Here is a 113997-nt window from a genome sequence, read left to right on the forward strand (position 1 = left end):
CAGATAGATAAATAAATAAAAAGTAATATCCAAAAAAAACTTTCTGGCAAGAAATTTATATCTGGTTCAGGAACAAAGCTATTTCTATCAGGACTTTTCATTCCAAATTCAGTAATTTTTACAAAACCATATTGTGCCATTATTAAAATTATTGATATAGACATTAATAAAAAGCGCTTCTTCCCATTATATAATCCTCTTTTTTCAGTATCTTTTATCATATAATCGACTAATGGATCATCTAATAACTTTAAACTTTGTTCAAATGTCGCATTGAATAATTTTTTCATATGCTTCTCCATTTAGAGTTAATCTCATCCTGACGTCTACTCATTATGTTTTTATTTTTTCTTCTTTATCAGTTCCTTTGATATGCTTGTTGAAATATTTCTCTCCGTACCATTCTAATTGTGTTTTCCCTTCCAGATTACGGTATTCTTCTGAATATTTATGTTTATAATAACCATGCAATAGATACGGAAGGAACAGGTAGGCTTGTGCGATAATAAATCCTATATCAAACACAAACCACATAGCTAAAAATCCTATAAAACCCGTTACATCTGTGCGTGGTGTATCTCCACTAGGAAAAATAAAATTCCAAATAACCCCGACAATAACGACTATTGAGCTATACTTCACCACTAAATTTATTGCTTTTTCTATCCATTCATCCACCTTTTCTTTTTTATTTATATCATAAAGTAAATTTTCCAAGGACGCTTTCTTACTTCTAACTACTATATATCCTACTAATAAAATTATTGAGAAAAATATTCCCATTCCTATAGCTGTTAGAGGCTTTAGAAACGCTGTGATGAAAAGAAGGTTAGTTTCAATTACTAGCCAAACAAAAATGTTTACTGTATTGATGTAGCCCCAGAAAAATTTAGTAGCTCGATAACGTTTAATCAATGTATAGACCCATATAACTAAATACATTACCAAAAGTATCCAAAACAAAGATAAAGGTAAAAAGTTTATATCGGCTTGTGGAACTAAACTATTCTTATCGTGATTCGTAATAATGCTATTTGTAAATAAAACTATGCCATATAGCATGCCTATCAAAGCTAGCGCTAATATTTTCAATAAAACAGGTCTTTCTTTTAAATCCCACCTTTCAACATCATTTTTCATATAATTGATTAGCTTATCATTTTTCAAATTTAAACTTTCTTCAAAAGATGCTTTGAATAAATTTTTCATATTAATCTCCAATTAAAATTTATTTCTGGTAATTTTATCGAAGATAGTGCATTCCCAATTGATTTTCCCACTTGCTGAATCTCCTTATTCATATATTTCACTGTATTAGTACTTTGCTCAATCGCTTTGCCTATTTTTTCCGTACTCCTATCATATACTTCATATGCCCAAGTTTTACCACGATCATACACATTTGGTGCTAGTAGTTGTATCCCCTTATTTACTAAGCCTGCAGTAAGACCTATAGCAGCACCAACACCATTCCCAATAAATGGTACAAATGTGCCTAACTTTGCACCTAATGTCATTCCCTCTAACGGACCAATACTCTTCACCACCTCTATTCCGCCGCCTATTATTCCTTTACCAATACTTCCTGTTTTTCCATATTCATTCACAGCATTTGCTGCGAAAGTGACTCCTAATTGCGCGTAAGTAGCTACTTGGCCTGCCGTTCCTAATCCTTTGGCGACACCCCATTTTTTAGCTCCTTGTATCAAATGGGAGTTCTTCAAGCCTTCACTGACGTAGGTTTTTACGGGAGAGGTAAATTTAGTGAAATTTTGATAGGCTTTGCCTATCGTGTCGATTTTAGGAATCCATTTTCCTTGAGCAACAGTTTTACCGAACATTTCGTATTTTGTCAGACAGTTAAACAATTTAGTTTTCATCCCTGAAGGTAGATAACTGGTAAGCATCCAAAATTCATCGTTGGATGCCAGCTTGTTTACCAACGCATCAGGATAATTGCTGATCAACATTTCAAGTCGTTTGATTGCATCGGTTTTCCCTTCTTTTAGAGGTTGAACTAATTTTTCAATCTCCCCATACAGTTCTAAGAAGGCATTGGTTGAAGATTCTTCCAGCAATGTCTGTCCGTTTGGTTTGTACTTCTCAAACCAACTTCCATCCACCCCTTTCGGCAATGTATAACTTCCATCTGCCTTTACGGTAGTTTGATTCAGGACTAAGACACTTTGCATGGCGAGTTTTAATTCCAGTAGACTGTTGTTGAACAGTCCACTGGTTTGAGAGTTAAAGGCATTGAGTTTTTGCTGTTTGCGTTGCAACTTGTAGATGTCTTCTTGTAGGCTGTCTGACATTCTCATCAGGTTGCGATGGAAGTCGGTCAGCATTTCTGTGATACCTGGTAAGATGCTTATATTAGCGATGTGTCTGATCGTCTGCGCATGGTTTTCAATCGATTGTTTAGCAAATGATTTAGCCCGAATCTGTCCGCTTAAATTCTCTTCGTCCAAGTATCCTTCACTAGCAACGATTTGATGCGCGGCGGAGTAAAGATTCAGATCTGACTGAATTTCTTGTACCGCATTGTTTACCCGATTAACTGTAGGAATGATTAATTCAGAAAACAGTCCTTTACCGGCTTGATAAGCTGCTCCGGAGAGTGTTTTTCCGTCAACTGCTTGAACAATTTGTTGGCTACCTGTTCGTAGTTGGTCGATCGTTGTACGAGCAAGTGATAAATTAGTGGTCATATTACTTATTAAGTTCGAAGATTCACTGGCTGAATAGATTAATCCCATCGTTTATTCCTTTCTTTCTGAAGGGCTGTACGTTCTTCTTCAAGCTTGAGCACACCGTTTAAGTATTCTTGGTCCAGTTGGTGCTGTTGTTCTTCTACTAGCCGCGTGAAGTAAGCTGATTTCCCTTCGTTCTCATTTTTCTCCCAGCGAGCTGCTTGACTTCCTTGGGAGATTGATTCTTCTGTGAATCGTTGGATTTCTCGAAAGCTTTTTCGCATATCCATCTCTAAATGATGGATACATTGTTTTAACTGTTGTTTTTCTTTGCTTAGACGCTCCGATCGTTGCTCATTATTGCTGATTTTACGATCATATTCAGCTATCAATTGTTCATTTTCCATACTGACTCCTTACTTGAACCTTGATTGACTATCTCTGACCGCAATTGCTTGACCGAGTTGGGGGAATTTGTTTGCTTGTTCATTGACACAGGTGACTAGATTTGAAATATCATTTAGTAGCTTGTTACTGACCTCTACACCTGTTTTCATGCTGCTGATCGTACTCTTGTTTAAAGAACTTGTTTTGCTACTACTGACAGAAACATTTTTTATTCCTGATACGGCTGCTGTTGCAGTGGATTCCTGAGAAGCGATTTTCGGCATCTGTTTTCTCCTTATCTAAATTGATAAAATGGATCTTCTTTTAATCTCTCTTCTTCATTTATTTCAACGGTTTCTGCAATCGGTGCAGATGGTTCTTCTTGTACAGGCAATGGATGCTTTTGCGCATCTTTAAGTTGCCTTAACAAGTCATCTAAAAATTCTTCATCGGCTTGATTTTGAAATCCTTCGAATAACACCTCTGTAATTTGGTCAGCTTGGATAGAAAAGACTTCTTGGCTTGGCACATCACCAAACGGATGAGGTGCTACACGATATCTCGAGATGACTTTTTCTTCTTCATTTTTGGCAATGGCACGAGCGACGATGAAATACAGCAGTTGATCATCTTCTGTTCCTACTAGTCTGACAATACTGCCTAGTGGCAAAAACGTTGTGATCATTTCTTCTCTCATACTTCTTCCTCCGTAGGAAACACAATGGCTTCCAATTGATCATCTTTCAAACTGTGTAGAACATTTTTAGCAACTATTGCGTTTTTTTCTTGGTAAGAAAGATTTTCAATGAATAATTGGTTTTGTAAACTACCACCAAATAAAATCTGGTCGATATTTTCTTTTACGAACGTAGTGATTCCGCCAAATGTATTGCCGACTTTCGCTATGTTATCGATAAAGAAAAATTGTAAATGATCACTTCCTCCACTTAATAGAGCAGTTACTTCTTCAGGGTCCAATGTTAGTTTCCCTACTAGGTCCGCGATACCATTGATAATAACGAGCCTCTTGCAAGTTTCATTTGTTAAGAGCGCTTCTAGTGCCGTTTTTAGGACTGTTGGTTCTTTCGTAAGGCATGAACGGTCCAAATAGAGTGAAACACCCGCCTTCGCTGATTCGAGTGTGCCATTGGCATCAATCAATACCACTTCTCCTTGACGTTCTTGACAGATTTGTTGAAGCAACCAAGGCATCATTGCACGGAATTGCTTGTTGCTGCTGAAAAAGATCCCTAATCGCAGACTCTGGAATAAGGCGAAAGATTCTACTAATGAGGTGGCTTTATTCAATCCCAAATACAGTTTGTTTTCATCGGCTTGCACAAGATAAGAAGTGAAACTTTTCCGAGTTAGATTTTCTGGTGCCATTGGAATTTTGTCAGGGCGTTCTCCTGTCCATGCTCGATTGATCTCTATGATTTCTTCTCCCAAATGTTGGAGTAGTTCGGCATCATTTTTTCCATTACTTGGGAGATAAAACTGAATAGTGGTTGGCGTAGACAGTAAGACTTGCCCACGACCATTGATTGCTTCGGAGGTTAAAGCATTTCTGCCCATGACCATGTTTATCTCATTTTCATCGTTTAAATACATCGCGATCTTCGTTGCAATATTGCTCATCATATTGGTTCGGATGCTACCCGCTCGATTTGCAGTCATCACAAGAAAGACACCTAAACTTGCGCCATCTCGTAGTAATTGAAGCAACACTTCGTCAATTCTATCTTTACGCTTATCTTCTAAACTCAATCCATCATAACTGTCGAGAATGACTCCTAAGATCGGTAATTTTTCTGTTGTCCTTGTCTCGTATTGTGTGAGATTAGCGACTCCAGCTTGCTTGAATAAACTTTTGCGCTCAGCCAGTATTTTTTCGATTCGCCCGAGCATTTTTTGCAATTTTTCATCTTCTTCCAAGGTTGCAATATCTGCGACATGCGGCAATTCTTTGAGTGGCAATAAGCCGTTATTCCCAAAATCGATTAAATGAAAGTGAATCATTTCAGGGGTGTTTTGACGAGCAAGGTTCATCACAAGGGTTTGCAACAGTGTCGATTTCCCATACCCTGGACTGGCAACGATCAATGTATGACTGGCTTCTTCAAGATTGAAAGTATGATTCAATTGTTTTTGTTCCGAAGGGATATCTAAGCACCCAAATGGGATTGCTAGATTGCGGTCTTCCGCCTGTGTCACTTTTGGGGTAACGAGTTGCTTCTCCAAATTCGGTAGCCATGGTTTATCTGGTAACTTGTAGGCAGAAGCAGCAAAAGTTGTCTTGATTCGATCAATGACTGCTTCTAATTGTGTCGGCAGATCTCGAGTATCTTTTCCTTGGACAACTTCGACATCTGGATCATAGAGCAATTCCAGCTGTCCCAATTCATTGATTTTAAATACCCGTTCATCGATCACTTCTTCGATTAATTGTTCGGGGTCATAAGGCACTCCGGCATATCCGCTTTGAAACAATTCATACACTTCATTTTCGCCAACTTTCAAATACCCTCTTCCCGGGTTTACGATTTGTGCCGCATCCGGTGTTTTGAGTAGTTCATTTGAATCTTGGATACTCGCCATTTTCAAAGCGATTTTACTCGTACTATTGGCTTCGATCTGATCGTTGACTACGCCAGAAGGTTTTTGAGTGGCTAAAATCAGATGAACACCTAATGAACGTCCGATCCGGGCAACCGAGGTGAGTTCGTCTAAGAATTCTGGCACGTTGGCTTTAAGCTCTGCAAATTCATCGGAAACTAGGATCAAATGAGGCAATGGTTTTTGCGGATAAACAACGTCTGGCTTAGGCGTTTTTCTTTGTTTATACAAAGACATATAGCCGTTGATATTATTTACGCCATATTTGGCAAACTCTCTTTGTCGTTTTGCCAGCTCTGCTTTGATACTTGCCAAGGCTCGCGCAGTTCCAGCGCCGTCCAAATTGGTGATTGCTCCCATAAAGTGCGGTAAATGGTCTAAGGTATTGGCAATGCCGCCACCTTTCCAGTCAATAATCAACATGCCGATATCTTCTGGCGAAAAATTGATCGCTAAACCGATCAAATAAGTCGTTAAAAATTCGGATTTCCCTGAACCAGTCGTACCTCCAACTAAAGCGTGCGGGCCATGGACTCGTTCATGCAGATCCCAATAAACGAAATCTTTTTTCCCGCGCCAGCCAATCAATGAGCGAATGGATTTATTCGGTTCAGCCGAAGCCCAACGATTTGAAATCATGAGTTCTTCAACTGTCTTGACCTCATACTGATCCAGTAGACTTAAACTGTCAGGTACGGCATTTTTCTCTACTTCCACATGATGGAGATTAGCCAAACGCCGAATCGCTTTTTCGATTGGATAAGTTGTCGGCAAATGATTCGGAATAAATCGCTGATTCACATATTCATTGTTTTGATTGATCAACGTTGCCGCTTCATTGCTTTGGTATTCGATTAACGTCGTTGTTGTTTCTGGCAACATATTCAATGTTTCTTTTCCCCAGATGACCGTAATTCCATACTCTCCTAGATTTTCAGCCAAAAATTCGTTTAATCCATGACCTGCTAACCAACTTTCATCCAGGATCGAAAACACATAATGCGGTTGGAAGTGGACTTTCTCATTTCCAGCCTCACGAACTTGTTGTTTTCTTTTTGCTATTATTTGATAAAAGGAATTCAAAACCATATCTCGACTTTGAGGCGTATGGACAATGCCTCTCAGATTTAACGAACGAATTTTATCATGGGGCAACCACCGCCATTCTCGCCAATGTTGTTCGTATTCTTCTGATGGGATCAGTGTAATGAACTCAACATCTCGATAGGAGTGCAATACGCATAACTGGAAGAGAAGGAGTTGTAATGCTGTTCGCAAAATATTAGGCGTTCCTGCTAAACCAACTGTTTGTTCCAAAAGTGATACAATGATCGGTGCATCTTCCAGTTGTTTATACGGGCTATTGAGATGCTCAAATGCTTCATTGCTTAATTCATCCTCTTCTGTCGGTTGGTAGCTCGTTTGAAAGCTGGCGTTGATCTCGCCGATCCCTAAACGGACAGATAAAAAATCCTCATTTACTGTCATCCGTTCATAGATTCGTGAATGGTAATCTTTTGCCATCAATGCTAGTTCATCCAGTGAAGGATTCATATATTCCAAAGCTGTTTTTTGTGTTTGCTGTAAGACGTTAAGCTCCGATTTTTTTTTGATCATATACTGACGATAATGCGCTTCCCTCGCATGATTTTTTCTGTTGGTTTCTTTTTTATTCGTAAAATAACTCGAAACAGAAAAGCCTGTTGTCAGTAAACTAGCCCCACCCATACTGATGAGCATGACTGGATTACCTCCGCTCAAGAAACTTGTCGCACCGCTTAGAACAACCATACCTAAAGGTGGCACGATCGTTTTCAACCATTCGTTCTTTCCTTCAGCAGATTTCTGCTTAGGGGGTTGAATCGCTACTTTCTCTTTTGGCTCCTTCAAGTGGATTCTTGGGCTACGTCTGAATGCGGGGAAGTTTGCTGGATACTCGGAAAGATAGGGTTCTTCCAGCAACTGCCAAGGGTCTAACCGTAGCTGATTTTTCAGATCGGTGATTTTCAATTGTTTCTCACGCATCTCAATGATCAGATAGTCAATGATCAATTGATCGCCTACAGAAAATGGAAAGACACCTTTTTTTACACGTTGGTGATTGTAATAGATCTTTGCTTCACTAGGATAGATTTTCACTTGATAGTCCTCGAAACTACTATCGTAATCAAGAAAAACCAACGCATCAGAATCGATCCAGATTGCCGAGTCTTTTGCCCTTGATAGATAGATACTTCCCCTCGGTTTATTGACGACAACCGTTTTCAATTGCTCATGCTGAACTAGGAGAAACTTCTCATCTCTGACTAATTCTCCTTCACAAAAAAGCTGTCCATCTTCACAGGAAATCGTGCGGTTTTCAATCATTACTTGATTCATTTTTTCTGTCATTTGTTTATGACTAAACGTCGAACCAAAGTAAAATAGATCATAAAGAACCGAAACGGAATGTTGGATTTGATCAGTCATTGAAATTGGCTTAGTTTGCTTCATTGCTATCCGTCCCGCCTTCTAAGATTTCTAAGTACTTATTGATTTCTTCCTCATAACTGGTTAGTAATTCTTGCTTCTTCTGGCCACTCATTTTATTGTTTGCTCTTGTGGCGTCATATAATTTGGTGTAGGCATGCAAAATATATTGATTATCACCGAGATTTTGTGCGATATCTAAGGATCGATCAAAATCTCCCCGCCCGATGTAGATCCAGTAGAGCAAGGTATTTTCATTTGATTTTTGGGAAATGTTGTTCAATATCGCTGTTTTTTGTTCATTGGACAAATTATCCAGTTGTATTGCGCTGACTGCAGCGACGTATTGGGCACCATTAGGTAGATCTTCAGGTTTATCATCCTTTAATGTTGTTAAGACCCCTGCATAATTATTGGCAATGTACTGCGTTTCAGCCGAGCTGATCCGTTCTTGTGCGGGAAGTCGATCAAACGCATAGATACCTGTCGTAATCGCTAAACCGATTGTTAAAATTCCTAATATCAGTGTTCCCCATTTAAAAACAAGGTAGCTTTTTTTGTTCACCATTTGGATTTCAGTCGCACGCTTTGCTTTTTGTTGCACGACCTGTTCGCCGATCATGCGATCAATTTCTGCGACACTATTTGCTCCTTGGATTCGCTTCGAAAGCTCATCCTTCAAGGTGCCATTTCCTTCAATCAGTTGCTCATAATCGTACTTGGGATGTAAAATCGTTAGGATCAACGCGCGATATTGCTTCAAAAATTCTTCTTCGGTTGCTTCATAAGGAATGATTGAATGCGCAAACCCCCGATGCCCTACGATGATTTCTTCTCCGAATAAAAATAGATTTGCCGGATGGATGAAAGGTTGGATGGGGCTGGTTAAAAACTCGGATAAGAAACTGATTTTTTGTGCAAGCAATAATCGTTGAAAAAGTTCTGTTCGTTTCAGACATTCTTGCAAAGAATAGATTTGTTTACTTTTTTGGTACTGAATGACTAGTTTTTCTTCTGAAGACTCTACGATCCGTCCAGAAAGTAAATGTTTTTTTTGTGCTAAGAATAGTTGATACTGTTCTAAGCGATCCAACTGGTACTGTTTCGCATTCAGTGTTACTTCTACCATATCAGCCGTTATCTCAATGATGATCGTCTCAGAAATATCTTTTATGTGGCTCACGTTCGTTCCTCCGCTTTTTGTTGAGATTCTTGAATCAGCAAATGATCGCCTTCACTTAATGGGTAATCCGCTACATAGGCCTCTTCTTTTAAGCGGATTGGTTTATTCAATACGACTAAATCGAACGTATCAGGCAGTGACGAACCATTTTGCGTTAAAGCTTCTTTTAATAATTCTTTCAATCGTGTAATCGTTACTTGGATCGGAATTTGCAAATCAATGATTTCTTCTTTGACTTGTAAACTGATACCGATTGCTTGATTTTTTTCCAACTACAACAGTCCTTTAATTATTTTTGTATTTCTGTTGTGAAAACTTTTTCCCTAAGTAACCGCCCCCACTAACCAGTAAAATACTCCCCAATAGAAGTAACAGCCAAGAAACAATTGTCCCGTGGGCAGTTGTGGGATTGGGGTTCGCTGACAATTGATGCCCTACAGACATTTGCTCTTCTTTAAACAATTTGGGTGTAATCGTATCTTCAAAAACTTGTGGCTGAGTGGTTTCTTCTGCCACAAAGACTAGGGTTTGAGCAGTAGAGATTTGTTGCTTTTCTTGCTCAATTCGCTCTTGGTCTAATTTTGTTTTATCTGCTAAAAATAAATCGTGCAGTATAAAGGTTGTTTCATTGTCTTCAACGCCTTCACTCTCTCGGTAGATCACCTGATTATTGATCGTGAGCGTACCTGAAAAAACTGTAGGATTGGTTGGACTAAAAACCTGTAATAGTCCTAATAAAAAGAGCAGTCGTCCTATTTTTTTCTGAGCCATCTGATCCCTCCGTCTATTCACTTGTTTGCTCTTTCTTTTCTTCCGGCCGGACAATAAAGTTCAGTACGATTCCAAACAAAAGGAAGAGAATCAGGAGTAGGTAACTTCCCCAACCGATGACCCCTTCATTCATCAGTACGGTAAACCCATTTTGAACATTCTGTAGAGGTGACAGACGGTAGAGTACTTCCGTTAACGAACCGTTTTTGATCGCTACGCCCAACAAAGGGGTCAACATGAAGAACAAGCCAAAAATCCCACCACATAGATACAACGTGATCTTTTTGAATTGACGCATGAACCCTAAAAGAACCAATTGTCCACTGGCAAAGACTAAAAACGCATAAATGAACCAAATGAAAGAATGCGCAGCACCTGATACTGTGGTCGTTAAAATACTGTAAATAAGCGATAGCACAAACGTCACGCTTAGTATAGCCACCATATTGGGTATGTTTTTCCATAGACGGTTTGGCGTAACCAATAAATCGGCAGAAGACACGACTCGTTTTTTCATCACGCTAGATAATTGGAAGGATACTAACAGGATCGTAAACCCACCGATCAGCGTCACATAGTATGGAGTCAATGAACTTTGTCTTGTTTGACCAAAACTTCCTTGCCCTAAAATTGGACTGGCAAGAAAATTAAAGACATGTGGATTGTCTGCTCCACCATTCCTTGTATTTGAAAGGACGCCACTAAATGCTTCAGCATATAGTTGATTTTCTGAAATCGTCTGTGCCGATTCATCGAGAGACGAACTTAGATTGCTTAAAATAGTGTTTGCATTGTCCTGTACTTCGACCGTCGACTCTTTAAGTTGTTCGATCGTCGGAGCAATATCAGCTACTTCCGCCGCAGATTGTCCGGTAACTTCAGCTGCTGACTTTGAACTTGCCATCAATCCTTGCATCGTTTCGATTAGATTGGTTGTACGAGCTTCAATCATCGCGTATTCATTTTCTTTAGGATGTGGATTTCCTTCTGTGATGACAGATTCCGCTTCTATTTGTGCCGTTTGTTGCCAACCGGTGTAAACTGTATGGATATGTTGATTCGCAGAAGCAAACCACTGATTTAATTTGTCTGCTTCTTCCACAAACGTTTGTGGTAACGTCATAAGGTGCAACGTACCGTACAAAGTTGGTTTTTGTTCTTCGGACTCTCTCGTCCCTGGGGAACCAATGACCGCTTGTAAAGCAATGAGTTGATTCTCTGTGTCGCCATACAATTGATCTCCTGTTTTTTTATATTCCTGGTACAGCTGTTCACTGATCATCAAAGGCTTATCACTTTCCTGAAGATTGTTGTAAAGCCAGTAGATCGACCGAGAATCAGCTAATTCAATGAGGGATTTCCCTATATTTTCTGGTTGATCGATCATCAGTCGGTATGCGGGTGTCGTTATAGAGTGGTGGGGTGCACCAAATAGCGTGACAATTTGTTGTGCAGTGGTACTCAGCAGTTGAAACAACTCCAATAGTTGTGGCACATCATCGATCAAAGGCTGATCCATCGGAAGATAAACCGAGTATTCATTCGTCTGTTGTACACGTTCATTGATCATCCATGTGTAAAACACCTGATTGTATGAAGTCGTCTGCTGTTCTGGAGTCAATTGCCAGCTCAAAGGAATCTTTATTTCAAAAGCCAATGTCTCTGGCAATGAAGGATTTTCTAAACGATGATCTCCCTCTTCCGTTTCCTCCTCCGGCTCAATCACCCAAGGCTTTAGGATCGTCAAAGAATGGTCTGTATCTATTCGAATCGCTGTTTCATAATTGTAGGGTGCCAACAACTGATTCAAGTCATTTTCCATTTCTGTAAAATCATGTGTTGGATCAAAAGTGACCGCCCCATATTGCTCTTCTGTTTGTATAGAGAGAACCGTTTCTTGATTTAAATCAATTGAAATCTGTTGATAGGCTGTAGGTAAAGAAATGTTTGCTTCATGTTGTGCCCTTGGTTCAAGATAAGCAAAAGAAGCTTCACTCCCGATTGGTTGATCAAAATCATTGGCATAACGTGACACGATCGTTAACTCATCATTAAAAATCGCCGCCTGATCCTGACTGATCACTGCTTGGTTTTGTAATTCAGCTAATAATTGAGCCAAACTATCTGTTGGTATTTGCGGCAAGGCTTGTTCAATCACTGATTGATACGCGCCATCTAGTTTCGGTTCATTCCTTTGATTCGTCATCAACTTGATGATTGCATGTTTGACTTGATCTTCTGTGGCAGTTTCAGGTGTACTTGTCGGATCGTTATAATAGGCATTGGCAATTTGTCCTTTTAATCGTTCTAACTGCTCGACCTGACTTTCCAACTCGGTAATTTGTTGTTGGATCTCTTCAATGCGTGCCTGTTGATTCGTTTGAAAAGCCGTTGCCTGAGTCAAAAAATCCCAATACACGCCCATACTGTTTTGCTCATTTGATGTATAAAAATTGCTAAACTGAGTTAAAATCGCATCATTGAACAAATCATGTTGGTTGGTATAATCAATCGTTGCATTTTCCCATTGAGCGGCTAATTGATTTTTTTGTACATCGACTTGTTGATTGAATTGCTCGATTGCTTCGTTGATTTTTTCATTTGCTTCTTTTGTATAGTCGACAATCGTCTCCTGGACACTTTCTGTCTCTTGATGTGTTTCTTCCAAACTTGTATTAGTGCGATCTAAAAGAGTTTGCACTGAATCTACAAAGGCTTGTTGTTGGGCGTTGAATGTACTATTAGTTTTCTCCAAGATACTCGTTGTATCCAGCACACTAGCATAATTGTCTGGAATATTTTTGAATGGTTGGTAAATCGTATTTTCCAGATTTTGTTGATAGCTGCTGTGCGTGTTGGTCATTTTGTTCACATTTTGTTGTGCCTCAGATAGATTCCCTACAATACTCGAGAAATACATCTGTACGACACGTTGATTGAAGTTTGTTAAAATCTGATTGACCTGTTCTTCGATCATTTGGTTCGTGATTTCATTTTGTCCATCCCGCACTTGATATTCGATGATCGCTTTTTCTGGATTGATGCTTTGTAAAGATAATAGTCTTTCCGAAAAATCTTGGGGAATAATGATTTTTGCATCGAATTGGCCATTCTCTAGTCCTGCTGTTGCAATATTTCGCGTCGTGGTTTCCCAACGATTTGTAGTATCTTTATTGATCAATGTCACAAAATCTGTTCCTAATAAGTACTGCTGGCCTTCAAAATCTGCGCCTCGATCTTCGTTCACTAAGACATATTGCATTTTTGATGTCGGACTAGCATTACTCGTGATGATACTCTTTTCTTCAAATCCAATATAAGCAAAGAAAAGAAGCAAAGATAAACTTGCAAAGATTGCAAGAATAAAAGGTTGCTTTTGCTTCAATCGATTTTTCAAATGGTTATCCTCCTCTGAAAAAGGATTTTTTCAAGAAGTCACTTGTACCTGTATGTACACCGTAAGTCATTCTTTTAAAATAAGCGTCAAAATCCAAAAAGAGCTAGCTGATTTCGGATTTTGACGCTTATTTCTTGAAATTGTGCACTTCTGTCATATCCTTTTTTAGGCTATAGCTGAGATGCTGTTATTGATTGTATTTTATTTCACATAAAATCGGTTGAATAAGAAATCTTAGGTAACTAGTTACAGTTTCCTTCGATTTGTTGCTCAAGTTAAAAGCCAAATGAACCGGCATCTTGACGATCGCGTTCTGCGACAGTGTCAGCATATTTGTTCAACTGTTGGTTGATACTTTCAAGAAGTTCTTCCATTTGTCGCACGTTGCCTTCTAACTGATTGTATTGTTCCAAATAGGCTTGAAACGCTTGCCCTTTCCACTGTTGACTGATTTGTTGGTTCATTGAATTGACTTTGCGGATTGCTTCTTGGATCTGAGATGCTGCCTGTGAATAAACCTGTGCTTGTGACTTCAGTTGTTCGGGTGTGACTGCAATTACTCCTGCCATTGTGTAACCTCCTAAAAAATTTTTTTGACTAGTTTATCATACTTGATTTTTAACTGGTCAAAATATAATACGCCGAATAAGGTTAATCTTCGTCGTATACGCACAATTATTTCCGTATAGGATTAGTTATTTTATAATGACATTTGATGATCTGGCGCTGGCAACTCACTCTTTAGTCCAAAGTCAACGCGATAAATTTGCTCCACAAAGCGTAACAGTTCGTATTTTTTCTGATATTGTTGCTTTGAATCCAAGTAGCAACTGTCCGCTAATGCCTTTTTCACGTGATACTTTCCTTTTTCATTTCCCTTGATGATGTACCAGACGCCTTGCAAAAACAGTTGCAAGTTTCGCTCATAATATAGTTCTTCTTCAAGGAAATATTCTTCCAGTTTTGCCCCATATTTCCAAATCAGACGGCGATCTTGATTTTTAATAAATAGAATGAGGCCATTTGCCAACATACGAAACGTCTCACTTTGTCCACTGCGATTTTCTTCGTAGACCGCCAAACTCAGAAACGATTTTTCTAAGATCAAATCAATAAATTTAGAATGAAACGCATACATACAATTGGTAAATAAAAAAATCTCATAACGTGTCCATGTCTGCGCCTTCATTAAATATTGATAAACTTCTGAAGACAATACGTCGATTTTTTCTTCTTTTAATTGTGCGATCATCAAGCGACAAAGGCTGACCAGATGACGTTCTCTTTGTGTACTAGGTTCTTCTGTTTCATACAACATGATAATACTATGTAATTCCAAACTATCTTTTTTCTCAAAAGCCACTACCGCTTCTTGCATCAATCGATTAACCTCGGATAAATCATTTGGAAAATTAAATAACTGTAGTTCATCGTAGTCTAAATTGAGTTTTTTCAAAAAGTAAGTCAACTTACTGACTGTCGTATCTGCTTTGTTTTGAATAAAGCGTTTATAAACAGAACGACTAGCTTCCTCCCCGCAAAGTTCTGCGATCGTTATTCCTTTTTGCTTTCTAACAAATTCAACGATTTCCCATACTTCCATTTTTTCACTCCTGACCCCTTTCACTGAAACTTGAACTCAAGGATTTTATAGAAAGAGCTTCTATGATCGAAATGTGATAAAGCTAAAAAATAGCTATTTATTTTAATCTTACCATCATTTTCGCACGAATATCACATTTATTTATAATAACTAACGTTTTATCAAGGTAAACATTTCAATACCAACCCTAAATAAATTAGATAACTAAATCTAAATGTTATTTATGCTAGTGATGAAAATGAAATAAACAGTGTATTCGCCGTTTAAAATGTAATGTTACCCGCAAAAAAAAGAATGAGCGCTCGCAACAACAATTTCTGCGATTTCTCATTCTTTTTTTGATTCATCAGATTACTAAGATTAGCATGGCCAATTATAAAGTTGATTGATGTGAATCATCTTTTCGTTTTTCGACATCTTTTTTTGCTTTTCTTAGTAGTTGGACTTTTCTTAACTGACTGACATAGTTCTTACGATCTAACATCAGATAATGATTTTCTCTGATCACTGTTAATTGCTCTTTATAGATCATCGCAGCAGCAGTTAGTGCCAAGCGGCAATTTGGATCGATCAAAGGAAGCATCGCAAAAGAAGCTTCGTATTTTTGTTCTGCTTCACTGGCTACTGCTTCCCACAGATCAATCAGTGATTTAGTAGGTTTACTTGCATGCAACATCGCTTCCGTCACACCATAATCACGCATCATTTCCTTTGGCAAATAAATCCGTCCCATTTGGTTATCTTCACCGATATCCCGTAAAATATTCGTCAACTGCATCGCTTCACCCAGTAGTTTTGCTGGCGATTGGATCTCTTCTGCTTGATCAGATAGTAAAGGTAATAGCATCAAGCCGACACTACCTGCGACATAGTAACAATAGTCTTCTAAGTCGGCAAACGTTTCTGGCTGGGTAAAGACTAGATCTTGCTTTTGACCTTCGATCATGTCATAAAAGGGCGCCAAAGTCATCGGGTACACGGAAAAGACAACTGACAAGGCACGCCAAATGGGTTCGTCAGGAATTTCCCCCAATGCAAAGGCATCTAATTGCTGTTTTAATGCCAACAACTTTTCTTCGCTATGTGCTAAGTCAACGGTATCATCTGCCAAGCGACAGAAGGCATAAATGGCATAGACACTTTTTGCTTTTTTTTCAGGAAGTTGAGAAAACGCTGCATAAAAAGATTTTGAATATTTTTTTATCACTGTTTCACAATATGCAAAATCTTCCGCGTGTTTTTCAAACAATTCCTGATTAGTTTTTGTCATCTTTAACCAACTCCTCTACCGCAAGCTTGGCACTTTGCATAACGATTGGTACACCAGCTCCGGGATGTGTACTGCTGCCGCAAAAATATAGATTTTCAGCAGAAGCAAATTTATTATGAGGGCGATAGTAATTACTTTGTTTTAAAGTTGGCTTCAAGCCAAACGTTGCCCCATTGTACGCATTGAAATGTTGTTCAAAATCTTTTGGTGTGTAATAACTTTCTGACACGATATGCTCTTCAATATCCGTAAAGTCCGTTTTTTCTTTTAACAACGTCAATACTTTATGACGGTATTCTTGGACTTTTGCTTCTGACCAATCTTCATATTTTGAAAGTTCCGGAACTGGAACTAGCACATATAACCCTTCATGGTTTTCTGGTGCCAGTGACTCATCCATGATCGTCGGGCGGTATAAATAAAAGGATGGATCTTCAGGCAACCGACCGTCTTCAAACAAATCATCAATATTTCGTTTGAAGTCATCAGCGAAGTAAATGCTGTGGAGATAATTCCCTGGATATTTTTTATCTAATCCCAAATAAAGTAAGAAACACGAACAAGAGTATTCCATCTTATCGATTTTCTTATCTGTATATTTCCCACGATTCTTTTCATCAGGGATCAACTCTTTCATCGCATAAGGGAAATCTGCGCCACAAACGACCGCATCTGCTTCCACTCGTTCCTGGCCGATTCGAACACCTTTTGCCACTTTATTTTCAATGATCAATTCATCAACGGGTGTATTATAATGGATCGTTCCACCTAATTCTTCTAGTAATTTGGCTAGTGAGGTCGCTAAAGTATACATACCTCCCTTGATAAAATGAACCCCATAGAGGAGTTCGATCATGGGGATGATCGTGTATAACGACGGGCCTTGGTATGGGGAAACACCGATGTATAGGGTTTGGAACGCCAATGATTTTCGCAATCGTTCATCTTTGACAAATTTAGCGATCGATGAATATGCGTCACTAAATGTTCTGAGACGAATCCCTGCCCAAAGTGATTTAGGATTATAAAAATCCCAAAAACCACGAAAGGATTTAGTAATAAATGCCTCTTTGGCTATGTTATAACGCTTGTAGATATCCGCTAGAAACGCATAATAGCCTTGCGCATCTTCTTGCGAAATCGCTTCGAGTGTCTTAGTCAATTCAATGAGATCATTTGAAAACTCGAGTGGTTCTTCTTTATTGAAGTAAAGCTTCAACATCGGATCAACTTTTTCCATCGGAATGTAGTCATCCGGGTTCTTTCCACAAAATTCAAACACTTCGCGATAGATTTCAGGCATCATCACGATCGTCGGGCCGACATCAAACGTGAACCCATCTTTTTTGATTTGGTTCATTTTGCCGCCAGGACCACTTTCTTTTTCGTACAGTGTTACTTCATAGCCTAATTTTTGCAAACGTACAGCTGCACTTAATCCTGCCACTCCTGCACCTGTTACAATGACTTTTTTCATGACATCCACCTACTCAATTCTTGTTCTATAAATTTTTATCATCTGATAAATTTTAGGATATCATTAAATTTGTTATGTCATAAAATAAAACGCTCAAATAACATTAGTTACATTAAATTTTCTTCATTTTTCATCCCTTTCCATTCATTTTTTATCATTTTTCACTCACTATCAGTTTGTCGTGAAATATATAATCTAAACATCGGCTATCTCCTACAAGAGAATAAAGCTTGCTATAAAGCGAATCTTCCACAAAAAAAGCCGTAACATCTAAAAATATCGAAATATTTTCGGATGTTACGGTCTTTTTTGATGTTCATTTTTATCACGACTCAACTGTTTATTCAGTTTTATGTTGAAATTCATCTAATCGTGCCCGAACTTCATCGGTAGATTTCGTGTTCATCAATTGTACACGTAAATCATTTGCCCCTGGAAACCCTTTGACATAGATTTTAAAGAAGCGATGTAATCCAGTGATCGAACGAGGGATTTCTTTTGCATAATGATCTTGCAGATCTAGTTGTAAACGTAATAGATCAATCAGTTCTTCTGCTGAATGTTCTCTTGGCTCTTTTTCAAAGGCAAATGGGTTTTTAAAGATCCCACGACCAATCATGATTCCGTCTACACCATATTTTTCAGCTAATTCGAGCCCAGTTTGGCGGTCAGGAATGTCGCCATTGATCGTCAATTTCGTTTGCGGTGCGATTTTGTCACGCAAGGCTACGACTTCAGGAATCAATTTCCAATGCGCCTCTACTTTACTCATTTCTTTACGTGTTCGCAAATGAACAGAAAGATTCGCAATGTCTTGCTTTAACAAATGGCTGAGCCAATCAATCATCTCTGCTTGCTCCGTATAACCAATACGCGTTTTCACACTTACCGGCAACCCTCCAGCTTTGGCAGCTTCGATCAATTCAGCAGCAACTTCAGGTCTTAAAATCAACCCACTGCCTTTTCCTCGTTCTGCCACATTAGGCACCGGACAGCCCATATTGATGTCGATTCCTTTAAAGCCCATTTCGGCTAGTTGGATACTCATCTCTCTGAAAAATTCCGGTTTATCTCCCCAAATATGTGCTACCATTGGCTGTTCGTCTTCAGTAAACGTCAAACGTCCTTTGACACTTTCTTTGCCATCTGGATGACAAAAGCTATCTGAGTTGGTAAATTCGGTGAAATACACATCCGGCGCGCCGGCTTTTTGGACGACATGCCGAAAAACCACATCTGTCACATCTTCCATTGGTGCTAATACAAAAAAGGGCGTAGGTAATTCAGCCCAAAAATTATCTTTCATTAAGTACACTCCATTTCGCTATATGCAAAGTTCCATCAAAAACATTGTTGCCATTATACTAGGAAAAAGAAAAAGAAGCAAAGAGGTTGTGAAAGGAGCGGTCAGCACTAAGGCATAAGACAGGGAAATTGAAAATGGCTCTTTCATTTTTGATTTTTCTGGCTTATGACCGAAGTGTTGCTCCTTGAACACCGTTTATCCAGGTTGTGAGAGGAGCGGTCAGCTTATTAACTTCTCAACCCTCTACCTTTGTTGATCAAGTACCAACACGTTGAATAAAGCACAACGATGAACAGCACAAGGATTGCAATTGAAACAAAGATCGGTACATCTGTCGTGCCTAAGAAACCATATCGGAAACTTGAGATCATATAAACAATTGGATTCACTTTTGAGATGGCTTGCCAAATCGGTGGCAACATTGAAATCGAATAGAAGACTCCACCAAGGTAAGTCAACGGCTGTAACACAAACGTTGGTACGATGGATACGTCATCATAAGATTGCGCGAAAATCCCATTGATCAAGCCAGCAAGAGAGAATAAGATGGCGGTCATCAATAGCGTCAATACAACGATCGTCCATGAATAGACATGTAATGGAACAAAAAACAGAGAAATCATTGTGACTAAAGCACCGACCAAGACACTTCGGCCTAATCCACCGATCACAAATCCCCAGATGATGACGTGTGTTGGTACGGGCGCAACTAAAATCTCTTCGATGTTCTTTTGGAATTTTTGTGAAAAGAACGAGGAAGAAACATTTGAATAAGAGCTTGTGATGGCTGACATCATGATCAATCCTGGAACGATAAATTCCATGTAAGAAAAGCCACCCATATCCCCGATCCGTCCACCGATCATTTTTCCGAAGATGATAAAATACAAGGACGTAGTGATCACTGGTGGTACTAAGGTTTGTACCCAGATACGCATATAGCGATTGGTTTCTTTGATTGCTAAACTTTTTAATGCAGTAAAATAAAGATTAAACATTTTCTTTCGTTGCCTCCACATGATAGGTTTCTTCCGTAATTTTCAAGAATAGTTCTTCTAAACGATTGGACTTATTACGCATGGATAATACTTTGATTCCTTGCGCACTTAACTGTTCAAAGATCCCATTCACGCCTTGATTACGCTCTACTTCGACCGCAAGCGTGCGTTCATCTTCTAAAACACTCGTATAGCCAACGATCTCTGGCTTTTTGTCATAAGGTGCTAAGTCAAAGATAAACGTTTCGAATTGCAATTTGGACAGCAATGCTTTCATAGAAGTATTCTCAATCAACTCACCCGATTGGATGATCCCGATATTACGGCAAAGCATTTCTGCTTCTTCCAAATAATGGGTCGTCAAAATGATTGTTGTGCCTGCATTGTTCAACTCACGTAGAAATTCCCACATTTCTCTTCTTAATTCAATATCGACACCTGCTGTCGGTTCATCAAGAATCAATAATTTAGGTTCATGCATCAATGCTCGGGCGATCATCAAACGACGTTTCATCCCACCTGAAAGCATCCGCGCACGAACATTTCGTTTCTCCCATAAATTAGACTGTTTGAGGTATTTCTCACTACGTTTCAATGCTTCGTTACGAGAAACACCATAATAACCCGCTTGATTGACAACGATTTGTTGTACTGTTTCAAACGGATTGAAGTTGAACTCTTGGGGAACTAAACCGATTTGTTGTTTCGCTCGTACTAAATCTGTATCCAGATCATAGCCAAATACTTTCACTTTTCCTGAAGTCTTATTCACCAATGAAGTGATGATACCGATCGTTGTCGATTTCCCTGCGCCATTTGGTCCTAGCAGTGCATAAAAGTCACCTTCTTCAACCGTTAGATTGATGCCTCGCAGTGCTTCAACACCTGTCGCATAGATTTTTCTCAAGTCATTTATCTCAAGAGCATTTGTCATTTTTTTTATAACTCTCCTTATTTTGTCTGATTTACTATTTTAGCATGTATTGAGGTTGTGAGAAAGTCGTTCAGCTCCGAGTATCACAGTAAAAAATGAAAAAACCACAAGACATTCCAGAAAAATATATCTGGCATGCTAGTGGTTTTTTCCCTATCAATGATGTCGTTTAGCTGTTTCCTCTTTGTTTCATATTAGTTCTTATTCAACTACCCGCCATTGGCGATGTTGATCAAAAAAGGCGGCTTCTGCTTGTGCCTCGTCAACGATGGCTTTAGGGTATTTCAGCACATCTAATAAAGCAATGGCATTTCTTGTTTTAGCAGGTCCTTGTTTTAATTTAAAGTCAAAGCTGATCCCTTTTTCAGGCGTTACTTGCTCTTCGAAATGGACATTGGCACAATCTTTCTTCAAGATCTCTGTCAATTCGATATCGTGTGTTGCAACAAATGCTAACGATGGGTAATCGCTCAGCCAGTTCACGATTGCTGCCGAAGAAGCAATCCGTTCAATCGTATTTGTGCCTTTCAAAATCTCATCGACAAAGCAATAGCAGCGTTCATTTGTTTCCACTTGTTGCAATAAACGCTTGATCGATTTGATTTCTGAAACAAAGTAACTATCGCCTTCAAATAAGTTATCTTCGATCGCCATTGAGGTCAAGACATGACCGGGTTGGAGCGTGAAAGATTCGGCTAAAGCGGTTTGGATCGTTTGCGCTAAAATGCAGTTGATCGCAATACTTTTAACATACGTCGATTTTCCTGAAGCATTCGAGCCTGTGACCAATGTGTTTTGTTGCCAAGCGATTGGATTGACGACTGCCTCTGAAATCAAAGGATGGTACGTATCCTCTGCGATGACCCCTCCTTCTGAAACCACTGGTTGACAGGAATAAGGCATGTAGGTGCGATAGTTCAACACCGCCGCTGCCACTTCTAACTCGCCTAATAACTGCCATAGATCGATTGCTTCTTTCGTTTTTTTCTCCAATCGACTAATAACAAAATGATACGAAATAAAAGGTAACATGAACATCATGTTCAAGTAGTCAAAAAACAACTCTGCTTCCGAGCCATTTTTTACGCGAAACGAAAAGCCGAACTTAGGGATATCTCTCAAAGGCTGAACATTTTTTTGCAGTTCCGCTTGCAATGGTGTGGCAAACGTAGCGATTTTTTTCGCCGCAGAAATCGTGGAAACAAGATAGCCCATACTGTTAAGTTCTGTTTCGAGCGTTTGTTTTTTTATCAAATAATAGATCGTATTGAACAATACGCTAACGATTGCGACAAAGATCCCGACCATTTGCCCGAGTAAAAATAGCCCTAAACCAATAAGCGGTAATATACCTAAGAAAGCAAACAAACCGATATGACCAATTTTCTTGCTCTTACCATCTGCTAAATATTGTTTGGCAAAATTTCGATCTTTTTTCCCTAGTCGTGCAAATTGATACTGGATCTCTTCTCTCAATTTAGGATTTTCTTGGTAGAAAGTGATTAATTGTTCTAACCGTTGATCGTGTCCAAAATCAAAGTTACGTAGACGTTGGTACAACGCTTCTGAACCTACACTCGAATACGTATGATTGACTGTTTCGAATACTTCAAACATATCCAGATCATACCAAGTCAAATCATCGACTTCGCTATCCCACGTTCGAAACTTTTTTTCTGTCTGCCAAGCTTCTTTTAAGCTTTCCTCCTTATCGAATCGTACTTGATATGGAAGTTTGCCCCACTTGTAACGGACATCGGCTCTTAGTTTTCTTCGTGAATTGATTTCTAACGCAACTAAGACTCCGATAAGTCCGACGATAAGAAGGATGATAAATTCTGTTTGACTCATAACTTCTCTCCAATCTATTGAATACTTCAAGTATAGCATTGATTGGAAACATAAATAGAGTTATAAAAAAACTATCCATCTTTTTCATCACAATCACATTAGCTTTAGACACCAATCGATCCCTTCTAAAAGTAGCTTTTCAGTTGCTTCATGTTGTAACCCTTCTGAAAAATGTGCAGGCGTGATGCAAAAGACGCTACCTTTGCCATATTGATGGCGCCAAGCAGCAATCGATTCGCCGGATTGAGAATAGCTGTGCAGGCGAACTTCTGTCTTCGCTTGATCTACCTCCGTGAAGTAGTGTTCGTCCCAAATCTTGTAAGATAGACCCTTTTGATCCCGATAGACGACTTCTGTTGGTTTAGGATGGTGAATGAATCGCCCACCTAGCATGTCATGAAAAGTGGAATGGATCGGATAGTTAGATAGTCCTGAATGATGTGCGATCAGGCTTCCGCCATTTACCACATACTCGGTGATCAGCTGATCGTATGTTTCATCTAACCAAACCGCCTGATCTGTTTCTGGCGCTAACCGATTTTCCTTTGAAAGAAGGAATATATCTGGTTGCTCTTGTAAGATTTTCCTCAGTTGATCAATTGTCAGATCAGTCATCTCTAGTTCTTGTGGAAACTTCTTAACTATTCCCTGAAAATAATCGACTAATTGATCATGTGGATGATAAAAATCGCCTAATAATGTGACTATTTTTTTCATCGAAAAAGCCCTCCTTTCACTCAATCATGCGTGTGTCACTTTTCATACATATGACAGATTTCCTTTGTACATTCGTATACTTTACGATAACGTGCATATACCTTTTGATACATTTCAACTTGTTGTGAATCGGGTTGTACTGGCGATTGGTAGGAAACAAAAACCGCTGCGCATTCGTTCAAATCGGCAAACCAGCCACAGCCGACTGCTGCTAACATGGCAGCTCCCAAGCCAGGTCCTTGTTCAGTTGTTAAAGTAACGATCGGGCGATTGAAAATATCTGCCTGCATTTGCAGCCATGCTGGATTTTTGGCGCCGCCACCTACCGAGACGATTTTTTCTATTTTTTGTTGGGTCATTTCCTCCATGATTTCTTGTGAATCCTTTAAAGAGAAGGTGATTCCTTCTAGCACGCTGCGGGTAAAGTGTTTCAGTTCGTGTTGCGTATCAATCCCGATAAAGCTTCCTCTGATTTGACTATCACTATAAGGAGTTCGTTCGCCTACGATATAAGGAGTGAACAACAACCCATTACTGCCAGCTTCAACGGTTCCTACCTCTGATAATAACTCATTGAATGATAGATTCGGAGCAAAGCGCTGCTTGAACCAGCTCAAGCTGTCGCCCGCCGCTAAGGTCACGCCCATGGAATAGGCTGCCCCTGAGGCATGTTGGAAGAGATGGAGCTTGCCTTGGTAGTCTCTATCCACATTTTTTTCGTATCGAAGAAATACTCCGCTTGTACCGATTGAACACAAGCCTAGACCTTCTTCTAAAATACCAGCGCCCACAGCACCACAAGCGTTGTCAGCACCGCCTGCGATCACTTTGATTTGTTTGGTAAATCCGTATCTTTCTTTTAGCTCTTCTTTCAATGTGCCGACTACTTCAGTAGATGCCACTAAAGGAGGTAAGATGTCTGCGTTGATTTCAAAGGTTTCGATGATTTCTTCATCCCACTGCTTAGTTTCTTGATTCAACAGTAGCGTTCCAGCCGCATCCGAATAGTCCATATGATACGAGCCGGTCAACCAGAATCGTAAATAATCTTTTGGCAATTGGATCTGTTTGACCTTTTCCAAAACTGTTGGTTCATGTTCTTGGACCCATAGGATTTTAGGGAGCGTAAAGCCTTCTAATGCTTTGTTTTTTGTTTGTTGAAGTAACTTATCTCCTATGGTTTCAGTGATTCTTTGGCATTGCGTGGTCGTTCGCACGTCATTCCATAAAATAGCTGGTCTTAGAACTTGGTCTGCTTCATCCAATAATACTAAGCTGTGCATCTGTCCAGAAAAGCTGATGCCTACTAGTTCATCTTTGAAATCAGTCACTTGTTCGACCAATTCTTTTATCACCTTATCTGTTGCTTTGAGCCAGTCCGCTGGTTGTTGCTCGCTATAACCCATTTGTGGATTACTCATAGGATAAGAAGCAACTGCTTCTCCCACTAGTTGCCCTTTTTGATCAAACACTAAGCCTTTCAATGCACTCGTTCCTAAGTCTAAACCTAATACATACATCGTTTATTTTCCTTTCTAATTTAAACAAGTGAAAGAAACAGTCTGCTCCTTGAAGTCACCGCCTGTTTCTTTCCATTGATCATATACGTATTTTATTCTGTTTCGTCCGTACTTTCTGTTTCGTCCTCTTCGACAGAGTCGGTTTTCACTTTACTTTTTTCTTTTCCATATTCTTCTAAGTCTTCGGCTAACACGTAGTTGACATCGATTGGGATGGTTGCATCAATCGTTTCTCCGTCAATGGCTTTCACTAAATTCTCAATGACTTGATAACCAATTTGGTAGGCATCTTGATCAACGATGGCTGTAATTCGTTCATCCGCCACACCTCTTAACCAAGTATCCGTATAATCAAACCCATAATGAAGAACTTGTCCTGCTTTCCCTTGCGATTCTAACGCACTCATCACCCCTACGTTCGGGCCTTCAGAACCTAAAGAAAAGACAGTGACTAAATCTCTATTCGCTGCAATATAGCCTTCTAATTGTTTTTTCGATTCTGATGGTTGGTCGTTATCTTGAATAGTGGCTAAAAAGTTAAAGTTTTCAGCATCTGGTCCATAGACCTCTGCAAAGCCTTCTTTCAATCCTTTTTCGCGATCGATCATTGTCGGTTGTGCAACGTCCACACAAACAATCGCGATCGAACCACCGGTGATCCCTTTTGCCTTCATTTCTTCTGCTGCACGTAATCCCAATTCTTTTCCAGCTGAAACGTTGTCCGTCCCAACATAAGCTGTCCGATCTTCTGGATTTTCTAAATCGGCATCAAACGTGATGACAGGGATGCCTTTATCCATTGCCTCCTTGATTGGATCGACGAATGCTTTTTTCTCAATCGGTGCAATCGCGATCCCTGCGGCGTTTTTAGCAACCGCTTCTCTGATAAAGCCGATATGCTTTTCTTTCTTACTTGGTTCAGCAGAAGGTGAAGTTTTCGTAACCAATGTATAGCCTAGTTCTGCCGCGGCATCTTCTGCTCCTTTTTTCATCGGGTTCCAATAAGCACCTGTATCTACGATCGGGATGAAGTACAACGTCTTTTCACTGTCAGCATCGGCGGAATCACTTGAACTACACCCTGTGCCAACTAATAATAACGCAACAAACATACTAATGATCCAAAATGATTTTTTAAACATGGTCTTTTCGCTCCTTTGATTGTAATTAAGACTGACGACTTGCTCGACGTTTCAAATAATCAATAATGATTGCTAAAATAATGACTAGTCCGGTGACGGTATCTTGCAAGAATGAATTTACACCCATCAAGGTCAAGCCATTTTTAAATACTTGCAAGGTTAAGATACCTGCAACTGCACCGCCGATCGTACCGATCCCACCGCTAAATGATGTACCGCCCATGATAGCTGCTGCCATCGCGAACAAGTCTAACCCATTCGCGTCTTTGGAAGCGCCACCATTTAAGTTTGAAACGATCAACAGACCAGCGATTGCCGCTAACATTCCTTCAATCATAAACATTTTGATAATATGCTTGTCAGTATCTATCCCAGATAGCCTAGCCGCCTCTTGATTTGAGCCTACAACATAGGTATACCTTCCTAAACGCGTATTTTTCATCACAAAAGCAAATACGACAATGACGATTAGAAAAATCAACGCATTACTTTTGAACATATTTGTACCGATCGGTGTTTTAGCCAATTGATTGAACCAAGCATTTTCTGAGCCGATAAATTGTTCATCTGTGAAAAATCCCAACATCCCTTTGATGACATAGCTTGTTCCTAATGTCAGAATAAATGAAGGCAAATCAAATTTTTTGATCAATAAAGCATTCATGGCTCCTAACAACGCGCCAGTCAGCAAGGCGAGAAGCACAACGAGTGGCGCAGGCATTCCTTGATTTGCCGCATATAAACCGATCATGCCTGCTGCCATCCCGACATACCCGATGGATAGATCAACATAACCGCAAATCAAGATCATCGCATAAGCAACAGTCAAAATCCCTACCGGTGGGATTTGTTGGAAGAAATTTTCAATGTTGAAGGTGCTCAAAAAATCAGCATTCGCAATTGAAAAATAGAGAATCAAGGCAATTAAGACTAAATAGACAGAGTAGTTCATAAAAAGTGACTTGATCGTTAACTTGTTTCGTTTTTCCATAGCTCTCTCCTTTGTTTACATACCATCTAACGGAAGAATCGTTCCTATTCATTAAGTGTGGCGTATGTCATGATCAATTCTTGGGCCTCATCTTTTCTATCCTGATACTCAGCGACGACGACTTCTCCTGTGATCCTACCTTCACGAAAGACTTGGATTCGGTCACATATGCCTAATAATTCAGAAATTTCCGAAGAGACGATCAAAATCGTTTTCCCTTGACGTGCCAAGTCGTTGATGATCGTATAAATTTCTGATTTTGCCCCGACATCGATTCCTTTGGTTGGCTCATCAAAAATATATACTTCATTTGTCGTGTTCAACCACTTTGCTAAAACTACTTTCTGCTGATTTCCACCCGATAGACTAGCAACTGGACGTGCAATGTCGCTGATTTTGATTTTCACGTCTTGAACAAACTGATGTGCCGTTTGACTGAGTGACCCATGTTTTAATATAAACCCACCTAGATTCGTTATCGTGATATTGTCTTGGATCGAGAGTCCTAGGAACAAGCCTTGATGTTTCCGATCTTCCGTCAATAGCCCAATGCCTTGACGAATCGCATCGACAGGTGATTTGATTACTACCGGCTGGTTCGCCAATTTGATTTCACCTGATTTTGCGCGATCTGCACCGAAAATCATCCGCATCGTTTCTGTTCTGCCACTGCCGACTAACCCCGCAAAACCTAACACTTCCCCACGTCTTGCTTGGAAGCTGACATTTTTAACCCGCCCAAAAGAATCAGAAAGGTTGGTAACTTGTAAGTAGGTTTCACCTAATTGGGTCGGTTGTTTCGGATACAGATCCTTGATTTCTCGCCCAACTAATCGCGCGATGATCTCTTCTTCAGACAAGTTTTTCACTTCATCTGTCAAAATATATTCCCCATCACGCATGATCGTGATGCGTTCACCTAATTCAAAGATCTCTTTCATGCGATGGGAGATGTAAATACTCGAAACGCCTTTTTCTTTCAATCTGCGAATAATAATAAATAAAACTTCGACATCTTTTTCAGACAAAGAAGTTGTCGGTTCATCAAAGATGATCACTTTAGCGTTCAAACTAAGCGCTCTGGCAATTTCAATCAATTGCTTATTGGCAGTAGAAAGCGAAGCAACCAATGTCGTAGGCAGAATCGTAGACCCTACTAGATTCAGCCATTGCTGCGTGTCTTCATATAATTTTTTAAAGTCAACAATTCCTAATGTCTTGTTTTTATAAGGCAAACGTCCAATAAAGATATTTTCCGCAACAGACAAATCTTCTGCTAGATTCAATTCTTGATGAACGAACGCAATCCCTAATTCTTGTGCAAGATCAGGTGTCATCTTAGAGATCTCTTTTCCTTCAAATATGATTTTCCCTTCGTCCTTATCGATCAAGCCGGCAAGAATATTCATCAACGTCGATTTACCTGCTCCGTTCTCCCCCATGAAAGCATGGATCTCACCTTTATTTATCTCAAGCTGTGCTTTTTTCAAGACATGTACAGGACCAAAACTTTTTTCAATATCAGACATTGAAAATAACCGTTCTTTTTCCATGGAACCCTCCTCTTACTCCTGAAACGACAACGCTGTTTTATTCACTTTGTTTTTCCCGATAATCAAAATAATCAAACACAGCTGGCAAATCATACCCTGAGTAATCGACATTGACCATGCCGACAAATGCGCCCGTAAAGAAACCGCCATGCGTCTGGTTAACATACTCATCGGATAATACTTTTGCATCTAACTGGATCGCTAATTCTGTCCATGCTTTTCCGTCAAATGAATAAGCATAGGTGTATGTCTCCTTTCTGACAATTGTCTTGAAATAAACCATCGTCACATCTTCTGGAACCGGAATCGCCTGTTCTTGTAAATAACTTTTGAATACACCTTGATTATTCTCAGTGATTTCAATGACCCGACCTTTTTCTTCCTGCCAAGTCACTTGGATCATCGACCAATGCTGCGAATTATAATAATTCGTCAACCCTGCCATTTGTTGGAACGTCGTCGGTGAATAACTCAAGGCAGTTTCTGCTTCAAACTCAAAAGCTTGCCAACGCCTAGCAACAAGTGAATGCCCATGTGTATTGGCTAAACTTCCAGCACCTCGTAATGTCAACTTGCCATCTTTCAAAATTCCGATCTCCTTCGTAAAAGGAACACGTACTGTTTGGAATTGTGATGGCAGCTCACTTTGTTCGAAGTCGGTTCTTTGTACCACTTTTTCATAAGGATGAGGGGTCACTCCTTTTGGTGCGTCTACTTCTAAGCTCCCTTGCTTTCCGCCCACGATTTCTGGCCATAAGTCTTCCGACCATGTTACTTTTTGGATCGCTGTTTCTCTGCCTAACGTACACCAGCCACGAGGGTCGTGGATCGATTCATTTTTGTGATGCCAAGGTCTGCCGGTCAAATGGGCAAAATACCATTCGCCTTCTGGTGTACTGACTAACGCGCCATGACCACATTTTTGCAGTGGATTTTCTGGAGAATCATAGGCAGTTAAAAAGGTCTCTGCTTGACTCTCAAACGGTCCTTCTAACGTTTTTGCACGTGCGACCACTTCTTGGTGCGTATAGACAGTGCCACCTTCTGCACAAAACAAATAATAATAACCGAACAACTTATACAGATGCGGTCCTTCCACTAATTTGACGTCGGTTCCTTTCCAAATGATCTTGCCTGTTTCAGGAAGCAAGCGTTGTTCTTCCACTGAATATTCAGTACATTTGATCCCATTGAACGGATGATGGTATTCGCGGTGATCCCATTCCATTTGAACCAAGTATTTTCGGCCATTGTCATCATGGAAAAGTGAAGCATCGAAGCCGACACCGTTCAGTCGAATGGGTTTGCTCCATGGACCAGTGATTTCTTCTGCGGTCGTCAAATAATTTGTACAATCTTTGAACGCCCCATTGACCACTTTGACATCGGTGTAAACTAACCAAAATTTTCCATCCGCATAAGATAAATCTGGTGCCCAGATCCCTCCTGAATCTTCATTCCCTTTCATATCCAACAGCTCAACAGTCGCTAATGGGCGGGCCACTAAGCGCCAGTTCATCAAGTCTTTTGATTCATAGATCTGAACACCTGGAAACCATTCAAACGTTGAGTTAGCAATGTAATAAGTATCATCTACTCGTATGATCGATGGATCAGCATGAAAACCTGTTAATACTGGATTTTTAATTTTCATCGTGCACCTCATTTTATTTTTTTAGGAGAATCTCTCTCAACGATCGAAAAGGGGGCAATGACAGCTATCTTTAGCTAACCGAAAGAGATTCTTCATCAGATGGATTAAACCAAATAATCATTCAAACAAGATTTGACATATTCAATATGACTGGATTCCAACTCGATGTCTTTCAAGTTCAACGCATAGTCCGTCAAACTTTCCAGATCTTCTTTGTCATTGACGATGGATTCCCCAATGCCTTCTTGGAAAGTCGCATAACGTTTTTCTTTTAAGGTATCGAAGAAACGATCTTCTTTTAATTTCGCGGCTGCTTTCAACCCTCTCGCAAATGTATCCATTCCAGCAATATGTGCTAAGAACAGATCTTCCATCGCGAAACTTGAACGACGGACTTTTGAATCAAAATTGATTCCACCAGGTGCGATCCCGCCATTTTCTAAGACACCATACATAGCCAAAGTGACATCATAGACGTTCGTTGGAAACTCATCGGTATCCCAACCAAGTAACACATCCCCTTGATTCGCATCAAGTGAACCTAACGCATTGTTGATTCGTGCCACTTCGATTTCATGTTCAAACGTATGCCCAGCTAAAGTGGCATGATTGGCTTCCAAGTTAAGTTTGAATTTCTCTTGTAGACCGTATTTTTGAATGAATTGTAACGCAGTCGCTGCATCAAAATCATATTGATGTTTACTTGGTTCCATTGGTTTTGGTTCAATCAAGAACTGTGGCGTATGCCCAATTTTTTCACTGTAGGCGATCGCCATTTTGAACAAACGTGCAATATTATCTTGCTCAAACGCCATATCCGTATTCAATAACGTTTCATATCCTTCACGACCGCCCCAGAATACATAATTTTGGCCGTTGAGTTTTTTGGAGATATCTAAGCCTTTTTTGACTTGTGCTGCGGCATAAGCAAAGACATCTGCATAGTTTGTTGAAGCGGCACCGTTCACATACCGTGGATGGCTGAACATATTCGCTGTGTTCCAAAGCAGTTTGATTCCTGTACGCTCCATGTGTTCCTTGATCAAGTCTGTGATTTCATCTAAATTGGCATAGAATTCTTCTAAACTGTTTCCTTCAGGTGCGATATCGACATCATGGAAGCAAAAATAGTCAACGCCTAGTTTTTCTAAAATCTCAAAGAAGGCAGCTACTCGATTTTTGGCTGTTTCCATTTCAGTCGCGCCCATCCATGTTCTTTGATTGACTGGTGAGCCAAATGGATCACTGCCATCTTGTGTCATAGTATGCCAATAAGCGACCGCAAAGCGTAAATGCTCCTTCATCGTTTTGCCAGCAACGACTTCTTCCGGATTGAAATGACGAAAAGCAAAGGGATTGGTTGTCGTTGTTCCTTCGTACTGGATTTTTTCTACTTGTGGAAAATAGCTCATTATAAATTCCTCCTAATTTGTCTTTCTCTATTAGTTAGTTCATCGAACAAACTAACTTAACGAGTATATAGTATACGCTTTCATTTTTATAGTCAAGCTATTTTTTTATTATTATCAAAGGATTATTATTCTAATCCAGTTAATTCACTGGCTTTACAAAACGAATTAGCTGCAGATAAATAACTAGAAAAATAATGAGATTACCAGTATACTTTAGGACGTATCCTCATTACATAATGAACAGGAAGTGATTTACTTTGGAAAATCCAATTTATACCCGACGTAGCCCGAATGAATCTTTATGTTTAGAACTCATTATGAATCATCCTGCACTTTCTCGTGCTGAGCTTTCAGCCAAGACCGGGCTAACAAAAGCAACCGTCTCTGCCATTGTCAAAAAATTGATCGATGATCATCTCGTGATCGAAACCGGTATTGGCGAATCAAGCAATGTCGGCGGACGGAAACCAATCATTCTTCAATATAACGGAAAAGCGGGTCTTTCGATTGCCATCGATATCGGCTATAACTACATCAATGGTCTATTGACTTATTTAGATGGCGAGGAAGTCCAACATATCAAGAAAAAACCAATCACACTAGATGAAGAAGCCATTGATCGTTATCTTTCAGAAATCTTTACTCTATTTGAACAACAGATGCCTACGACCGAGTATGGGATTATTGGCGTGGCGATTGCCGTTCATGGCCCCGTCTATCATGGCGAACCCATTTTTGGTCCTCACTATAACTTTGATCATATACCTTTTCGCAAAATCGCAGAAAAACTTAGAAACTATCCTGTTTATTTAGAAAATGAAGCAAATCTTGCAGCTTTAGGTGAGTATACTTTTACCTCCGATTCCAAAAATCTTGTAAGCATCAATATGCACAGTGGGATTGGTGCTGGTATCGTCAAAAATGGGAATTTAGAAGTTGGTGCGCATGGCTTTGCTGGGGAAATCGGGCATCAAATCATCGTCATGGATGGGAAGGCATGTCGCTGTGGTAATCGTGGCTGTTTGGAAATGTATGCCGCAAATAAAGTTTGCTACGAGCAATTTGCTCAAAGGAAAAAACTGGATTATGTCAATGCCATCATTCTTCGAGAATATTACCAAAACCAAGATCATGATGCACGGGAAGTCGTTGAAGAAAATATCAACTACTTGACGATAGGCATCAACAATCTGATTGCCCACTATGATCCGTCGATCATCGTTTTGAATAGCTCACTCTATCGTGAAATACCTGATATGATCGAACAACTAAGAGGGAATCTACGAAATCATTTTTCAAATCAATTAGTTGTCCGCAACAGCTCATTGAATGAAAAAGCGACACTGCTTGGAGGCGTAGTCTTAAACCTTCAACATTTTTTAGGAATCAAACACTTAAAACTAAAATAACAATAAAAAATCTGCCGAACTGGAATCGAATGATTTCCGGTTCGGCAGATTTTAACTAAACAACGTACATCTCTCATCATTTACGTAGATTTTGTCTTATTAATGAACAAGAATACATCCTACAATTGGTCAAAGACTTCAACTACATGCTCTACTGTAAACTGATAGTTTTTGATGATCGTCTCGCCAGGTGCGCTCGCACCGAAGCGATCGATCGCAATGATTGCCCCTTGTGTCCCTGTATAACGTTCCCAACCAAAAGAAGCAGCCATTTCGATAGAAACACGTTTTGTCACTGCTTTTGGGAAGACACTTTCTTTGTATTCAGCTGATTGTTTTTCAAACAAATCAAAACTTGGCATTGAAACGACAGAGACGTCTTTGCCTTGTTCTGCTAATACTTTTTGTGCATCGACAGCTAAAGCTACTTCAGAGCCAGTGGCGATCAAGATCCCTTCTGGTTGGTCTCCTTTTGCTGGTGATAAGACGTAAGCGCCTTTTTTGACCATGTCATCTGCCACTTCTTTTGTTGATGGCAAAACAGGTAAGTTTTGACGACTTAGTACTAAGATCGTCGGTGTATCTGTTGACTCCATGGCTACTTTCCATGCGGCACGTGTTTCGTTGCCGTCTGCTGGACGTAGGACATGAACTCCTGGCATACTTCGAACAGAAGCCAATTGTTCTACTGGCTCATGCGTTGGCCCGTCTTCACCGACCGCTACCGAGTCATGGGTCAACACATAAATGACTGGTGTATTTTGGATCGCTGCTAAACGGACAGCTGGTCGCAAGTAATCCACAAAGACAAAGAATGTCCCCCCATAGATGCGTGTACCGCCATGTAATTGAATTCCATTCATCGCAGATGCCATTGCGAACTCACGAACACCAAACCAAATGTTGCGGCCTTCATAGTGTTCAGGTGTGAAATCTTTGTCCGCTGTCACCATCGTATTGTTTGAGCCGGATAAATCAGCTGAACCACCCCAGAAACTTGGGATCGCTTTTGATAATTCTTGGATGACTTCTTTACTAGACACACGACTTGCTTGGCTTTCGCCTTCTTCGTATGTTGGCAGTTCTGCATCCCAATTTTCAGGTAATTTTCCAGCAAATGCATCTTCAAATTGTTGTGCTAATTCTGGATAAGCTTCTTTGTACGCAGCGAACATGTCATGCCAAGCATTTTCAGCTTTTTCGCCTTCTTCGACCATTGTTTGATGGAAACGTTCCGCTACTTCTTCTGGTACGGCAAAGTCTGGATATTCCCAGCCATAGATTTCTTTGGCTTTTTGAATCCCTTCTATACCGATTGGCGCACCGTGGACCGCAGAAGTTCCTTGGTTAGGTGCGCCAAAGCCGATCACTGTTTTCACTTCGATCAATGTCGGTTTGTCTGTTTCTGCTTTCGCTTCTTCGATCGCTTTTGAGATCGCTTCTAGGTCTGTCCCATCTTTGACTAAAAGATGTTGCCAGCCATAAGCTTCATAACGTGCGCCAACATTTTCAGTGAACGCTTTTGAGGTTGGTCCGTCTAAAGAGATATCATTTGAATCGTATAACACGATCAATTTGCCAAGTTTCATATGGCCAGCCATTGAACTTGCTTCTTGAGAAACGCCTTCCATCAAGTCGCCATCGCCACATAACGCATACGTGTAATGATCCACGACATCAAAATTTTCTTTGTTGTACGTCGCTGCCAAATGTGCTTCTGCCATCGCCATACCAACTGCCATTGCGATTCCTTGACCGAGTGGGCCAGTTGTCGCTTCCACACCGTCTGTATGGTTGACTTCAGGGTGTCCTGGTGTTTTTGATTCCCATTGACGGAATTGTTTCAAGTCATCGATCGTCACTTGGTACCCTGCTAAGTGTAACAAGCTGTAGAGCATCGCTGAACCGTGTCCTGCAGACAAGACAAAGCGGTCGCGATCGACCCAATTTTTAGATGTTTTAGGATTTACTTTCAAATGTTTCGTCCACAGTGCATAAGCCATTGGCGCGGCACCCATTGGTAACCCCGGATGTCCTGAATTTGCTTTTTGTACTGCGTCGATACTCAATGTACGGATCGTATTCACGCCGAGTTGATCTACTTTATCAAACAAAATAATTCCTCCTTGTTCATTCATATAAAATAATGTTTGTTTCGCAATTTGAAAATAAGACAAGAGAATCAAAAATGAAGCGAGCATTTTCGATTTTCCTGTCTTATTACTTGGAACTGACCGCTCCTCTCACAACCTCTGATAAACGGTGTTCAAGGAGCAACCTCTTTTTACCCGATCGTTTTCCCAGTCATTTCTTCATAATCGGTTTTCATAATCTCCCATGATTTCTCGATTTTTTCGTCTAAGCCGAAGAGGCCACTGCGGCCGACGATGTAGATGTCTGGTCCTGCTGCATCAATTCGTTTGAATGATTTGCGATTGGAAGAGCCGTCCATTTCAATGACGTAGTGATAGCCTTTTTCTTCACGTAGTTCGCGTAAAGCAACGATTTTATCAAGTGTGCTTTCAATAAACCGTTGTCCAGCAAAGCCTGGATCAATCGTCATGATCGTGATTTTATCGACCAATTCGATGTATGGGAAGATGGATTCGATCGGTGTTTCTGGATTCAAAACGACGCCTGCTTTTAACCCTGCATCATGGATTTGATCGATCAAGCGAAAGGCTAGACCGTCTAATAATTCAGCGTGCATACAGATCCATTCACACTTTTGTTCGATTAATTGATTCACCCAAAAGCTTTGATCTTTGACCATTAAGTGAGCAGACATCGGCAAGTTACTGATTTTACGTACCTCGTCAATGAACCATGGAGATAACGTGATATTTGGTACGTAATGACCGTCCATGATGTCGATATGATAAGAATCGACATGCTCATTTAAAAATTCGATTTGTTCTTTGAACTTATCCAAGTCCATCGTCATCAATGAAGGTGAAAATTCAACTTTTCCCATTATTTGTTCCCTCCTTGAAAGCTTTCCCAGTCTGCCATGAATTGAGCAATCCCTTTATCTGTCAATGGATGACTCCACAATGTTTGGTACAATGATGGCGGTACAGTGGCAATGTGTGCGCCGACTAAACTCGCTTTTTCCACGTGTTCTGAATTGCGAACACTTGCTGCGATGATTTCTGTAGAAAATCCGTAAGTATCAAGTACTTCCCGAAGTTTTGCGACAAGTTCGATCCCGCTCGTGCCTGTATCATCTAAGCGACCTAAAAATGGTGAAATAAATGTTGCCCCTGCTTTTGCCGCTAGCAATCCTTGCGCCACAGAGAAAATCAATGTGACATTGGTTTTGATCCCCAATTTTGATAACTCATTCGTCGCTTTCAATCCTTCTTCTGTCATCGGGATCTTGATCACGATATTTTCCGCCCATTGTACGATCTCTTTCGCTTCAGCGACCATCCCATCTGCTTCCAAGCTAGTCACTTCTGCTGAAACAGGCCCATCAACGATCGAACAGATTTCTTTGATGACTTCTTCAAATACGCGTCCTTCTTTTGCAATGATCGTCGGATTGGTTGTCACCCCATCGACTAAGCCTAATGCATTGATTTTTTTGATTGCTGTTACATCTGCTGTATCTAGAAAAAATTTCATCGATTTTGCCCCTCTTGTTTACTCACTTATTTTAAAAAATTTGGATATCTTCTAAACTGATATCTTCTTCCTCTTTTTCAACTACTAAGTCCATCTCTTCTTCTGGCACGTTCTTTTTGATCACAGCTAAAACAACTGCTGTTACTAGCACGTTGACTAAGATCGCGATCACACCTGCCCATGGTCGAGACATCGTTGGGATCATCAAGACACCACCGAAAGGAACTGTTGCATCTGCACCTAAGATCATCGTTGTCGCTCCACCAGCAAAGCCTCCGATTGCTGTTGCTACTACGCCACGTACGATATCATTCATCACTAAAGGAATGACACCTTCAACGATATTGATGACACCCATTGGCACTGCTGATTTCAATGTTTCTACTTCCACTTTAGTATAGATATTCTTGCGGAACATTTTTGCGATAAAATAAGCTAAGCCAAAGCCGATCGGTGTTGCTGTATTGACTAATTGCAATGCGGTGATTGGACCGTTCAACCCTTCCGCTTGCATCGTCAACACAAAAGCAAATACAGTTTTGTTGATTGGTCCACCGTAGTCGATTCCACTTAACAAACCGATCACACCACCAAAGATCAATAAAGAAGAATTGCCTAATCCATCTAAGAAATTCGTTAATAATAGCGTTAATGCTGCAATTGGTGCGCCAATGATATACACCATGATCAAGCCACCAACGATTGATGCGATAAACGGAATAATCAATGTCGGCATCAATCCTTTTGCCCATTTTGGAACTTTGACATGTTTTAAAATACCTAAAACAAGATACCCGGCTAAATAACCACCTAAAATCCCACCGATAAATCCAGCGCCAATTGCATTCGCTGTTAAACCAATGATAAAACCTGGTGCGATCCCTGGTTTAGCTGCAATAGAATAAGAAATCCCCGTAGCGATCACAACTGGCAATAAGCCTAGTCCTGCGCCACCCATCGTTGCTAGTGCATCCCAAATCGAAAACTCGCCTTGTACAAGCGTTCCTTGGCTTGTTCCACCAAAGGCCATACCGATCGCAATCAAGAATCCAGCACCACATACGATTGGAATCAGATATGAAATCGCTGTCAATAAATGTCCTTTTAAATTTAACCTTTTAATTGCCTCCATTTTTTGTCTCCCCCATTCTGGTAATTATTGTTGCACGACTACTTCTTCCACTTTTTCAATCAGTTTGCTCGGTGATTTCACAGCAACTTCAGTCGGAACTTGAACGATACGTTTTCCTTCAAAACGTTCACGTCCACTGATTTTGACATCTACTGCTAAAATCACAACATCTGCTTGACTGATTTGTTCTGCCGTCAATTCATTTTCGATCCCGATCGTTCCTTGTGTTTCCACATGGATCTCATGACCTGCTTTTTTTGCGGCATTTTCCAACTTTTCTTGCGCAATGTACGTATGCGCGATTCCCACCGTACATGCTGCTACTCCAACGATTTTCATTTTTTCTTCCTCCTTACTTTTTATCCAAATGCAGCGACAACTTCATCGATTTCTTTTGCAGCAATCAATCGTTCAACGACTTCATCATTTCCCAGCTTACGTGCAAACAAGGACAACAGTTTCAAGTGTTTTTGCGCACCTTCCGTATCATCTCCGACTGCAAATAAGATAATTCCTTTAACACCTTTGCCGTCTAATGTTTCCCAAGGGATCTCGGTTTCCGTCACTCCGATCGCCACACCGACTTTTTTCACATATGCGCTTTTTCCATGAGGGATAGCGATATAATTGCCGATACCTGTTTGACCTTGTGCTTCTCGTAAGTAAATGTCTTTCACAAATGCTTCGACATCCGTAATATATTCTTGTTCATATAAGCGATTAGCTAATTCATACAAGACCGCATCTTTCGTTTTTCCATCTAAGTTCGTTTTGATAATTGTTGGATCAATGATTTCTTTGATCTCCATTTTCCTCACTCCTCGTTAGTTACTGACAACTTCCATTGCTTTTTCGATTAATTTATTTGGTGATTTGACCGCGATCTCCGTTGGGACTTGGATGATTTTCTTTCCTTCAAAACGTTCACGTCCACTGATTTTGACATCCACTGCGAGAATCACGAGATCCGCTTGGTCGATCGCTTCTTGCGACAATTCATTCTCGATTCCAATCGTTCCTTGCGTTTCTACATGGATCTCATGTCCCGCTTTTTTTGCGGCATTCTCTAATTTTTCTTGTGCAATATACGTATGCGCAATACCCACGGTACACGCTGCTACTCCAACGATTTTCATTTTTTGTTCCTCCAATTTTTAGTCGTATTTTTATCACTCTGCAAAATTCCCTGCTTTCAAATCATCTAGATAATCCGGATCAGCAAGTTTTCGCATAAAATCAGCAAGTCGTCGTTTGACTGCCAATGTTTCATTTTCTGCTAGTAAGACAACAATGATCAATTCTACTTGTGCGATTCGTTCCGACCATTCAGTAATTGGTTCTTCCGGACGAATCAGCCAAATCTGTGTTTTGGTTAACGCTGAATGTTCAAGATGAGGGAGAATCACACCTTCCTCAATTTGAATATCGCCTGCCGCTTCACGTTCAAGTAATGCTTGGTAAATCATTTGCGCCGCTTCCTTTGACGTAGGAAAAGCTTGTTCACTGATCCATTCATACGTCGCTACTTTAGAAGTAAGTGCGATCTGATCGAATATTTCCACAAAATTATCTGTCATGATAAATGTCCTCGATTTTCTTTTGGATTCTTGACTGATCGTCAGCAGTTAGCATCGCACTAACGATCAAAGATTGGACAGGAAATGCTTCTTTCAAGCCAACTGTCGTTAAAATCAATTCGATCCCTGGTGTCTTTTCTAACACCGACTGATAATTTTTCGTGCTGATCACATCGACGATCTCTAATTCAGGGAATTTTTTGGCTAATTTCACCTTCAATAATTCAGAAGTCCCAACACCGGTCGTACACATGATCAGCGTTTGAATCGGAAATTGATGCGTCTCGATCATTCGGGCAAAATACAATGTAATGAACCCGATCTCATCGGGAGTGATCGTTGGTAATTGAAAGGTTTGACTCACCTGTTCTGATACTTCTGCTACAGTATTGAAAATCGTTTCATACGTTAACTGGATTTGATCCAACAAACTATTTTTGACCCTGATTTGATGACGCAAGCGATTGATCAATGGTTTGATATGATTAGCAAGATCTGTAAAAATCAGCTCATTTGCCACGTTAAGATTTAGCTTTTCACCGACTTGATGCAAATAATAAGAAGTAATCTCAATCACTTCTTCCGTGAACGTTTGTGTTTTCGATTGGTTATTATCTGTTCTAGAAGAAAGTAGATATTGATAGAGATAATAGATCTCGCTGACTGGTAATTTAGTTTTCAAGTACACTTCTACTTGGCGGATCACTTCGATCGCAATATCACGAATCACAGATTCTTTATCTAAAAATTGCAATTGTTCCATCGTTAATTTTTCACCAGCCGCTTGGTAATTCGTCTTCCTTGCTCGACGTACAGCAATGTATAGATGGGAGAAAATATTGATATTGTATGGATAAGGAATCGTTCCATTCAATTTCTTTTCAATCAGCTTGATCTGTTCGATGACAAAATTCGCATCATAACGATTGAAGTCGAATTCATCAGATAAAGCGATTTCATCAATATCGAAAATATTCAATCGCTGAATCAATTCAGTGATTGCTCGGCGGATATTCTCTTCTTTCCCTTCGATGGCTAATGTCCGATTTTTGCGGATCAACTGTAGATCATACGTTGCGATCCGTTCGGCAATGATTTTTTCATCATTTGCAATGGCTGAGTCACCGACATAATACGTTTGATACAAATCAATGACTTTCAGTGCTTTAGGAGAGGATAATAATAATTCTTCCATTACATTATTTTGTCGTTCTGACGGTAGGACTTCCACAGAAGACACAATTGTTTGGTTCGTTTGTGCAATATATTTTTCATAATCAAGTTTGTATCCTCGACCCTTTTCTGACAAAATCAGCGGGCCATTCGGAAACTCATCATTGATTTTTTTAACTAAGCGGTAGACGGTCTTGGTAGAGGTACTCATTAACTCTGCCAACACTTCAGAAGTAACATAATCTCGTTGTTTTGATAAAAGAAGCGTTAATTTATTCCCTCGATCCATTTGACTAGTCATAGCTCTATCCCCCCTGTATCTTTATCATAAGCGATTTTTTTGATCCTGCTTCACTACACAATGTCCATTGCAGCGGACAAAATGTATTCGGTTACACAAGGTTGTGAGAAAGCCGGTCAGCTCCGAATAGTAAGGCGGAACGTGGGAAAATAGCTTCCTATATTTTTTCACGTTTCGACTTACTATTGAAGGAGCTGGCTTTCGAACACCGTTTATTAGGTTGTGAAAGAAGCGCTCAGCACTGAGTAATAAGACAGAAAAATCGAAAATGGCTTTTTCATTTTTGATTTTTTTGGCTTATTATTGAAGTGCTGCTTCTTGAACACCGTTTATCAGGTTATGAGAAAAGCGTTCATCTCCAAACACCTAAGAATCTGCCCCTCATTCCCAGCTTCTTCACAACCATATAGTTACATTATTTAAACTAAAGATAACTATATGAAAACATAACACTTTGGTCATAAATTTTAAAGCGAACATCATAAATAACCTTTTGAAATATTTTTTAATTTAAGATTTTATTCTCTCAACCAGCTTGATTGATTCGTAATGCCAACATGGATCCTTTGAACAGCCTCACAGCTTTAAAATAACTTTCGGTATTAATTGAAATAACTTTGTTTGCCCTAAAATAAGTACAGCAAGTGAACCTACAAATTACGCAATATCTCTAACATAGAATACACAGCCTATCATAGAAAGATATTTTCTGCATAAATAAGGCGACACCCACAAAAATACAAAGAATTTTCATGGATGTCGCCTTGTTTATTGAGGCTAAAAACTCACGTCCTACCTCAATTTTTCAATCTAATAAGTGTTCAAATGACTTTGCTTCCATTAGCAATATTCCTCATCAATTAGCTGGTAAATCACTTAATGACCAATTGATCGTCGCTTGGTAAGGCTTCCCTACCGCAACCTGATCGCCATCGACATTCAACTGGACATTTTTATAACTTAATTCCCAGACACCTTGACCCGTACCAGCAGTGGCATCCATGACAGAAACAGCCGCACCGTCTTCTTGTAAGGTAAAGTCAAGCGCTTGAGGTTCTTTTGCAGTATTTCCTGTCGCTGTGCTTAGATTGCCTGCATGAAAACTGATACTTGCGCCTTTTAAGAAGGTGCCAAACGGTGCTGTACCCAAATCAGCTGTTGGATCGCTCGTAAATTGTTGCGTCATTGATGCTGTCACATGCCAGCCTTTGTTTGTATAGGATTCATCGGTGACTTTTAATCCTGTTTGCGCCTCACTGTCATATGCGTGAGTACCTGATTTCAATGCCTGTGTCCCAAATTCCACGGTTGGTACTTCATCAAGTGTTGGCAAAGCGGGTGGCGCTGTGACATTCAGAGTAAAAGCCACAGTGCCTGCGTGGTAATACTTATTTGCATCAACGGCTAAAGCCTCGCTCAGACTGCCATACGTATTGCCATCAGGCGCTGTCACATCTTTGATTGTGGCACCAGCGGGAAGTTCAGGTAAATGATCACTCGGATCTTTGATGACTCCACCGGTTACACCTGTTTCAGTCGGAATCACAGGCAGATCAGGAACATTGGGTCTCGTACCCTCTACATATTTATAGGAAAAACTAGCCGAAGCTGCATCGGTCGCTAAGTAAATCGTAAAATAATTTGCCCAAGGATTGTTGGCTAAATCGTCAAATTTTGAATTGGCAGTAACCGCTGAAGCAATATCCGGATATGTTTTCCCACCTTGACCGTCAGGAGCCACAACGTGATCTAATTTATATCCTGTTGGTACGCTTAATTTAGGTACCGTTGGGAAGGTTGCCCCATATTTACCAGTAAACGACGGTGGACTAGCCAATGGTAATGCTGGCGCCGATCCTGCTGTGAACGAGAGAGTTGAGGCTGGATGACCACCCAGCAATCCTGTGATTGGATCTGTTACGACCCCAGTTCCTGGCGTATCTTTTAGGTAATATGTTCTGAAATCCACTTTCTCGTCAATAGGCGTATAATAAACATTGATCGCGTTAGGATTTGCTTTGACATATTCATCATAGTTAGCCACAGAGATTGATTCCCCACTTAAAAAAGTATAGCCGGTAAGCGCTGGTGCACGATAAGTGAAATTGTCTGAGGCATTCGCTGCACCGTCTGTTACACCGATCTTGTCACCCACATTCGCAGTGATCGTAGCTGCTTCTACTTTTTTGATGGGTTCATTCGTCGTCGCATCGATAAAGTTCACTGGGAAAGTTACCGTACCACGAGTCGCCATAAATGAAGCATTTTTAGAAGCATTCCCACTTTCGATCACGCCAGTGTTGTTCCCTGTAATTGCCAAGCTACCAAAAGAAATATTTTTTCTAATGGTGATCGTTCTTGAAATTGTTTTTGGACCGTATGCGCCATTATTGTTATAGCCAGTGTCTGGCGTAGAAGTAAGTGATAGTTTGCCAGTGTAAGTACCATTTTTATTATCTACAATATCTGACCAAGCCAATGTTTGTGTTTCAGAGCTCCAACGAGTTGTTCCAGACCCTTGAAACTGCAACGGCGCTGAAGCTTCTACCCATGGAACAGTAGCGGTACTTGATTGTTCGATAGCACCAGTTGCATCTGTCTTTCGAATTTCGATTTTATCCTGGCCTTTATTGGTGCCAGTTGGGCCATCAAATGCACTATTGTACCAAATGTCACGCCCTACAAAGAAACTGTCTTTTAAGCCAGCGATCCCTAACTTCTGTCCCGTTGCATTCGGTGCATTTTGTTTGATCGTCTCGTTATTTGCCGGACTTAAAAAGAATCCCGCAGCATCCCCCATTTTCCAAACATCTGCTTTATCATACCAATAGGGCGTTTTGATCGTTAAAGGTTTAGAAAAATCAAGTGTTGCGATAGTAGATTGATAGACCCATGAATTTTTAACTGAATTGGCTAACCAGAGATAATTGTTTCCCGAAGGATCCCATTTCCACCACTTGCTATCCCCTGTTAATATACTCCAGTTATTGGGATTTTGTTGAAAGGTGCTATCCAAAGTATGGTTGCCAGTATCTGAATTTTTCCCAGGCTCTAATGTACCAGAAATAGCCGTAGCCGCTTCAACTTGATCTCCAAAATTGGGACTCAAAAAGGGCGATAGAGCAAGGATACTGAACCCGATAGTAATTTTTGATATGATTGTTTTCTTTTTATTCATCCATTTTCTCTTCTTTCTTTTGAGATGGTTGCGCACTTATAAGACACAAAGTATGCGGTATCTTGCTGAAGACAGCACTTCTATTTTTCACGGCCTATACATAATGAGTATTATTTATCGATTAAAACAAATCATAAAAACGTATGACAGCTGTCTACATTTTTTTAATCATTTCATTTATTTAGTAGGTTTTCTCATGAGATATCTATATAATATTGAATAAGAAACGTGCCATTTTAATTTGATCCAAGCACAGTGGAGGTGAAGTCATGAGAGAATATTTTTTTAATTATAAAGAAAATGAAATTATCCAGTTCTTCCAATACTGTTATATAAATAAAAAAGATTATTATCCAAAGAAAAGTATCCAAGAAGCACTAAATATTTCAGAGTATCGTTATAAAGCAATCGGAAACAGAGTGGAAGAAATAAAAGAACAGTATCCAACTTTTGACTTCAGCTACGATAAGCATGGCTTATCTATCTGTTTTTCAAAAGAATTTTTGTTACTTAAAGTCTACATTCTCCTATTTAAAGAAACTGTTGGATTTAAATTCGTCCTTTCTATTTATAAAGAAGAATTTCAAAACTTATCCTCTTTTTCTGAGTCTGTCCATATGCACCAACAAAGTGTGTTACCTAAGCTGAAACCTGTACGAGTGCTGCTTGGGGAACACTCCCTTGAGTATTTGTTATTCAAGAAAAAAATCAGTGGTGAAGAATACCGTATCCGTCATTTTTTCTTTGAACTTTTCTGGCATTTACATGATGAGAGGGAACCGATCATCCCTGAATATCCTGAGAGTTTCCAAGCACTCGCGGCAATGATCCACGAATATTTGCCGATGCATTCTCGTGAAGATATCCGTAAGCTCTATTTATTTATGAAGATCACACAACACAGAATAAATCATGGTCATCCGATCACTAGCTTACCTGCCACGATCGCAGAAGTTAGAAATCCTTTGATCACTTATGACGTTTTCAAACAACAAATACAATCAAAAGAAATCGCTAGTCGCTTTTTCAAAAAAATATTAACTGAAACAGAAATCAATTATCTTTACTACGTGTTCACTGTCGTGCCTACTTACACTTATCATGAAAAGGAGGAATTACCACCTTGTCGTGACTTTTATACGGAGGAGTACAAACAGCTTGAACAATCGATTTTAGAACAACTATTTCAACAAACGGAGCGACGATTGACCTTGCAACAGGAACGTTTTCTCTCCCTCAACATGATCTATCGAGTAACCTATTTTCTCAGTTATGGAAGTGACAGCTACGTGCCGCCTTACTCTGATTTAGAGCATTTCTATTATGGCGATCCAACAAAGGACCATTATTTTAAAATCGTAGACAAGATTATTTCTCAAATCCCACTAAAAGAAGAAAAATGGCAACGGATCTTCAATAGTCAGTCTTTTCGTTTCTCGTTGTTCCAACTATTGTCATGGGTCCTTGAAGAACAGCTAGATTCAGTGAAAGTAGCCATACTGACTAAATATGGAAAACTCCATAAAACAGAGCTCATCCGCTACTTAGAAAAACTAAATCCTAGACCCATCGAAGTGGTGGAATATGATAAATGGCCTGAGATCATCTTTTGTGACTTTCCATTAAAAGAAGGACAGGAAATCAATCCAAAGGCAGAAATCTATTTTATCGGTGTAAAACCAACTCCGTTACAATGGCTCGAGATCGTGAATTTCATTGATACCTTCCGTACGAAAAAGCAATTTGGCCATTTAGAATGAGCGAATAAGCAGCAAAAATCCAAAAATACGAGAAGCTATTTTCGGCTTTTACTGCTCATTTACCGGAGCTGTGCGCTTCTGTCACAACCTCCTACTCTATCTAAACTCTTGGTTTTCAAGAATGACGGTCAATCAAACGTCTATCAAACGAAAGGGCAGTAACGTTGATATTTTTTGAGCGTTCCCCGTTAAGTACGCCAGACGAAAATCAAGAAGAAAATAGTAGCAATAGTAATAATCAGAAGCGGTAGGATAAACTTGAAAAGATATTGTTTATCCTTCGCTTTTTTGACGACGACTGCCTCTTGTTCAAATGTTGCGGCAGGTGTTGTTTCTCCATGCACCTTTTTCGCTTCCACGAGTATGCGGTAAGGTGTTTGCTCTTCTTGGCTACATGTAACTAGAAAAAGAATCTCTGCGCCTCTATCAGCAAATTTATCGACTTCTGTTTCTCTGATCAGCGAGGACTTTTCCACTTTGTATTGATAATAATCATTTAGATAGTGAAGATAAATCGAATCACCTTTTTTCAGTTCTTCGATTCGAGCAAAAAGCAGATCGTAAGCTCCAGCGTGATGACCGATCAACGTCATTGATCCCAACTCTGGTTCACGCTGAGGAAACAAACTAACTACTCCATCAATCAGATGTTCTGTTGTTAAACCAAGAAATATCGGTTGTGAAATCGCTACGTCAGGAATAACGATCTGACCAATCGCATCGTCACTGGTTTGGCGCGCCGCCTCAAAGACATCTTGAACATTCAATGCTTTGACAGCTTCAGATGGTGGCACATTTTCTGGCACTTCATTTCGAATCGTTGTACGCTCAAATTGCGAGTGGGTCGCTATCAGAAAATACTTCGAAAAAGGCACAGCCATTAGACTCACAGCAAGTAATACTAAGACACTGATCAATAGCTTCAATCTATTTTGACTGTTTGATCAGCCTCTCCTTTTCCTCCAGTTAGCCATCGTAGTTACCTTGATCAATCGAATCGTTGACCCATTCAAGATTTTCCTGTGTCAATTGCCTACTTTGTAACGCATCTTTTGTCAGCCAATATAAGTCTGCCATTCCTTTAACGCAACTTGTTTTAAAATAAACTTGTCTCATCAAACATCATCCCTGTTTTTATCGATTCATTCTGACTAGTAGTGTCTGTTCGCTCTTTTCTGACGTAGCTTTCCCCGTCTAACCGTCCCATACCAAAGAGCATTTTTCCAGACAATGCTGCTAGCATTACCCCTGTATCTGTTTTTCCCACTCTTGCATCTTCACCCATTCCAGCGCTCGATTTACTTCTTTTATTTAGCACCAAATGCTCCCCAGGGTGAAAGAAATCCTCTTTTTGCACCACTTTTTTCTTACTCTCATGTTTCTTTGGCGGTTCCCCTTGAGTCTGTGATGCTTGCTTTTCTGCTTTCTCTTCTTTAGAAGAAGGTGTTGTTTCTTCAGCTGGCAACGGCATGCGTTCCGGGTTTTTAGGCGCGACAGATTCTGAAGGATTTAGCGGATTGAGAATTTCTTCATCTGCAGCAGTAATCGTATGGTCTCCCTGAACAATAAGGGCAAAAAATATACTGGCATAAAGATAGCTTTTACTAAATTTAGGAAGAGATATTTTCGTGATTTTTCTCATGATTCTTCCCACATTTCTGTATTTTTACATTTACGATCAAATCGCCTAACTTTTCCCAATCGGATGCTGTTGGAGGAGATAGCCAAATCACTTGATGTTGCTTACTTTGCCACTTCAACATATCTGAAATACAAATATCCGCGGTTTCTCCTGATTCTCCTACAAAAGACTCAATATTCAACTTACCAAAAGCATCCACTTGTTCTTGAATGTAGCGGCTGTAACTTTCGCCAAAAGAAAAATCAATGGCGATCCTTACTTTTGGTGAAAGAAGCTCAATCGGTAAACTTGCCAAAAAAAGAAAAATATATTCTTTTGCCAACTCATGGTAATTTGCCCGAACTGTTTCTGTACACCATTCTAGATCCAATAATTCTTGCACGATACGATAAGCAAGTGCTTCCGCCAACTGGTAATTTTCTTTAATAAACGAAAACTGTTGGATCGTTGAATTTTCGAAATTTGTGCGTTTCTGAAACACTAATTTGTTATGGATCAGTGAAAGCTCATCGATGACCTCACGTGTTTCACCCCATGAAACTACATCGTGAAATTCTGCAACGACGCTACTGATCACTTTTTCATTGAGAGAGGTAATCACTTCTGTTTCGATCAGTCGACAATATGGCGATAAATTCTCGCTGCTGATGAAGTACAAAAGCTCGTAAATCTCTGCTTCTTGCAAATTTTGAAAGTATGGACTTAAAACCGCCATTATCTTTTGTACCAACCCTTCCTCCTGCACAGTAGATATGATTGGTTCGCCTTGATGCCCAAAGTAGTTACGGACCTTTAAAACAAATAAGCGATACAACAGCTTTACCTGTTGTGAATTTGAAAGCTCGTGTTCAAGGAAATGAGTGATTCGGCGAAGTTGATCGATGATTTCACTTAATTCTTCTTTCATACTTTCAGTAAAAGGATAGGCATTTACTCCGTACAGCGTGTAATAATACCCATACAAAAACGATTGAATATCTCTTTCTTTTCCAATGAACTGACAACCGCTAGAAATTTCGATTTCAAAAAGTTTTAACAGCTCATTTGCCTTTGACATGATTTTATAAACGGTTGCTCTTGAAGCGTATAATACATCTTCTAAATCAAAGGTATTTTCGACTTGTTCCATAAGCACAGCCTTTATCAAGGGAGTCAAAGTACTTTGACTCGCATAACAGCTGATCAAGCAAGAGATATTTGCAAATGTTTTCCGCGTATATTTCACAGTCTTCGGTTTTACCCCAGTTTCTATGACGAACTGATCCGTCAAATCAAACTCCTTCAAATCCTCTTGGACATCTTTTATACAGCTCTCGAGTTCGTATCGATTCATTTTCAGCTCCTCCATCACACTTGCTTGTAACAGAGGAACAGAAGCATTGGCATCTAAATAAAAGAGTAATTTCAGTCTGCCTATTGATTTTTTATCTAGGAATTCCAACATCATTTTGTATCACCATTTTCTAATTGACAGCATCGCTTTACGGCAATGAGATTTTATCTTCTTCGTCTTCTTCATTTTTTTTGCGTCGTTTCCACAAAATAAAGAATAAGATGAAAGCAAGCAATGCTAAAACGATAGCTTCAATCAAGAAGTAGATCCAAGTATTATTCTTTTCGATCGTTACATCTTTCGCATTTAATTCTTTTGCTTTTTCCGCAGAGATAGTGAAATCTTTTTCAAAATGCCATTTGTACACATAATGAACATCCGTATCTTTACCCTCTGAATCTTTTTCTGTTTGGATATATTCTCCCTTAGGATCTTTTTGACCATACACATCCATGGCTAAATGATACGTTCCAGCTTTCATCGGTTGGGATGGATTACCACTATCCAACATCCCTTGATTACTGATAGCGATCGGGTAATCGAAATTCGTATTTGGTGCCATCTGCATCATTTCTCTGACTGAAGTGAACGTCATACTTGGATCATCGACGTTGGTTACTGTTGCGTCCACTTTCATTTGATTCAAATAACCCATTTCTGAATTTTGCAGATTCGCATTGATGACATTACGCGCATTGACTTGAGAAGGAGCAACATCATTCAAAGTTAGTGAGGGCGCAACTTTTGTTTTTGTTTGTTGCAGCAATAGGGCTTCTACATAACTAAATTCGTTCTTTAAAGACACACCTTTCGCCTCTTTGGAAGAAGTGTCCGTTTCAGAAGATTTTTGCTTGAACGTCAATCCACCTGCAATTACACCATCAAATTTTTCAGATGGCATCGTTACCTCGATAGCTACGTCTGTTTGAGAGTTTGGTTGCAAAGCTACTTCATTCGGCATCTTCACATAATCCGCTAGATCAAACTTTAGTGTTTTATCTTGTTTGTTTTCACTTGGACTGTATTCCACCACACCATTGATATTCGTCGTTGCACTTGCTACATTTGCTTCAACTGTCACAACTTTATCGGTTGAATTATCCAGTAATACGTGGATCGTCTGTTTCTGCCCAGGTGTCATCAATAAATCAAAATAAGAGACCTCTTCTGCTTGGTTTTCCGGTAAGACTGGTGTCATTGAAAATTGAAACTCATTTGCCTGGACGACATTGCCGCCCACCACCATCGTCATGACCATTACGAACATCATTAAATAAAATTTTGCCCTTTTCACTATTGCTGCTCTCTCCTTAATTTCTATAAATAGAAAAGCTGTGTCAAAAGCTTTCCCAACTTTCGGATAGCCTTTGACACATTCTCTTCTTTTTAAAGCTGAATTTTTCCAACAATGCCTTGTTCAAAAAGTGAGCGAGGTCAACGAAAAAAGTGGGGGGATTCTCGGGTTCCTCTTTTACTTTCTGAATTCGAACATTTCTGGTTTTGATAAATGTTTTAAAAATTTCTTAGTTAGCTGGTGTATCACTTAATGACCAAGTCATTGTTGCTTTATAGTCACTTGCTAATTTTGTTGAAGCACCTGGAACTTCTAGTTTTACAGATGAATCTTTTGTTGTATCTGAACCAAAATCGACTAAACTTGTTCCAGCTCCATTGCCATCAGTTGCACCCATGACCACGTCTGATTGAACATTTGGATCTAACATTGTAATTGCTTTTACTTTATCCGCAGGTGTTTTAGATGCTGAAACAATCGTTGCATTAGTCAAATAAACTTTTGCACCATCTAAGTTTTCACCTGGTTTACCAGCATTATCAGCATCTGTTGAAGCAAAATCACTAACTTTGACTGTTAAGCCCCAACCAGCTAATGAACCACGGTTATCTGTTACTTGAACGTAGTTTGGACCAGTTTTAGCATTACCAGCTGCATCTTTGTATTTTTGTGCTGCCGCATTGTAAACTTTATCTACAGATGTGATTTCTTGTGTACCAAAATCAAAAGATGAAGCAAAGTCAATCGACAATGGACCTGGTGTTCCAGGAACAACTGGGATCGTTGGATCAGGGTTTTCCGGAACGATCGGCTGTGTTGGATTCAGTGGATCAATCGGATCAGTTACACTAGCAGATGGGATATATTTGATTGAACCATATGCCCCATATGACGCTACTTCATCTGCTGATACGGTTGTAGCTACTCCTGCTGCGATCATTGATACTAGTAAAGCTGAGGTATATAACGTTACTTTTTTCATGTGAATTTCTCCTTTACAATGACGACATTGTTATTTGTTTGTTGGCAGATCTGAAAGAATCCAGACCAAATTAGTTTGATAGCTCACTGGATCTTTAGGTGTTGATCCAGGAACAAACAATTGAATCGCAGAAGTAAAAGTTGTGTTTACTTCTTCTCCTTCAATTAGTTCCTTTTTTTCGAATAAATCTGACATATCTCCCCAGCGTGTAATCCATGTTCCAGCACCTTGGTCAACCGCCGCACTAGTGATCATGCTCTCTTGATTCGGAACCATTCCTAGTACTTCATAAGTGGTAGGTTGCGGGGAGTTGCTATTACTTACCATCTTTGGTTTCAAGAAAAACAAAGTCGCCCCTGTTAATTCTTCGTATTGAGTCGGCTCTTCAGCACGAAACTGGTGGGTTTCTTTCACCTTTAATGTCCAGCCAGCCAATGTCCCACGATTATCTGTCACTTGAACAAAGTTCGGAGTGATCAAATGAGGATCATTGAAGTATCTTTGCGCCTGTGCAGCATAATACTCATCTTTATTGGAAATCTTATTCATCCCAAAATCCAAACTACTAGCAAAATCAATCGATAACGCGCCGCCTGTACCAGGCTCAGGTCTCGAACCATCAGGATTCATCGGATCAACTGGAATCTCCGGATTGGTAGGATCTACAGGAAGTGTCGGTTCTTTTGATGATCGGAATTTTACCGCATCATACCCTCCTACATCATCATGAGGCGCTGCAAAAACCATTTGACTGGCTAGAGCACCAAGCAATGTCGAAAGCACGCTTGCTAATAAAAACTTCTTCATCTAATCCTCCTTCCTAGGAAAATATCTGAATTTATTTAGTTTGCTGGAATGTCGGATAGCGTCCAATTTAGATTGGTCGTATAAATCCCCGCTTTTTTCACCGTTGCACCCGGCACACATAATGTAATCGGTGATTTTGTCGCAACTGCATCTCCAGTTGTCGCCGTCGAATCATAATCCGTTGGTTTACCTAAACCATAGATCCACGTACCCATCCCTTGATTTTTATCCGCAGAGACAATAACTGTTGCCGCAGGAGATACCGTATACATCTCTGTTTTTACTTCTTCAGGATAAATCGATGGATCCGTTCCTTTTTCTGTATTCACATGACCACCACTAAAAGCTAATTGCGCCCCTGTTAAGTAATCACCCACTTCCGCACTACTTTCATCAGTCACTGATGGATCGACCGTGTCTAAGTGAAACTGTGAATCCGTCGCAACTGATAACGTCCAGCCCGCAAAGTTCCCACGAGTATCAGTTACCTGTACATAGTTCTCAGCAGTTTTTCCACTAGCAAATGCTTGAGGATGTGCATAATAAGTTTCTTCTTTTGACGAAATCGACTGTTTACCAAACGCCAAAGATGATGCAAAGTCAATCGATAATGGGCCACCCGTACCAGGCCCCGGAGGATTTGTCGGATCAGTTGGATCGATCGGTACTACCGGAATACTTGTATCTGGATCTTCTGGATCAACCGGCGGTGTAACGGTCGTCCCTTGTTTGAATTCAACCGAAGATTTTGAATCATACTGTCCAGCAGTAGCTGCACTGACAAACGTGGTGCCGTATGTAGAAATTATCCCAACGCCGGCAATAATTGCTAAAGAATATTTTTTTATATTTCTCATTTTTAAGACCTATGTTCCTTTCTTTTTCGCTTAAACGATTGTTTTATTTAAGCTCAGTTTCCAGTACAAAATGATGCTTGCTACTATTGTGATCAAAGATAAAAGATACAATCCCTCATTTGAAGCATCACCGGCAGCCGGTATTTTTATTTGTTCATCTGGAGAAGTGGAAAGAATATGTTTCTCATCTTCTGTTAAATCGTCCGAATCAGGAAAAGTCGTCTTTTCATATTTACCATAAAAACCCGTCTCACCATAACTTCCATAGTTTTCTGTATCTGCCTTACCAATCGTTGCGTTACTAGTCAGCAACAGCAAAATCAAAACCAAAGAAGCGATTCCTTTTCGTCTCCCTATAAACAGCTTTTCCTACCTCCCTCTTAGAACTGCGTTTATCATACCTTCCCCTATTTTTCACTTCATCTTATTTTTATTTCAGTTCCTGAAAAAAATTAAACAACAAAACGCACGCGTAAAAATCCTTGGAAAAATATACAACATTTTATCGATCCACTCTTATATAAATTTTGAAAAAAAATATAAAATAACCATTTTAGTTGTATAATCAAGTGGATAACTATAGTTTTTTTATAAATTAAATAATTTTAAACTGCTTAAAAACTAAGTTTAATTGGTATTGTCCAATTTATTATTATTAAAAACAGTCGTACGTATCGATTAGAAAAAATAATGAAAATAATGAAAAAAAGAATGGAAAAATTAATTTTCTCCAACAGTATAGATAACTATTGGTAGCAATTAATTCTTCCATTAAATGATGGGGGTGGTGGGAATTGGTGGGAGTTATTTATATTTTTATCTTTTAAAAATATCACCATAATATTGCATTGTAGATTCAAGATTATCTCTTGTTTTCAATTGATCTACATATTTTTTTAAAATTGTATCTACATATTTTTTATCAGTTTTAAAGAAGTTACTTACGCTAGTTACCCTCCCTATTTCGAACTCAGTATTATACATATCTGTTAAAAATTGCGTAAACTCTACTATCAAATTTTTGACTAATTCTGAAATGTTGTCTTTTTTATAATTAGAAATAAAATTACCAAATATAAAATCTTCACTTCCTGAAAGATCAGAAACACTGTTTATCCTAATATCAAAGTCATTATTAGAAAGCCTATATAAAAAGCCGAATAAAGCGACTAAAGTCTGTTTAGAATTTACCAATATATTCATTTCGTTAATATCTAAAGTATTATCACCAACATTCTTAAGAGACAATATTGCTTCATCTATATATTGGTTCAAATCAATTAAGTTCGTTATAAAGTCAATTTTTTCTGGCTTCTTTCTAAATTTTTGTTGAAAAATAGTTTTATAATTAGTGTTATTTGAAAAAAGTGATTTTTTATTAGACCTTGATGTTCCAGGTTTTTGGCATACAAAAGAAAAATAAATTTGGGCAAAATCTTCATTTTTTATTTTCTTGTTAGCAAACTTTCTAGGAGCTGAAACCCCTCTTTTTATCTCTAAAAAATAGCCTTTTTCTTTAAGTAAACTTTGTAAACTTATCATTTCTGGTGCATTTGATTTCAAATCACGTGGTTGAATAGGTTTTTGAGAATTAGTTGATTCAGCAATTTTATTAAAAAATTGAATATTATTACTTTCTTTAGACGTAGAAATTTTTTTTATAATTTTACACATAATATAAAAATTTTGAATTTTATCATTTATTTTTTGAGATATTAATGTCGTTGTCTGACCACCATTAACAATTGAAAAATCATATATTTTTATCTTATCACCATCTATAATAAAATCATCACATGCAACTGTAATTCCATTATTTAAAAACCAAAAATTATCAGAATCCTTAATAATTGTATTGATAATTGCATCATCTACAGCTTTCGATTTTATATATCTACGTATATTTAAATTAAATAGCCCGTCTTTTTCATACTTCTCATATGCGCTTTTTAGACTGTGCGCATCTATGTTAACAACTACCCCTTCATAGTAATCAGATTTGTATTCTAAATAATTATTAGTACGATCTAAAGAAAACTTATACTCACTTACTACTGGTAAATTATCACGTATTTCCCCAATCATTTTTTCAATTTCTTTTTCATCTAAAAAGGTAAGTTCAGAAAATCTACCCATAGAAAATAATTTAGTATTTACTTTCTCTTCATTAAATTTTGATAGAGAACTAAAAACAACTTCTATATTCCCTACATTTTCATCATTTAATCTATCTAACGCATTACGATAGAGTCTTTTTACTTCTTTATTATATAAGCTAGTATTATTTTTATCGAAATCTAAAATAGTCCTATTAATTTTTTCTATTTCTGATATAGCTCCATTTACATCCACATTTTTCGAAAATTTATTTTGCCCAATTATAACCTTCGAATTATCATCATCAAAATAAACAAAATCAAATCCACCATCGTTACTTCCATCTGTTATAGTATTGTGGATTAAATCATACCAATTCTTTTCTAGATCCAATGATTTAAAACAATATAGAGAGCAAACCAAAATATCAAAGGCTTTTTCTTCACTTATCTGATAATCAAGTTTTTTACCATGTTCAACTATTTTTTTAATTTCTATATCAATCATAATATCGCTCCAATGAAATTTAATATATTTCTATTTTATCAAAAAAATATTATTACAATATAATTTATACATTTGAATATCTTATCTTTAAAAAGGAACCAAAGCATATTCTTAGTATACAACAACATAATGATTTTTGCTCATTTTCATCTAAAGATCTATAAGTACTCAATATTATGCTAATACTATAGAAAAAAATAATTTTTAAAAAACTGATAGATAATAAATTTTATAACTCTTCTATAAGACGTTTTGCAAGCGTTAGTTCTCAATTGATTATTACCCAAAAATGTTCCGATGATTTCCCCGCAAAATGATTCCAACTAAATAGCGGACAAAAGGCGTATAGTCTTATTCATTTTCCAACCAATCGATAGAACTCGCTTGTAACGTTTCATAGTAGGTTTGTTTCGCCCCTTCAAATATCATTTCACTACTGATGTACTTGCTCACTAAATATCCTGACATGTATAGTAACAACAAAGTCAGTAAATGTGACGTTCAACCATTAGCATTACTAAATTGAAAGAAAGTCTAAAACAAAAAAGGGAATCAACAGTAACGGATCAATCTCCGCTTTCAGAATAGTTTGATTGTATTGATAGGACAACTCTTCATTTAAATATAGTGTTAAACAGAGCGAACTCGTTGATTTTTATCCAGCTCTTTTTCTGTGATAATATTACTTCTGTTTTCCTTTATAGTCGTTAATCTAGTTATCATCTTCAGCAAGTCATGACTCAAAGAAAGTATTTTAAATCATGAAAATTGATTCTTTTCGCCGCCATTTCATCTCAATTGGCGGTGAAAAACAAATGATGGCGGACTAATGAAATAAATATATCTTACTTTCTTCAAATTAACTAAATCTCTTTTGCAGTCGCTTCTTTTTCTTCGATTGATTCACTATGGAATTGCTTTAATTTGAACTCACCAACACTACTTGTCAAAGAGCCAAAATACGATATCATTACCTTTCTCATGACCAGAACAAAAAAGACACCTTCTCGCAATGAGAAAGTGTCTGAAATCATTGATATAGCAACGATTAACGTTTTGAGAACTGTGAAGCTTTACGAGCTTTCTTAAGACCTGGTTTTTTACGTTCAACCATACGTGCGTCACGTGTAAGTAACCCAGCACGTTTAAGCGCTAAACGGAAGTCAGGATCAACTTCTAGCAATGCACGAGCGATTCCGTGACGGATAGCTCCTGATTGTCCAGCGTAGCCTCCACCGTTTACGTTAACAAATACGTCATATGCGCCTTTTGTTTCAGTAACGCCGAAAGGCTGATTGATAACTTCACGCAAGTCAGCATGTGGAATATATTCTTCAACATCTTTTTTGTTGATAGTAATTTTACCAGTTCCTGGTACTAAACGTACGCGGGCAACTGCATTTTTACGACGGCCTGTGCCGATATATTGAACTTGTGCCAATGAAATTCCCTCCTATTAGATTAAGTTTGTGATGTCTAAAACTTCTGGTTGTTGTGCTGCATGTGGATGTTCTGCTCCACCGTATACATTCAATTTTGTAAATTGTTTGCGGCCTAAAGTATTTTTAGGTAGCATGCCTTTTACAGAAGTTTCGATCAAACGACGAGAATTTTTAGCACGCAATTCACCAGCTGAAATTGATTTCAATCCTCCTGGGTAGTTGCTGTGACGGTAATAAATTTTATCAGTCGCTTTTTTACCTGTTAATTTCACTTTATCTGCATTGATAACAATGACGAAATCGCCAGTATCCAAATGAGGGGTGAAAGTTGGTTTATTTTTTCCACGTAGTACAGATGCAACAACTGTTGAAAGACGTCCCAATGGAACATCAGTTGCGTCTACTACATACCATTTACGTTCTACTTCGCCTGGTTTGGCCATATATGTTGTACGCACGTTATTTTCCTCCAATTTAAGTTCTGATGTTTGACATACACTTCGAGTTTCCGGGGCTCTTTGTGGGGCAAACAATACCATTTAACATATTACCTTCAAATGCTGATAATGTCAACGTTTTTCTATGCTTCTGAAAAATTTAATTTTCCTTTCATTTTCGCTTTTTCAATGTTTTGGTTTCATTTAGAAAGAAAAGCTTAATTGTATAAAAATATGTTCAATTTCTTTATTTATGAATATTATTTTCTTTTTATTTAATTTTATGTATATTTATTTAATTTATTGATTGCTTTTTCATTTTTATGGTGTTATCATTTGAAACAACTATTTTGAAAACACTAAAAATAAAGGGGCGATTTTATGAAAGAAAAAATTATATTGGCTTACTCAGGTGGTTTAGATACCTCTGTCGCAATCAAATGGTTGGCAAAAGATTATGAGGTGATTGCTTGTTGCCTAGATATTGGTGAAGGCAAAGATACAGCTTTTATTAAAGAAAAAGCACTTCAAGTTGGCGCAATTGCGTCTTACGCTATTGATGCAAAAGAAGAATTTGCTCAAGAGTTTGCCTTGATTGCGCTACAAGGTCATACATTTTACGAGCAGTCTTATCCACTGGTTTCTGCGCTTTCTCGCCCCTTAATCGCAAAAAAATTAGTGGAATTAGCCCGAAAAACTGGCGCAACGACGATTGCTCACGGCTGTACGGGAAAAGGCAACGACCAAGTTCGTTTTGAAGTGGCCATCAATGCCTTGGCGCCTGAAATGAAAATCATTGCACCAGTACGTCAGTGGCAATGGTCCCGTGAAGAGGAAATCGCCTATGCGAAAGAAAATGATGTGCCGATTCCAGCAGATTTGGAGAATCCCTACTCCATCGACCAAAACTTGTGGGGACGTGCTTGTGAGTGTGGTGTGTTGGAAGACCCTTGGGCGACTCCGCCGGCGGGTGCTTACGACATCACGACAGCCTTAGAGTATACACCAGATCAGCCGGATATCATTGAACTCACTTTTGAACAAGGCGTGCCAGTTGCTTTGAATCAAGAAAGTTTACCTTTATCCGAATTGATTTTGTCCTTGAACCAATTAGCTGGCAAGCATGGAATCGGTCGGATCGATCATGTGGAGAATCGTCTAGTGGGAATCAAGTCTCGGGAAGTTTATGAATGTCCTGGGGCAATCACTTTGATGCAGGCACATAAAGAATTAGAAGATTTGACTTTCGTTCGTGAATTAGCACATTTCAAACCGATGATCGAGCAACAGTTGAGTCAAATGATCTATGATGGTCTCTGGTTCAATCCATTGACTGAGGCGTTGATTTCTTTCTTAAAAGCAACGCAAACGGCTGTCAATGGAACTGTCCGTGTCAAACTATTCAAAGGGAATGTCATCGTTGAAGGGCGTAAATCAGCCAATAGTCTGTATAACGAAGAATTAGCAACGTATACTTCAGCGGATACCTTCGATCAACAAGCGGCTGTCGGATTTATCAAGCTTTGGGGGCTTCCATCGAAAGTCTATGCGGAAGTTCAAACGCAACAACAAACAGCTGTAGGATCAGAGTAGTGAGCGTATCAATCAAAATAAAAGCGAGGTAAAAGCTGAGTGCGAGCTCAAACAGGAACTTTTGCCTGCTTTTCTTCATTCAAAACATAGGAGGAATCACATGGATAAACTTTGGGGTGGACGGTTTCAAGGGAAAAGTGAACAGTGGATCGATGCATTCGGTGCTTCGATCTCCTTTGATCAAAAGTTGGCTGAACAAGATATTTTAGGGAGTCTCGCGCATGTAAAAATGTTGGCATATACTGGGATTTTGTCCGAGGAAGAAGCTCAACAGATCATCACTGGTTTGGAAAAACTGCAAACACGTTTAACGAATGGCACCTTGCATTTTTCGGTAGAAAACGAAGACATCCACTTAAATATCGAAAAATGCCTACATGAAGAAATCGGACCTGTTGCTGGGAAACTACATACGGCTCGTAGTCGCAATGACCAAGTCGCAACAGACATGCACTTGTACCTGAAAGAAACGGTGCTTGAACTGATTGAAAAGCTTCATTCGTTACGTCAAACGTTCGTGGAAAAAGCAGCGGAGCATATCGCTACGATCATGCCGGGATATACCCATCTGCAACACGCCCAACCGATTTCCTTTGGCCATCATCTCTTAGCATACTATCAGATGTTTACACGTGATTATGAACGCTTCACAGAAAGCTTGAAACGAATCGATATTTCCCCTTTAGGCAGTGCTGCACTGGCAGGTACGACGTTTCCGATTGATCGTTCTTTCGCTGCAAATGAATTGGGCTTTTCTGCTGTTTATGCAAACAGTCTTGATGCTGTCAGTGACCGTGATTTTATTCTTGAATTTTTAAGTAACGCTTCTTTATTGATGATGCACTTGTCACGTTTTTGCGAAGAAATCATTTTTTGGTGTAGTTACGAATGCCAATACATTGAACTTTCGGACACTTTTTCAACAGGCAGTTCGATCATGCCCCAAAAGAAAAATCCTGACATGGCGGAATTGATTCGTGGGAAAACTGGTCGGGTATATGGTAATTTATTTGGTTTACTCACGTTGATGAAGGGTTTGCCTTTAGCTTATAACAAAGATTTCCAAGAAGATAAAGAAGGAATGTTCGACACGAGTGAAACGATTTTAGCCAGCCCCTCGATCATGGAAGGCATGGTAAAAACCATGGCAGTAAATAAAGCTCGTATGTATGCGGCCACGCAAAAAGATTTCTCCAATGCGACTGAGTTAGCCGATTACTTGGCTGCGAAGGGTTTACCTTTCCGTCAAGCACATGAGATTGTCGGCAAATTAGTCTTACAATGTACGCAACAAGGTTGTTATCTCCAAGATGTATCTTTTGCAGAATATCAACAAATCAGTCCACTGATCGAAATGGATATCTATGATGCTTTACGCCCAGAAACAGCAGTAAAACGTCGGAATTCATTAGGCGGTACCGGATTTGATCAAGTACAACAGCAGATCGATCAAGCACGCCAACAATTACAAACAGAGAAATAAAACAAGCCCCCTCACCTATCCTTATGTTTAAGTGAGGGGTCTATCAATTCAATTTATGCGTCGATTCCTGGTGCTTTGCCTAGATGTGCTTGTAGCATCCAGATGCGTTTTTCTGTTGCTGCTTTAAAATCAATAAAGATATCTTGTGTTGGATCGTCGCCTTCTTCACCAGCAGCGTCAATTCCTTTTTGGAAAAGATCTGCTAAGTAGCGGTAACCAGCTACTAATGTTTCTAGACGTTCTTCCATCGTACGATCCCAACGGCCAACTTCATCAGGGATTTTTGTGTTGTCTGCAAATTCACGTAATGTCGAATAAGGTGAACCATCTAATGTAATCAAACGTTCTGAGATCTCATCTAATTGTTCGTTCAAGTCGTCCATGAATTTGTCCATCATTGGATGCAATGTCAGAAATCCAGGACCTCTCATATACCAATGTGTTTGGTGAACGATCACCGACATTTGGCTTAAATCTGCTACTAATTGATTCAATACTTCTTTTGTTTGTTGAAATTTCATGTAATTCTGCCTCCTCGCATTTACCTATACTAAAATCATAGTAAACTTTGAAGGAAAAGTACACTAAAATCCTTTAGATGAGAACGATTTTCATCCCCAGTACGACGCTTTTTTTAAATGGCGAAAAATCCGTCAGATAAACAAAAAATATAACGAATGTCATTATTTAAAATTCGCCTTCTTCATTGCTCATCTCCATGGATAGATCCTCTCGTAGTTCGGCAAATAATTGCGAATAGCGGCTTAATTCTTGCTGTGTGGAGACAAACAAAGGATATATTTTGTTATACATACGATTGGCTTTTTTCTGAACGGCTATTTGTTGCGTTAGCTCAATATATGTGGAAGCTTCGGCTAATGAATTGATCCTACCTTGGCTCTGCCAACCTAAAATGACTGCGCCTAAAGCTGAAGCTTCTTTGACTTTTGGAAAACGGATGGGTTGTCCCAAAACGTCCGCCATGATCTGCCGAAATAAAACCGATTGAGCAAAGCCACCTGTTGCTCGTAATTCAATGACTTGCTCAGGTGGGCAAATACCTAGTAAAATTCGCTTGAGATTGAAACAACCCCCTTCAAGGACCGCACGCATCATGTCTTTTTCCGTGTGCCATCGTTGCAGACCAATAAAACTGCCAAATGCTTCTGCATCCCATAAAGGTGCTCGTTCACCAAGCAAATACGGTTGAAAAATCAAGCCATTAGCCCCAGGTGGGACAAAACTGATTTCAGAAAGAACGGCTTGATAAGGATCTTCTCCTTGTTCCTTGGCTCTTTGAACGACATCTTGCATCAATGTATGGACAGCCCAATCAAAGATTCCCGCACCATTACTCGTCGCGCCTCCAATGACCCAGTGTGTTTGATCCAAGACATAACAGAAAGTTTCCATTTGTGGATGGAGCTGCGGACGATTTGAAATAAAGCGCAATGCTCCACTTGTACCCACCGTCAGTGCCGCCGTCGTTTCACCGAATGCTCCTAAGCCTAAATTTGATAATGGACCATCCGCTCCTCCTAAAATAAATGGGATTTCTTGATCAAAATGAAACTTAGTACGAGCCTTTTCTGTTAGTTGCGTGAATTGGGCAGTCGCAGGTGCCACTCTTGGGAGCTGGGCTTCTTGTATTCCTAACTCTTCAAGAATAGGTTCTGACCATTGGAATCGATGGATATCGAAGTAACCTGTACCAGAAGCAGTGCTGTAATCACTGACTAGCTCAGCAAATAGTTCATAAAAAAGATAATCTTTGATTCCTACAAAATAAGCCGCTTGATCAAATAAATCAGGAAAGTTGTTTTTCAACCATTTGAGTTTGATCAACGGCGTCATTGGATGGATCGGTGTACCAGTCAGTTCATAGATTATCCGCCCTTTTTCAGTCACTTTTAGTTTTTCTGCTTCATTGACCGCACGGGTGTCTGCCCAAGTGAACATACGCGTCAAAGGCTTTTTGTTTTTATCTAATAAAATCAAGCTGTGCATAGCTGTTGAAAACGAGATAAATTCGATGGGCTGTGCGGGTAATTGTTGGATTACTTCATTGATGACAGCATACACTGCTTGGACGATCAATCCCTGATCTTGTTCAGCCATTCCTTGGATTTCTTGGATCAACGGATAATGAAAGTAGGCTGTAGCTACTTCTTCTGCTTGTTCATTGAATGCAACTGCTTTCGTTTGCGTAGTACCGATGTCAACACCGATTACAATCATTGTTTTTCATCCTCTCTTTTCCTTTTTGCGTATCTTAATCAAAAGGAGGTGGTCTGATGTTTCTTTATTTTATCATTGGTTGTTGTTTTGGTTCTTTTTTGTGCCTAGTCGCACAACGTGTTCCTCAAGACCTTTCTATTATTTCCCCTCGTTCTCATTGTGTCAACTGTCAGCAAACATTACGATGGTATGAGTTGATTCCCTTACTTTCGATCTTCATACAACGGTTCCGCTGTCGCTCTTGTCAGGCACGACTTTCGCCCATTTATCCATTAGCTGAGTTGACCAGCAGTGCGCTATTTATGTATGCAAGTGCTTATTCGACAGAGACAGTTCATTTGATTTGGCTATTCCTTGCTTTTTTATTTTCGCTGATGGATATTTTTCATCTTGCGATCGACACTCGCGTTTTCTACTTCTCCTGGACGTTCTTATGGGTCTACTGGTTGTTGACCGCTCAGTTTCAAGTCTGTACAAGTTTCGTATTCAGTTTGATCACTTTCGGTTTGCTGCGTTATGGTCAAGCCTATTTAGGGGCAGGCGACACATTACTCTTACTTAGTTGGAGTGGCGGACTCACCTCTTCACAACTCATTATACTTTTATTTATCGCCAGTTGCCTTGCTATCAGTTATTTTGGTCTCACTGCTTTACTTCACAAGAAAAGAAAACAGCTACCCTTCATTCCTTTTCTGAGTATTGCGTTATGGCTGATTCTTCATTTCCGATAGCACAAAAAAGAAGAAGTACACGGAAAAAATATCCGTCCTTCCTCTTTTCTTACGTCTATCATACGTGACTACTTCTGTTTAAAAGACTAATCTTTCCAGTTTTTTCTAAGGAAACCTGCCCGGCCAGAGCCTTCACGATACAACTGGTAATGGATCTTATTTTTCTTGTAGTAATCTTGGTGATACTCTTCTGCGGGATAAAAGGTCGTACGAGGTTCGATCTTCGTGACGATCGGTTTATCAAAACGGCCACTTTCTTGTAACTGTTGTTTTGATTTTTCCGCGGCTTCACGCTCTGCTTCATCACTATAGTAAATGACCGGACGATACGAGTCGCCACGATCAGCAAACTGACCTAAAGCATCTGTCGGATCGGTTTGTTGCCAATAGATTTCAACTAATTGCGCATAAGTGATGATTTCAGGATCGTATTCGATCTCTACTGCTTCCGTATGTCCTGTTGTTCCAGTCGTCACTTGTTCGTAGGTTGGATTTGGTACATGTCCACCTGTATAACCCGAAGTAACAGAAAGGATACCCGGCTGCGTTTCAAACGGTTTGACCATACACCAAAAGCAACCACCTGCAAATACAGCTTTTTTCACTGCCATCTCTTATCAGCTCCTTTGGTTTTATCATACTCGTTTTCTTTTAAATAAACATAAATATGCTCATTGTACCCCCTACCGGTATTTCAAGCCTATTGTCACTGTATTTTCTTTTTCATCGAACTCATTGTGGATAAATCTTGGTGTGAGCAGTAATTATCCACTGTGGATATTTATTGCTATTTTTATCCCCAAATCTATTTGTTTATTTGAGTCATACTTATCCACAAAAAAAGGTCAAGCTCCTAAAACAGGAACTTGACCTTCTTTATATGAAATCACAAATTATCGTGTTTGTTCATTCATTGCATCTTCTGCAGCCATTTGTGCTTCGATGTCAGAAATGCTATACACGTTTTCACTTGCAACGCCAACTTCTTTTGGTTCCATGTTACGGTAACGTGGCATACCAGTACCAGCTGGGATGATCTTACCGATGATAACATTTTCTTTCAAACCAAGAAGTGGATCTTTTTTGCCTCGGATCGCAGCATCAGTCAAGACACGAGTTGTTTCTTGGAAGGATGCAGCTGACAAGAAGCTGTTTGTTTCTAATGAGGCTTTTGTGATACCTAGCAAGACTGGACGAGATGTCGCAGGAACGCCACCAGCAACTAACGTATTGTAGTTTTGGTCTTTGAAATCTGCGATATCTAACAGCGTACCTGGTAAGATATCTGTATCGCCTGGGTCCATGACGCGAACTTTACGAAGCATTTGGCGAACCATTACTTCGATATGTTTGTCGCCGATCTCTACCCCTTGCATACGGTAAACGCGTTGTACTTCGCGTAATAGATAGTTTTCAACAGATAGAACGTCACGTACTTGCAACAATTGTTTCGGATCGATTGAACCTTCAGTCAATGGTGCACCACGATGGATCATATCGCCTTCAGCGACTTTCATACGTGCAGTGTAAGGAACTGTATACGTACGTGTATCTGTTTTCCCTTTGATCGTTACTTCTTTTGTACGTGTCGCAGGATCTTCAGAGATATCGATGACATCCCCTGTTACTTCAGTGATCACTGCTTGCCCTTTCGGATTACGTGCTTCAAAGATTTCTTGGACACGAGGAAGACCTTGAGTGATATCATCTCCGGCAACCCCACCCGTATGGAACGTACGCATTGTTAACTGAGTACCTGGTTCACCGATTGATTGAGCGGCGATCGTACCAACTGCTTCCCCAACTTCAACGTCAGAGCCAGTTGCCAAGTTACGTCCGTAACAATGTTTGCAGACACCATGTTTTGTGTTACATGTGAAGACAGAACGGATCGTTACTGTTTCAACACCTGCATCGACGATTTGTTTTGCAACATCTTCAGAAATCAATTCATTTCCGGCGATGATCATTTCGTTAGTTTCAGGATGACGAACTTCTTTACGAGTATAACGTCCAATCAAACGATCTTCAAGAGATTCGATGATTTCATTCCCTTCACGGATTGCTTGGATCTCAAGACCACGGTCAGTGCCACAATCTTCTTCACGGATGATGACGTCTTGGGCAACGTCAACTAAACGACGTGTCAAGTAACCAGAATCGGCTGTCTTCAAGGCTGTATCGGTCATTCCTTTACGAGCCCCGTGAGTTGAGATAAACATTTCCAAGACAGAAAGTCCTTCACGGAAGTTCGAAATGATCGGCAATTCCATGATACGTCCGTTCGGTGCGGCCATCAATCCACGCATACCAGCAAGCTGAGTAAAGTTGGAGATGTTACCACGGGCACCAGAATCTGACATCATGAAGATTGGGTTTTTCGCTTCCAAACCTTCCATCAGTTTTTGTTGGATGCGGTCTTTCGCAGAGTTCCAGACAGCAATTACTCGTTCATAACGCTCGTCGTCAGTGATCAAACCACGACGGAATTGTTTCGTGATCGACTCTACTTGTTTATGCGCTTCGTCAATGATCACTTGTTTTTCATTCAAGACACTGATGTCGGCGATCCCTACAGTGATACCTGCATGTGTCGAATGTTTGTAACCTAAGTCTTTCATACGGTCAAGCATCTTAGAAGTTTCAGTGACTTTGAAACGTTTGAAGACTTCGGCAATGATGTTTCCTAAGTTTTTCTTCTTGAATGGTAAAACTAACTCTTGTTCTTTGATGTGAGCAGGAATATCTGTTCCAGCTTCAACAAAGTATTTGTCTGGTGTTTGGACAGTCAAGTTGAAGTCAGTTGGTTCATTCAAGTAAGGGAATTCTGGTGGCATGATCTCATTGAAGATGATCTTACCAACAGTTGTGATCATCGTACGTTCTTTTTGCCAATCAGTAAACGGTTTGTCCCCTAATGACATTGGGTTCACACCGATACGTGAATGTAAATGAACGTAGCCATTACGCCATGCGATGACTGCTTCGTTTTGGTCTCTAAAGACCATTCCTTCGCCTTCACGACCTTCTTCTTCCATTGTTAGGTAGTAGTTTCCTAATACCATATCCTGAGAAGGTGTAACGACTGGTTTACCATCTTTTGGATTCAAGATGTTTTGAGCAGCTAGCATCAGCATACGTGCTTCTGCTTGTGCTTCTTCGTTCAACGGTACGTGAACGGCCATTTGGTCTCCATCGAAATCGGCATTGTAGGCTTCACATACCAATGGATGCAAACGGATCGCACGACCTTGGACAAGAACGGGTTCAAATGCTTGGATACCTAATCTGTGAAGCGTAGGTGCCCGGTTCAATAGAACTGGATGTTCTTTGATGACGTCTTCTAAGACATCCCAAACTTCATCTTCTTGACGTTCGATCTTGCGTTTCGCATTTTTGATGTTTGAAGCAAGTTCACGTTGAACTAATTCACGCATCACGAATGGTTTGAACAATTCGATCGCCATTTCTTTTGGTAGTCCACATTGGTACATTTTTAAGAAAGGACCTACGACGATAACTGAACGACCAGAGTAGTCGACACGTTTACCAAGTAAGTTTTGACGGAAACGACCTTGTTTCCCTTTCAACATATGAGAAAGAGATTTCAACGGGCGGTTACCTGGTCCTGTGACAGGACGGCCACGACGACCGTTATCGATCAACGCATCTACAGCTTCTTGCAACATACGTTTTTCGTTTTGAACGATGATTCCTGGTGCATTCAAGTCTAACAAACGTTTCAAACGGTTGTTACGGTTGATCACACGACGGTATAGATCATTCAAATCACTTGTTGCAAAACGTCCACCTTCTAATTGGACCATTGGGCGTAAATCTGGTGGGATGACAGGGATAACATCCATGACCATCCAGCTTGGTTCATTGCCAGAAGCACGGAATGCTTCTAAAATGTCCAAACGACGGATCGCACGTGTACGTTTTTGTCCTTGTGCAGATTTCAATTCTTCTTTCAATTCAGCCGCTTCAGCATCCAAATCAACGTTATCAAGTAGTTGTTTGATTGCTTCTGCTCCCATTGCTGCTTGGAATTCTTGGCCATATTGTTCACGTTTTTCGCGGTATTCGCGTTCAGTCAACAATTGTTTTTTCTCTAAGCTTGTGTTTCCTGGTTCAATAACAACATATGAGGCAAAGTAAATGATTTCTTCTAGTGCGCGTGGGCTCATGTCTAATACAAGACCCATACGTGAAGGAATACCTTTGAAGTACCAGATATGTGAAACAGGTGCTGCTAATTCGATATGACCCATACGTTCACGACGAACTTTTGAACGAGTCACTTCCACACCACAGCGATCACAAACGATTCCTTTGTAACGGATACGTTTGTATTTTCCGCAGGCACATTCCCAGTCTTTTGTAGGACCAAAAATCCGCTCACAGAACAACCCTTCGCGCTCAGGTTTTAAGGTACGATAGTTAATCGTCTCAGGTTTTTTTACTTCACCGTAAGACCAGCTTCTGATTTTTTCGGGAGAAGCCAAACCTATTTGCATACTTTCGAATTTATTTACATCGATCAAAAGGGGTTCCCTCCATTTCATTTAATGGCAAAACCGCAAGGCGGCTGATCATCGACCGCCTTACAGTATCTCAGACCGGATTAGTCTAAATTATCTTCTGCGGTTTCAAAGTTTTGGATGATGTCTTGTCTTTCATCTTCGACTTGTTCAGCAGCTTGTTTTTCTAGTTCTTTTGCTGTTTGTTGTTCAGCGAATTTTGTCAAAGCATCGACTGTGATCAAGTCATCGTCTTCGTCATCCATGTCGCGAAGTTCGATCTCGCTGTCTTGGATGTCTAGGACACGCATGTCTAATCCTAGTGATTGTAACTCTTTGACTAATACGCGGAAGGATTCAGGTACACCTGGTTTTGGAATTGGCTCGCCTTTGACGATCGCTTCGTATGTTTTCACACGTCCGACTACGTCATCTGATTTGTATGTCAAGATTTCTTGTAAGGTATACGCCGCACCGTATGCTTCCAGTGCCCAAACTTCCATTTCCCCAAAACGTTGTCCACCAAATTGCGCTTTACCACCTAATGGTTGTTGCGTAACTAGTGAGTAAGGTCCAATTGAACGTGCATGTAGCTTGTCATCAACCATGTGAGCAAGTTTGATCATGTACATCACTCCGACAGACACACGTCCGTCAAATGGTTCACCTGTACGTCCGTCATAAAGAACAGTTTTCGCATCGCTAGCCATGCCAGCTTCACGAACAGTTTCCCATACGTCTTCATCACTTGCACCATCAAATACTGGTGTTGCTACGTGGATGCCTAATTGACGCGCAGCCATCCCTAAGTGTAATTCCAATACTTGTCCGATGTTCATCCGTGATGGTACCCCTAATGGGTTCAACATGATGTCGATTGGTGTTCCATCAGGTAAGAATGGCATATCTTCTTCCGGCATAATACGGGAAACAACCCCTTTATTACCGTGACGTCCGGCCATTTTATCCCCTTCATGGATTTTACGTTTTTGAACGATATACACACGAACTAACATGTTGACACCTGGTGATAATTCATCGCCAGCTTCACGAGTAAAGATTTTCACATCGTGAACGATCCCGCCACCACCGTGTGGTACACGTAGAGAAGTATCACGTACTTCACGTGCTTTTTCACCGAAGATTGCATGTAATAAGCGTTCTTCTGCTGAAAGCTCAGTTACCCCTTTTGGTGTTACTTTACCGACTAATAAGTCACCGTCTTGGACTTCTGCCCCAATACGGATGATTCCCATTTCGTCTAAGTCTTTCAATGCGTCTTCACCGACGTTCGGGATTTCGCGAGTGATTTCTTCAGGTCCTAATTTTGTATCACGAGCTTCTGATTCATATTCTTCAATATGGATCGATGTATACACATCATCTTTTACTAGACGACGGCTCATGATGATCGCATCTTCATAGTTGTAACCTTCCCAAGTCATGAAACCAACTAAGACGTTTTGTCCTAGAGCCATTTCACCTTGTTCCATTGATGGTCCGTCTGCCAAGGTATCTCCTTTTTCGACTTTCTCACCTAAATGAACGATTGGGCGTTGGTTGTAACTTGTTCCAGAGTTTGAACGGCGGAATTTTGTGACTGAATATTTGTCTAATGCGCCATTGTCACGACGTACGCGAATCTCAGATGCATCTACAAATTCAACCACACCGTCATGTTTACATAGTAACGCAGCTCCTGAGTCATGAGCTGATTTGTATTCCATACCAGTACCGACCCATGGTGCTTGAGGGTTGATCAATGGCACGGCTTGACGCTGCATGTTGGCACCCATCAAGGCACGGTTGGAGTCATCGTTTTCCAAGAAAGGAATACATGCTGTCGCTACTGCAACTACTTGCTTCGGTGAAACGTCCATGTAATCGACTTTATCGATCGATACTTCTAAGTTTTCACTTTGAGCACGAGCCATAACGATGTCTTCAGCAAATGTTCCGTCATCATTCAACTTACTATTTGCTTGGGCAACGATATAATGGTCCTCGATGTCTGCGGTCAAGTAATCGATTTGTTCTGTTACACGTCCTGTTTCACGATCAACACGACGATAAGGTGTTTCGATAAAACCAAATTTATTTACTTTCGCATAACTTGACAAACTATTGATCAATCCGATGTTTGGTCCCTCAGGCGTTTCGATCGGACACATACGGCCATAGTGAGAGTAGTGAACGTCACGTACTTCATAACCGGCACGGTCACGAGTCAAACCACCAGGTCCTAAGGCTGAAAGACGACGTTTGTGTGTCAATTCGCCTAATGGATTTGTTTGGTCCATGAACTGAGACAATTGAGAAGAACCAAAGAATTCTTTGATACTTGCAACAACTGGACGGATGTTGATCAATTGTTGTGGTGTCAATGTTTCTGTATCTTGGATCGACATTCTTTCACGTACGACACGTTCCATACGTGCTAAACCAATACGGAATTGGTTTTGTAAAAGTTCTCCGACAGAACGGATACGACGATTTCCTAAGTGGTCGATATCATCCACGTTGCCGATACCTTCCATCAAGTTTAAGAAATAGCTCATTGAAGCAACGATATCCGCTGGACGAACAGTTTTCACTGTTGTGTCTGGGTAGCCGTTACCGATCACATTCACTTCACGTTCTGGATCTTTTGGTGAAAAGACTTTGATCACTTGGACAGTCATTGGGTCAGTCACTACGCCATCTTCAGTTGGGTAGTAAGTCACTGAGTTCAAGCCATTGTCGATGAACGGTGCCAATGTTTCCATCACTTGATGTGTTAAGGCTGTTCCTTTTTCAACAATGATTTCACTTGTTTCAGGATCAACCAATGTTTCTGCTAAGGTTAAGTTCAATAGACGTGTTTTCAAGTCTAATTTTTTGTTTACTTTGTAACGACCTACATTTGCCAAGTCGTAACGTTTTGGATCAAAGAAGCGGGCATTCAGCAAGTTACGTGAACTATCTGCTGTTTTTGGTTCGCCTGGGCGAAGACGCTCGTAGATATCTTTTAATCCTTCTTCTGTTCTAGAATCACTTGCATTTTTGTGTAGATCTTTTTCGATCGTGTTACGTAACGTTTCACTATCGCCAAAGATTTCAAAAATCGTGTCATCTGAACCAAAACCTAATGCACGGACTAACACAGTCAATGGAATCTTACGTGTGCGGTCGATACGTACATAAGAGATGTCTTTTGCATCAGTTTCCATTTCTAACCATGCGCCACGGTTAGGGATCACTGTTGAACCGAATCCTTCTTTACCATTTTTGTCTACTTTCCCATGGAAATAAACACCTGGTGAACGGACTAATTGGGATACGATAACACGTTCAGCACCGTTGATGATGAATGTCCCTTGCTCTGTCATCAATGGGAAATCACCAAAGAATACTTCTTGCGCTTTGATTTCACCTGTCTCACGGTTTGTTAAACGTAAAGTTACATGTAATGGTGCAGAATAGTTTGCGTCATGTGCGCGTGCTTCTGCTACTGTATACTTTGGTTCTTTCAATTCATAATCTACAAATTCCAAAGAAAGATTGCCATTGAAGTCATCGATTGGCAAAATATCTTCAAACATTTCTCTTAGTCCTTCATCCAAGAACCATTGGTACGAGTCTGTTTGAATTTCGATCAAATTTGGTAATTCCAACACTTCACTGATTCGTGCGAAACTTCTACGTTCGCGATGTTTTCCGTATTTTACTACGTGTCCAGCCAAGCTCTTCACCCCTCTAAAATGTCATTCAAAAAGACTACCCGATCAATTGTTACAATAATATTAAAAATATTATATTTAGGTAACAACAGACATTTTTTGCGGCTTTTAGGCAAAAAAAAACCAAAAATAGAACGTTCTCTTGAATACATACCTTCCTGAGCTTCTACTTTTGTTTCCTTATATTAAAGCCGAAACGGACAATATTTCGTTTCTGCCTTCACTTCATCAGATAGTTTTTGCAACTTCATATAATACACTGTTTCAACGTAAAAGTCAACACTTCCTGGCGTTTCCTGTAAATTTTCGTAATTGTTTCTTAATCTTTCTTTTTTGTTCCATTTCATTTACTCCTAACTCCCAAATCATTCTATAAAGGTACCTTTTCTCTTTCGTTTTTACGAGTCGGAAAATTTTTGGCTCTCTACCAAATAAACGCTTCTGGCATCTCCCCAAATCTGATAGTATGATACATAGAAAGGAGTTTGTTCAATGACGACAAAAGCCAAGGTGTTACACCTTTTAAAAAACAACTCGACATTTCTATCTGGTGAAAAGATTGCGCAACAGCTGAATGTTTCCCGGACAAGCATTTGGAAGGCCATCAAAGAATTAGAAAAAGAAGGCTTTCGGTTTGAGCATCAAGCAAAAGGATACCGTTATCTTCCATCCGATGTATTAGATCCTGTAGAGATTTCACATGAATTATCCCTTTTTGATACGCAAGTGACTGTTTTAGCGCAATCTGAATCAACGATGAAAGATGCGAAGTTAGCTTCTACTATGGATACGAAGAAACCTAGCTTATTTATCGCTGATACACAAGAGCAAGCGCATGGTCGTTTTGGGCGTTCATTTTTTGCACAACCCGGGCAAGGGATCTACATGAGCCTTTTGTTGCATCCACAAAAGCATTTTGAAGAGTTGCCACAATATACGTTGATCGCTGCCAGTGCTTGTGTCAAAGCAATCGAAGAAATGACAGGAAAGCACGCAATGATCAAATGGGTCAACGATATCTATCTTGACGGAAGAAAAGTTTGCGGTATTTTATCGGAAGCAGTAAGCGATATGGAAACTGGCGAAATTCGTTCAGTGATCATTGGTGTGGGATTGAACTTTTCGATTCCCCAAACCCAATTTCCTGATGACATCCAGCAAAAAGCGACTTCCTTATTTCCAGACGGCGAAGCAATGATTACTAGAAACCAATTGATTGGTTCGATTTGGAAACATTTCTTTACGTATTTAGCAGACCCCACGAAAGCCTATTTTGACCTTTACAAAGAACGATCCTTCGTCTTAGGAAAGTCTGTCAACTTTAGCCAAAAAGGGACGACCTATCACGGCATCGCTCAATCGATCGGCCCCAAAGGTGAATTGATCGTAGACACACCAGAGCAACGTTTCCAGCTCCTATCTGGCGAGGTCAGTTTAACAGAGATCGATGGCTTACCATCAGCAAAAAGAGGCTAGTTTCCTAGCCTCTTTCAGATTGTAGACAAAGTACTTATTTATAGTGCTTTGTCTTTTTTTATACGTTAAAATAAAACTATGAATTGGAGGTGTAACCCGATGCTCTCAAAACAAGATATGAGTAAGCGTGCACAGATGGGCTTTTTTGCTCTTGAGGACTTAGTTCCCCAAGACCATTTATTACGACAAATGGATCAGTTTATTGATTTTTCTTTTATTTACGATTTGGTAAAAGATAAATATGATGAAACCCAAGGACGGCCAAGCTTAGATCCCGTTCTTCTGATTAAGTTACCGATGATTCAATACTTTTTTGGTATTAAAAGCATGAGACAAACCATCAAAGAAATTGAAGTGAACAACGCGTATCGATGGTTTTTGGGGTTAGGGTTAGAAGATGCAGTTCCTCATTTTTCTACATTTGGTAAAAACTATACGAGACGGTTCAAAGGAACCACTACGTTTGAACAAATCTTTTATGAGATTTTAGCACAATGTATGACGGAAGGAATCGTTGATACCTCTGAAATTTTTATTGATGGGACACATATTAAAGCACATGCGAATCGAAACAAGAAAGAATCCGTCGAAGTGATGGATCAAGCCTTCTTTTATACGGAAAAATTGACAAAAGAAATTGAAAAAGATCGAGAAAAACGCCTAAAAAAGCCCTTAAAAGAAACAAACGCAGGAACTAAAATGGCCATGAAAAAAACAAGTACTACTGATCCCGAAAGTGGTTGGTTTCATAAAGGTGAGCATAAAGAAGTTTTTGCATATAGCGCACAAGTGGCATGTGATAAAAACGGCTGGATACTAGGTTATACGACCCACCCAGGAAACTTACATGATAGTCGTACGTTTATTTCTTTATTTAAAAAGCTCAAAGGAGCTTTTACTTTAGATAAATTGATTATGGATGCTGGGTATAAAACGCCAGCAATCGCACAATTACTTCTCGAAGAAAATCTGACCCCTGTTTTCCCTTATAAGCGACCAATGACGAAAGCGGGCTATTTCAAGAAGAACGACTATGCCTACGATGAATACTATGATTGTTATATCTGTCCTAATGATAAGATCCTCTCTTATTCGACAACCAATCGAAAAGGATATTTAGAATACAAAAGTAATCCAGAAGAATGTAAAAATTGTCCTGTTCTATCTACTTGTACAAATTCAAAAAATCATACAAAAGTCATCACCAGACATATTTGGGCGAAAGCAATCGAACGATGTGAGGAAATACGTCATCAAAGAAGTTTTAAAGACCTATATAGAAAAAGAAAAGAAACAATTGAACGAATTTTTGGTACAGCAAAGGAATTTCATGGATTACGTTATACGAATCAAATAGGAATAGAAAAAATGCACATGAAAATTGGGCTTACTTTTGCCTGTCTAAATATGAAAAAACTAATAAAAATCAAAAAAGGGCGAGCAGGAAAGGGGTGTTTTTCTTTAGAAAAACAAAGAAATTTCTCTTTTATTCTTAAAATCGTACATATAAAAAAGACAAACCTCATTTTTACATAAGGTTTGTCTACAATCTGAAAGAGGCTAGTTTCCTAGCCTCTTTTTTATCAATGGTGGGTTTGTTATGCTCGCTTTATATTGTTGTAAGCTTGATGTCGCGAGAAAACATGAAAGCTTCGATGTACAATGTGTTCGTTTTATCTATTGGTTCTATGTGCTTATCTCTATGTTCGAATATGTGCTTCACTAGTTATTGCTTTATGTGTTTGTTCTATGTTCGAATTCAACATTCATCTATGGTGGAACTATGTGCTATTGTGAGTCACAGTAGCCTACTCAAACTACCGTCCCTCAATATTCGTCACCTGATAACATTTGCTTGCGCTTTCTAAATGCGGTAGCACAATTAGTGATGCACGTCGTCAAGCAAGTGAGACCGTTCAACTATTTTTCCCCGAAATAGTTGATGGTAATCAAGTGATGTTCTATGTGTGTTTATTATGTTTAGTTATGCCTATTTATTACTTCTTATTTATTGCCACGCGTATCTCCTGAAGTTCAACGCTAGCTTCCTCATCTTCTCCCTATACAGAATCTTATTCCATTTAACGCCTCCTCTTTTGCTGTCGTTCTGTTTGTATCATAACCGATAGGAAACCAAATAAATTCTTTTGTATAGAATTACAACATTTTTTATTTTTATACTAAACTTGAGCAATGCTCACTGGACGTATCACGCACGACTTCCTCAAATTTTACAAAATTGTAATTGGTTCGCCTTTGAAGAAGAAAAATATTCGATTTTCAAATTGAATTTTTTGACAATCAAACAGCGAATCAAAAATTTATCCGCAGCAGTCAAAGGCTGTTGGTATTCTTCTTCAATGTCGCGAAACGAGAAATTCTTTTTCTCTTCACTTAATTTTGTTACGATCTCGATCACCGTTAACTTCGTCAATTCTGATGTATATTGTTTTCTCACAAGGACTCTCCTTTATTCATAGCATTCTTTAATCCAGAATATAGCATGGAATTTTTATTTGTCGGGACAATTTTTTTCCAAAAACAAAAAAAGTTTGTTCGAATCTGTAAAGAACTCTTTCTCTGGTTTTTTGGCAACGAAAGCGTACATAACACAATACACGCCCCCATACGCGTGTTGGCTCACCCGAAATAACATTTTTGCATTAGATTGTCTATAGCAATAATTGTTATGGCAAAGAAATTATCAATAAAAGAAAAACACATAAAAATGTTATTTTTGTTATGTAGCTAGAAAGATACATAAGGAGAAACCTATGGCACAACTAACAAATAAAGAAGTCATAAAATTTTTAAACGCAGCAATTAAAAATGGATTTTTGGATCAAAAAGCAATTGGTCCAGAAAATCTAGCTCTTTTAAAGGTAAATATCATCATCAAAGACCGCACATTGAACTTACGATCAACAGACCCTAACCTTTCTGAAAGCACCCGTGTTCACGCGCAGGATCAATTAGCGATAGTGAAAAAATTTTCACAACAAACCGCAACGATCCAACCAGAGAGACTCGAAATGTCTGTCACAGAAATCAACGAGGATATTGCTCGACTAAACACACAAAGAAATAGGCTAATTGAACAAATCAAAGACATCCAGGTTGAAGTCACGAAACATTCTGGTCCTCGTGGAGAGCCAGATGCGTATAATAAGGCAACTGATATGCTTAGTGTCGCAAAAAGTGAGCTAAGAAGCACCCTATTTAATATCCACACACAGCAAGCACTTAAACAAGTGATGAAAGAACAAGCACTTGAAAAAACAAACGATATTCGACGAGAGTCAGTTGACCAGTCGACCAGACGTCGTTCCATGTCGCCACAGGACGCCCCTCGTCGGGAATCAGTGGACCAACAGAAGTCCCGTCGTCGATCATCGGCGCAGGAAAAATCGACTCCTAGACGTTCAATGACCGATCAGAATTCAGCTCGCCGACGATCATCCGCGCGTCCTCGGCAGTCAGTGTCACAGCAACCAAAAGGCCCTACGAAAGAAGTAAAATCATTAGTCAGTAAAATCACCAATTTGGAGAATATCATACAAGCACTCGCAGAAAAAAGAGATAAACTTGTTAGTCATGATTTAGTAAAAAAAGAGTTTGCCTTATATACTGATAGTATCAAAGACCAACGTTCTCGGGCGAATATCCTTTACAAGAAGCTTGGCACCCTCGATCCAAAAATGGCTGAAAGAGTAAAAGCAACATTTGCTGATTCCCCCTATGGTAAAGTTCCTTGTCCGTTAACGCCTAGCGAAATCAAGGTGAATAAAGCCAATGCAAAATTCGATAAAGCTTATCATGACGTACCTTCTGTAGAAAAAACGGACACAAAACTAAAAATAAATACGGATATGCTTTCCCCTGAAACAGTCAGATTAAACGAGAAGAAAAAGGTAAGAAACGCGATAAAAAAAGAGTTAGGTGCCACACAGGAAAAATTAAATGTATACAAAACAAGCAAATGGAATATCGTTAAACGAATTTCGAATTTCTTTCACCGAAAAGAAATCCAAGCATTAAAAAATCAAAAAAAAGAATTGGTTGCTAAGCTTGAACCCCTTAAAAATACTACTCAAAAGAGTATTTTAAAACCAACACTGAAAGAAAAAGTAACCGCTGCTCATGATAAGCAAGAACAGAAAATGAAGGACCAAAAACCACGTGAAGATCGTGCACCATCACCTAGTTTTGTAAAATCATGAATATTTTTCATGATTTTACAGTTTTTTTGCTCTTTACTTCATATACACGTGCCATTGATAAACTAGTACCAACCCTCTCAATTTATCAGGGGAACCATACAATATCTCCTTTTCTTCAAAGCCTATTTCACTAATTTTCCATAATTAGAAATTATCGGCACGATTCATGAAAAAAAGATGTTATTTTTGTTTATATAAACAATAGGAGAAGGAGATATGTATGGCTGAATCTAAAAAACAAGAGAAAACACCAGGAACACAAGAACAACAGTTCACACCAGATCAAAAGGCTTCAATCCTTAAACTGTCGAATCAAATCATCCACTCTGAAAATAGAATCGAGCAGTTATTAGAACAGCGAGAGAGACTCGGTGACACTTCTAAGTCTTCAGAAGAATATAAGGAATTAACAGCTCTCATGAAAAAACATCGGCAGAGAATTATCGTTTTATATGAAAGACTAGAAAATATTTCACCTGGACATGCGAATCGATTGGAAACAGCTATAAATAATCATTTCGCCCTAGCGAAAAGGGAGCCTCTGACTGAACGTACCTACGAAATGGCTTACGAAGCAAAACAGGAACCAATCTATGCAGAAATCCCTGGCGACAAAAAAGGACACATTGGCAATGAAAAAGCTAGCGTTGGCGACGGAAAAGAGAAAGTTAAAGAAGTTGCTGTTTCCATTGGAGAAAAAAGAGAAGGAACAGAGATTCAAGAGAAATCGATTATCCATGAGGAGAATAAAAAAAAGCTAAAACCATTAACGCTACGTAAAGCCAAGAAAAAGTTAAAGCGAATAGAAAGAAAACTAGCTAAATTCAAAAGAAGGCAAAAGACAGTCACCGGCAGAATCATTAATTTTCTTAGTGGGAAAAATAAGAAAAAGTTGCTCAACAAAAAAAAATTATTGGTTACTCATATTAACACTTTAAAAGGAAAAACTGGAAAATCAATTTCGAAATCTACACTTAAATCTACTCTTAAATCTGATCTTAAACCGCTATTAAATGAGAAGTTAACTAACGCACAAAACAAAGTCAGAATGAACAACCAAGAAAGACCAAATCCAGCATTCAACAAACAAGAGAAAACGAGACAGACGATTTAAAATAAAACAAACGGCTACAAACCACTCAGGACATTGATCAATAATAATGGTCAATGTTCTTTTTTCTATTCCTTAAAAATAGTCTCCTCATCGATGAACCACTCATGTTTCAAGTACACAGCCTATACCACTAATTTCCCTTACTTAGAAATTGTCGGCGTAACACAAGATGGTTAAAATGCTATGTTTGTTTATAGAGATAAAACAAGAGATGAGGAGAGAATCATGGCTAATTCTAGAGAAAATAATCTATCAGTAGAAGAAATGAGAAAGCGATCAAGGGAACTAAGTAAACATCTATCAAAAAGTCATGCTTCAGAAATCAAGAGTCTGGAAAAAAAATTTGGGAATGCGATTACTATGATGCATACTTTAACCGAAAAAAGAGAGAAGCTGAACGACCGTTCTGGGTCTTCAAAAAAATATAAGGAATTAACCGTTGGCATCAACAATAATAAAAATAGAGCGCTGGATATACTTGAAAAAATTCAAACGCTAGATCCACAGCTGGTGGATAAACTACTAAAAAAATACACAAATCTAACTGAGCATACTTATGAAACGATTCCTGAAAATAAGAAAAGCAATGAGAAAGATGAACCTCTTCCCGACATACGTATCCGAACAGAAAAAGAAGTGGTGTCTGCTGTGGTAAAGGCTAATCGTGCGTTCAATGAGCACTATAAAGAACTTCCCCCTGCGAATCGAAAGACGAAACTAAGATTTGATGCGGTAGCACTGGCAGAAGGAAAACATAGAGAAGGCAATATCCAGGAAACACCGCACAAAGCTGACTTTTCTGAACACATCTACGAAACGATTCCTGGAGATACTAAGAAAACCGAGAAAGCTTTCGAGTCTACTCAAAAAAGTGAGCGCACAAAGAGAGAGGATCAAAAAGGGCAGCATAAATTACACACTACTGCATCACAAAAAGGGATTTTTCCTGAGTCTCGGAAAGCTACACTGCGAGATAAGATCAATAGCGCGCAGCAACAAAAAGAAAGCAACAGTCTAAAACAAGGCAACCAATTACGGAGCAATCGACCGCAGCATAGTCCAAGTTTTGGGAGATAAAACAAAAAAATAAAAAACCAGTGATTTCCTTTTCAGTTAGTACTTTAAGGCTTTCACTGGTTTTTTATTGACTCATCTATTCTTGTCGTTCAGCGACATTTCCCCCAAAATGCTAAATAAGCTGACTATCAGAATAAACAAAAATGAATGTTTTAACTACTTGTTTTGTCCATGGTTCACTCTATATTATGTATTATTTCTTATGTGCGTTGATTTCCCTCCTTTATTTTTCCTCCGTCATTTTATGTACTTACGTCCATAAATAAAACGATGTAAGCCCTCTTGTTCGATGAACGGTCCATGTCCATACTATTGCTGGCTCATGGTTTAAGAGCAACAAACTACTGATACGTGCAGTATGCCCAATTCTAAAATCAGCAACCACACGATACCTACTATTTAGCATACCTCTTTCTTTTAGAGGGTGCAAAACCTCTTTTTCTAGGCAAAGAAAAAATGAGCATTACCTAAAAAGTAATACTCATTTTATCTAACCACTAATCTACACGATTTAAAATCTGAGCGGTCAACTTCTCTAATGTCTCTTTTGTTTGCAAGGAAGTGTCTGGCAATTTTTTGATTTCTTTTAATGCTTTTTTAGTATAAGACTCCGCTAATTTCTGTGCGTTCTCTACACCCTTCGCCTCAACGACCAGCTGTTGTACCTTTTCAGCTTCTGCTTGTGTCATTTGTTTTTCTTTTGACAAACATTCAAGCAGTTCAGCTTTTTTCTCTGTTTGTAACGCATAGATCAAAGGCAATGAGTACACCCCTTGACGAATATCTTCCAATACAGGTTTACCGATATCTTCACTTTGTTTCGTGTAGTCTAAAATGTCATCCATGATTTGAAACGCCATGCCGATCGCCAAACCGATATCTCCTGCTTTTTTCGCAAAACGCTCGCTTGTCCCACTTTCATACGCACCGACGAAACAACTCAATTGAAATAACTCAGCGGTTTTGCCAGAAATGTTCTGTAAGTATTCTTCAACAGATAATTGTGCGTTATAGCGATCATCCATTTGACCTAGTTCACCATTCAATACCTTTTCCATACTTCGTGCATTCAGCTGCATGCTTTTTAAGGAAGAGGCGTATTCTGATAGGAGTTTGAAACAACAAACAAATAAATAATCTCCTGCATACACAGCGACACTATTGCCAAAACGGCTGCGTAAGTTCGGCTGTCCTCTTCGTACGTCAGCCTCATCAACGATATCGTCATGGATCAACGTGGCAATGTGCAACATCTCAATGGATGCGGCCAACGAAATGGCTTTTTCACGATCTTGCTCCGGTCCAAATTGAGCGAACAACAATTGATAAGCCGGACGCAAGAGCTTTCCACCCGCATGGATCGTTTCTTTGATTGCTTCTTCTACTGGTTTGTTTTTCAGCCGAACAACACTTTCCATTTTCTTTAGTGTCTGGTTCAATTCCATCTGGATCGTTGGATAGTCCCTCCACATTTGATGTAACTTCATAAAAAAACTCCTTGTATAACGCTTATTTTTTCAGAAATACCGATTGCCATTGACTGTTGGTCTGCCGATCATAATCTGCTTGGAATCGCTGTAATGTTCTTACATGTTTCAATAGATAGTTTGCAGAGATGCCTATCGCAAGTCCGGAAAGTATCCCTAGAAACGACAGAATCGGTAAATAGAGCATGACTGTCCAAGATTGAGCAATAAATGAAGCAGTCAATAGCTGACCGACATTATGCATAAATCCACCAGTCGCACTGATTCCAATGATACTGACTCTTTTAGGTCCTAATTGTTTGACTAAAAGCATACCAACATAACTCAGTAATGCGCCACTCATACTATAGAGAAACGTCGAGATGGTTCCGCCTAATAACGTGGTCAAAAACAAACGCAACCAAAGTAATAAGAAGCTATCTCGTTTTTTCATTGTAAAAATTGCCACAATCGTAATCAAATTTGCCAAGCCAAGTTTCGCACCTGGCGCAAAGCCAAAAGGATATGGAATCATATTTTCCAATAAGCCGATGATCACACCTTGGGCAACTAGTAAAGATATATAGATCATTTTTTGTAATTTACTCATGGCGTGAACCGTCTAATAAATCAGACTGTCTTCCCCACTCCCGTCTGTTGATCGTACTTCGATCACTAATTTATGAGGCAAACAAACGATTGTTTCCCCATTATTCGTTGCCCAGCCACGACGAACGCAAATCTGATCATCGCAGTCTGCTTCTTTGATCCGAATTCGTTCTCCGTCGATTTCAATCAGGTTCTTATCCCCATGATCGTCTTCATATAAATAGGTGTAGGCTTTAGTTCCATCTACTAAAGGAAAGGATTTGATTTCTGTTCCATCTACTCGCAACACCGCTTCTTTATTGGGTGCTGCATCTACTTGTTGATAACTAAAAAGCACCACTGGCAAGAATGAGAGTAGGATTAGCAAAAGAATAATGGCAATATCCCAAGGCTTCAATAAACTTTTTTGAATAAATTCTTTCAACTACTCACACCCCTTTCTCCCTCATTTGATTGCTCCAATTTTACCATGAATCGTCAAGGTTGTGAATGAAAGGAACAACCCGTCTCCTTTGGATTTGATTGGCTCATCCCTTTTTCAAGAGTCTTTGTAAGAAAAAGACGAGCTTGGAATGTTTGCACACCCCAAGCTCCCCCATATTTCATCTCATGTCATGATTTTATATGCAAAATCATTTCGATTTTTTGAATTTAACTTTATTTATTCGCTGTAACGAGCTTTCGGTTTTCCGTACCACCAATTACCGACTGTTTTTTGTAACCAAGGAATCACCCAACGATCCAAACCGATCGCACGGCCTGAGCCATTCATCAATGCGAACGCCACAAAGATGAACCAGATGTTTACCCAGTAGAACATGCCAGAGATACAGAAAGTGATGACTAAAACAATCGTTGTCGCACTACATAACCAAGTGAATAAACCGGCAATCAATGCCAACGCCAACGCGATTTCAAAGAAGACCATGAATTTTTGGAAGAACATCGCTACATCGTTGTTTGGCATGATGACCTGCATGATACTGTTGAACCAGTCTGGTGATTTGTCGATCACTGCCATTGGTTCTTCACCATACGCATAACTCAAACCAAAGTGCGCCGCTTGTGCTGCTGCTTCACCAGTTGTCGCACCTGCGCCACTCGCAGCTGTCGTTGCATCACCTGCTGCTGAGGCACCACTTGCTACGTCTGCCACGTTGTATTCCCACGTCCAAGGGAATACGCTGTTGCCAGTAAACCATGAACCTTCACCAAACCAAGTGCTTGGTTTTAGTACTTCACCGTTACCGATCATTTTCTTCGAAGCTTCGACTAACCAAACGAGACCGTAGAAGATTCGTAATGGTACACTCCACAAAACATTGCCATAGCGTGAAGAGTGTCCACGAGTCACGTTACGATCATCTTTGATATGGAAGAATTCGTGCATCATATATTGGAACATATAATAACCTGAACGGATATCAAAGAAATATTTCAAGTTGACGATGTGTTTCATGATAATTGCTAAAAAGCCACTTAAATGGATCTTGTTAAATAAGTTCGCTACGCCCCATTTTGCGCCAACAGAAACCATAAATCCTTGGTAATTCCCTTTAAATTTATGTTTCTCGCCACCCTTGATCGAAGCAACGATGTTCGCTGCAGCCGTATGACCTGTTTGCTCTGCCGCTTGAACGATTTGTGGTGTTGGTGTATTCGGGAATTCTTCGTAGTAGACTAAGTCCCCAATGATATAGATATTTTGTTCTTCATATCCTTTTGCCTGCATGTACTCGTTCGCTACTAAACGTTGACCGCGTGCAGTTTCCAATCCGAAGTCAGCAGCATCTGTTGTTCCTTTGACACCTGCTGTCCAAATCAATGTATGTGTTGGTACTTCACGACCATCTTTTAATTTGATATGGTCAGGAGCGACTTCAACGATTGGCGCATTCAACAATAGTTCAACATTCTTTTTATTTAAATAACGTTCTGCTTTCGCTGCATCATTACGATCCAACATATTCAAAATCGTTGGCATTGCTTCAACGACCATTAGTGTAATCTCATTTGGATCTAGTTTGTAGTCTTTTGCTAAACGATCTTTCCAATCAATCAACTCACCGATCATTTCGATCCCAGTAAAGCCAGAACCACAAACCACAAATGTCAACATTGCCTTACGCAATTTTTCATCTGGTTCTAGTGCAGCTTTTTCCACTGTTTTCTCAATGTGTTTACGGATCTTGACAGAATCTTCAAATGACCAAAGAGTGAAGCCATTTTCTTTTACGCCTGGTGTACCGAAGTCATTTGGTTCGCCACCCATCCCTAAAATCAATTGATCGAATGGATAAGCACCTAATTTTGTCTTGACGATTTTTTTCTCTTTATCGATCCCGATAACTGTGTCAGTGACTAAATCCACGTTTTTCTGTCTTGCAAATAATCGTTGTAAATCGTACTGGATTGCCTCTGGTTCAACACGTCCGCCTGCCACTTCGTGAAGTTCTGTCATCATCGTGTGGTACGAATGACGGTCAATCAATGTGATTGTTACGTCTTCTTTTTTCAGTTTCTTTGCCAAGTGTTTTGTAGCTGAAACACCCGCATAACCAGCACCCACAACGACAATATTTTGCTTTGTCATTGAATATCCGCTCCTTATTTTCTTCTATATAAAATTATTCATAGTTGATCGTTTTTTCAATTTGATAATGATTACACAATCTTTATATATTATATAGATGTTTTGTATATTTGTCTAACACCTTTTTATGTTTTTTTTATTACAAAAAAAACGCCTGTTTTTCACGAAATTTCCAGAAAGAAAACGCTGCATTAAATTACTGTGGTTATTTTTGTAAAACGGTTGACTTATTGATGATATCTATTAGAATGTATAATGAATCACAAAGATTTTGTGGACAAAAAATGAAATGGCGGGGTTATAAAATGAAGAAAAATCGGTTTGTTACGGGGGTTGCGGTATTAGCATTCTCAACATTGATGCTAGGAGCTTGTGGATCAGATAACAATGATAGTTCAAGTAGTACGTCTGAAACTTCTACTGCACAATCTTCTACAACAGAAACTAGTACAACAGAAACATCTAAAGAAATCGTTGCTGGTGGAGAATTACAAGACGGTACATATAAATTAGAAGAGAAAAACTATTCTAATGGTTACCGCTCAGTTTTTGAAATCGTTGTAAAAGACGGCAAGATCACGGAATCAAATTTTGATTACATCGATGCAGATGGCAAATCAAAACAAGATGACACTGAATACAACGAAAACATGGAAGCAAAATCTGGTACAAAACCAGAAACATTCATTCCTGAATTGAACGATCAATTAGTCAGCGCACAAAGCGCAAGCGATGTTGAAGTTGTCACTGGTGCGACACACTCATCAGAAAGCTTCCAAAACTATGCACAACAATTGATCCAAGCAGCGCAAGCAGGCAACACAGAAACAATCGAAATCGACAATGGCGCTGAATTACAAGACGGCACATACAAATTAGAAGAGAAAAACTATTCTAACGGCTACCGTGTACAATTTGAATTAACTGTTGCAGATGGTAAAGTCACTGAATCAAACTTTGATTACATCGATGCAGATGGCAAATCAAAACAAGATGACACTGAATACAACGAAAACATGAAAGCAAAATCTGGTACTGACCCTCAAACTTACATCCCAGAACTAAATGATGAACTTGTTTCAGCAATGGGTGAAGAAGATGGTTCTCCAGCAGATGTTGAAGTAATCACTGGTGCAACACACAGTGCCCATTCATTCATCATGTATGCACAACAATTAGTGAATGCCGCTGAAAAAGGCAATACACAAACAATCGAAGTCGATAACATTGTGACAAAATAAACATTGTCCAGTAAAGGGTTAATCTGACTTTAAGAAAAACAATTTTGGAGATGTGGCAACTGTCACATCTCTTTTTCCATTCTGTTTGTACCAACCCCCGCCCGAAAAAAAGATGTTCATTCTCGCCAGATTATATTAGAATACAAAGCATGAGCTTACTTTTGATTTCGCTTAAAGAATTTCTATATGCGGAACACGAAATAGATAAAATGAAATGAGGAATAGATGTTGAAGAAACGATTACTTCCTTTCGTCTTGCTTTTGTGCCTACTGACCGTCGCTGGTTGCAGCACAGACTCAACGACCGAAAGTAAACAAGAAAACAATACTTCACTGCTTTCTGACCCTTACACTGATGAACAATTTTTACTTGGCACTTATGTACGTATCCGTATCTATGATGAAGGGAAAGAGGACGTATTGAAGCCTGCTTTTGACCGTGTCAAAGAGTTAGGCGATAAGATCACGATCAACCAAGAAGGCTCTGAAGTCGATGAGATCAATCAACAAGCAGGGATCAAACCTGTCAAAGTATCTGATGATGTCTATCGCTTATTGAAACGTGCATATGAGTATAGTGAAGACTCTCATGGCGGTTTTGATATGGCAATCGGTCCAATCACACAGTTATGGCGTATCGGCTTTGATGATGCACGGAAACCATCACAAGCAGAAATCGATGAAGCATTGAAACTGGTAGATTATCATAAAGTCCAATTCAATGATGAAGAAAAGACCGTTTACTTGCAAGAAAAAGGGATGATCCTTGATCTAGGTGCCATTGCGAAAGGGTTCATCACTGATGAAGTCGTCAAAGTCTTGAAAGAAAATGATGTAACGACGGCAATCGTCGATCTAGGTGGGAATGTTTATGTTCTTGGTCATAGCCCTAGAGGTGAAGATCAAGATTGGACAGTCGGTATCCAAGATCCAAATCTTGCCCGTGGATCGATCCTTGGATCAATCAAAGAACGAAATAAAACATTGGTCACATCCGGCATCTATGAGCGCTATTTGGAAGTTGATGGCGTGAAGTATCATCACTTGTTCGATCCAAAAACCGGTTATCCTTTTGACAATGATATCGCTGGCGTCACGATCATCACGGATCAATCGATCGATGGTGACGGCTTATCTACCGCGGTCTTTGCGATGGGCGTGAAAGATGGCTTAGCTTACATTGAAGATAAGCTGAACGACGGAACTGAGGCGATTTTTGTCACAAAAGACGATAAAGTTTACGTGACTGATCCAATCAAGGACACCTTTAAACTCGCTGAAGATTCAAAATATACAATGGGCGATCGTTCTGAATTAAACTAAGGAGTAACTGATATGACACTAAAAATCTTTTTAGAAGTAGTTGAGCTACGAACAAAAGTCGCTAGTGTATTTCCTTTTGCGATAGGGGTTTTATTCTCTATCGCTTTTTTTCACGAAATACAGTGGTTGAACACCTTGCTGTTTTTTATTGGTATGCTTGTCTTTGACTTAGCAACCACCGCCATCAACAATTATATGGATTATGAAAAAGCACATTCGGAAATTTATAAATACGAGGAAAATGTTATTGGACGGACAGGTATCTCACCAAAAATCATACGAAACATGATTCTTGGGATGATCGCATTTGTTTTGATCATCGGCGTGTTACTGACGTTGAGAACTGGCTGGTTACTGTTGCTGATGGGCGTGGTATGTTGCTTCATCGGTATTTTCTATACTTTTGGACCAATCCCTTTATCTCGCATGCCGCTAGGAGAGATTTTCAGCGGTTTTACCATGGGTCTAGGAATTTTTGCGATGGTCATCTATATCAATACCCATCGCAGCGATTTATTCGATTTGACTATCTCTTTAACAACCGGCACCTTCAACCTATCAGGCAATATCTGGGCTGTATCTGCGATCATCTTAGCAGCATTACCGCTTGTTTTTACCATCGCAAATATCATGTTAGCGAATAATCTACGTGACTTAGAACGAGATATAGAAAATCATCGCTATACGTTGGTCTTCTATATCGGCCGTCCAATTGGGATCATGCTTTTCCAACTTTTGATGTATGCGTGTTACCTGATCCTTCTTGTAGGACTGATCAGCGGCATTTTTCAATGGCCGATCCTTCTGGCTTTCTTGTCGTTACCAAAAATCTATCTTAATCTCCAACAGTTTAAAGATAGCTTACCGCAGCCAATCAGTTTTAGCTATTCGATCAAAAATATGATTTTGTTCAACAGTAGCTATGCCCTTGGTTTACTTGCGACGATTCTTATCAATCAATTGTAGACACACAAAAAAAACAGGTGGGAAATCTCCACCTGTTTTTTTGTATATATGGATCTACGTACGTGCTATCGTTGGCGAACCTTTTGTTAATGAATTCCTTGCAAGGCCTTGACCTCTTATTAATTCATTGCGTTCTCTTGCTAGCGTACTCGCTCTATTCGTCACTGCTGATAGCCTTGGCTTGCCATCTGGAGTTCCGCCTCTTTCAGCTGAATTACTTCTATTCAGCAAGGACTTCTCACCAGAATTTCGACCATGAGAGGTTGAGGCAACTCCTTGCTCTCTTGTCAGATGATCTCTACTGATCACAAGTTTTCGCTTTACAAAGTTCCAAGCTTTGGATAAAGTACCTTTTGCTTTTGGATCTTTCTCGATTAGTCGTTCTCTGTCTTCTGCACGACTTTGTTGTAACCCTCTGAATTTTTGTCTTAAAAAATTCAAGGCTCTAGCTAAGATCCCTTTTGATCGTGAATCTTTATTCAGCAGTCTTTCTCGTCTATGGGCACGGTTTCGCTGAAATGATCTGAATTTCTGCTTAAAGAAATTCCGAACTCTAGCTAAAATCCCTTTTTCTTTTAAATCTTTTTCTTTGGAATTTTTCTTTTCCGGATTTTCTTTTGCTTCTTTTCGATGTTTCCGATAGGCTTGGACTTTTCGGTACACTTTAAACACTACTTGAATGGCTTTTTTTGCGAATTTGTAAAGCCAGACTGGTCCTTTTTGAAACAACCTTTTAAAGACATTCTCGAGCTTATCTATTTCTACATCTTTATCCGAATTATTATGCATCTTAGTTCACATCTCTTTCTGTTATGATGACGGTATTTCCATCTTCATCAGTAGTTTCCTGTGTCCTTGATGTATCTGAACGACTAGTTCCATCTTGTGTCATTTGCACAGTTTCATACGGTTTTTCAAAATGAGCGATCCATTGGAAGCTTCCTTCATTACCCATTAACCTATATTGATTTGCTTCTTCTGTGATTCTAAAGGTGATCGTTTTTTGGGTATCCCTACTATCTGTCCGCATAACAACAAAATTAGCACCTTCATGATCAGTGTCAAATGACATAATGCGATACTTAAACGTCGCTTCTTCATCCGCTCTGCCTTCTTCCACTTTTTTCTGAGTAAACGTATCTTCTGTAAACTCTAACGTGAAAGAACGACTATTGTTAGTATTTTCCCAAGTCCCTTGCATCAAAATATCTAGCCACATTTGGGAAACAGCTCGTTGCGCTGCTTCGATCTGCTCAGACATTTCTGCCTCCAACTGTGCTTTCACTTCTTCCGTTGGATAAAGATAAAGATCTTCTCCATCTTCTTTTCGATGCAAGATCGTATTCCCCATCCTAGTCTGCAAGGCGAATTCTTTCGTTCGGTTGTTATCACTTTCCAAAACGACCTCACCACGTGTATTTAAATAGTAAATACCCGATTCAAACCAATCACTTGAAACTTTATAGGTTCCATCAGTAGCCAACTCGATTTCTGTGTCATCTGGCAAATTAGTATACCATGTCCCACTGTAGATAGTGGCATTAAAACGATCTCTTGAGTCTCTCGTTTCTTGTACTGCTGCTGACGTGTCTGTAGCTTCTTTGGTACTTGATTGGGTATTGATCAATGAATACCCCACTAGACCAGCGATCACAACAACAAGCAAGCCAAGACCAATAATGATTTTTTTACCTGATTCCGTTTCTAAAAAATTCTTTAGCATAGTTCCTCCTTTCTAGATATCCTTTAAACCATTCGTTAACTACTTTCGGTTCTACCTCCCCTTTAAGGAAGACCATACCCCGAAATAACGTTACTGCCAATGGCATAAGTTCTTCTTCGCACTAAGTTGTCAGAATTACCCTCAATCACTTGAATAATGTTCCCGCCAGAATATTCAACGATTCCTACATGATCTTTTCCTGTTCTGCCACCAGCCCAATCAAAAAATACAAGATCGCCAGATTGCGGAACATAGCCTTCATCATGCGCTTTGAATTTGTCATTTTCTTCAAACCATTCTTTCATATCTAAAACACTCGATGTATTTGGGACTCGTCCTTGTTCTAAATAACCAGCTTCATTCGCTACCCAGGAAACGAATACTGAAGACCATTCGACTCGATGGGTGAAGCCTGCCCAACTCCAATACTTCTCACCATTTGGATTGCCAAGCTCTCTTCTGGCAAGTTCGGCTAATCGACCGGTATCTGCCATAATATTTCTTGTCACCATAGCGGTGTAAAACATGTTACCAAATACATAGCGCCAGTTATAGCCTAATCCCTGTGCGACGATATGATTAAAAGGTAGCGTTTGGTTGTTACTTTTCATTTGTGCATACAGTCGGGCATCCTCAAAGGAATAAGGGGCATTCCTTCGAATCAAATCATCTAGATATTCTTCACCAAAGTTATATGCTTGGACAGCTGCCAGCCCATTAAGATTATTAGTCTGTGCCTTTTTGATGAGGTGAGCAAAATATTCGACCCCTTTTTCAATCGATTCCTCTGGCGTAGTGATCCTATCGGGAGACCCTAATGCCAGTTGCGCATTCATGATATCTGGTTGAATCGTTTCATTCCCACCAGATTCTACCCAAATCATCGATAAAATCGCATTAGTATAGACTTCAATACGATGCTTACGCGTCTGTTCCTCCACTCTGTTTTGCCACTTGGTCACTGAGGCGGGAGGATTGATCAAGTTGCCCCGCAGACCACCGCCATTGCGCATATACGCTAGATTGGTGTCATTACCAAAAACTAGCTTATCAATATAAATTGCTGGATAAATATCAGGATCTCGATGCCAGAAGCGATATTCTTTCATTGCAACCAATAAATTGCCATCAAATTGATTTCTTGTGTAACCAATTAAATCCCCCGCTTCTAATCTTCTCCCTCGTCTTACCACCGGATCAATATTGACATAGTAGGCATAATATAGACCTGTATATGTTTCTAATGCTGTGGTTACCGCTGCAGAACCATCTGTATGTCCAGCTTGATAAGTATAATCAATACTTTGCACAGTCTCAAAGGTCGTCGCATATACCGGTGTTCCAGGCTCTGCATCTAGAGCAATTTCAAAGTGACCAGAATCCGGATTTCGTCTGCGATAGCCAAAATTATCCACAACCGTGGCATAGTTCATCTTGCCAAATGGATTGGCCATAAAGATTTTATCTTCAAAGCGGTCTTTCTCCATAATAGGGTAATATTTGTCGATCTCATCTTCATCAAAAGCAATGACTCGCCCATAACTTTCAGTGTTGCTCGAAATAATTCCATGTGAAAAGACCTCGACTTCAGGATTTGAATCAAACATCTCACCAATTGTTTGCACATTGATTTTAACAGTAGCAACATCTTTTCTCTCACGTCGTACTTCGGTATGTTCTTCTCCTGTTTCTTTATCTACTGTAACCACAACAGTTTCAACTTCTTTATCTTTTTCAATGACCGTCGTATAGTTGTAGACCATATCATGTAACGCATGGATTTCATCTCTTACTCTATAGACTTTGATTGGCTCTGGTGTGATTGGATGAGGCGCATCTTGAAAGACGGCATATGTCCGATAGCGAAAAGACCATGGAATCCAAACTCCAGTTTTTTCTGCGACCCTTCTGCGATATGTAGCAATAGCGATATTATCGATATCATAATCTTCAAATTTTGCATTCAGATAATAGATGTAGTTATCCCCATTAGATACATACATAAACTGCTCTGGATCAGACTGTATCCCGTTCACTTCAAAATAGACTTCATCATGCTCGGGGTTATCAACTAGCCGGTTGTAGGTTTGATAAACCTCTCGATTCTTATAAGTATCCAACCATGTCACGTAATGATACGCTTCAGTGATCATCATCGACTCTGTTTTTACAACAAATAAACTTAAAATCGTCGTCCAAAAAGAAAGGAAGATTGCGATGATCGAGATGATGACTGCCACGATCAGGATAACAACGATCAATTTCAATAGGATGGGCAATTGTAGAATAATCAGCATGGTGATGATAATTCCGACTAAGTTTAAGTTCCCTTCCTCATCTCGACCGATCTTATCAATGATCAAGTCTTTGATTTTATTTTTAAAAGGATTTTTAGGCGAAATTTGATTTTTTAACATGTTGTCTAATTTCGCCCGCATATTCCTCTTACCAGCAACCTTCTTTTTTCCTTCTTTTCGCTTAGTATTTCTCTTCTTTTTTTCCAACTGCTCATTTTTAGAAAGATGTAATGCTTTTTTGTCATTTTTATGACGAATCTTTGATGTGGTAGAGTTGACTTTCTCTTGTTGACTTTGTTTTTTTTTCTAGATTTACTTTACTGTCGTATCCTTTGTATTCACTATCTTTCTTTTGTTTCTTACGAATTTTCTCATGACGCTTTTTTTTATTGAAACGTACTTGTGTGTTCTTTTTTTCTTTATTTTGTTCTTCGTTGTTGTTCGTCACAGGAGCAGGAACGCTTGTTGTATTGACTTTAGCAGGGGGTAACATTGACTCGTGTTGTTGCTGCTTTAATTGATCTCTTCGACTCTCTTGTACTCTTTTTCGACGATTGGCGCTCTGACTATTGACAGGTGTGTTCTCGTCAATGTTATTAGAAAATTCTTGCTCTAAATCATTTTTATCGGTTTTGTCTTTTTTACGCTGTTTGCTCTGAAAACTTGCTTGCTGTGATTTTTTTTTGATCCGGAGATTGTTCCCCTTCATCAACTTCATGAATTTTCGTTTTCGAGCGCTACTTATCGACTTATATCTTTTAGAACTTATTTTACTACCATGTACGACCATTTTTCTGTTTTTACTACTACTAGTCGTCGCGTTCTGACCTGCCCTGTTTTTGCCTAAAATTTTTGGATCAGCCACTGTCCTGTTTCCTTTCCCGCGTTCCTATTAAGTTTCTCCAGGTTTCGTTGACATCATCTTATAGAGCTGGGTATCTTTTGGAAAATGATCATAAAACGGTAATGTGGTATCCCCAAATACCATCAGACCATATCCTTCTGGAGAGTTCACTACGTATTTTTCTTGTTCTTCTGAAATATCGAAAAGTCTAACTAATTGTGTACGGTCTGATTTTGCTTGATTCAGCATCATGATGAAATCACTATTCGACAACATCCGGCGAGCTAGATCGGACAATAACAATGTTTCGACGTTCTGAGTAATTCCTGTCGGGATCGCTCCCCATTTCCGCGCACGACTCCACAGTTCAAAGAAGTAATTCTCAGAATATTCATTTGTAAATAAAAGCTGCATCTCATCAATGTATAGCCACGTACGAACGCCTCGTTCACGGTTAGTCGTGATTCGATTCCATACTTGGTCCAACACGATCAGCATGCCCATCGTTTTCAACTGTTTCCCTAAATCCTTGATGTCATAGATCACTAAACGTTTGGTGATATCAACATTCGTTTCAGCTGAAAAGACTGACAAACTTCCTTCAATGTAGATCTCCAGATCCATCACTAATTGTTTCGCTTCATCTTCTTCTTGTTCTTTTAAAATATTATAGAAATCAATGAATGTTGGTGTACGATCGCCCAACACTTCATAAGTACGACGACAAACTCGGTCAATCAGTGTTTTTTGTGTGGAACTGAGTCCTAATGCGCCACCGATGATCAAGTCGAATAATGAAATCAAAAATTCAGATTTTAGTACAACGGGATCGGTGTCATCGCCATAGTTCTCGTTGATATCCATTGGATTGATCGTTGTCGGTGAATCACTGGAAATTTTTATGATCTCGCCATTGAAATTTTGACCGATGACGGAGTACTCTCGCTCGGGATCAATTATGATCACTTCATCTTCTGCATCTCGTAAAAGTACGTTTACGATTTCGCGCTTTACCGAGAAACTCTTACCAGACCCCGGCGTTCCTAGAACGAAGCCATTAGGTGCTTTTAATAATTTTCTGTCTAGCGAAAGAATATTTTTTGAAATCGCATTGACACCATAGTATTTTCCGTTTTCTTGAATCAAATCTGAAATCGTGAATGGAATAAAAATGGCGGTACTCGCGGTTGAAAGTGTTCGATCTAATGGAATCGCATTGATTCCTAGCGGCAATGTCGCATTCAAGCCATTTTCTTGCATAAACTCTAGTTCAATCAGTTTGAAACCAAATCGTCGACAAACAGAATTTATTTCATCGTGGACTTCAGCTAATTTTTCTGTTGTTGGTGAATGGAAGTGAATGGAGCCCGTGATCGCATACAATTTTTGTCCTCTATTTTGTAGATCATCCACCAGACCTTTTGCTTCTGTTAAGGAATAAGAGAGTTCATAAGAAAGCATCTCAAAATCATAACCACTTTGTAACGCCTTCTTTTGCTCATCGACTTTTTGTTGTTCCATAAAAGCTAATTTCGTCTTCACTAAATCAAACGCTTCATCTTGATCCATTGGTTCAATATGTATCGATACAACAATTTCCCGTGGAATTTCTAACATTTCAAAAAGAAAGGTATCTGATAATTCAGCAGGGTATTCTTGTAGATATAATGTTTTCGCATAGTGGTCATCGATTTTTAAGTAGTTTTTATTCTCCTTAAATTCCATGACTTCAGGCAATACCTCATTCACTTCTGACTTAGTCGTCTTGTCATTCGTTAATAGGATCTCTGCCATCATATGTAATAATTTTGTTTTCTCTACCTTTTTTGCCTGACTGCCCAAACGACTGGCAAACATTTCAAAACGATCTGCAACCATCTCTAATTCTTTTTGTGCAATCTCTAACGTAGGATGTTGTTGCACAAAGGTAAATAAGATCGTCTTCTTGAACCCATTTTTTTCTTCATCTAACTTCCTTGAAATGACTTGATTCATTTCTTCACGATATGAATCAAGGAAATCATTTTTTGCTTTGTAATAAAGGACCGATTGCAAATCAGCAAGCGGCCGCTTCTTTTTATATACAGTCAATTGCAACTTCGTCTTGCTACTTAATGAATTCAAAAAGTCACAATACTGAGAGAAAATTTCAATTTGATTGTCGTCAGAAGACAATTGATAGTTGATATCTTGTAATTCAAGTGTCAATGAATAGGTAAAGTCATCAATTTTGCAGATGCCACTATCATAAATATCTTCAAACCTAAATGTATCTCTAAAAGGATCGAGGTCTTCTTTCTTCTTAGGTTTAGGTTTACTAATAAATTGTTTCTCATCATCTTTTGATTTTTTTGTTGGTTTTAACGCCTTAAGCGCTTTTAGCTTCATCATGCTTCTTGCCCGCCTACATCTTCAATTTCTTTATTTATTTCTTCCTTGGGCTTCTTTTTTCGTGTACCTGGTGCCACGTGATACTTGAAAAATTGTTTAAGATAGATATCAAATGTTAAGCCATTCCTTTTGAACCAACCGAATGAAACGATTGGAATGGATGAAAGGATCATAAACCAGCTCGTGATCTCCATAGGGATTTTTAATCCAGCGATGAATATCAAACTGATCAAGACATTTACTCCAGCTGCAATAGCTAAACAAAGCAGCTGCTTCAAATTCATTCCTGCAATCACTTTTTCCTTATATTCTTTAATATCCTTTGGTATCTTTACCTCAACTGCCATAGTTCCTCCTTACGATGCTGACATCAATGTTTTTGCCCATCCTTTAGTTTTGTTTACAGAAAGCAACAGTGCGATCATGTAAACTGTTAAACCTAAGATGATTCCGAAAATTCCTGATCCGACTTCTTCCATGATTCGATGGAAGATCGTTGGATAAATCACCAATACTAATGAAATAAATGTCCCTTGTAGTCCCAGAGCAGCAAAGTTTTTGAAAAATCCCTTGCTCATTTGAGAAAACTCCTGACTTGGCAAAGCACTCATCGGAATTGGGGCCATTGCACAAAATATATACATCTCCAAAAAGCGGAGATAAATGGTTACTTGAACTAATACGCGAACAACAAGTGATGCTAAAAATAAGATACACATCACGAGCAATACGACTAATTGCGACCACCAACTTAATTGAGATACTGCTTGTCTCACCGCATCTGCTGTATCTCTGACGGCGGAAGCATTTCCTATCTCTAAAATTCTAGTGGTTAAATTACCAGCAATGATCACCATGCCATCCAGAATGTCCTGAATCCTTAAAATAACTATGTAACAAATGACAAATTTAACAAATGCTTTGATGATCATCTCAAATCCTAGCATAGGAGCTCCACCTGCACCTTCAACTTTCGTTGAGATCTTCTGAAACTCTAAAAGAATAAAAATTGCTAGAATGGATAAAGCAAGTGGCCCAACTACGTGTTGCTGTAGTCGTTCCACTAAACTGTACGCATCATATATGTAACTTCGTAGATCCATTCCCAAAACGTTTTTCAAATCATCCCCATTAAGGAATGTCATGATTTGTTCAAAAATAGACATAATTGCAGATTCCATATGCTATACTCCTAATCTTCTCTTTGGCGTTACAATTATGGTAAAAACGAACCAATGTTGAATGAAGTAGCAAACCAACCTGCAGCAACTAGAATCAATCCACCACCAACGATCTGCCAGATCCCTTGTTGTAACTGAGGACCATTCTTATCTTTCAACGCACCGGCTAAGATAATCGTTCCCCAAATCAACCATAGACCGCCACCAATTAATGTAAACTGTGAAACCAAACCAAATACCTGTTCTAATAATTGTGCATTCATAATTTTTTTGATCTCCTTTGTGAAAGTAATTTTTTTATTTTATTTCATAAATTTAGTATATGCGAAATTCTCTATTTATATGTATCAGTTATTTCTATCATAAGAAATTTTAGAATAAAAGCACATGGAATCCTTTAAGAAAATAATGTTAAAAAGCTATTTATCAAGGTGATTCTAATGATATAGATGCGATACACCACTACAATTAACCAGCTATAAAAAAATTGATAAAACGTTATTCTTTCGGTATTATTTCTCCGTTCTTTCTACAGACGACGAACTTTTCCCAGTCTGTTCTCCTCTATGTACTTTTATTACGAAATAAAAAACACCACACTCTCTGTTTCCCATTCGAATGAAGGTGCTTTTATTCGTTACTATAGAGAAGTCAACCTTCGTTCAGTTAGGCAGATAGATTTCGTTCATACATATAGGAATCTGTTACATCCCCTAACTTCTTATAGTGTTTATGCTTCATGATATCGTATTTCTTTGATAAAAACGGATGAACCCCTCGAATTTTTAGTATACATTCCTGACCTTTAAGACTCGCCACTTCATCCGGGTCCATCAAGTTTCTTCCTAGTTTCTGGAAATTCTCACTAAAGGAACCATTGCTACCTTTCGTAACACTTGTATTTCTTTGTTCGATCGTTTGTTTCCCTAGTAATTTTGAGATATATTCATGAGTACTTTGTTCCATTCCACCTAAATATAAAAAGACATCACTTGTACCAATGATCGTTTCCCAAGTATCTTTATATAAGGTCTTTAACTGACTGATATTTTGTAAAATGACATTCGTCGAGATTTCACGACTTCGAATAACCGAAATCACTTTTTCAAAATCAGGGATTTGCCCAATATTGGCAAACTCATCTAGGATACAACGTACATGGCAAGGCAATCTTCCTTTATAAAAGTTATCTGCTTTGTAAACTAACATATCAAATAATTGCTGATACATCATACTCGCTAAAAAGTTGAAACTGGTATCTGTATCAGGTAGTAAGATATAGAGAATCGTTTTGACATCGCCGACTGTATCTAGTTCAAGTGTATCTTGTGACACTAGCTCCTTGATGCTTGGGATATCAAATGGTGACAACCGCACGCCTAGACTGACTAAGATACTTTTCGTCGTTTTATCACCAGAAAGTTTAAAAATCTTATACTGTGATACCGCAAAGTTCGTCGGATCTTTTTGTTCCAACTCATTGAATAATATATCTAAAGGACTGACATAGCCAGGCACATCTTCTTCGATATCAGCTAAACGTACTAATTCGATCACATTCCCTAGCGTTCGATCTTCTGCGGTCACTTCTTGGATCAGATAACTGAAAATAGCCATTAATAGTGCTGTTTCAGCCTTTTCCCAAAAGTCATCTCCACCTTTTTTATCTGGATTGGTCGTATTTTTGATCAGATTGTTTACGATTTTAAGAATATCATCCTCTGTTTGAATATATTGAAACGGGTTATACTGATGGGTATCTCGTCGGTTGATTAAGTCAAAAATCTTGATTTGATACCCTGCTTCTTCAAACATTTTGCCTGTTTCAGCTAATAATAAACCTTTAGAATCACTGACTACATAAGAGGAATGCATTTGCATCAAGTTCGGTTTCACATAGAAACGCGTCTTACCACTACCTGCTCCTCCAACGACAACGACATTTTTATTACGGTTGAAATTATCGTTACGTGTGATTTTCATACGGCCAGACAACGATAAGCTCTCGCTCTTCGTCAACAAAATATTGAAGTCTTTTTTCTTATCAAGAAATGCACGGATATCGCTGTACTTCCCCCAACGCGCACTTCCGTATTCTTCATTAGGACGTGTATTCTTTTCGTCAAACGTCTTATATAAAACAAAGAGTATATAGGAAATAGCAGCCACAGCTGCTATCCCTAATGACCTCAATTCATATTCAAATCTTGGGGAAAATCTGGAAATTTCTTCAAATGTTCGGTTAAATGCTGTTAGTAAATTATCTGCAAATGATAAATTCCCAGTATTTTCTGCTAAAAATAAATAACCAACGCGATTACCAAAATAAAGCAGAATACTAATTACTAACACATGCACTACCATAAGCTGCCGGGAATTTTTCAAATTTTTTTGTTTCCTTTCTGTTGAAGTTATTTTTATAATTGTGTGGTTCTAGTTCTCTTATTATTCTGAACTTTGGCTTGATTCTGAGCTTGTTGCGTACGTGCTAAGCTATTTCGTTGAGCGGACATATCCAATGAGTTTCTTCTTACTACTTCAAAGCTTGCCTGACGCCTCTCGTTTGGAATTGTACCTGGGAAACTTGCACGACGTTCGATCGTCGGATTCCCACTGTTTGTCAGTGTCACTGATTCTTTCGATCCAGATGGTGTTGGGTCCACCTTCGCCTGTGATGTGCTCGGCTGAGGTTGATTGCTCTCTCTTGGTTTCATCTCAATGACTTTCGAATCTTTTGTTATCTCCGAAGTTCGTTCAGATCTTTCTGTTGTTTTTTGTTGCTCATTGGTCTGGACATGTTCAGGTGCTTTCGCTTTTTCATCAAGACCAGCAATCGCAGTTACCTTATCCCGAAATTCTTTTGAGTCTAAGGTTACACATTTCCCTTTCTCCTGGACATCTAATCCTCGCTCGTTGATCTTTTCTGCATGTTCTAAATTCTCTTTTTTTGCTACTCTACTTTCAATTCGTTTGAAAACAAACTTGTCTAATAACTGGACACCTATTCCGATGGCAACACCAATCAATGCTACCGCACCTAATTGTAGTAAGAATGGTGCAGCCATAGTAGTCGCGAGTGCTGGTACAAGAGCGGCTACGGCAAACATGCCCCCTACCCCTAGAGCGAGCGGTACTGCCAACATGATGAATAAGGACATTTTATTTTTCATCACATAATCGAACGCACGTTTAGGTGCACGTTTCGTATATTCCCACGCACGTTTTAACCTTGATTGTTTCTCTTCGATTTCGACTGTGTTTGGCCCTTCTTTCGTTGCGCCTTCTTTGGTTACCCCGTCTTTAGTTGGTGCTTCCATTGTTACAACTTTGTCTTTGCCTTTTTGTTCCTTAGAATCGATTCCCTCTTTTGTTACTTCAGATTTCTCTATACCTTCTACCAGTTTCTCATTTACTGGTGTGGCATCTTTCGTTTGTTCGGCCGGCTGTTTTTGCTTTACAAAAGGCATCTTTTCTCGGAATTTCTGTCGAGCGATCGTCAACCCACGAGCAATTGGACCAAATACTCTCGGGTATTTTTGGACTAATTTATTGAATAATTGAGGAATTTTCTTTTTCGCATAAATAATTGCTTTTGAACCAAAAAAACTGGCAGCAACAAAACCCACGATCGCGTTCACAAACTGCTGACCAAAGATAGCCAAGGAAGTCGACGGTAAGATAGAACTTATCCAAGACATACCAAATGGTAACATCGCAATTGGCCAAAGATTCAATAACCAACGCGCAGCTCTGATTTTGTGTGAATTACGGAAAAAAGATTGTTTCAACTTTGAATGATCTAATCCATTCAATTCTTTCGTTTGTTCTTTTATCCCACGCGTTTCTTCTTGCAAACTTTTGATATCGGCGTCCATCTGTTTGATACTTTTAGTAGGAAGGTCTTTCATCATTTCTTGCGTTTTTGCCGGATCACTTAAATTTATTTGGATTGCATTTAGTGTTAGTTTATCGTTTTCAAGGCGTTGCTTTATACCGGCATGTTGCTCGGGTGAGATTCTATCGCTTTTCCGTGCACGCTTTAGCAATTCTTCATAATTCTTTATTCTTGCCTTTAATAGTTCCTCTTTTGATTGTAAATTTTCAATATATGCTTGAGCAAGCTCTGCTTTTTTGCTATCAAGATTCTCAGTGACAACAGGTTCTTTTTTCGGTTCTTCAACCACTGGTTTTTTTGGTAATTCTGGTGTTGGTTCTTTGACGATTGCGTTGACATCGATCGGATGGGGTGGCTTTTCAGCAACCGGGCGATCGATTTGATCCTTGCTTGCTTCCTTTTTTGGTTCTTCGACGATGATCGGCGTCGGTTCACGCTCAACCTTTGGTGAAGCAATCGTTGCTTCTTGGGTAGTCTGACTTGGAGCCGTTGTTTCCTTCGCTTGCTCTGCTTTTTCAAGTATCGGCTTGATGATTTCCGTATCAACTTTCTCGCTGTAGGCAATCAGCCCTTTCATCTCAGCAATTTCCGTTTTGTATCCTTCTTTGATTGCGTCAATCCCTTGCCATTTTGAGACTAATACTGCTGGTGAATCATTTAGTGTTCCTGCAAATTTAGTGAACGATTCTGCACGTTGTATTGTTGGCTGTAGAACAGGTACCAATTGTTCCACAATTACACCAGCCTTAGTTAAATGTTCTCGCAAATCTTTCTGGATAACCTCAATTTGCTTTACTTTCTCTTGTGCTAACGCAACCTTCTGGCCAAGTACTTGTTGATTGTGTTTTTTTAAAGAAGTTCTCTCGGTTCTTAGTTCGTTAACCTTATCCTCTTTTTCTTTCAGTTCCTTCGCCTGATTATTCATATCTAGTCTATATTCTTCTTTATAGAGCCTTCTAAGATGAATCAAGGGATCAAGTTCCTTAGAATTCTTTGTTGACTCGAATACCTTCTGCTTAAGTTCAGGGTCCATTAACTGGCTCTGGTACATTTGCATGTTTTTTTGTTCAGTGAGCAATGTTCCTTGTTTCGTAGCATAATCAACATCGATTTTCTTTTGTTTCTCAGGAGCAATCGCACCAATCACTTTGAGTACCTCTATATCGCGTTCCAAACGAGCAATTTCTTGTTCAATATTGTTACGCTTCAGCCCTTTAGTGAAGTTCTCTAGTTTTTTTGTGAACAGTTCATCAAATACATCATCGAATTTGATCCCTTGGCTTTCTTGTCGGATGATTTCATTATTAGGAGAACTAATGATTTTATTGATTGCATTGGAATTATTGTATGCAAAGATGTTCAGAAATGTTTCATTGAGCTTACTAATATTTTTGCTGCTATCTATAAGCGGTTTTTCTTCTGGCTGCTGTCCTTCTACTGGCTGACCTTCTGTAGACTTATTTTCTGTAGCCATCTTTTAAACCCCCTTCTTTCTCATTTTTCGATTCGTCATCTTGCATGTCCTGTCGCTAGCGATTGACTGGAATGGGTACGACGTAGACTTGCTAGTTGTTGTGCTTGTGCCGTTCGTGTATTCAACCGACTTTCTTGTGAAATATTTGAACGGGACGCTGTACGCTCTAGACTATTGTTCTGTTGAGGTGTTGTAGTATCTTCACGTGAATTTTTGAGCGCCCTTCTTTCTCTTAGTTTGCTCCATCCCTTTTTACCCATCTTAACGATCAACCTGCCAAGAGTCTTACTAATCAACCAAAGCGCTTTAAAAGCCAATTCTGCTGCTTTGAATGCTGCACCATAAACAGTAAATAATAAACAAATTGCTAACTTATTCATATCACTTTCAGCTCCCTTTATCCAAATATACCTCACTTAATCAACGCTAAACGGCGTGTGTATTAAGCGTACCTGAGTTTTGACTTCTCCTATTATCTATTTTTTCAAAATTGATAAAAAGATGAAATAGCCTCCCAACATAACGATTCTTGTCAAGAAGAATACAAACACTGCTCGAAGTTGTTCCAAAAAATAGATGTCGGTACTTTCGAAATCTTTAATATTTCGGAAGTAATCCGATCAAAATTCAGGGATAGATCGGTTAAAATCAAGTCATATTGATTGATCAACTGGTAATCGATCGAAAAAACGTCTTTTTCATAGATATCAATATTTTTTAAAAACGGATGCTTATGTAAAATCAAATTTTTATATAGAAGGGATAAGCCCATCTCTTGAGAGCTTAATAATAAAATCGACTTTTCTTGTATTTTGGGTTCGATCATTCGTAACAATTCATTGGAAGAAATAATCAATTCCAGTAATAATTCTTTATGTAATAGTTTGATTTGTTCGACAAAATCTAGTTGGGCAATCCGTAATGATTTTTGATAGGCTTGCCAGATCTTAGGATTGTTCTCCATCATTTTTTTATAAAAAATATCGGCATAGCTTACTTTAAAGATTGCTAGTTCTTTATAAAAATTGATAAAGTCAAAAAAGTATTCGATCTGACCAGAATCGATCGTCATATCAATTGCTAATAAACTGTAAAAGCTTTGAAGAAAACTTTTGATATTCTGTACTAATACTTGGTCGCGATGTTGCACCTCTGTAAACATCAACCCAAAGTAAGAGGTAAGGATATTTGAAACATTTTTATGTGTGACATTGAACTTGTATTTTTGGTTCATCAGTGTGCAAAAGACTCGATCACTTTGAATAATTTCTAAGATCGTCTCTACGATCTGCTCATTGTCAATCAAATCCTTCTCAGGAATAATATGGTTATTTCCAATGCGGATAATCGATGAGTAGATATAATACACCGAATAAATCACTTTAGGAGTGCTAACCGTCCTTTTTTGTGCTTTTAGACAACGGCGGAGCATCTGATAGATCGTATCAAAATAGGGAAATTCCTTGACTTTATAAATTTCCTTGAACATACTAGCAAATAATCGCCGGATCTCAATTTCATTTCCAGTAATCGTTAATTTGTTCTCTAAATTGATTTGGATATTGATTTTTTCTTTCAAGAAATATGTATTGATTTTCGCGACGATTCTACGAATACTCGTTTTGCTTAAAAATAATTTCGTCGCGATTTCAGAAAGCGAAGGTTCTGAAATAAATATGTACTTTAAAATTTTTACATTTGTCGAATTATTAAGTATCCTTACAAATATATCATCTAAATTCAACTTCTTAGGTATCGAAAGCGACACCTCTTTATACTGATTCGTTTCAATCCGAGCAGGAAAACAAGCGGTATTGAAACTATCGATATCTGCAGCAATCGTTTTGTCTGTAATACTCAATTCCTTAGCCAAATCACTAATATTCGATGATTCGATATTGAGTAAGTAAAGCAATGAAATTTGCCTTTCTAATTGTTTTTCAAGTACACCCATAGTCAACAAGCTCCTTTCTTTTAAAAAACCTATAATGTATCGTACAGCTTTTTCGATAATTTCATAATATTAGTTTTTCTGTTTTACAAAAAACAAGTTCAAATATCAGATTTTTAAAATGATATAATGTAGGTTTAATAAATAATACAACCAGACGACCAAAGACGTCTATGTTATCCTTAATTCTCTTCTGATTGGTTCATAAAAAGCGTTACGTGGAAATAAAAAAACATCGATCGGAAATATTCATTTTTATGGCTAACAATAGTGAACTTTAGTTATTTATCCTACCATCTTCCGTTTTTTTATAGAAAAAGGAATTATTAAATAAAAAGAACAATTTCACTTTTAAATAATCAACTATTATTATAAAAAGAAAAAACTCGAATAATTAGAAAAGTATGATAAAATAATGTTTATAAAATGAACAAAGGATGTGAAATAACAGATTTTCTAATTTTAGAAGATCTGAAAAGTATGATAAAACGAACAAATATGCTTGAAAAGACTTCTGAAAGACAAATCAAATTAGCTTTACTCCTAGGGATGGCTGCCATTGACTGTACGACATTGGCGGAGCAACTCGAGGTTACAAAAAAAACATTATTAACTGATATTGTGTTTTTTAACCATACATATGCACCAGTGTGTATTAATACGGATCAGTATCAAGTGGCTTCTTTATTATTGCCACCTGAGATCAATTTAGAAGATTTGATCAAACAAATCCTCAACCAATCGACGAATGTCCAAATATTACAGATGATCTTTGAAGTAGAGCCAACGTTATCCAAATTGGCAAATAAATTATACCTAAGCGAAACAAGTATTCGCCGGATCATCGCAAATATCAATAGTTATTTCTGTGAGATCAATGCGCCTTTATCGATCCAGATCTCATCGAAACTCCAAATCATTGGGGATGAACAATATATCAGGCAATTCTTCTGTAGTATGTTTCGCGAGCAATTTACACCACAGCAATTGCCACATTTTTATCACATATTCGATGTTTTGCAGCGTTACTATAAGAAACAGGCAACGCCTAAAACAATTAGTACATATAAAATCATCATCAATAGTTTTTATCTTTACACAGCAATCATTCGTATTGGACAAGGTCATCTGATCTCAGAGAGTAAGGGAAATCCAATCAATGATCCTTCTTTTTACGATTTAATAAAAAATAATACGGTATTTTGTTCGATCATTGAAAAAGAATATGGGTTCAATGTGACATCAACGAATGTATCGAATCTATTAGATCCAAAAATCTATTATCCTTGCATTCAATCAACAACTGGCAATCATGAAGAGTACCAACGTATTCAGCGATTCTCGGAATACTTCTATCGTTCGTTGTCTCAAGACTTTTCTTTGAACTCGGAAGGTATCCAGCAATTAAGTGAGCTGATCAATTACAATAAAAACCGACAATTTTTTAAAACAACCTATATACAGATTTTATCTGAAATTCTATTTACACATTCACCACAGATATTAAAGGCATACAATCAAGCCATTGATCACGCTGGTTTATTGACGATCAGACGAAATCAATTACTCTATGAAGAGTTATTACTCGAATTGATTTCTTTATCGCCTTCGTTGTTGACAACCGTTTTTCCTTACAAGAAAAAGGTATCTATTTTGATTGTGTCCTATCAGGAAGAAAGAACCCTTGCATTGTACAAGCAATTGTTATTCAAAAAAATTCCTGCAATCCATATGATCCATACATATACTGACAATATCTTTCAAGTGAACTACGATACAGTAAACCAATATGACTTAGTTTTAACAGATATCGAACTGAATCAAGCAAAAACCAAAGCAAAAACAATTAAAATCTCTAAAATACCAACGACTTCTTTTTGGAACAATATTGAAACAGTACTTTATCCATAGTTTTACTCACTAAAAAAAGCAGACGGCTTGCGTCTGCTTTTTTCTATTTTGCTTATTCTTTTTATTGAATTGCCCGTTAGCGCATCGTTACAAACTCTTCGGCACCTGTTGGATGAATCGCTACTGTATTGTCGAAATCCGCTTTTGTTGCGCCCATTTTGACTGCTACTGCAAAGCCTTGTAACATTTCATCAACGCCCACACCGATGGCATGTAGCCCAACGATTTTTTCTTCTTCACCTACACAGATCAATTTCATCTCACATTTTTGACGATAATCGTTTAAAGCAAAGTACATCGGCGTGAATCGTGAACGATAGATTTTTAATTGTCCTTCACCATACGTCGTCAATGCTTGCTCTTCTGTCAGTCCAATCGTTGCAATCGGTGGATGAGTAAAGACAACTGTTGGTATAAGATCATAATCTAAATAAGAATTTTCTTTTCCATTGAAAAGTCGCTCGGATAAACGACGACCTGCGGCAATTGCTACTGGTGTCAAATCGATTTTGCCAATCACATCACCGATTGCATAGATGTGTGCATCGGTTGTATTTTGGAATTTATCCACTTTGATAAATCCTTTTTCATCTAACTCGACATTCGTTTTTTCGATACCTAATGTGTCTGTATTAGGTACACGTCCGCCAGCAAATAACACGCAATCTGCCGTCAACGTTTCGCCATTCTCAAAAGTAACTGTGTAGACATCTTCATTTTTTGTTATTTCACGAGCCGTAAAGTTTGCATAAGTATGGATTCCTGCGTCTTGATACATCTCAATCAAGTTGTCAGATAACATTTTATCAAACGTACGTAACGGACGTTCTTTACGATAAGCCCACATGACTTCACTTCCCAAGCCATTCAACACACCCGAAAGTTCGGCTGCGATATAGCCAGCACCTAATACGATCGTGCGCTTTGGCAATTCCGTCAATGCAAAAAAGCCGTTTGAATCAATGGCATATTCTCCGCCAGGAATCGTCATTTTGCTTGGCTTACCACCGGTTGCGATCAAAATATGATCCGCTTGATAGCTTTTCCCATTTACCTCGACTGTTTGGCTATCCACAAAGCGAGCGTAGCCCTTGATTGCTTCAACATGATTACTATCTAACCCTCTTTGATAAGCCCCATGAAGGAAATCAATGTATTTTTCACGTTTCTCTACTAGTTCTTTAAAGTCAACCTGTTTGACGTCTGCTTGGATACCATAGCTTGAAGCATCACGTTCGATCGTTTCTAAGATCGTGCTTGCTTGCCACATGACTTTTTTAGGAACACATCCGACATTGACGCAAGTTCCACCTAGTTCATTGCCTTCAATCAATAATACTTTCGCTCCATGCATACCGGCACGATTCGCTGAAGCAATTCCTCCAGATCCTCCGCCAATGACAATATAATCATATGTTTTCATCTTGTTCCTCCTTTTAGCAGCTGATGACACATTCTACCTCTGTTTTTTCAATAAACTTTTTATCAGCTCTTACAAAAAATAAGTGTAGCATGTTTCTAGACAATCTGTTGACAAGATGCTCATTTCGCTTCATTGTTTAAAAAATTATTTTCTTTTTCTAATCATATCTCCAGGTTTAACAGGTTGTGCCACCGGCATCGTCAAAATCATCATAGGATTTGGTGCCCGATCGATGGATTCCCCTTCTTCATTGTACATCACGTCGACCATTTGACTAAAATGAGTAAATCCAGGACCATAAAATTCGATTTCATCCCCTACAGAAAAGAGATTTCTCTGACGGATCGTCGCAATTTTCGTTTCCTCATCATACGACAAGACTTCTCCGACAAATTTATAAACAGGGATCTTACGTCGTTCACCAAACAACTGCTCATTTTCACTAGGTGTATTGTAATAAAATCCTGTTGCTAGTTCTCGTTGCGCTACTTTCCATAATTCATCGATCCATTCTTGTTTGCAAACATAGTTTTCAGGATCTTCCATATAACTATCAACGGCTGCTTTATAGACATTGGCGACTGTTGACACATAATGGATCGACTTCATGCGACCTTCGATTTTAAAACTATCGACACCATTTTCGATCAAATCAGGAATATGTTCGATCATTGACATATCCACCGCACTCATCGAAAACTCTTCTTCGACTTCACCTGCATCCGTCAATGTATGTCTTTCTTGACCAAACGGTAAGTCGTATAATTCATATTTCCAACGGCAAGATTGTGAACAGCCACCACGATTGGCATCACGCATCGACATATGATTCGACAAAGTACACCGTCCTGAATAAGAGATACACATTGCGCCGTGAATGAACGCTTCGATCTCTACATCAGTATGACGGCGAATCTCAGCAACTTCTTCCATCGAAACTTCCCGAGCTAAAACGACACGTTCTAAGCCTTCTTCTTTCCAGAATTCCAATGTTTCGTAGTTCGTAGCAGAAGCCTGGGTCGATAGATGGATCGGTAAACCTGGTGCTTCCGTTGCACAGATCTCGATCAATGCTGGGTCCGACACGATCACCGCAGAAATCCCTACATCCCGTAGATTACGGAAAAATTCTCCTGCCCCTTCATCGTTTCCTTCATGTGTGACCATATTCGCTGCCACATAGACTTTCGCTTGATGTTCCTTTGCGAATGCCACGCCTTCTGCCATTTCTTCATAAGTAAAGTTGCCCGCACGGCTACGCAAACCATAGGCATTACCACCAATATAAACAGCATCTGCCCCATAATGGATCGCTGTCTTTAGTTTTTCAAGTGTGCCTGCCGGAGCTAAAACTTCCGGACGCTTTAGTTTTCTTTTTGTTGTCATTTTCTTTCACCATACTCCTTACTTGATAGATTCAGGATCAATATAAAAGAAACCTGTATCAAGTCCTCGATTCGCTGGATGTAATCCATTGATCTTATTCGTCATTTCTTGTGCCATGTCCTCTGTCCATGTGTCTGCTAGTAACGCTTGTTTTGCTTCGACAAATAATTTAGTGATCGCAACAAATGCTTCACCTGGTGTAAACACGCCATCTAATTTCCACGTACGGAAATGATGCGCATAAAGTTGGGCAAGTTCATTGCTTAAATTAATGTCATTATTGGCAAAAATATGCGTGCCATGTGAATCTTCATAAATTGAATAATGCGTGTCTTCTTTTTTAGGTTCAGCGAGAAAGAGCCCTCTTTCACGATCTTTCTTTTCGTCCTGTTGCGTGTAGTTATAGTAATTCTGTAACAACGGACGCTTCGATTGATGGATGCATGTAGCTCCGTACACAAGCGTTTCGACAGGTATCAGCAATTTGCTTTCCATTTCTTTCATCTCATCAAATGGGACTTCACGTGCCAAAACAGCAGAAATCGCCCCTTTTTTTGCCCAAAAATTGATTTGTCTTGCACTAGTGACTAATGTTTCTGCATCAAAAACATAGGGAAGACTCAATTCTGGATTTTTTCGCATAGTATAGATGATCCCAGTATCACCAACTGTGATCATATCTGCATTGATCTCTTTTAAAAACAGCAGATACTCTGGAATTTTTTTCATTTTTTCAGGGTGAATGATCCCATTGACAGCTATATTTACTTTTTTACCGTAACGATGTGCAAGCTCGACTAATTCGCGTTGCTCTTCTCTTGTAAAAGAAGCTGGTAAGCGCAGGCCAAAGCGTTCTTCCCCAAAATACAGGGTGTCAGTGCCTGCCTCAAGCAATGCTTCTGCTTGTTTCATTGACTCTATAGTAGTTATGATTTCGATCATCATTTCCTCCTCCTACAACTCCATTATAGTAGCACAGCTCTGAAAACTTTCCAATACTTCTTACATTTATTATTGATTGTAACGCGATTGTAAAATAAGCAAGCCAACCTAAGTAAAACATGCTGTTTAACAGCCTAGTTAAACAACGGACAGAAAGATCTGATAGCGGAAATAAACCAAAAACCCAAAAATCAGACGATTTCTGGGCTTTTTGGTTCATTAAGGCTGCACAATTTCACAACCTATGATTTTATCATCATACTTTAGCAGTCACTTTTTTAGGTTCACGCACATTTACCGTGATTTTACCTTTCGAAGCGCCGACAGTGATTTGGTCTCCTAGATGGATCTCACCGCCAAGTAATGCTTCGCTCAAGCGATCTTCTACTTCTTTTTGCAATGCCCGTCTTAGAGGTCGTGCGCCATACTCTGGATCAAAACCGACTTTCCCGATCACATCAACTGCCGCTGGTGTGATTTTCACTTGGATGTCTTGTTCTTTCAACCGTTTGACAATCGATTGGCTCATGATTTGGACAATCGCATGGACCTCGTCTTTTGTTAATGAATGGAAGACAACTGTTTCATCGATACGGTTCAAGAATTCAGGACGAAAAGCTTTCTTCAACTCTTCAAGTATCCGTTTTTGCATCGCTTGATGATCCTTTGTAATATCTTGTACATTGAAGCCAACATTTTTTTCTTCTCGAATTTGTGTTGCTCCAATATTAGAAGTCATGATCATGATCGTATTTCTAAAGTCGACTTTTCTTCCTTTAGCATCGGTTAAATGACCATCATCTAATACTTGTAACAATAGATTGAAGACATCTGGATGGGCTTTTTCCACTTCGTCTAGCAAGATAACTGAGTAAGGTTTTTGACGGATTTTTTCTGTCAATTGTCCGCCTTCATCATATCCTACATAACCTGGCGGTGAACCAATCAAGCGGCTCGTACTATATTTTTCCATGAACTCGGACATATCAACACGAATCAAGGCATCCTCTTCACCAAACATCACTTCCGACAATGCTTTCGCAAGCTCTGTTTTCCCTACCCCTGTTGGGCCTAAAAACATGAAGGAACCAATTGGACGATTTGGATCTTTTAAGCCACTACGCGCCCGACGAATGGCACGAGACACAGCTTTAACTGCTTCATCTTGTCCAACGACACGTTCGTGAAGTAAGGCTTCTAGCTCCAACAATCGTTGACTTTCTTTCTTCTCTAACTGTTGCAATGGCACACCTGTCCATTCAGAAACAACAGTAGCCACATCTTCTTCAGTGACACGGTCTGCAAAGCCATTTTTATGTTTTGCTTCGATCGCTAATCGTTTTTCTAATTTCTTCATTAAGCTTTTTTCTTGTCTACGTAGATGCGCAGCTGTTTCAAAATCTTGCTTTTGAATCGCTCGCTCTTTATCCTTGTTCAATTGTTCGATCTCTTGCTTCAAGATCGCCGTTTCTGACAAATCATCCGCTTGCTCTAATCGAACTTTTGCTGCCGATTCATCGATCAAGTCGATTGCTTTATCCGGTAATTGTCTAGAAGTGATATAACGAACAGACAGATTGACCGCTGCTCGCACGGCTTCATCTGTGATCTCCACATGATGATGTTCTTCATAGCGTGAACGTAGGCCACGTAAGATCTCTTCTGCTTCATCCGCTGTCGGTTCATCTACTTGGATACGTGCAAAACGTCGCTCCAATGCAGAATCTTTTTCAATATATTTTTGGTATTCGTCTAATGTGGTTGCACCAATCGTCTGTAACTCACCACGCGCTAATGCCGGCTTCAAAATATTCGAGGCATCGATCGCACCTTCTGCCCCACCTGCGCCGATCAACGTGTGTAGCTCATCAATAAAGAGGATCACTTGACCGTCATGATAAATTTCATCAATGACTTTTTTCATTCGATCTTCAAATTCACCACGATACTTCGTTCCAGCGACCAATGCACCCATGTCTAACATCATCAAACGTTTGGCTCGCATTTCTTCAGGTACTTCACCTAAAATGATCTTTTGAGCTAACCCTTCCGCAATCGCTGTTTTACCAACACCAGGTTCCCCTACTAATACGGGATTGTTTTTTGTTCGACGACTAAGGATTTGGATCAAGCGTTTGACTTCTCTTGAACGTCCTACGACTGGATCTAGTCTGTTTTCTTTTGCTAACTTTGTTAAATCTCTAGCTAAAGAATCCAATGTCGGGGTTCCTTGTGTCATTGCACGTTTTTCTTGGGGATTACGACGGCGAATACCACCACTGTTCGAGTCTGTACCCATCGTACGCTTCAATGACTGACGAACTTTACTCAAACTGATGCCAAGGTTGATCATGATACGTGTAGCCATGATACTTTCATCTTTTAATAGACTAAGTAAAATATGTTCAGTGCCTACCTTTTGTGCGCCCATTTTATTCACTTCGCTATTTGCCAAAGCAAAAATTTGTTTCATCCGAGGGGAATAAGGTAGTAATGCACCTTTTGCATAAGTTTTCACTGTCCCATAACCGACTAAATGTTCGATTTCTTCGTAAATATCTTTTTCATTTAATTTCATTTCTCGTAATACTTTTCCAGCAATCCCATCAGGTTCGATCACTAAAGCCAACAATATATGTTCTGAACTTACCGCTTGATGTTTGAAGCGTTTTGCTTCTTCTTGGGCAATTTCTAAGACACGTTGCGCTCTTTCTGTAAATATCTCTGCCATTTAATCTTCACTTCCCGTCTTCATAGCTTAATCGTTCTAAAAATGCTCGTAGAATGCGAGCACGCGTATAATCTTCTGTCTCATTGATGTTCAACGTATTTTTAGCAATGGCGCTCAACATCAAGTTTCCTTCTTTTTTGGTAATGATTTGGTCTTCATATAATTTCTGAATAATGGCATAGGCGTTTTTTTCGTTGATGGTCTCACCAAACAACAAATTGATTCGTTCAAGCATTTGTTTCTTATCCGACATTCTCACTTTAGCAATCCGGATATACCCACCGCCACCACGTTTACTCTCTACAAGATAGCCTCGTTGGATCGTAAAGCGTGTATTGATCACGTAATTGATTTGCGAAGGAACGCAGTTAAAAAGGTCTGCCAATTCAATCCTTCGAAGCTCGATCATCTCATTTTTTTCTAGGATCTTTTTTATATATGATTCAATTAGATCCGAAGTATTTTGTTGTGCCATCCCACTCATTCCTTTGACTAATATTGACCTTAATTATAGCGAATTTACAGGTAGAAAGAAAGGAGAACGCTTGTTAGGTGTTTGATTCGAAGATAACGATAAGAGACGATTTTTTTTATGTAAATAAAAAAAACTAGGAATTCAATGAAGTCCCAGTTTTTCCAACGCGCCCAAGAGGAGTCGAACCCCTAACCTTTTGATCCGTAGTCAAACACTCTATCCAATTGAGCTATGGGCGCATATTCAGTTAACAATGATAATCATACGATAAATTTTAGAATAAAGCAAGCTGTTATAAGACTTTATAATAATTATTTTCAAGTTTTTATTTATCCGCTTCATTTCATATCTTTAGTTTTCGTACGAGCAATTCCTATTAGCTTATCACCAATATCACAATATTAGATGAAGAATTTCGAATAAAACTACAAAATCTTCTCAGCTATGAAGAAGGGATTCGTCATTTCTTGATCTACCTTACTCTAATGGAAAAATAGAAGCAAAGAACACACCAACATCAAGCACTCAAACGAGTGTCTTATGGCTTTAAATCATTTGAGAACATGCGCATCCGAATCTTTTTGACGAATCAAGTCATTCACGTCAAATAACGAAGTAAATCCGGAGAAGAAGTGTTCACTTCCTCTTCCGGATTTTACGGTTCTATAATATCTAGTGTTGGTGGAAAACAATTTTGTTTTCTGCTAACACTATTTTTTGTAAAAAAAGATAGTAAAAGAGATATCCAAATTGATAGAATTAAGTCGACCAAAACCAACTCATCAAGAAAGGATATCTCCATGGACTATCATACTAAAAAATTACTCGGTTTAACAGATGAAAATATCATTTTCCCTACAGATTGGCTTTCTGAAAAGAAAGAAGGAGGGATTACCTCCCATTTGATTCATGGTCGCTTAGATTACACTCCCTCTTGCTGTACAAGATGTGGGATTAAAAACGAAGGACAAGTAATTAAGTATGGTACTCACCAAACCACGATTCAATTACTGCCGATTCGTTCAAACAAAACTGTCTTAAGTCTTAAAAAAACTCGCTTTCTATGTAAAGAGTGTGGCGCAACTTTCTCCGCTGAAACTTCTTTAGTCGATCGAAATTGTTCGATTTCTGTCAACTTGAAACGAAAAATCATGGCAGAATTAGCGATCAACTCTAGTAGAAAAGACATTGCCATCCGGTACTTCGTATCGGATGTAACGATTTTACGCATCATGAAAGGAGCCGTGAAGAACGTGAAAGTCTGCTTTGACTACTTGCCTTCTGTTCTTTGCTTTGATGAATTTAAAGCGATGAAATCTTGTGTTGGGAAATGAGCTTTATCTTCATGGATGGCCAAACCAATCAGATTCTAGGTCTTCTTGAAAGTCGTAAACTTGCTTATTTACGTACCTATTTCTCTCGCTACACCCGTCAAGCAAGAGAAAATGTCCAATATATCGTCATGGATATGAACGCTCCTTATTTTGAATTAGCGAAAAGTATTT

At 39.1% G+C, this 113997-nt stretch carries 91 protein-coding genes, 1 tRNA gene and 2 pseudogenes (2 of these 94 only partly in view); 16 read left to right on the forward strand and 78 right to left on the reverse strand.

Annotated features, from left to right (window positions below; genetic code table 11):
• The 26 genes from IGL24_RS14670 to xylA all read right to left on the reverse strand — a co-directional run.
• Window positions 1-290: the start of a DUF4176 domain-containing protein gene (locus IGL24_RS14670; RefSeq protein WP_429966345.1), read on the reverse strand. Its footprint begins 604 nt before the window's first position; only the first 290 of its 894 coding nucleotides appear in the window; the start codon lies at window positions 288-290; the stop codon falls past the left edge of the window.
• A gap of 43 nt (window positions 291-333) precedes the next feature.
• A complete protein-coding gene (locus IGL24_RS14675) occupies window positions 334-1209 on the reverse strand; it encodes a DUF4176 domain-containing protein (RefSeq protein ID WP_429966346.1) in 876 nt (291 codons plus the stop codon).
• Entirely contained in the window at window positions 1206-2756 is a 1551-nt protein-coding gene (locus tag IGL24_RS14680) for a hypothetical protein (protein WP_429966347.1), read from the reverse strand. The genes IGL24_RS14675 and IGL24_RS14680 overlap by 4 nt, the downstream gene beginning before the upstream one ends.
• Window positions 2747-3097 (reverse strand): hypothetical protein, encoded by a 351-nt coding sequence (locus IGL24_RS14685; RefSeq protein WP_207699696.1) that lies wholly within the window; start codon window positions 3095-3097, stop codon window positions 2747-2749. The genes IGL24_RS14680 and IGL24_RS14685 overlap by 10 nt, the downstream gene beginning before the upstream one ends.
• A gap of 9 nt (window positions 3098-3106) precedes the next feature.
• A complete protein-coding gene (locus IGL24_RS14690; protein ID WP_207699695.1) occupies window positions 3107-3361 on the reverse strand; it encodes a hypothetical protein in 255 nt (84 codons plus the stop codon).
• A gap of 11 nt (window positions 3362-3372) precedes the next feature.
• Complete coding sequence (locus IGL24_RS14695; protein ID WP_206853089.1) at window positions 3373-3774, reverse strand: DUF4176 domain-containing protein; 402 nt, start codon at window positions 3772-3774, stop codon at window positions 3373-3375.
• Window positions 3771-8186, reverse strand: coding sequence for a type VII secretion protein EssC (gene essC / locus IGL24_RS14700; RefSeq protein WP_429968504.1), 4416 nt, complete (start codon window positions 8184-8186; stop codon window positions 3771-3773). Before essC ends, IGL24_RS14695 begins: the two co-directional genes overlap by 4 nt.
• Entirely contained in the window at window positions 8173-9345 is a 1173-nt protein-coding gene (gene essB, locus IGL24_RS14705; RefSeq protein ID WP_207699693.1) for a type VII secretion protein EssB, read from the reverse strand. Before essB ends, essC begins: the two co-directional genes overlap by 14 nt.
• Complete coding sequence (locus IGL24_RS14710; RefSeq protein ID WP_207699692.1) at window positions 9342-9617, reverse strand: type VII secretion protein, YukD family; 276 nt, start codon at window positions 9615-9617, stop codon at window positions 9342-9344. Before IGL24_RS14710 ends, essB begins: the two co-directional genes overlap by 4 nt.
• A 13-nt stretch (window positions 9618-9630) precedes the next feature.
• Entirely contained in the window at window positions 9631-10116 is a 486-nt protein-coding gene (locus tag IGL24_RS14715) for a hypothetical protein (protein WP_207699691.1), read from the reverse strand.
• Between the two features lie 13 nt (window positions 10117-10129).
• Window positions 10130-13513: a type VII secretion protein EsaA gene (gene esaA, locus IGL24_RS14720; protein WP_207699690.1), complete on the reverse strand. Its 3384-nt coding sequence runs from the start codon at window positions 13511-13513 to the stop codon at window positions 10130-10132.
• A gap of 275 nt (window positions 13514-13788) precedes the next feature.
• Window positions 13789-14082 carry a WXG100 family type VII secretion target gene (locus IGL24_RS14725; RefSeq protein ID WP_019722716.1) on the reverse strand — a complete coding sequence of 98 codons (294 nt, stop codon included), beginning with the start codon at window positions 14080-14082 and terminating at the stop codon, window positions 13789-13791.
• Window positions 14083-14213: 131 nt separating this feature from the next.
• The gene (locus tag IGL24_RS14730) at window positions 14214-15116 is read right to left on the reverse strand and encodes an Rgg/GadR/MutR family transcriptional regulator (protein WP_207699689.1); all 903 of its coding nucleotides are present in this window, start codon (window positions 15114-15116) and stop codon (window positions 14214-14216) included.
• A gap of 373 nt (window positions 15117-15489) precedes the next feature.
• Window positions 15490-16386 carry a phytoene/squalene synthase family protein gene (locus tag IGL24_RS14735; RefSeq protein ID WP_207699688.1) on the reverse strand — a complete coding sequence of 299 codons (897 nt, stop codon included), beginning with the start codon at window positions 16384-16386 and terminating at the stop codon, window positions 15490-15492.
• Complete coding sequence (locus IGL24_RS14740; protein WP_207115453.1) at window positions 16373-17863, reverse strand: phytoene desaturase family protein; 1491 nt, start codon at window positions 17861-17863, stop codon at window positions 16373-16375. Before IGL24_RS14740 ends, IGL24_RS14735 begins: the two co-directional genes overlap by 14 nt.
• A 340-nt stretch (window positions 17864-18203) precedes the next feature.
• Window positions 18204-19169: a tRNA dihydrouridine synthase gene (locus IGL24_RS14745; RefSeq protein ID WP_429968505.1), complete on the reverse strand. Its 966-nt coding sequence runs from the start codon at window positions 19167-19169 to the stop codon at window positions 18204-18206.
• A 227-nt stretch (window positions 19170-19396) separates the two neighbouring features.
• Window positions 19397-20167, reverse strand: a complete 771-nt coding sequence (locus tag IGL24_RS14750; protein WP_206853064.1) for an ABC transporter permease — start codon at window positions 20165-20167, stop codon at window positions 19397-19399.
• On the reverse strand, window positions 20160-21101 hold the full coding sequence (locus tag IGL24_RS14755; protein ID WP_207115454.1) for an ABC transporter ATP-binding protein: 942 nt from the start codon (window positions 21099-21101) through the stop codon (window positions 20160-20162). The genes IGL24_RS14750 and IGL24_RS14755 overlap by 8 nt, the downstream gene beginning before the upstream one ends.
• A gap of 201 nt (window positions 21102-21302) precedes the next feature.
• Complete coding sequence (locus IGL24_RS14760) at window positions 21303-22952, reverse strand: MutS-related protein (protein WP_207115455.1); 1650 nt, start codon at window positions 22950-22952, stop codon at window positions 21303-21305.
• Window positions 22953-23045: 93 nt separating this feature from the next.
• Window positions 23046-23669 carry a ThuA domain-containing protein gene (locus IGL24_RS14765; RefSeq protein WP_207115456.1) on the reverse strand — a complete coding sequence of 208 codons (624 nt, stop codon included), beginning with the start codon at window positions 23667-23669 and terminating at the stop codon, window positions 23046-23048.
• A gap of 35 nt (window positions 23670-23704) precedes the next feature.
• Window positions 23705-25189: a xylulokinase gene (gene xylB / locus IGL24_RS14770; protein WP_207115457.1), complete on the reverse strand. Its 1485-nt coding sequence runs from the start codon at window positions 25187-25189 to the stop codon at window positions 23705-23707.
• 92 nt (window positions 25190-25281) lie between these two features.
• Window positions 25282-26331 carry a sugar ABC transporter substrate-binding protein gene (locus tag IGL24_RS14775; protein WP_206853056.1) on the reverse strand — a complete coding sequence of 350 codons (1050 nt, stop codon included), beginning with the start codon at window positions 26329-26331 and terminating at the stop codon, window positions 25282-25284.
• Between the two features lie 25 nt (window positions 26332-26356).
• Window positions 26357-27322, reverse strand: a complete 966-nt coding sequence (locus IGL24_RS14780) for an ABC transporter permease (protein WP_206853054.1) — start codon at window positions 27320-27322, stop codon at window positions 26357-26359.
• 44 nt (window positions 27323-27366) lie between these two features.
• The gene (locus IGL24_RS14785) at window positions 27367-28875 is read right to left on the reverse strand and encodes a sugar ABC transporter ATP-binding protein (RefSeq protein WP_207115459.1); all 1509 of its coding nucleotides are present in this window, start codon (window positions 28873-28875) and stop codon (window positions 27367-27369) included.
• A 37-nt stretch (window positions 28876-28912) separates the two neighbouring features.
• Window positions 28913-30529: a glycoside hydrolase family 43 protein gene (locus IGL24_RS14790; RefSeq protein ID WP_207115460.1), complete on the reverse strand. Its 1617-nt coding sequence runs from the start codon at window positions 30527-30529 to the stop codon at window positions 28913-28915.
• A gap of 104 nt (window positions 30530-30633) precedes the next feature.
• Complete coding sequence (gene xylA, locus IGL24_RS14795; RefSeq protein ID WP_207115461.1) at window positions 30634-31941, reverse strand: xylose isomerase; 1308 nt, start codon at window positions 31939-31941, stop codon at window positions 30634-30636.
• 257 nt (window positions 31942-32198) lie between these two features.
• Between xylA and IGL24_RS14800 the strand changes: the two genes are divergently transcribed.
• Window positions 32199-33350, forward strand: a complete 1152-nt coding sequence (locus tag IGL24_RS14800; RefSeq protein ID WP_207699687.1) for an ROK family transcriptional regulator — start codon at window positions 32199-32201, stop codon at window positions 33348-33350.
• A 119-nt stretch (window positions 33351-33469) separates the two neighbouring features.
• On the opposite strand, the gene tkt is transcribed toward IGL24_RS14800, so the two are convergent.
• From tkt to IGL24_RS14850, 10 genes are all read right to left on the reverse strand, one after another.
• Window positions 33470-35464 carry a transketolase gene (gene tkt, locus IGL24_RS14805; protein WP_207699686.1) on the reverse strand — a complete coding sequence of 665 codons (1995 nt, stop codon included), beginning with the start codon at window positions 35462-35464 and terminating at the stop codon, window positions 33470-33472.
• Between the two features lie 170 nt (window positions 35465-35634).
• On the reverse strand, window positions 35635-36324 hold the full coding sequence (gene alsE / locus IGL24_RS14810) for a D-allulose 6-phosphate 3-epimerase (RefSeq protein ID WP_207699685.1): 690 nt from the start codon (window positions 36322-36324) through the stop codon (window positions 35635-35637).
• Window positions 36324-36977 (reverse strand): fructose-6-phosphate aldolase, encoded by a 654-nt coding sequence (gene fsa / locus IGL24_RS14815; RefSeq protein WP_074800904.1) that lies wholly within the window; start codon window positions 36975-36977, stop codon window positions 36324-36326. Before fsa ends, alsE begins: the two co-directional genes overlap by 1 nt.
• A 31-nt stretch (window positions 36978-37008) precedes the next feature.
• Window positions 37009-38109: a PTS fructose transporter subunit IIC gene (locus tag IGL24_RS14820; protein ID WP_206859212.1), complete on the reverse strand. Its 1101-nt coding sequence runs from the start codon at window positions 38107-38109 to the stop codon at window positions 37009-37011.
• 24 nt (window positions 38110-38133) lie between these two features.
• On the reverse strand, window positions 38134-38448 hold the full coding sequence (locus IGL24_RS14825) for a PTS fructose transporter subunit IIB (RefSeq protein ID WP_010734014.1): 315 nt from the start codon (window positions 38446-38448) through the stop codon (window positions 38134-38136).
• Between the two features lie 20 nt (window positions 38449-38468).
• On the reverse strand, window positions 38469-38918 hold the full coding sequence (locus IGL24_RS14830) for a PTS sugar transporter subunit IIA (protein ID WP_207699684.1): 450 nt from the start codon (window positions 38916-38918) through the stop codon (window positions 38469-38471).
• A 15-nt stretch (window positions 38919-38933) separates the two neighbouring features.
• Window positions 38934-39245, reverse strand: coding sequence for a PTS fructose transporter subunit IIB (locus tag IGL24_RS14835; protein WP_206859215.1), 312 nt, complete (start codon window positions 39243-39245; stop codon window positions 38934-38936).
• A 33-nt stretch (window positions 39246-39278) separates the two neighbouring features.
• A complete protein-coding gene (locus tag IGL24_RS14840; protein ID WP_207699683.1) occupies window positions 39279-39686 on the reverse strand; it encodes a PTS sugar transporter subunit IIA in 408 nt (135 codons plus the stop codon).
• Complete coding sequence (locus IGL24_RS14845; protein WP_207699682.1) at window positions 39676-41160, reverse strand: BglG family transcription antiterminator; 1485 nt, start codon at window positions 41158-41160, stop codon at window positions 39676-39678. Before IGL24_RS14845 ends, IGL24_RS14840 begins: the two co-directional genes overlap by 11 nt.
• An 856-nt stretch (window positions 41161-42016) precedes the next feature.
• Entirely contained in the window at window positions 42017-44338 is a 2322-nt protein-coding gene (locus IGL24_RS14850) for a WxL domain-containing protein (protein WP_207699681.1), read from the reverse strand.
• A 269-nt stretch (window positions 44339-44607) separates the two neighbouring features.
• Here IGL24_RS14850 and IGL24_RS14855 point away from each other — a divergent pair, with 269 nt between their 5' ends.
• Window positions 44608-46098, forward strand: a complete 1491-nt coding sequence (locus IGL24_RS14855) for a helix-turn-helix domain-containing protein (protein ID WP_207699680.1) — start codon at window positions 44608-44610, stop codon at window positions 46096-46098.
• Between the two features lie 188 nt (window positions 46099-46286).
• Here the strand turns inward: IGL24_RS14855 and IGL24_RS14860 are convergent, their stop codons facing one another.
• The 12 genes from IGL24_RS14860 to rplM all read right to left on the reverse strand — a co-directional run bounded on the left by IGL24_RS14860 (window position 46287) and on the right by rplM (window position 57502).
• Complete coding sequence (locus IGL24_RS14860) at window positions 46287-47024, reverse strand: class A sortase (RefSeq protein ID WP_242699725.1); 738 nt, start codon at window positions 47022-47024, stop codon at window positions 46287-46289.
• Window positions 47025-47064: 40 nt separating this feature from the next.
• Window positions 47065-47214, reverse strand: coding sequence for a hypothetical protein (locus IGL24_RS14865; RefSeq protein ID WP_206859226.1), 150 nt, complete (start codon window positions 47212-47214; stop codon window positions 47065-47067).
• Window positions 47195-47740 (reverse strand): hypothetical protein, encoded by a 546-nt coding sequence (locus IGL24_RS14870; protein WP_207699679.1) that lies wholly within the window; start codon window positions 47738-47740, stop codon window positions 47195-47197. Before IGL24_RS14870 ends, IGL24_RS14865 begins: the two co-directional genes overlap by 20 nt.
• Window positions 47709-49184 carry a helix-turn-helix domain-containing protein gene (locus IGL24_RS14875; protein WP_429968506.1) on the reverse strand — a complete coding sequence of 492 codons (1476 nt, stop codon included), beginning with the start codon at window positions 49182-49184 and terminating at the stop codon, window positions 47709-47711. Before IGL24_RS14875 ends, IGL24_RS14870 begins: the two co-directional genes overlap by 32 nt.
• Window positions 49185-49221: 37 nt before the next feature.
• On the reverse strand, window positions 49222-50367 hold the full coding sequence (locus IGL24_RS14880) for a WxL protein peptidoglycan domain-containing protein (protein WP_207699678.1): 1146 nt from the start codon (window positions 50365-50367) through the stop codon (window positions 49222-49224).
• A 229-nt stretch (window positions 50368-50596) separates the two neighbouring features.
• Entirely contained in the window at window positions 50597-51349 is a 753-nt protein-coding gene (locus IGL24_RS14885) for a WxL domain-containing protein (protein ID WP_207699677.1), read from the reverse strand.
• 30 nt (window positions 51350-51379) lie between these two features.
• Window positions 51380-52156, reverse strand: a complete 777-nt coding sequence (locus tag IGL24_RS14890; RefSeq protein ID WP_206859235.1) for a WxL domain-containing protein — start codon at window positions 52154-52156, stop codon at window positions 51380-51382.
• A 35-nt stretch (window positions 52157-52191) separates the two neighbouring features.
• On the reverse strand, window positions 52192-53013 hold the full coding sequence (locus IGL24_RS14895; protein WP_206859237.1) for a WxL domain-containing protein: 822 nt from the start codon (window positions 53011-53013) through the stop codon (window positions 52192-52194).
• Between the two features lie 30 nt (window positions 53014-53043).
• Window positions 53044-53325 carry a hypothetical protein gene (locus IGL24_RS14900; protein ID WP_429968507.1) on the reverse strand — a complete coding sequence of 94 codons (282 nt, stop codon included), beginning with the start codon at window positions 53323-53325 and terminating at the stop codon, window positions 53044-53046.
• 504 nt (window positions 53326-53829) lie between these two features.
• Window positions 53830-55617 (reverse strand): AIPR family protein, encoded by a 1788-nt coding sequence (locus IGL24_RS14905; RefSeq protein ID WP_429966348.1) that lies wholly within the window; start codon window positions 55615-55617, stop codon window positions 53830-53832.
• A gap of 1048 nt (window positions 55618-56665) precedes the next feature.
• Complete coding sequence (gene rpsI, locus IGL24_RS14910) at window positions 56666-57058, reverse strand: 30S ribosomal protein S9 (protein WP_010733940.1); 393 nt, start codon at window positions 57056-57058, stop codon at window positions 56666-56668.
• Between the two features lie 15 nt (window positions 57059-57073).
• Complete coding sequence (rplM, locus tag IGL24_RS14915) at window positions 57074-57502, reverse strand: 50S ribosomal protein L13 (RefSeq protein WP_153830627.1); 429 nt, start codon at window positions 57500-57502, stop codon at window positions 57074-57076.
• A 375-nt stretch (window positions 57503-57877) separates the two neighbouring features.
• Here rplM and IGL24_RS14920 point away from each other — a divergent pair, with 375 nt between their 5' ends.
• A complete protein-coding gene (locus IGL24_RS14920; RefSeq protein WP_207115773.1) occupies window positions 57878-59089 on the forward strand; it encodes an argininosuccinate synthase in 1212 nt (403 codons plus the stop codon).
• Window positions 59090-59189: 100 nt separating this feature from the next.
• Window positions 59190-60572, forward strand: a complete 1383-nt coding sequence (argH, locus tag IGL24_RS14925; protein WP_207700348.1) for an argininosuccinate lyase — start codon at window positions 59190-59192, stop codon at window positions 60570-60572.
• A gap of 53 nt (window positions 60573-60625) precedes the next feature.
• On the opposite strand, the gene IGL24_RS14930 is transcribed toward argH, so the two are convergent.
• Both IGL24_RS14930 and IGL24_RS14935 read right to left on the reverse strand, forming a co-directional pair.
• The gene (locus tag IGL24_RS14930; RefSeq protein ID WP_206857618.1) at window positions 60626-61093 is read right to left on the reverse strand and encodes a Dps family protein; all 468 of its coding nucleotides are present in this window, start codon (window positions 61091-61093) and stop codon (window positions 60626-60628) included.
• A 166-nt stretch (window positions 61094-61259) separates the two neighbouring features.
• Window positions 61260-62810: a gluconokinase gene (locus IGL24_RS14935; protein WP_207700349.1), complete on the reverse strand. Its 1551-nt coding sequence runs from the start codon at window positions 62808-62810 to the stop codon at window positions 61260-61262.
• Between the two features lie 56 nt (window positions 62811-62866).
• On the opposite strand from IGL24_RS14935, the gene IGL24_RS14940 reads away from it, so the two are divergent.
• On the forward strand, window positions 62867-63541 hold the full coding sequence (locus IGL24_RS14940; RefSeq protein ID WP_429968508.1) for a prepilin peptidase: 675 nt from the start codon (window positions 62867-62869) through the stop codon (window positions 63539-63541).
• A gap of 86 nt (window positions 63542-63627) precedes the next feature.
• On the opposite strand, the gene msrA is transcribed toward IGL24_RS14940, so the two are convergent.
• The 4 genes from msrA to IGL24_RS14960 form a co-directional block, all read right to left on the reverse strand.
• A complete protein-coding gene (gene msrA, locus IGL24_RS14945; protein WP_206857632.1) occupies window positions 63628-64152 on the reverse strand; it encodes a peptide-methionine (S)-S-oxide reductase MsrA in 525 nt (174 codons plus the stop codon).
• Window positions 64153-64434: 282 nt separating this feature from the next.
• Window positions 64435-68088, reverse strand: a complete 3654-nt coding sequence (rpoC, locus tag IGL24_RS14950; RefSeq protein ID WP_277989384.1) for a DNA-directed RNA polymerase subunit beta' — start codon at window positions 68086-68088, stop codon at window positions 64435-64437.
• A gap of 80 nt (window positions 68089-68168) precedes the next feature.
• Window positions 68169-71786 carry a DNA-directed RNA polymerase subunit beta gene (gene rpoB, locus IGL24_RS14955; protein ID WP_207700351.1) on the reverse strand — a complete coding sequence of 1206 codons (3618 nt, stop codon included), beginning with the start codon at window positions 71784-71786 and terminating at the stop codon, window positions 68169-68171.
• A gap of 182 nt (window positions 71787-71968) precedes the next feature.
• Window positions 71969-72130 (reverse strand): hypothetical protein, encoded by a 162-nt coding sequence (locus IGL24_RS14960; protein WP_207115780.1) that lies wholly within the window; start codon window positions 72128-72130, stop codon window positions 71969-71971.
• 145 nt (window positions 72131-72275) lie between these two features.
• Here IGL24_RS14960 and IGL24_RS14965 point away from each other — a divergent pair, with 145 nt between their 5' ends.
• Complete coding sequence (locus IGL24_RS14965) at window positions 72276-73259, forward strand: biotin--[acetyl-CoA-carboxylase] ligase (protein WP_207700352.1); 984 nt, start codon at window positions 72276-72278, stop codon at window positions 73257-73259.
• Window positions 73260-73358: 99 nt separating this feature from the next.
• Window positions 73359-74795 carry an IS1182 family transposase gene (locus IGL24_RS14970; RefSeq protein WP_207116055.1) on the forward strand — a complete coding sequence of 479 codons (1437 nt, stop codon included), beginning with the start codon at window positions 73359-73361 and terminating at the stop codon, window positions 74793-74795.
• 688 nt (window positions 74796-75483) lie between these two features.
• Here the strand turns inward: IGL24_RS14970 and IGL24_RS14975 are convergent.
• A complete protein-coding gene (locus tag IGL24_RS14975) occupies window positions 75484-75717 on the reverse strand; it encodes a hypothetical protein (protein WP_206858542.1) in 234 nt (77 codons plus the stop codon).
• 316 nt (window positions 75718-76033) lie between these two features.
• Between IGL24_RS14975 and IGL24_RS14980 the strand changes: the two genes are divergently transcribed.
• From IGL24_RS14980 to IGL24_RS14990, 3 genes are all read left to right on the forward strand, one after another.
• On the forward strand, window positions 76034-77479 hold the full coding sequence (locus IGL24_RS14980; protein ID WP_207699448.1) for a hypothetical protein: 1446 nt from the start codon (window positions 76034-76036) through the stop codon (window positions 77477-77479).
• Between the two features lie 220 nt (window positions 77480-77699).
• On the forward strand, window positions 77700-78593 hold the full coding sequence (locus tag IGL24_RS14985) for a hypothetical protein (protein ID WP_207699447.1): 894 nt from the start codon (window positions 77700-77702) through the stop codon (window positions 78591-78593).
• 183 nt (window positions 78594-78776) lie between these two features.
• Complete coding sequence (locus IGL24_RS14990; protein ID WP_206858537.1) at window positions 78777-79670, forward strand: hypothetical protein; 894 nt, start codon at window positions 78777-78779, stop codon at window positions 79668-79670.
• A 250-nt stretch (window positions 79671-79920) separates the two neighbouring features.
• Here the strand turns inward: IGL24_RS14990 and IGL24_RS14995 are convergent, their stop codons facing one another.
• The 5 genes from IGL24_RS14995 to IGL24_RS15015 form a co-directional block, all read right to left on the reverse strand.
• Window positions 79921-80076 carry a hypothetical protein gene (locus IGL24_RS14995; RefSeq protein WP_429968509.1) on the reverse strand — a complete coding sequence of 52 codons (156 nt, stop codon included), beginning with the start codon at window positions 80074-80076 and terminating at the stop codon, window positions 79921-79923.
• 91 nt (window positions 80077-80167) lie between these two features.
• The gene (locus IGL24_RS15000) at window positions 80168-81157 is read right to left on the reverse strand and encodes a polyprenyl synthetase family protein (protein ID WP_206858535.1); all 990 of its coding nucleotides are present in this window, start codon (window positions 81155-81157) and stop codon (window positions 80168-80170) included.
• 22 nt (window positions 81158-81179) lie between these two features.
• Window positions 81180-81746: a Gx transporter family protein gene (locus IGL24_RS15005; protein ID WP_206858534.1), complete on the reverse strand. Its 567-nt coding sequence runs from the start codon at window positions 81744-81746 to the stop codon at window positions 81180-81182.
• A gap of 12 nt (window positions 81747-81758) precedes the next feature.
• A complete protein-coding gene (locus tag IGL24_RS15010) occupies window positions 81759-82169 on the reverse strand; it encodes a NusG domain II-containing protein (protein WP_206858532.1) in 411 nt (136 codons plus the stop codon).
• 237 nt (window positions 82170-82406) lie between these two features.
• On the reverse strand, window positions 82407-84338 hold the full coding sequence (locus tag IGL24_RS15015; protein ID WP_207699446.1) for an NAD(P)/FAD-dependent oxidoreductase: 1932 nt from the start codon (window positions 84336-84338) through the stop codon (window positions 82407-82409).
• 305 nt (window positions 84339-84643) lie between these two features.
• Between IGL24_RS15015 and pplA the strand changes: the two genes are divergently transcribed.
• From pplA to menA, 3 genes are all read left to right on the forward strand, one after another.
• The gene (gene pplA, locus IGL24_RS15020) at window positions 84644-85579 is read left to right on the forward strand and encodes an extracellular electron transfer flavoprotein PplA (protein ID WP_347564919.1); all 936 of its coding nucleotides are present in this window, start codon (window positions 84644-84646) and stop codon (window positions 85577-85579) included.
• Between the two features lie 228 nt (window positions 85580-85807).
• Window positions 85808-86902, forward strand: a complete 1095-nt coding sequence (locus IGL24_RS15025) for an FAD:protein FMN transferase (RefSeq protein ID WP_339093303.1) — start codon at window positions 85808-85810, stop codon at window positions 86900-86902.
• A gap of 12 nt (window positions 86903-86914) precedes the next feature.
• Window positions 86915-87868, forward strand: a complete 954-nt coding sequence (gene menA, locus IGL24_RS15030) for a 1,4-dihydroxy-2-naphthoate polyprenyltransferase (RefSeq protein ID WP_207699444.1) — start codon at window positions 86915-86917, stop codon at window positions 87866-87868.
• Between the two features lie 54 nt (window positions 87869-87922).
• On the opposite strand, the gene IGL24_RS15035 is transcribed toward menA, so the two are convergent.
• The 12 genes from IGL24_RS15035 to IGL24_RS15090 form a co-directional block, all read right to left on the reverse strand.
• On the reverse strand, window positions 87923-88657 hold the full coding sequence (locus tag IGL24_RS15035; RefSeq protein WP_429968510.1) for a hypothetical protein: 735 nt from the start codon (window positions 88655-88657) through the stop codon (window positions 87923-87925).
• A 1-nt stretch (window position 88658) separates the two neighbouring features.
• Window positions 88659-89591 (reverse strand): hypothetical protein, encoded by a 933-nt coding sequence (locus IGL24_RS15040; RefSeq protein ID WP_206858514.1) that lies wholly within the window; start codon window positions 89589-89591, stop codon window positions 88659-88661.
• Window positions 89592-89653: 62 nt separating this feature from the next.
• Complete coding sequence (locus IGL24_RS15045) at window positions 89654-91354, reverse strand: lysozyme family protein (protein WP_429968519.1); 1701 nt, start codon at window positions 91352-91354, stop codon at window positions 89654-89656.
• Window positions 91355-92135: 781 nt separating this feature from the next.
• Window positions 92136-92606, reverse strand: coding sequence for a hypothetical protein (locus IGL24_RS15050; protein WP_429968511.1), 471 nt, complete (start codon window positions 92604-92606; stop codon window positions 92136-92138).
• Between the two features lie 174 nt (window positions 92607-92780).
• Window positions 92781-95123 carry a VirB4-like conjugal transfer ATPase, CD1110 family gene (locus IGL24_RS15055; RefSeq protein WP_206858513.1) on the reverse strand — a complete coding sequence of 781 codons (2343 nt, stop codon included), beginning with the start codon at window positions 95121-95123 and terminating at the stop codon, window positions 92781-92783.
• Entirely contained in the window at window positions 95120-95470 is a 351-nt protein-coding gene (locus tag IGL24_RS15060) for a PrgI family protein (RefSeq protein WP_207115785.1), read from the reverse strand. The genes IGL24_RS15055 and IGL24_RS15060 overlap by 4 nt, the downstream gene beginning before the upstream one ends.
• 9 nt (window positions 95471-95479) lie before the next feature.
• Window positions 95480-96304 carry a hypothetical protein gene (locus IGL24_RS15065; RefSeq protein WP_206858508.1) on the reverse strand — a complete coding sequence of 275 codons (825 nt, stop codon included), beginning with the start codon at window positions 96302-96304 and terminating at the stop codon, window positions 95480-95482.
• Between the two features lie 35 nt (window positions 96305-96339).
• Complete coding sequence (locus IGL24_RS15070) at window positions 96340-96567, reverse strand: hypothetical protein (protein ID WP_019722809.1); 228 nt, start codon at window positions 96565-96567, stop codon at window positions 96340-96342.
• 403 nt (window positions 96568-96970) lie between these two features.
• A complete protein-coding gene (locus IGL24_RS15075; RefSeq protein WP_422392095.1) occupies window positions 96971-98689 on the reverse strand; it encodes a VirD4-like conjugal transfer protein, CD1115 family in 1719 nt (572 codons plus the stop codon).
• 32 nt (window positions 98690-98721) lie between these two features.
• A complete protein-coding gene (locus tag IGL24_RS15080; protein ID WP_207699441.1) occupies window positions 98722-101673 on the reverse strand; it encodes a hypothetical protein in 2952 nt (983 codons plus the stop codon).
• 35 nt (window positions 101674-101708) lie between these two features.
• Entirely contained in the window at window positions 101709-102053 is a 345-nt protein-coding gene (locus IGL24_RS15085; RefSeq protein WP_207699440.1) for a hypothetical protein, read from the reverse strand.
• A 152-nt stretch (window positions 102054-102205) separates the two neighbouring features.
• The gene (locus tag IGL24_RS15090; protein ID WP_207699439.1) at window positions 102206-103627 is read right to left on the reverse strand and encodes a helix-turn-helix domain-containing protein; all 1422 of its coding nucleotides are present in this window, start codon (window positions 103625-103627) and stop codon (window positions 102206-102208) included.
• 477 nt (window positions 103628-104104) lie between these two features.
• Between IGL24_RS15090 and IGL24_RS15095 the strand changes: the two genes are divergently transcribed.
• Window positions 104105-105535 (forward strand): helix-turn-helix domain-containing protein, encoded by a 1431-nt coding sequence (locus IGL24_RS15095; RefSeq protein WP_206858487.1) that lies wholly within the window; start codon window positions 104105-104107, stop codon window positions 105533-105535.
• A gap of 76 nt (window positions 105536-105611) precedes the next feature.
• Here the strand turns inward: IGL24_RS15095 and gor are convergent, their stop codons facing one another.
• From gor to IGL24_RS15125, 6 genes are all read right to left on the reverse strand, one after another.
• On the reverse strand, window positions 105612-106958 hold the full coding sequence (gor, locus tag IGL24_RS15100; RefSeq protein WP_207116035.1) for a glutathione-disulfide reductase: 1347 nt from the start codon (window positions 106956-106958) through the stop codon (window positions 105612-105614).
• A gap of 144 nt (window positions 106959-107102) precedes the next feature.
• The gene (locus IGL24_RS15105; protein ID WP_206859626.1) at window positions 107103-108344 is read right to left on the reverse strand and encodes a peptidase U32 family protein; all 1242 of its coding nucleotides are present in this window, start codon (window positions 108342-108344) and stop codon (window positions 107103-107105) included.
• Between the two features lie 18 nt (window positions 108345-108362).
• Complete coding sequence (locus IGL24_RS15110) at window positions 108363-109286, reverse strand: peptidase U32 family protein (RefSeq protein WP_207116034.1); 924 nt, start codon at window positions 109284-109286, stop codon at window positions 108363-108365.
• A 256-nt stretch (window positions 109287-109542) separates the two neighbouring features.
• Window positions 109543-112017 (reverse strand): ATP-dependent Clp protease ATP-binding subunit, encoded by a 2475-nt coding sequence (locus IGL24_RS15115; protein ID WP_207699438.1) that lies wholly within the window; start codon window positions 112015-112017, stop codon window positions 109543-109545.
• A gap of 7 nt (window positions 112018-112024) precedes the next feature.
• Window positions 112025-112492, reverse strand: a complete 468-nt coding sequence (locus tag IGL24_RS15120; protein WP_206859633.1) for a CtsR family transcriptional regulator — start codon at window positions 112490-112492, stop codon at window positions 112025-112027.
• A gap of 165 nt (window positions 112493-112657) precedes the next feature.
• Window positions 112658-112731, reverse strand: a tRNA-Arg gene (locus IGL24_RS15125).
• 162 nt (window positions 112732-112893) lie between these two features.
• Here IGL24_RS15125 and IGL24_RS15130 point away from each other — a divergent pair.
• Both IGL24_RS15130 and IGL24_RS15135 read left to right on the forward strand, forming a co-directional pair.
• Window positions 112894-113103: pseudogene (locus IGL24_RS15130) on the forward strand (transposase); the annotation flags it as partial.
• 189 nt (window positions 113104-113292) lie between these two features.
• Window positions 113293-113997, forward strand: a pseudogene (locus IGL24_RS15135) (ISL3 family transposase); it runs 611 nt beyond the window's last position.

Origin of the sequence: Enterococcus sp. DIV2371 (assembly GCF_050498525.1) — a bacterium.
Classification (GTDB): Bacteria; Bacillota; Bacilli; order Lactobacillales; family Enterococcaceae; genus Enterococcus_B; species Enterococcus_B mangumiae.

Excerpts from the sequence above, each read along its gene's own strand:
- IGL24_RS14750 (WP_206853064.1), bottom strand. The coding sequence starts at position 20,167 with ATGTTTAATCTTTATTTTACTGCATTAAAAAGTTTAGCAATCAAAGAA.
- xylB (WP_207115457.1), bottom strand. The coding sequence starts at position 25,189 with ATGTATGTATTAGGTTTAGACTTAGGAACGAGTGCATTGAAAGGCTTA.
- rplM (WP_153830627.1), bottom strand. The coding sequence starts at position 57,502 with ATGGCCAAACCAGGCGAAGTAGAACGTAAATGGTATGTAGTAGACGCA.
- IGL24_RS14905 (WP_429966348.1), bottom strand. The coding sequence starts at position 55,617 with ATGATTGATATAGAAATTAAAAAAATAGTTGAACATGGTAAAAAACTT.
- IGL24_RS14875 (WP_429968506.1), bottom strand. The coding sequence starts at position 49,184 with ATGTTGGAATTCCTAGATAAAAAATCAATAGGCAGACTGAAATTACTC.
- alsE (WP_207699685.1), bottom strand. The coding sequence starts at position 36,324 with ATGGGAAAAGTTGAATTTTCACCTTCATTGATGACGATGGACTTGGAT.
- IGL24_RS14830 (WP_207699684.1), bottom strand. The coding sequence starts at position 38,918 with ATGGAGATCAAAGAAATCATTGATCCAACAATTATCAAAACGAACTTA.
- IGL24_RS14695 (WP_206853089.1), bottom strand. The coding sequence starts at position 3,774 with ATGAGAGAAGAAATGATCACAACGTTTTTGCCACTAGGCAGTATTGTC.
- IGL24_RS15005 (WP_206858534.1), bottom strand. The coding sequence starts at position 81,746 with ATGAGTAAATTACAAAAAATGATCTATATATCTTTACTAGTTGCCCAA.
- IGL24_RS14885 (WP_207699677.1), bottom strand. The coding sequence starts at position 51,349 with ATGAAAAAAGTAACGTTATATACCTCAGCTTTACTAGTATCAATGATC.
- IGL24_RS14995 (WP_429968509.1), bottom strand. The coding sequence starts at position 80,076 with ATGCTAAATAGTAGGTATCGTGTGGTTGCTGATTTTAGAATTGGGCAT.
- IGL24_RS14890 (WP_206859235.1), bottom strand. The coding sequence starts at position 52,156 with ATGAAGAAGTTTTTATTAGCAAGCGTGCTTTCGACATTGCTTGGTGCT.
- gor (WP_207116035.1), bottom strand. The coding sequence starts at position 106,958 with ATGAAAACATATGATTATATTGTCATTGGCGGAGGATCTGGAGGAATT.
- IGL24_RS15110 (WP_207116034.1), bottom strand. The coding sequence starts at position 109,286 with ATGATCGAAATCATAACTACTATAGAGTCAATGAAACAAGCAGAAGCA.
- IGL24_RS15090 (WP_207699439.1), bottom strand. The coding sequence starts at position 103,627 with ATGGGTGTACTTGAAAAACAATTAGAAAGGCAAATTTCATTGCTTTAC.
- IGL24_RS14985 (WP_207699447.1), top strand. The coding sequence starts at position 77,700 with ATGGCTGAATCTAAAAAACAAGAGAAAACACCAGGAACACAAGAACAA.
- IGL24_RS14935 (WP_207700349.1), bottom strand. The coding sequence starts at position 62,810 with ATGATTGTAATCGGTGTTGACATCGGTACTACGCAAACGAAAGCAGTT.
- essC (WP_429968504.1), bottom strand. The coding sequence starts at position 8,186 with ATGAAGCAAACTAAGCCAATTTCAATGACTGATCAAATCCAACATTCC.
- IGL24_RS14775 (WP_206853056.1), bottom strand. The coding sequence starts at position 26,331 with ATGTTTAAAAAATCATTTTGGATCATTAGTATGTTTGTTGCGTTATTA.
- IGL24_RS14980 (WP_207699448.1), top strand. The coding sequence starts at position 76,034 with ATGGCACAACTAACAAATAAAGAAGTCATAAAATTTTTAAACGCAGCA.
- IGL24_RS14825 (WP_010734014.1), bottom strand. The coding sequence starts at position 38,448 with ATGAAAATCGTTGGAGTAGCAGCATGTACGGTGGGAATCGCGCATACG.
- IGL24_RS14730 (WP_207699689.1), bottom strand. The coding sequence starts at position 15,116 with ATGGAAGTATGGGAAATCGTTGAATTTGTTAGAAAGCAAAAAGGAATA.
- IGL24_RS14765 (WP_207115456.1), bottom strand. The coding sequence starts at position 23,669 with ATGAAAAAAATAGTCACATTATTAGGCGATTTTTATCATCCACATGAT.
- IGL24_RS14835 (WP_206859215.1), bottom strand. The coding sequence starts at position 39,245 with ATGAAAATCGTTGGAGTAGCAGCGTGTACCGTGGGTATTGCGCATACG.
- IGL24_RS14865 (WP_206859226.1), bottom strand. The coding sequence starts at position 47,214 with ATGAGACAAGTTTATTTTAAAACAAGTTGCGTTAAAGGAATGGCAGAC.
- IGL24_RS14685 (WP_207699696.1), bottom strand. The coding sequence starts at position 3,097 with ATGGAAAATGAACAATTGATAGCTGAATATGATCGTAAAATCAGCAAT.
- IGL24_RS15000 (WP_206858535.1), bottom strand. The coding sequence starts at position 81,157 with ATGAAGTTACATCAAATGTGGAGGGACTATCCAACGATCCAGATGGAA.
- IGL24_RS15120 (WP_206859633.1), bottom strand. The coding sequence starts at position 112,492 with ATGGCACAACAAAATACTTCGGATCTAATTGAATCATATATAAAAAAG.
- argH (WP_207700348.1), top strand. The coding sequence starts at position 59,190 with ATGGATAAACTTTGGGGTGGACGGTTTCAAGGGAAAAGTGAACAGTGG.
- menA (WP_207699444.1), top strand. The coding sequence starts at position 86,915 with ATGACACTAAAAATCTTTTTAGAAGTAGTTGAGCTACGAACAAAAGTC.
- IGL24_RS15070 (WP_019722809.1), bottom strand. The coding sequence starts at position 96,567 with ATGAATGCACAATTATTAGAACAGGTATTTGGTTTGGTTTCACAGTTT.
- IGL24_RS15060 (WP_207115785.1), bottom strand. The coding sequence starts at position 95,470 with ATGGCAGTTGAGGTAAAGATACCAAAGGATATTAAAGAATATAAGGAA.
- IGL24_RS15085 (WP_207699440.1), bottom strand. The coding sequence starts at position 102,053 with ATGAATAAGTTAGCAATTTGTTTATTATTTACTGTTTATGGTGCAGCA.
- IGL24_RS15055 (WP_206858513.1), bottom strand. The coding sequence starts at position 95,123 with ATGATGAAGCTAAAAGCGCTTAAGGCGTTAAAACCAACAAAAAAATCA.
- IGL24_RS14780 (WP_206853054.1), bottom strand. The coding sequence starts at position 27,322 with ATGGAAAAACGAAACAAGTTAACGATCAAGTCACTTTTTATGAACTAC.
- msrA (WP_206857632.1), bottom strand. The coding sequence starts at position 64,152 with ATGGCAGTGAAAAAAGCTGTATTTGCAGGTGGTTGCTTTTGGTGTATG.
- IGL24_RS14850 (WP_207699681.1), bottom strand. The coding sequence starts at position 44,338 with ATGAATAAAAAGAAAACAATCATATCAAAAATTACTATCGGGTTCAGT.
- IGL24_RS14790 (WP_207115460.1), bottom strand. The coding sequence starts at position 30,529 with ATGAAAATTAAAAATCCAGTATTAACAGGTTTTCATGCTGATCCATCG.
- IGL24_RS14715 (WP_207699691.1), bottom strand. The coding sequence starts at position 10,116 with ATGGCTCAGAAAAAAATAGGACGACTGCTCTTTTTATTAGGACTATTA.
- IGL24_RS14845 (WP_207699682.1), bottom strand. The coding sequence starts at position 41,160 with ATGACTAGTCAAATGGATCGAGGGAATAAATTAACGCTTCTTTTATCA.
- IGL24_RS15065 (WP_206858508.1), bottom strand. The coding sequence starts at position 96,304 with ATGGAATCTGCAATTATGTCTATTTTTGAACAAATCATGACATTCCTT.
- IGL24_RS14870 (WP_207699679.1), bottom strand. The coding sequence starts at position 47,740 with ATGAGAAAAATCACGAAAATATCTCTTCCTAAATTTAGTAAAAGCTAT.
- IGL24_RS14840 (WP_207699683.1), bottom strand. The coding sequence starts at position 39,686 with ATGACAGATAATTTTGTGGAAATATTCGATCAGATCGCACTTACTTCT.
- IGL24_RS15045 (WP_429968519.1), bottom strand. The coding sequence starts at position 91,354 with ATGGTCTACAACTATACGACGGTCATTGAAAAAGATAAAGAAGTTGAA.
- IGL24_RS14745 (WP_429968505.1), bottom strand. The coding sequence starts at position 19,169 with ATGAAAGATAATTTTTGGGCTGAATTACCTACGCCCTTTTTTGTATTA.
- IGL24_RS14760 (WP_207115455.1), bottom strand. The coding sequence starts at position 22,952 with ATGAGTCAAACAGAATTTATCATCCTTCTTATCGTCGGACTTATCGGA.
- IGL24_RS14675 (WP_429966346.1), bottom strand. The coding sequence starts at position 1,209 with ATGAAAAATTTATTCAAAGCATCTTTTGAAGAAAGTTTAAATTTGAAA.
- IGL24_RS15035 (WP_429968510.1), bottom strand. The coding sequence starts at position 88,657 with ATGCATAATAATTCGGATAAAGATGTAGAAATAGATAAGCTCGAGAAT.
- IGL24_RS15050 (WP_429968511.1), bottom strand. The coding sequence starts at position 92,606 with ATGAAGTTGATGAAGGGGAACAATCTCCGGATCAAAAAAAAATCACAG.
- IGL24_RS14680 (WP_429966347.1), bottom strand. The coding sequence starts at position 2,756 with ATGGGATTAATCTATTCAGCCAGTGAATCTTCGAACTTAATAAGTAAT.
- IGL24_RS15015 (WP_207699446.1), bottom strand. The coding sequence starts at position 84,338 with ATGACAAAGCAAAATATTGTCGTTGTGGGTGCTGGTTATGCGGGTGTT.
- IGL24_RS14930 (WP_206857618.1), bottom strand. The coding sequence starts at position 61,093 with ATGAAATTTCAACAAACAAAAGAAGTATTGAATCAATTAGTAGCAGAT.
- IGL24_RS14940 (WP_429968508.1), top strand. The coding sequence starts at position 62,867 with ATGTTTCTTTATTTTATCATTGGTTGTTGTTTTGGTTCTTTTTTGTGC.
- IGL24_RS14690 (WP_207699695.1), bottom strand. The coding sequence starts at position 3,361 with ATGCCGAAAATCGCTTCTCAGGAATCCACTGCAACAGCAGCCGTATCA.
- IGL24_RS14920 (WP_207115773.1), top strand. The coding sequence starts at position 57,878 with ATGAAAGAAAAAATTATATTGGCTTACTCAGGTGGTTTAGATACCTCT.
- IGL24_RS14740 (WP_207115453.1), bottom strand. The coding sequence starts at position 17,863 with ATGAAAAAAGTCATTGTAACAGGTGCAGGAGTGGCAGGATTAAGTGCA.
- IGL24_RS15105 (WP_206859626.1), bottom strand. The coding sequence starts at position 108,344 with ATGACAACAAAAAGAAAACTAAAGCGTCCGGAAGTTTTAGCTCCGGCA.
- IGL24_RS15095 (WP_206858487.1), top strand. The coding sequence starts at position 104,105 with ATGATAAAACGAACAAATATGCTTGAAAAGACTTCTGAAAGACAAATC.
- fsa (WP_074800904.1), bottom strand. The coding sequence starts at position 36,977 with ATGAAATTTTTTCTAGATACAGCAGATGTAACAGCAATCAAAAAAATC.
- IGL24_RS14785 (WP_207115459.1), bottom strand. The coding sequence starts at position 28,875 with ATGGAAAAAGAACGGTTATTTTCAATGTCTGATATTGAAAAAAGTTTT.
- pplA (WP_347564919.1), top strand. The coding sequence starts at position 84,644 with ATGAAGAAAAATCGGTTTGTTACGGGGGTTGCGGTATTAGCATTCTCA.
- IGL24_RS15040 (WP_206858514.1), bottom strand. The coding sequence starts at position 89,591 with ATGCTAAAGAATTTTTTAGAAACGGAATCAGGTAAAAAAATCATTATT.
- IGL24_RS14820 (WP_206859212.1), bottom strand. The coding sequence starts at position 38,109 with ATGGAGGCAATTAAAAGGTTAAATTTAAAAGGACATTTATTGACAGCG.
- IGL24_RS14965 (WP_207700352.1), top strand. The coding sequence starts at position 72,276 with ATGACGACAAAAGCCAAGGTGTTACACCTTTTAAAAAACAACTCGACA.
- IGL24_RS14960 (WP_207115780.1), bottom strand. The coding sequence starts at position 72,130 with ATGAAATGGAACAAAAAAGAAAGATTAAGAAACAATTACGAAAATTTA.
- IGL24_RS14855 (WP_207699680.1), top strand. The coding sequence starts at position 44,608 with ATGAGAGAATATTTTTTTAATTATAAAGAAAATGAAATTATCCAGTTC.
- IGL24_RS14990 (WP_206858537.1), top strand. The coding sequence starts at position 78,777 with ATGTTTGTTTATAGAGATAAAACAAGAGATGAGGAGAGAATCATGGCT.
- IGL24_RS14895 (WP_206859237.1), bottom strand. The coding sequence starts at position 53,013 with ATGAGAAATATAAAAAAATATTCTTTAGCAATTATTGCCGGCGTTGGG.
- IGL24_RS14735 (WP_207699688.1), bottom strand. The coding sequence starts at position 16,386 with ATGACAAAAACTAATCAGGAATTGTTTGAAAAACACGCGGAAGATTTT.
- IGL24_RS14755 (WP_207115454.1), bottom strand. The coding sequence starts at position 21,101 with ATGACAAATGCTCTTGAGATAAATGACTTGAGAAAAATCTATGCGACA.
- IGL24_RS15115 (WP_207699438.1), bottom strand. The coding sequence starts at position 112,017 with ATGGCAGAGATATTTACAGAAAGAGCGCAACGTGTCTTAGAAATTGCC.
- xylA (WP_207115461.1), bottom strand. The coding sequence starts at position 31,941 with ATGAGCTATTTTCCACAAGTAGAAAAAATCCAGTACGAAGGAACAACG.
- IGL24_RS14970 (WP_207116055.1), top strand. The coding sequence starts at position 73,359 with ATGCTCTCAAAACAAGATATGAGTAAGCGTGCACAGATGGGCTTTTTT.
- IGL24_RS15080 (WP_207699441.1), bottom strand. The coding sequence starts at position 101,673 with ATGGCTACAGAAAATAAGTCTACAGAAGGTCAGCCAGTAGAAGGACAG.
- IGL24_RS14725 (WP_019722716.1), bottom strand. The coding sequence starts at position 14,082 with ATGGCAGGAGTAATTGCAGTCACACCCGAACAACTGAAGTCACAAGCA.